Origin of the sequence: Solwaraspora sp. WMMD792 (genome assembly GCF_029626105.1) — a bacterium.
Classification (GTDB): domain Bacteria; phylum Actinomycetota; class Actinomycetes; order Mycobacteriales; family Micromonosporaceae; genus Micromonospora_E.
Genome location: NZ_JARUBH010000009.1, coordinates 5234571 through 5349913 on the forward strand (window position 1 = coordinate 5234571; position 115343 = coordinate 5349913).

Annotated in this window: 106 protein-coding genes, 3 tRNA genes, 1 other RNA gene and 3 pseudogenes (2 of these 113 cut by a window edge); 47 read left to right on the plus strand and 66 right to left on the minus strand. The window is 70.4% G+C overall.

Annotation, left to right across the window (positions count from 1 at the left end):
* From O7629_RS24400 to O7629_RS24425, 6 genes are all read right to left on the minus strand, one after another.
* Nucleotides 1–155 carry the 5' portion of a MarP family serine protease gene (locus O7629_RS24400; protein WP_278172063.1) on the minus strand. Its footprint begins 1024 nt before the window's first position, so 155 of the gene's 1179 nt are visible here — the first part of the coding sequence; it begins with the start codon at nt 153–155; its stop codon lies beyond the left edge, outside the window.
* Between the two features lie 62 nt (nt 156–217).
* On the minus strand, nt 218–961 hold the full coding sequence (locus O7629_RS24405; protein ID WP_278174668.1) for a CoA pyrophosphatase: 744 nt from the start codon (nt 959–961) through the stop codon (nt 218–220).
* 8 nt (nt 962–969) lie between these two features.
* A complete protein-coding gene (locus O7629_RS24410; RefSeq protein ID WP_278172065.1) occupies nt 970–1647 on the minus strand; it encodes a TlpA disulfide reductase family protein in 678 nt (225 codons plus the stop codon).
* Nucleotides 1644–2429 carry an endonuclease III gene (gene nth / locus O7629_RS24415; protein WP_278174669.1) on the minus strand — a complete coding sequence of 262 codons (786 nt, stop codon included), beginning with the start codon at nt 2427–2429 and terminating at the stop codon, nt 1644–1646. The genes O7629_RS24410 and nth overlap by 4 nt, the downstream gene beginning before the upstream one ends.
* A gap of 92 nt (nt 2430–2521) precedes the next feature.
* Complete coding sequence (locus O7629_RS24420; protein ID WP_278172066.1) at nt 2522–3712, minus strand: CapA family protein; 1191 nt, start codon at nt 3710–3712, stop codon at nt 2522–2524.
* A gap of 10 nt (nt 3713–3722) precedes the next feature.
* A complete protein-coding gene (locus tag O7629_RS24425) occupies nt 3723–4454 on the minus strand; it encodes an adenosylcobinamide amidohydrolase (RefSeq protein WP_278172068.1) in 732 nt (243 codons plus the stop codon).
* Nucleotides 4455–4672: 218 nt separating this feature from the next.
* Here O7629_RS24425 and O7629_RS24430 point away from each other — a divergent pair, with 218 nt between their 5' ends.
* A complete protein-coding gene (locus tag O7629_RS24430; protein WP_123603854.1) occupies nt 4673–5350 on the plus strand; it encodes a Crp/Fnr family transcriptional regulator in 678 nt (225 codons plus the stop codon).
* A 62-nt stretch (nt 5351–5412) separates the two neighbouring features.
* Here the strand turns inward: O7629_RS24430 and O7629_RS24435 are convergent, their stop codons facing one another.
* From O7629_RS24435 to O7629_RS24475, 9 genes and pseudogenes are all read right to left on the minus strand, one after another.
* Nucleotides 5413–6459 carry a hypothetical protein gene (locus tag O7629_RS24435; protein WP_278172070.1) on the minus strand — a complete coding sequence of 349 codons (1047 nt, stop codon included), beginning with the start codon at nt 6457–6459 and terminating at the stop codon, nt 5413–5415.
* Nucleotides 6456–7406: a transporter substrate-binding domain-containing protein gene (locus O7629_RS24440; RefSeq protein WP_278172072.1), complete on the minus strand. Its 951-nt coding sequence runs from the start codon at nt 7404–7406 to the stop codon at nt 6456–6458. The genes O7629_RS24435 and O7629_RS24440 overlap by 4 nt, the downstream gene beginning before the upstream one ends.
* Nucleotides 7407–7604: 198 nt before the next feature.
* Nucleotides 7605–8615, minus strand: coding sequence for a hypothetical protein (locus tag O7629_RS24445; RefSeq protein WP_278172073.1), 1011 nt, complete (start codon nt 8613–8615; stop codon nt 7605–7607).
* A gap of 91 nt (nt 8616–8706) precedes the next feature.
* Nucleotides 8707–10410, minus strand: coding sequence for a serine/threonine-protein kinase (locus tag O7629_RS24450; protein ID WP_278172074.1), 1704 nt, complete (start codon nt 10408–10410; stop codon nt 8707–8709).
* A 54-nt stretch (nt 10411–10464) separates the two neighbouring features.
* Nucleotides 10465–10917: a hypothetical protein gene (locus O7629_RS24455; protein ID WP_278172075.1), complete on the minus strand. Its 453-nt coding sequence runs from the start codon at nt 10915–10917 to the stop codon at nt 10465–10467.
* A gap of 137 nt (nt 10918–11054) precedes the next feature.
* Nucleotides 11055–14645 (minus strand): annotated as a pseudogene (locus tag O7629_RS24460) (adenylate/guanylate cyclase domain-containing protein); the annotation flags it as partial.
* On the minus strand, nt 14642–15538 hold the full coding sequence (locus O7629_RS24465; RefSeq protein WP_278172077.1) for an MBL fold metallo-hydrolase: 897 nt from the start codon (nt 15536–15538) through the stop codon (nt 14642–14644). The pseudogene O7629_RS24460 and the gene O7629_RS24465, both read right to left, overlap by 4 nt.
* Before the next feature lie 89 nt (nt 15539–15627).
* A complete protein-coding gene (locus O7629_RS24470) occupies nt 15628–16089 on the minus strand; it encodes a RidA family protein (protein WP_278172078.1) in 462 nt (153 codons plus the stop codon).
* Nucleotides 16086–16241, minus strand: a complete 156-nt coding sequence (locus O7629_RS24475; RefSeq protein WP_123603862.1) for a DUF4177 domain-containing protein — start codon at nt 16239–16241, stop codon at nt 16086–16088. Before O7629_RS24475 ends, O7629_RS24470 begins: the two co-directional genes overlap by 4 nt.
* 148 nt (nt 16242–16389) lie before the next feature.
* On the opposite strand from O7629_RS24475, the gene O7629_RS24480 reads away from it, so the two are divergent.
* From O7629_RS24480 to O7629_RS24490, 3 genes are read left to right on the plus strand one after another with little or no spacing between them, the layout of a single operon-like run.
* Nucleotides 16390–17253: a hypothetical protein gene (locus O7629_RS24480; RefSeq protein WP_278172080.1), complete on the plus strand. Its 864-nt coding sequence runs from the start codon at nt 16390–16392 to the stop codon at nt 17251–17253.
* A 28-nt stretch (nt 17254–17281) separates the two neighbouring features.
* Nucleotides 17282–18292 (plus strand): ArsA-related P-loop ATPase, encoded by a 1011-nt coding sequence (locus O7629_RS24485; protein ID WP_278172081.1) that lies wholly within the window; start codon nt 17282–17284, stop codon nt 18290–18292.
* A 37-nt stretch (nt 18293–18329) separates the two neighbouring features.
* Nucleotides 18330–19475, plus strand: coding sequence for an ArsA-related P-loop ATPase (locus O7629_RS24490; RefSeq protein WP_278172082.1), 1146 nt, complete (start codon nt 18330–18332; stop codon nt 19473–19475).
* A gap of 54 nt (nt 19476–19529) precedes the next feature.
* Here O7629_RS24490 and O7629_RS24495 read toward each other — a convergent pair whose 3' ends face one another.
* On the minus strand, nt 19530–19826 hold the full coding sequence (locus O7629_RS24495; protein WP_123603865.1) for a WhiB family transcriptional regulator: 297 nt from the start codon (nt 19824–19826) through the stop codon (nt 19530–19532).
* Nucleotides 19827–20220: 394 nt separating this feature from the next.
* Between O7629_RS24495 and O7629_RS24500 the strand changes: the two genes are divergently transcribed.
* Nucleotides 20221–22674 (plus strand): transglycosylase domain-containing protein, encoded by a 2454-nt coding sequence (locus O7629_RS24500; protein WP_278172083.1) that lies wholly within the window; start codon nt 20221–20223, stop codon nt 22672–22674.
* Nucleotides 22675–22827: 153 nt separating this feature from the next.
* Here O7629_RS24500 and O7629_RS24505 read toward each other — a convergent pair whose 3' ends face one another.
* Nucleotides 22828–23283: a GatB/YqeY domain-containing protein gene (locus O7629_RS24505; protein WP_278172085.1), complete on the minus strand. Its 456-nt coding sequence runs from the start codon at nt 23281–23283 to the stop codon at nt 22828–22830.
* A 25-nt stretch (nt 23284–23308) separates the two neighbouring features.
* Here O7629_RS24505 and O7629_RS24510 point away from each other — a divergent pair, with 25 nt between their 5' ends.
* Both O7629_RS24510 and O7629_RS24515 read left to right on the plus strand, forming a co-directional pair.
* Nucleotides 23309–24202 carry a metallophosphoesterase gene (locus tag O7629_RS24510; protein ID WP_278172087.1) on the plus strand — a complete coding sequence of 298 codons (894 nt, stop codon included), beginning with the start codon at nt 23309–23311 and terminating at the stop codon, nt 24200–24202.
* 143 nt (nt 24203–24345) lie between these two features.
* Nucleotides 24346–24422 (plus strand) — tRNA-Pro (locus O7629_RS24515).
* A 55-nt stretch (nt 24423–24477) separates the two neighbouring features.
* Here the strand turns inward: O7629_RS24515 and O7629_RS24520 are convergent.
* Nucleotides 24478–25386 (minus strand): tyrosine-type recombinase/integrase, encoded by a 909-nt coding sequence (locus O7629_RS24520; RefSeq protein ID WP_278172088.1) that lies wholly within the window; start codon nt 25384–25386, stop codon nt 24478–24480.
* Between the two features lie 461 nt (nt 25387–25847).
* Between O7629_RS24520 and fxsT the strand changes: the two genes are divergently transcribed.
* Entirely contained in the window at nt 25848–28181 is a 2334-nt protein-coding gene (gene fxsT, locus O7629_RS24525; RefSeq protein ID WP_278172089.1) for an FxSxx-COOH system tetratricopeptide repeat protein, read from the plus strand.
* 363 nt (nt 28182–28544) lie between these two features.
* On the opposite strand, the gene O7629_RS24530 is transcribed toward fxsT, so the two are convergent.
* A complete protein-coding gene (locus tag O7629_RS24530; RefSeq protein WP_278172090.1) occupies nt 28545–29624 on the minus strand; it encodes an aspartate-semialdehyde dehydrogenase in 1080 nt (359 codons plus the stop codon).
* A gap of 6 nt (nt 29625–29630) precedes the next feature.
* Nucleotides 29631–30896: an aspartate kinase gene (locus O7629_RS24535; protein ID WP_278172092.1), complete on the minus strand. Its 1266-nt coding sequence runs from the start codon at nt 30894–30896 to the stop codon at nt 29631–29633.
* A gap of 276 nt (nt 30897–31172) precedes the next feature.
* On the opposite strand from O7629_RS24535, the gene O7629_RS24540 reads away from it, so the two are divergent.
* From O7629_RS24540 to O7629_RS24555, 4 genes and pseudogenes are all read left to right on the plus strand, one after another.
* Nucleotides 31173–32006, plus strand: a complete 834-nt coding sequence (locus tag O7629_RS24540) for a hypothetical protein (RefSeq protein ID WP_278172093.1) — start codon at nt 31173–31175, stop codon at nt 32004–32006.
* Between the two features lie 493 nt (nt 32007–32499).
* Nucleotides 32500–34197 (plus strand): 2-isopropylmalate synthase, encoded by a 1698-nt coding sequence (gene leuA, locus O7629_RS24545; RefSeq protein ID WP_278174670.1) that lies wholly within the window; start codon nt 32500–32502, stop codon nt 34195–34197.
* Nucleotides 34198–34338: 141 nt separating this feature from the next.
* Complete coding sequence (locus tag O7629_RS24550) at nt 34339–35004, plus strand: HNH endonuclease family protein (RefSeq protein WP_278174671.1); 666 nt, start codon at nt 34339–34341, stop codon at nt 35002–35004.
* Nucleotides 35005–35135: 131 nt separating this feature from the next.
* Nucleotides 35136–35375, plus strand: a pseudogene (locus O7629_RS24555) (hypothetical protein); the annotation flags it as partial.
* Between the two features lie 48 nt (nt 35376–35423).
* Here the strand turns inward: O7629_RS24555 and O7629_RS24560 are convergent.
* The 9 genes from O7629_RS24560 to ffs form a co-directional block, all read right to left on the minus strand.
* Complete coding sequence (locus O7629_RS24560; protein WP_278172094.1) at nt 35424–36515, minus strand: ABC transporter ATP-binding protein; 1092 nt, start codon at nt 36513–36515, stop codon at nt 35424–35426.
* Entirely contained in the window at nt 36508–37509 is a 1002-nt protein-coding gene (locus O7629_RS24565) for an ABC transporter ATP-binding protein (protein WP_278172096.1), read from the minus strand. Before O7629_RS24565 ends, O7629_RS24560 begins: the two co-directional genes overlap by 8 nt.
* A 3-nt stretch (nt 37510–37512) precedes the next feature.
* Nucleotides 37513–38472, minus strand: coding sequence for an ABC transporter permease (locus O7629_RS24570; protein WP_278174672.1), 960 nt, complete (start codon nt 38470–38472; stop codon nt 37513–37515).
* Nucleotides 38473–38557: 85 nt separating this feature from the next.
* Nucleotides 38558–39562 (minus strand): ABC transporter permease, encoded by a 1005-nt coding sequence (locus O7629_RS24575; RefSeq protein ID WP_278172097.1) that lies wholly within the window; start codon nt 39560–39562, stop codon nt 38558–38560.
* A 116-nt stretch (nt 39563–39678) separates the two neighbouring features.
* The gene (locus O7629_RS24580) at nt 39679–41340 is read right to left on the minus strand and encodes an ABC transporter substrate-binding protein (protein WP_278172098.1); all 1662 of its coding nucleotides are present in this window, start codon (nt 41338–41340) and stop codon (nt 39679–39681) included.
* A 238-nt stretch (nt 41341–41578) separates the two neighbouring features.
* Nucleotides 41579–42172 (minus strand): recombination mediator RecR, encoded by a 594-nt coding sequence (gene recR, locus O7629_RS24585; protein ID WP_278172099.1) that lies wholly within the window; start codon nt 42170–42172, stop codon nt 41579–41581.
* 10 nt (nt 42173–42182) lie between these two features.
* Nucleotides 42183–42491: a YbaB/EbfC family nucleoid-associated protein gene (locus O7629_RS24590; protein ID WP_233606442.1), complete on the minus strand. Its 309-nt coding sequence runs from the start codon at nt 42489–42491 to the stop codon at nt 42183–42185.
* Nucleotides 42492–42628: 137 nt separating this feature from the next.
* Nucleotides 42629–44971, minus strand: a complete 2343-nt coding sequence (locus O7629_RS24595; protein WP_278172100.1) for a DNA polymerase III subunit gamma and tau — start codon at nt 44969–44971, stop codon at nt 42629–42631.
* A 110-nt stretch (nt 44972–45081) separates the two neighbouring features.
* An RNA gene (gene ffs, locus O7629_RS24600) (signal recognition particle sRNA small type) lies at nt 45082–45172 on the minus strand.
* A gap of 87 nt (nt 45173–45259) precedes the next feature.
* On the opposite strand from ffs, the gene O7629_RS24605 reads away from it, so the two are divergent.
* Both O7629_RS24605 and O7629_RS24610 read left to right on the plus strand, forming a co-directional pair.
* Nucleotides 45260–45344: transfer RNA gene (locus tag O7629_RS24605), tRNA-Ser, on the plus strand.
* Nucleotides 45345–45563: 219 nt separating this feature from the next.
* The gene (locus tag O7629_RS24610) at nt 45564–45749 is read left to right on the plus strand and encodes a hypothetical protein (protein WP_278172102.1); all 186 of its coding nucleotides are present in this window, start codon (nt 45564–45566) and stop codon (nt 45747–45749) included.
* A gap of 46 nt (nt 45750–45795) precedes the next feature.
* On the opposite strand, the gene O7629_RS24615 is transcribed toward O7629_RS24610, so the two are convergent.
* The 3 genes from O7629_RS24615 to O7629_RS24625 all read right to left on the minus strand — a co-directional run bounded on the left by O7629_RS24615 (nt 45796) and on the right by O7629_RS24625 (nt 46722).
* On the minus strand, nt 45796–46035 hold the full coding sequence (locus O7629_RS24615) for a hypothetical protein (RefSeq protein WP_278172103.1): 240 nt from the start codon (nt 46033–46035) through the stop codon (nt 45796–45798).
* A 13-nt stretch (nt 46036–46048) separates the two neighbouring features.
* Nucleotides 46049–46312 (minus strand): hypothetical protein, encoded by a 264-nt coding sequence (locus O7629_RS24620; RefSeq protein WP_278172104.1) that lies wholly within the window; start codon nt 46310–46312, stop codon nt 46049–46051.
* Between the two features lie 176 nt (nt 46313–46488).
* Entirely contained in the window at nt 46489–46722 is a 234-nt protein-coding gene (locus O7629_RS24625) for a hypothetical protein (RefSeq protein WP_278172105.1), read from the minus strand.
* A 95-nt stretch (nt 46723–46817) separates the two neighbouring features.
* Between O7629_RS24625 and O7629_RS24630 the strand changes: the two genes are divergently transcribed.
* Nucleotides 46818–47009, plus strand: a complete 192-nt coding sequence (locus O7629_RS24630) for a hypothetical protein (protein WP_278172106.1) — start codon at nt 46818–46820, stop codon at nt 47007–47009.
* Nucleotides 47010–47343: 334 nt separating this feature from the next.
* On the opposite strand, the gene O7629_RS24635 is transcribed toward O7629_RS24630, so the two are convergent.
* The 6 genes from O7629_RS24635 to O7629_RS24660 form a co-directional block, all read right to left on the minus strand.
* Nucleotides 47344–47826 (minus strand): hypothetical protein, encoded by a 483-nt coding sequence (locus tag O7629_RS24635; RefSeq protein ID WP_278172108.1) that lies wholly within the window; start codon nt 47824–47826, stop codon nt 47344–47346.
* Nucleotides 47827–48516: 690 nt separating this feature from the next.
* On the minus strand, nt 48517–48999 hold the full coding sequence (locus tag O7629_RS24640) for a hypothetical protein (protein ID WP_278172109.1): 483 nt from the start codon (nt 48997–48999) through the stop codon (nt 48517–48519).
* On the minus strand, nt 48996–49394 hold the full coding sequence (locus O7629_RS24645; protein WP_278172110.1) for a hypothetical protein: 399 nt from the start codon (nt 49392–49394) through the stop codon (nt 48996–48998). The genes O7629_RS24640 and O7629_RS24645 overlap by 4 nt, the downstream gene beginning before the upstream one ends.
* The gene (locus O7629_RS24650; protein WP_278172111.1) at nt 49394–49795 is read right to left on the minus strand and encodes a DUF6262 family protein; all 402 of its coding nucleotides are present in this window, start codon (nt 49793–49795) and stop codon (nt 49394–49396) included. The genes O7629_RS24645 and O7629_RS24650 overlap by 1 nt, the downstream gene beginning before the upstream one ends.
* Nucleotides 49782–52091, minus strand: coding sequence for a tyrosine-type recombinase/integrase (locus tag O7629_RS24655; RefSeq protein WP_278172112.1), 2310 nt, complete (start codon nt 52089–52091; stop codon nt 49782–49784). Before O7629_RS24655 ends, O7629_RS24650 begins: the two co-directional genes overlap by 14 nt.
* Nucleotides 52088–53149: a tyrosine-type recombinase/integrase gene (locus tag O7629_RS24660; protein WP_278172114.1), complete on the minus strand. Its 1062-nt coding sequence runs from the start codon at nt 53147–53149 to the stop codon at nt 52088–52090. Before O7629_RS24660 ends, O7629_RS24655 begins: the two co-directional genes overlap by 4 nt.
* 148 nt (nt 53150–53297) lie before the next feature.
* Between O7629_RS24660 and O7629_RS24665 the strand changes: the two genes are divergently transcribed.
* Nucleotides 53298–54023: a DUF2637 domain-containing protein gene (locus tag O7629_RS24665; protein ID WP_278172116.1), complete on the plus strand. Its 726-nt coding sequence runs from the start codon at nt 53298–53300 to the stop codon at nt 54021–54023.
* A gap of 229 nt (nt 54024–54252) precedes the next feature.
* Nucleotides 54253–54567, plus strand: coding sequence for an MTH1187 family thiamine-binding protein (locus tag O7629_RS24670; protein ID WP_278172118.1), 315 nt, complete (start codon nt 54253–54255; stop codon nt 54565–54567).
* Between the two features lie 43 nt (nt 54568–54610).
* Here O7629_RS24670 and O7629_RS24675 read toward each other — a convergent pair whose 3' ends face one another.
* The 3 genes from O7629_RS24675 to O7629_RS24685 form a co-directional block, all read right to left on the minus strand.
* The gene (locus O7629_RS24675) at nt 54611–55906 is read right to left on the minus strand and encodes a hypothetical protein (RefSeq protein WP_278172119.1); all 1296 of its coding nucleotides are present in this window, start codon (nt 55904–55906) and stop codon (nt 54611–54613) included.
* Nucleotides 55907–56241: 335 nt separating this feature from the next.
* The gene (locus O7629_RS24680) at nt 56242–56442 is read right to left on the minus strand and encodes a DUF397 domain-containing protein (protein ID WP_278172120.1); all 201 of its coding nucleotides are present in this window, start codon (nt 56440–56442) and stop codon (nt 56242–56244) included.
* Nucleotides 56442–57320: a helix-turn-helix transcriptional regulator gene (locus tag O7629_RS24685; RefSeq protein ID WP_278172121.1), complete on the minus strand. Its 879-nt coding sequence runs from the start codon at nt 57318–57320 to the stop codon at nt 56442–56444. The genes O7629_RS24680 and O7629_RS24685 overlap by 1 nt, the downstream gene beginning before the upstream one ends.
* Nucleotides 57321–58006: 686 nt before the next feature.
* Here O7629_RS24685 and O7629_RS24690 point away from each other — a divergent pair.
* The 10 genes from O7629_RS24690 (at nt 58007) to O7629_RS24735 (ending at nt 66739) form a co-directional block, all read left to right on the plus strand.
* On the plus strand, nt 58007–58180 hold the full coding sequence (locus O7629_RS24690; RefSeq protein WP_278172122.1) for a hypothetical protein: 174 nt from the start codon (nt 58007–58009) through the stop codon (nt 58178–58180).
* 669 nt (nt 58181–58849) lie between these two features.
* Entirely contained in the window at nt 58850–59029 is a 180-nt protein-coding gene (locus O7629_RS24695; protein WP_278172123.1) for a hypothetical protein, read from the plus strand.
* Complete coding sequence (locus tag O7629_RS24700) at nt 59026–59937, plus strand: glycosyltransferase family 8 protein (RefSeq protein WP_278172124.1); 912 nt, start codon at nt 59026–59028, stop codon at nt 59935–59937. The genes O7629_RS24695 and O7629_RS24700 overlap by 4 nt, the downstream gene beginning before the upstream one ends.
* Entirely contained in the window at nt 59934–61484 is a 1551-nt protein-coding gene (locus tag O7629_RS24705) for a glycosyltransferase family 2 protein (protein WP_278172126.1), read from the plus strand. The genes O7629_RS24700 and O7629_RS24705 overlap by 4 nt, the downstream gene beginning before the upstream one ends.
* Entirely contained in the window at nt 61468–62100 is a 633-nt protein-coding gene (locus O7629_RS24710; protein WP_278172127.1) for an AAA family ATPase, read from the plus strand. The genes O7629_RS24705 and O7629_RS24710 overlap by 17 nt, the downstream gene beginning before the upstream one ends.
* Nucleotides 62097–63080 (plus strand): Gfo/Idh/MocA family oxidoreductase, encoded by a 984-nt coding sequence (locus O7629_RS24715; RefSeq protein ID WP_278172129.1) that lies wholly within the window; start codon nt 62097–62099, stop codon nt 63078–63080. The genes O7629_RS24710 and O7629_RS24715 overlap by 4 nt, the downstream gene beginning before the upstream one ends.
* Nucleotides 63077–64009 carry an aminoglycoside phosphotransferase family protein gene (locus tag O7629_RS24720; RefSeq protein ID WP_278172130.1) on the plus strand — a complete coding sequence of 311 codons (933 nt, stop codon included), beginning with the start codon at nt 63077–63079 and terminating at the stop codon, nt 64007–64009. Before O7629_RS24715 ends, O7629_RS24720 begins: the two co-directional genes overlap by 4 nt.
* A 29-nt stretch (nt 64010–64038) precedes the next feature.
* Nucleotides 64039–64431 carry an AraC family ligand binding domain-containing protein gene (locus O7629_RS24725; protein ID WP_278172131.1) on the plus strand — a complete coding sequence of 131 codons (393 nt, stop codon included), beginning with the start codon at nt 64039–64041 and terminating at the stop codon, nt 64429–64431.
* A complete protein-coding gene (locus O7629_RS24730; protein ID WP_278172133.1) occupies nt 64428–65630 on the plus strand; it encodes a DegT/DnrJ/EryC1/StrS family aminotransferase in 1203 nt (400 codons plus the stop codon). The genes O7629_RS24725 and O7629_RS24730 overlap by 4 nt, the downstream gene beginning before the upstream one ends.
* Nucleotides 65631–65653: 23 nt before the next feature.
* Complete coding sequence (locus O7629_RS24735; RefSeq protein ID WP_278172135.1) at nt 65654–66739, plus strand: zinc-binding dehydrogenase; 1086 nt, start codon at nt 65654–65656, stop codon at nt 66737–66739.
* Nucleotides 66740–66818: 79 nt separating this feature from the next.
* On the opposite strand, the gene O7629_RS24740 is transcribed toward O7629_RS24735, so the two are convergent.
* The 6 genes from O7629_RS24740 to O7629_RS24765 form a co-directional block, all read right to left on the minus strand.
* Nucleotides 66819–67871: a phosphotransferase gene (locus O7629_RS24740; RefSeq protein ID WP_278172136.1), complete on the minus strand. Its 1053-nt coding sequence runs from the start codon at nt 67869–67871 to the stop codon at nt 66819–66821.
* Nucleotides 67872–67989: 118 nt separating this feature from the next.
* Nucleotides 67990–68478: a hypothetical protein gene (locus O7629_RS24745; RefSeq protein WP_278172137.1), complete on the minus strand. Its 489-nt coding sequence runs from the start codon at nt 68476–68478 to the stop codon at nt 67990–67992.
* On the minus strand, nt 68475–68996 hold the full coding sequence (locus tag O7629_RS24750) for a SigE family RNA polymerase sigma factor (protein WP_278172139.1): 522 nt from the start codon (nt 68994–68996) through the stop codon (nt 68475–68477). The genes O7629_RS24745 and O7629_RS24750 overlap by 4 nt, the downstream gene beginning before the upstream one ends.
* A 78-nt stretch (nt 68997–69074) precedes the next feature.
* On the minus strand, nt 69075–69440 hold the full coding sequence (locus O7629_RS24755; protein WP_278172141.1) for a hypothetical protein: 366 nt from the start codon (nt 69438–69440) through the stop codon (nt 69075–69077).
* 270 nt (nt 69441–69710) lie between these two features.
* Nucleotides 69711–70175 carry a GNAT family N-acetyltransferase gene (locus O7629_RS24760; RefSeq protein ID WP_278172142.1) on the minus strand — a complete coding sequence of 155 codons (465 nt, stop codon included), beginning with the start codon at nt 70173–70175 and terminating at the stop codon, nt 69711–69713.
* 28 nt (nt 70176–70203) lie between these two features.
* A complete protein-coding gene (locus tag O7629_RS24765; RefSeq protein ID WP_278172143.1) occupies nt 70204–71724 on the minus strand; it encodes an LLM class flavin-dependent oxidoreductase in 1521 nt (506 codons plus the stop codon).
* Between the two features lie 133 nt (nt 71725–71857).
* Here O7629_RS24765 and O7629_RS24770 point away from each other — a divergent pair, with 133 nt between their 5' ends.
* From O7629_RS24770 to O7629_RS24795, 6 genes are all read left to right on the plus strand, one after another.
* Nucleotides 71858–72409 carry a MarR family winged helix-turn-helix transcriptional regulator gene (locus O7629_RS24770; RefSeq protein ID WP_278172145.1) on the plus strand — a complete coding sequence of 184 codons (552 nt, stop codon included), beginning with the start codon at nt 71858–71860 and terminating at the stop codon, nt 72407–72409.
* 68 nt (nt 72410–72477) lie between these two features.
* Complete coding sequence (locus O7629_RS24775; RefSeq protein ID WP_278172146.1) at nt 72478–73188, plus strand: VWA domain-containing protein; 711 nt, start codon at nt 72478–72480, stop codon at nt 73186–73188.
* A 209-nt stretch (nt 73189–73397) separates the two neighbouring features.
* Complete coding sequence (locus O7629_RS24780; RefSeq protein WP_278172148.1) at nt 73398–73616, plus strand: hypothetical protein; 219 nt, start codon at nt 73398–73400, stop codon at nt 73614–73616.
* Between the two features lie 149 nt (nt 73617–73765).
* The gene (locus tag O7629_RS24785) at nt 73766–76867 is read left to right on the plus strand and encodes an AAA family ATPase (protein ID WP_278172150.1); all 3102 of its coding nucleotides are present in this window, start codon (nt 73766–73768) and stop codon (nt 76865–76867) included.
* 186 nt (nt 76868–77053) lie between these two features.
* Nucleotides 77054–79645, plus strand: coding sequence for a caspase family protein (locus tag O7629_RS24790; protein WP_278172152.1), 2592 nt, complete (start codon nt 77054–77056; stop codon nt 79643–79645).
* 104 nt (nt 79646–79749) lie between these two features.
* A complete protein-coding gene (locus O7629_RS24795) occupies nt 79750–79977 on the plus strand; it encodes a hypothetical protein (RefSeq protein ID WP_278172155.1) in 228 nt (75 codons plus the stop codon).
* A 1-nt stretch (nt 79978) separates the two neighbouring features.
* On the opposite strand, the gene O7629_RS24800 is transcribed toward O7629_RS24795, so the two are convergent.
* Entirely contained in the window at nt 79979–80608 is a 630-nt protein-coding gene (locus O7629_RS24800; protein ID WP_278172156.1) for a LuxR C-terminal-related transcriptional regulator, read from the minus strand.
* Nucleotides 80609–80928: 320 nt separating this feature from the next.
* On the opposite strand from O7629_RS24800, the gene O7629_RS24805 reads away from it, so the two are divergent.
* A complete protein-coding gene (locus O7629_RS24805) occupies nt 80929–81972 on the plus strand; it encodes a hypothetical protein (RefSeq protein WP_278172158.1) in 1044 nt (347 codons plus the stop codon).
* Nucleotides 81973–82045: 73 nt separating this feature from the next.
* Here the strand turns inward: O7629_RS24805 and O7629_RS24810 are convergent.
* Nucleotides 82046–82135: transfer RNA gene (locus tag O7629_RS24810), tRNA-Ser, on the minus strand.
* A 90-nt stretch (nt 82136–82225) separates the two neighbouring features.
* On the opposite strand from O7629_RS24810, the gene deoD reads away from it, so the two are divergent.
* Complete coding sequence (gene deoD / locus O7629_RS24815; RefSeq protein WP_278172160.1) at nt 82226–82933, plus strand: purine-nucleoside phosphorylase; 708 nt, start codon at nt 82226–82228, stop codon at nt 82931–82933.
* Nucleotides 82934–83027: 94 nt separating this feature from the next.
* Here deoD and O7629_RS24820 read toward each other — a convergent pair whose 3' ends face one another.
* The 4 genes from O7629_RS24820 to O7629_RS24835 all read right to left on the minus strand — a co-directional run bounded on the left by O7629_RS24820 (nt 83028) and on the right by O7629_RS24835 (nt 85125).
* Nucleotides 83028–83588: a nucleoside deaminase gene (locus O7629_RS24820; protein ID WP_278172162.1), complete on the minus strand. Its 561-nt coding sequence runs from the start codon at nt 83586–83588 to the stop codon at nt 83028–83030.
* Between the two features lie 19 nt (nt 83589–83607).
* Nucleotides 83608–84240 carry a tRNA adenosine deaminase-associated protein gene (locus O7629_RS24825; protein ID WP_278172163.1) on the minus strand — a complete coding sequence of 211 codons (633 nt, stop codon included), beginning with the start codon at nt 84238–84240 and terminating at the stop codon, nt 83608–83610.
* A gap of 193 nt (nt 84241–84433) precedes the next feature.
* Nucleotides 84434–84634: a hypothetical protein gene (locus O7629_RS24830; RefSeq protein ID WP_278172165.1), complete on the minus strand. Its 201-nt coding sequence runs from the start codon at nt 84632–84634 to the stop codon at nt 84434–84436.
* Nucleotides 84635–84657: 23 nt separating this feature from the next.
* On the minus strand, nt 84658–85125 hold the full coding sequence (locus tag O7629_RS24835) for a hypothetical protein (RefSeq protein WP_278172166.1): 468 nt from the start codon (nt 85123–85125) through the stop codon (nt 84658–84660).
* Between the two features lie 116 nt (nt 85126–85241).
* Here O7629_RS24835 and O7629_RS24840 point away from each other — a divergent pair, with 116 nt between their 5' ends.
* Nucleotides 85242–86240: a prephenate dehydrogenase/arogenate dehydrogenase family protein gene (locus O7629_RS24840; RefSeq protein ID WP_278172167.1), complete on the plus strand. Its 999-nt coding sequence runs from the start codon at nt 85242–85244 to the stop codon at nt 86238–86240.
* A 47-nt stretch (nt 86241–86287) separates the two neighbouring features.
* On the opposite strand, the gene mtnA is transcribed toward O7629_RS24840, so the two are convergent.
* Nucleotides 86288–87277 (minus strand): S-methyl-5-thioribose-1-phosphate isomerase, encoded by a 990-nt coding sequence (gene mtnA / locus O7629_RS24845; protein ID WP_278172169.1) that lies wholly within the window; start codon nt 87275–87277, stop codon nt 86288–86290.
* A gap of 51 nt (nt 87278–87328) precedes the next feature.
* Between mtnA and O7629_RS24850 the strand changes: the two genes are divergently transcribed.
* Nucleotides 87329–88414, plus strand: a complete 1086-nt coding sequence (locus O7629_RS24850) for a PHP domain-containing protein (protein WP_278172170.1) — start codon at nt 87329–87331, stop codon at nt 88412–88414.
* Between the two features lie 48 nt (nt 88415–88462).
* Here O7629_RS24850 and O7629_RS24855 read toward each other — a convergent pair.
* Nucleotides 88463–89371: pseudogene (locus tag O7629_RS24855) on the minus strand (DMT family transporter); the annotation flags it as partial.
* A gap of 58 nt (nt 89372–89429) precedes the next feature.
* On the opposite strand from O7629_RS24855, the gene O7629_RS24860 reads away from it, so the two are divergent.
* Nucleotides 89430–91097, plus strand: a complete 1668-nt coding sequence (locus tag O7629_RS24860) for a DUF885 domain-containing protein (protein ID WP_278172171.1) — start codon at nt 89430–89432, stop codon at nt 91095–91097.
* A 40-nt stretch (nt 91098–91137) separates the two neighbouring features.
* On the opposite strand, the gene O7629_RS24865 is transcribed toward O7629_RS24860, so the two are convergent.
* The 3 genes from O7629_RS24865 to O7629_RS24875 all read right to left on the minus strand — a co-directional run bounded on the left by O7629_RS24865 (nt 91138) and on the right by O7629_RS24875 (nt 92722).
* Nucleotides 91138–91545 (minus strand): four-helix bundle copper-binding protein, encoded by a 408-nt coding sequence (locus O7629_RS24865; protein WP_278172172.1) that lies wholly within the window; start codon nt 91543–91545, stop codon nt 91138–91140.
* A 68-nt stretch (nt 91546–91613) separates the two neighbouring features.
* Nucleotides 91614–92360, minus strand: coding sequence for an ATP-binding protein (locus O7629_RS24870; RefSeq protein WP_278172174.1), 747 nt, complete (start codon nt 92358–92360; stop codon nt 91614–91616).
* Nucleotides 92357–92722 (minus strand): STAS domain-containing protein, encoded by a 366-nt coding sequence (locus tag O7629_RS24875; protein ID WP_278172176.1) that lies wholly within the window; start codon nt 92720–92722, stop codon nt 92357–92359. The genes O7629_RS24870 and O7629_RS24875 overlap by 4 nt, the downstream gene beginning before the upstream one ends.
* A 260-nt stretch (nt 92723–92982) precedes the next feature.
* Here O7629_RS24875 and O7629_RS24880 point away from each other — a divergent pair, with 260 nt between their 5' ends.
* Nucleotides 92983–93423: a DoxX family protein gene (locus O7629_RS24880; RefSeq protein WP_278172177.1), complete on the plus strand. Its 441-nt coding sequence runs from the start codon at nt 92983–92985 to the stop codon at nt 93421–93423.
* Nucleotides 93424–93536: 113 nt separating this feature from the next.
* Here the strand turns inward: O7629_RS24880 and O7629_RS24885 are convergent, their stop codons facing one another.
* On the minus strand, nt 93537–97922 hold the full coding sequence (locus tag O7629_RS24885) for an ExeM/NucH family extracellular endonuclease (protein WP_278172178.1): 4386 nt from the start codon (nt 97920–97922) through the stop codon (nt 93537–93539).
* A gap of 337 nt (nt 97923–98259) precedes the next feature.
* Between O7629_RS24885 and O7629_RS24890 the strand changes: the two genes are divergently transcribed.
* Complete coding sequence (locus O7629_RS24890) at nt 98260–100221, plus strand: PhoX family phosphatase (RefSeq protein ID WP_278172179.1); 1962 nt, start codon at nt 98260–98262, stop codon at nt 100219–100221.
* 127 nt (nt 100222–100348) lie between these two features.
* Here the strand turns inward: O7629_RS24890 and O7629_RS24895 are convergent, their stop codons facing one another.
* Entirely contained in the window at nt 100349–101176 is an 828-nt protein-coding gene (locus O7629_RS24895; protein WP_278174673.1) for a helix-turn-helix transcriptional regulator, read from the minus strand.
* Between the two features lie 247 nt (nt 101177–101423).
* Entirely contained in the window at nt 101424–101663 is a 240-nt protein-coding gene (locus O7629_RS24900; protein WP_278172180.1) for a DUF397 domain-containing protein, read from the minus strand.
* 332 nt (nt 101664–101995) lie between these two features.
* Between O7629_RS24900 and O7629_RS24905 the strand changes: the two genes are divergently transcribed.
* The 3 genes from O7629_RS24905 (at nt 101996) to O7629_RS24915 (ending at nt 104819) form a co-directional block, all read left to right on the plus strand.
* On the plus strand, nt 101996–102256 hold the full coding sequence (locus O7629_RS24905) for a hypothetical protein (RefSeq protein WP_278172181.1): 261 nt from the start codon (nt 101996–101998) through the stop codon (nt 102254–102256).
* Between the two features lie 245 nt (nt 102257–102501).
* Complete coding sequence (locus tag O7629_RS24910) at nt 102502–103647, plus strand: hypothetical protein (protein ID WP_278172182.1); 1146 nt, start codon at nt 102502–102504, stop codon at nt 103645–103647.
* Complete coding sequence (locus tag O7629_RS24915) at nt 103647–104819, plus strand: 4-hydroxybenzoate 3-monooxygenase (RefSeq protein ID WP_278172183.1); 1173 nt, start codon at nt 103647–103649, stop codon at nt 104817–104819. The genes O7629_RS24910 and O7629_RS24915 overlap by 1 nt, the downstream gene beginning before the upstream one ends.
* On the opposite strand, the gene O7629_RS24920 is transcribed toward O7629_RS24915, so the two are convergent.
* The gene (locus tag O7629_RS24920; RefSeq protein ID WP_278172184.1) at nt 104801–105757 is read right to left on the minus strand and encodes a 50S ribosomal protein L11 methyltransferase; all 957 of its coding nucleotides are present in this window, start codon (nt 105755–105757) and stop codon (nt 104801–104803) included. The genes O7629_RS24915 and O7629_RS24920 overlap by 19 nt on opposite strands.
* A gap of 82 nt (nt 105758–105839) precedes the next feature.
* On the opposite strand from O7629_RS24920, the gene O7629_RS24925 reads away from it, so the two are divergent.
* Genes O7629_RS24925 through O7629_RS24935 form a run of 3 tightly spaced genes read left to right on the plus strand, consistent with a single transcriptional unit; the run spans nt 105840 to nt 108358 of the window.
* Nucleotides 105840–107069 carry a nucleotide disphospho-sugar-binding domain-containing protein gene (locus O7629_RS24925; RefSeq protein ID WP_278172185.1) on the plus strand — a complete coding sequence of 410 codons (1230 nt, stop codon included), beginning with the start codon at nt 105840–105842 and terminating at the stop codon, nt 107067–107069.
* A complete protein-coding gene (locus tag O7629_RS24930) occupies nt 107062–107538 on the plus strand; it encodes an NUDIX hydrolase (RefSeq protein ID WP_278172186.1) in 477 nt (158 codons plus the stop codon). The genes O7629_RS24925 and O7629_RS24930 overlap by 8 nt, the downstream gene beginning before the upstream one ends.
* On the plus strand, nt 107492–108358 hold the full coding sequence (locus O7629_RS24935; RefSeq protein ID WP_278172188.1) for a Dam family site-specific DNA-(adenine-N6)-methyltransferase: 867 nt from the start codon (nt 107492–107494) through the stop codon (nt 108356–108358). Before O7629_RS24930 ends, O7629_RS24935 begins: the two co-directional genes overlap by 47 nt.
* Here the strand turns inward: O7629_RS24935 and O7629_RS24940 are convergent.
* Nucleotides 108347–109261, minus strand: coding sequence for an SDR family oxidoreductase (locus O7629_RS24940; protein WP_278172189.1), 915 nt, complete (start codon nt 109259–109261; stop codon nt 108347–108349). The genes O7629_RS24935 and O7629_RS24940 overlap by 12 nt on opposite strands.
* A 135-nt stretch (nt 109262–109396) precedes the next feature.
* Between O7629_RS24940 and O7629_RS24945 the strand changes: the two genes are divergently transcribed.
* Nucleotides 109397–109822, plus strand: coding sequence for a helix-turn-helix domain-containing protein (locus tag O7629_RS24945; RefSeq protein ID WP_278172190.1), 426 nt, complete (start codon nt 109397–109399; stop codon nt 109820–109822).
* A gap of 63 nt (nt 109823–109885) precedes the next feature.
* On the opposite strand, the gene O7629_RS24950 is transcribed toward O7629_RS24945, so the two are convergent.
* The 3 genes from O7629_RS24950 to O7629_RS24960 all read right to left on the minus strand — a co-directional run.
* Nucleotides 109886–110650 carry a DUF5995 family protein gene (locus O7629_RS24950; protein ID WP_278172191.1) on the minus strand — a complete coding sequence of 255 codons (765 nt, stop codon included), beginning with the start codon at nt 110648–110650 and terminating at the stop codon, nt 109886–109888.
* 236 nt (nt 110651–110886) lie between these two features.
* A complete protein-coding gene (locus O7629_RS24955) occupies nt 110887–113988 on the minus strand; it encodes a LuxR family transcriptional regulator (RefSeq protein WP_278172192.1) in 3102 nt (1033 codons plus the stop codon).
* A gap of 988 nt (nt 113989–114976) precedes the next feature.
* Nucleotides 114977–115343: the 3' portion of a trypsin-like serine protease gene (locus O7629_RS24960; protein WP_278172193.1), read on the minus strand. Its footprint extends 305 nt past the window's final position; 367 of the gene's 672 nt are visible here — the last part of the coding sequence; its start codon lies beyond the right edge, outside the window; its stop codon occupies nt 114977–114979.

Here is a 115343-nt window from a genome sequence, read left to right on the forward strand (position 1 = left end):
AACTGTTCAGCCAGCAGCGGCCCGAGCTGCAGACCGACCAGTGCGCCGCCGATGAACCCGGCGAAGGACAGCACCCCGATCAGGAATCCCTGGCGGTAACCGCTGATCGCGAATACCAACATGAGCAGCAGCAGCACGACGTCGACGGCGGACACCCGTCAAGACTACGGGCACCGGGCGAGCGGCCCGGCCGGCAGACGGACGTGGCGGCCGGCGGTCAGCCCGGCAGGCCGGCGGAGCCGTCCACAGTTGCCGCATCGCCGCCGGACCGGTCACCGAGCGTGTCGGGCAGACCGGCGGCCGACGGATCGCCACCGGGCGACGGCTCGGGCGGCAGGTCGATGATCCGGCCGGTCGGCCAGGCGCCGGCCCAGCCGGCCATGTCCAGCAGGGCGGACAGCACCCCGGCGGTGAATCCCCAGACCAGCATGCCGCGCACCTGGAAGGCTGGTGACACCCAGCCGCTCGGGTGGCGTACCTGGAGTCGGTTGTCCGGGTCCACCAGCTCATCGACCGGCAATCGAGTGACATGTGCCACTTCTTCCGGTTGTCGGGGATGCACCGGATGTGGCCGATGCCACCAGCCGAGCACCGGGGTGACCACGAAGCCGCTCACCGGGATCCACAGCCGGGGCAGTTGGGCGAGCACGGTGACGCTGCCCGGGTCCAGCCCGACCTCTTCCTCGGCCTCCCGCAGCGCGGTCGCCCGCGCGTCCCGGTCGCCCGGGTCGGCCGCGCCACCCGGGAACGCGGGCTGCCCGGCGTGGTTGCGCATGGTCGCGGCCCGCTGCAGCAGCAGCACGTCGGGCTCACCTGGCCGATGCTCGCCGAGCAGGACCAGCACCGCGCTCGGCCGACCACCCCGGGCCGGGGTCGCCACCCGGGTGAAATCGGCGGTACGGGCGGAGCGTACCCGGGTGAGCAACGGCTGCCACCAGGCCGGCAACGGTTCGGAGGGCAGTGGGTCGGTCACCGGGCCACCGTCAGGCCCAACTCGCGCTCGACCAGGTCGGCGAGCGTGGCGTCGTCGACGGTGCCCTCGTAGGTCCGACGGATCTCCCCGTCTGCGTCGACGAACAGGGTCAGCGGCAGGCCGACCCGCTCGACCGCCAGTAGCAGCTTCCGGTCCCGGTCGACCAGGCTCGGGAACCGCAGCCCCAGATCCTCGGCGACGGCGACGGCGGGATTCCGGTCGTCGTAGGTGTTGACGCCGATCAGGTGCAGCTGCCCGGCGGTACGGTCGGCGAGGCGTTGCAGCGCCGGCAGCTCCTCCCGGCAGGGCTGGCACCAGGAGCCCCAGAAGTTGATCACGGCGGGTCCGCGTACCGCCGCGACGTCTATGACCGTCCCGTCGGCGAAGCAGGCCAGGCTGACAGCGGGCAGCGGGGTGCCGCCGCCCGGCGTACCGACGTCGGTCGACGGTTGCGGCGCGGCACCACCGGTCGACGGTTGCGGCGCGGCGACGGCCGACGCAGCGGGCGGCGCGGTCAGGCCGGCGCAGTCGGCGAACGGGACCGGTCCGGACGCTCCGGCAGCGTCGCCCGCCCCGGCACCCGGGTCGGTGGTGCAACCGGACGCCACCAGCAGCAACGGCACCAGGGCGGCGGCGAACGACGGACCCGCCCTGAGCCGACGGCCGGCGCTCATGGCACCTCGGCGGCGACGGCCGCCGCCGGCACCAGGTCGGCGGGGATTCCGGCCTGCTCGGCCAGCTCCCTCGCGCGGGGACCCTTGAGCAGCTTCACCGCCTCGGCCGAAGCGGTCGGACCGGTGCCGTACGCCGGGCAGAGCGGGGCGAGCGTACACGCGCCGCAGGCCGGTCTACGGGCGTGGCAGACCCGTCGGCCGTGGAAGATCACCCGGTGGGACAGCATCGTCCAGTCCCGGCGCTCGATCAACGCGCCGACCGCGTGTTCGATCTTCACCGGATCGGACTCATCAGTCCACGCCCAGCGGCGGACCAGCCGTTGAAAGTGCGTGTCGACGGTGATGCCAGGGACGTCGAACGCGTTACCGAGGATGACGTTCGCGGTCTTGCGGCCGATCCCGGGCAGCTCGACCAGCTGCGGCAGACGACGCGGTACCGCGCCCGCGTACCGCTCGGTCAAGGCCTGACCGAGCCGGATCAGCGAGCCGGCCTTGTTGCGGAAGAAACCGGTCGGCCGGACCAGCTCCTCCAGCTCGGCCCGGTCGGCGGCGGCGTAGTCGGCGGCCGTCGGGTAGCGGGCGAACAGCTTCGGGGTGACTTCGTTGACCCGCTTGTCGGTGCACTGCGCGGACAGAATGGTGGCGACCGCCAACTGCAGCGGACCGTCGTGGTCGAGCTCGCAGTGCGCGTCCGGATGGATCTGCGCCAGCAGTCGCGCCATCCGCCGGGCACGACGTTTGCGCCCCAGGTCGGTCTCGGTGCGCACGGCCCGGGCCGCCACGGGCCCGGTGGCTGCGGTTCCGGTGGCCGCAGCCGGGGCGGTCGCGGCTCGGGGGGCTGGCGGTGTCACACCGGCCAGCCTACGTCGGCGGGTCAGTCAGACGGTGGTGAGATGGTGCCGTCGTCGTCGAACTGGGCGCCGGTCTGCGGAAAGTCCGACCCGCTCAGCTCCCGGACCAGGTCGAGCCCGCGGCGTTGCTCGTCGACGACGGGCAGCCCGTTGCCGTTCATGTAGGTGGCGACGAACTCACCGTCGACCCAGTCGCCGTCCGGGTCGAGGGTCACCTTCAGCACCCCACCCCAACCCAGCCGGCCGTTGTTGTTCAACGTGCCGCCGCCACCGGCGAAGTTGCCGAGGCTGTACGCGATCAGCCGGCCCTGGTAGAACTCCATGCCGCGCAGCACGTGCGGGCCGTGGCCGACGATCAGGTCCGCCCCGGCGTCGATCATCGCCCGTCCGAAGGCCATCGGATCGCCACGGTTCTCTCCGGCGAACAGCTCCGTGCCCGGGGTGACCCGGGTCATCTCCGCTCCCTCGGCACCCATGTGGACCTGCACGACGACCAGGTCGGCCTGCTCGTCGGCGCGCCGGACCACCTCCGCCGCGGCGTCCAGGTTGATCAGACTGTTGTTCGGCGGGGAGTACGAGGAGAAGCCGGCCACCGCGACGCTGACCCCCTCGACGTCCAGCACGGTGATCTGGTCGAGCGCGCCGGTGTGCCGCATACCGTGCTCCTCCAGCGTCTGCTGGGTGTTGCGGTATCCGGCCTCGCCGTAGTCGTACCCGTGGTTGTTGGCCTGGTTGAGCAGCATGAACCCGGCGTCACGCAGGTGGGCCGCGTACTCGGGTGGGGCCCGGAACTGGTGGCACTGGGCGGCGCCCGGGGCGCACTTGCCGGTGCCGGTGTCGACCGTCAACGGCTCCTCCAGGTTGCCCATCACCAGGTCGGCGGCGAGGGCCTCGGTCACCGAGTCGAAGAAGCCGGCACCGTCGTCGGGCGGCAGCCGGTCGGGGGCGTTGCCGAGCACGATGTCGCCGGTGGCCGACATCGAGATCTCCTGCGGCTCCGGCGACGTAGCGGCGGTCGGCGACGCCACCGCCGGCGACGCGGCCGACTGCCACTGCGGTTCGGATCCGGACCGGTCGATCCCGCCGAGCGCGGCGATGCCGACCAGCACGGCACCGAGCAGAACGGCGGTCAGCACAACGATCGACAGGACGGGTCGGCCTGCGGCGGGCTCCTGCCGCCGGCGCCCCCGGGCGGCACGCTGGGCGTCACTCACTGGCGTGACCCTACCGGCCGGGGGTCCCCGGCGACGACAACCGTCCGGCTGGTTTGTCGCTGTGTCCGATCTGCCGTCTTTGCGAGTCCGCCGTGCCACCATGCCGGGAAGTGCCGCCGCGTACCGCCGCGTGCGCCACCCGGGCGAGCCGCGCGCCCCACGTCGACCGGGGACCGCCGTACCGCTGCTCCGGCCCGTCGGGCGGGCAGAGCACCACCACCGCGTCGGTCGCCGTGCCGGTGGCCCGCAATCCGAGCTCGACCAGCGCCTGGGTCTTCGCCTCGGTGATGGTGGCGACCGCGTTCACCAGGGCGGCCTCACCGAGCCGTACCGGAAGCGCCGCCACGATGTTGATCGTCCCGGCCGGCGGCGGTGCGGGGCCGGCGGCGCTCGGCGCGGCGGCCAGCACCGGGGTGCCGAGCCCCACGGTCGCCCACACCTGCACGCCGGCCTCGTCGCGGGTCACCATCCGACGCACGTCCACCCCGGTGAGCAGGCCGACGCCGGGTCCGCGCAGGTCCGCCTGCTCGGCCAGACCGACGAGGTGGGTGTCGGGGTCGTCGCGGTGGTACGACATCGGCACGGTCGCGTTGATCACCCACCAGCGCAGCCCGATCCCGCCGCCGAGCGGGGCGGAACTGATGGCCAGCAGCGGCTCGGTGAGCGCCCAGCAGGCGTACGGCAGGGTCCGACCGTCCTCGGTGCGGGTGGTGAACCATGGTCGGGCGACGTCGGGAGACACCGGTCGACGATACGGCGTCCGCCGGTCGCACGGCGGTGACCGGTCGGCGTGCGTGGTGCCGCATATTAACGACGGATCCACCCTGTTGGGTTACGCTCCTGGATCAAGATTCGGAGGGTGCGCATCCGGCCAGGGGCGGAGTGCACCTAGACTGACTGCGCGCGGCTGGTCACGGCTGGGGTGCCGGGGAACGGACGCCGCGCAGGCGGAGGTGCGCGATGGACGAGGTGCTGGCTCGTAGCGGGATCTTCCAGGGCGTGGACCCGGAGGCCGCTGAGGCACTCGCCAAGGAGATGGAGACGATCGAGGCCCGCAAGGGCGAGGTCGTCTTCAACGAGGGTGAGCCGGGTGACAGCCTGTACATCGTGCTCACCGGCAAGATCAAGGTCGGCCGACGGGCGGCCGACGGGCGGCAGAACCTGATCGCGGTGATGGGCCCGTCGGACATGGTCGGCGAGCTGTCACTGTTCGACCCCGGGCCGCGTACCGCCACCGCGACCGCCGTCACCGACACCCGCCTCGCCCGGCTGCGCAAGCAGGCGCTGCGGCCCTGGCTGAACAATCGGCCGGAGATCGCCGAGCAGCTGCTGCGGGTGCTTGCCCGACGGCTGCGCCGGACCAACGACGCCCTCGCCGACCTGATCTTCACCGACGTACCGGGACGGGTCGCCAAGAACCTGCTGCAGATGGCCGGCCGGTTCGGCACCCGCGACGGTGGGGTGCTGCGGGTGACCCACGATCTCACCCAGGAGGAGATCGCCCAGCTGGTCGGGGCCTCCCGGGAGACGGTCAACAAGGCGCTGGCCGACTTCGCCTCCCGGGGCTGGCTGCGGCTCGACGGCAAGAGCATCATCATCCTCGACCCCGAGCGGCTCGCCCGGCGCGCCCGGGTGTGACCCGGCGGCGGATCTGCCCGGAGACCGGCGGCAGATTCGCCCCGGACCGGGCAACGGTCGGCTCACCGCACCGAGGCGGTCGCCCGGCAGACCGCGTCCACCGGGGTGACCGGTCGGACCTCCCGTCCCAACGCCTGCAGCAGCGAGTCCTCGATGTGGAACCCGTGCACCCAGAGGCGGTAGCGCGCTAGATCCGCCTCGCTCGGGCAGAGCACCTGCGCCTCCACGTCGTCGGTCGGCACGTACCGGACACCGCCCTGTTCCTGCAGAATGGCCACGCTCGCGTCGTCGACCGCGATCACGCTGCCCCGGATGTGCTCGGTCTCCCCGCCCGGCACCTCGATGGTGGTCACTGTGCTGGGCAGCACCGGCGCGGTGGCCACCGAGTACGACGTCCAGGCCAGCGCGATCATGACGGTGAGCTGACCAGACGCGACCAGCAGGTGCACCGTGCCGGGCAACACCGGGCCGGTCACCACGAGGGCCAGCAGCGGCGGCACGGCCAGGATCAGCACCACGAACCACTCCCCGGTGGTCGCGGCCTCGACCAGGGTCGGCGCGAGCAAACCGTAGTAGCCGAGCAGCAGCAGGGCGAACAGGGTCAGCCGGGTCGTCCGGCGGTCGTCCGGCGGGTCCCCGGCCGTGCGGCGCTCGTCCACCGTACGGGTGAGCAGCTGGGCGGTGGCCGCGATCGCCGGCAGCAGCAGCGGCAGATAGAGGATTTTCCAGGTCACCACCGCGACCAGCAGGGTGACGATCAGGAACCAGACGGGCACCACCCGCATCCAGCGGACCAGCAACGGCGGTTTGGGGCGGGCCCACCGCCGCTGGTCGTTGTCGACGCTGACGGTCAGCACCGCGCTGATCGCGAAGAGGGCCACCATCGCACCCGAGACCACCCGGCTCGCGGTGCTGACAAAGGCGGCGACCAGGTTCACCGGGTTGACGTTGGCGGCCAGCAGCAGGGTGGTCTGCAGCTCGCCGCCGGCCTCGACGACCAGCCGGAGCACCGAGATGATCGCCGGGGCGCCGACCACCACGCTCCAGAACTGCTGCGCCGCCCGGTTCCGCCGGTCCGCCTCGTCGACCGGGCGTTCCGCGGTGGTCACCGCCGGTTCTTGTCGTCGTGGTCCACCAGGTCGGGCGCGCCGTCCGGCCGGGGCTGGCTCGCCTCGCCGAGCCACTGGCCCAGATGGTTGTTGTACGCCGTCTCCCAGGCGTTCGCCTCGTCCCGCTGGTCCCGCTGGTAGCTCTTGTCCAGGAAGTAGCTGACCAGGTCACGGAGATTCTCATCCTCGACCGGGACGCCGATGCCCAGCTCTTCCTCGACGCCGAACGGCATGTCGACGATGGCGAGTTCGTCGGGGTTCTCCGAGCGGAGTCCGGCGAGGATGGTCTCGTCGGAGACCATCGCCTGGAACTCGCCGGCCAGAATGCCGTCCCGACAGGCCGCCGGATTGTTTGCCTGCTGGTGCGGGATCCCGCGTTCCCTGAGCATCGCCTCGGTGGTGGAGCCGCCAGCGACGCAGACGGTGTACTCCTCGCTGTTCAAATCGGTGATCGTGGTGATCTCGTTGACGTACTCGGTGGCGACGAGCACCTCAGGTGTGGTGATCAGGTACGGGCCGGCGAACCCGACCCGCTTCTCCCGTTCCTCGGTGATGGAGAAGCTGGCCACCACGATGTCGACCTCGCCGCTGCGCAACTTCTCGATCCGGTCCTCGGTGTCCAGTGGCACCCACCTGATGCTCTGGTCGCCGAAGCCGAGGGAGTCGGCGATGTAGCGGGCTATCTCGATGTCGAAACCGTGGTACGCGTTGTTTCGCCGGTACGACATCAGCGGAATGTCGACATTGACGCCGATGCGCAACTCGGTCCGCTCGCTGATGGTCGAGGCCTCCCGGAGATCCCGCACGGTCGGCCGGTCCGGCGGCTGGTTGTCCTCACAGGCGACGAGAGCGACCAGGACCAGGGTCGAAGCAACGGCTATTGTGGTCATCGTCTGCCGGGTGCGGTGGTTGATGTATGTGCGGAACCTGGTGGATTTGTCAGTCATGGAAACCTCACGACTGCGACAGTCAGGATCGGTTACGTCTCGGACAGCCGTCCACATTGCCGGCTCTGCTCAGCGTAGTGGCTGCCGGCAAGATCTGACCCCGTCGAGTTGCGCCGCGCGAGATCAGGCCATCTCCGTGCCGGTCGGATCAGGCCATCTCCGTGCCGGTCGGATCAGGCCATCTTCGTGCCGGTCGGATCAGGCGATCTTCGTGCTCGGCGGGGTGGTCGACCGGGTCCGGGCCGACGGCCGGTTGCGGGTCAGCAGCGCCAGCAGGCAGCCGGCCAACGTCCAGCCGCAGAGCACGAACCACTGCGGCAGGGTCGGGGCGTCCGGGAAATACGAGATGCAGCGGATCAACGAGACGGACGCCCCGGGCGGGAAGAACTGGCCGATGGCGCCCCACGGCCGGGGCAGGAATTCGACCGGCAGCGTGGCGGCGGAGATCGGGCTGCCGACCAGCATGATCAGCACGGTGCCGACGCCGACGCCGTGCAACCCGAACAGGTTGCGCAGGCCGATCACCGTTGCCGCGATGGCCGCCACGGTCAACCCGCTCGCGGCCGCGTTGAGCGGAAAGGATCCGCTCAGGATCCGGAACGCGTACTGACCGACCACCGCGACCGCCGTACCGGCGATCACGGTGAAAACGGCCAGGGTGAGCAACCGTCGAGCGGTGCCCTGGATGCCGATCGCGATGAAGATGCCGCCCTTGAGACCACCGAGCAGCAGCGGAAAGAAGAAGGCGCTGAGTCCGGCACCCCGCTCGTCGTGCGGGGAGAGCGGAACGACATCGGTGACCGGTGGCCGGTCGGCCGTGGTCTGCCCGGCCGGGTTCAGCACGCCGGTAAGCGCGCCGATCAACTGACTGGCGATGGTGCTGGCGCCGGAGGCGACCAGCAGTTCCGGGCCGCCGTCGACCACCACGGCGCCGTACACCTCGCGGTGTCGGATGGCCTGCACCGCCGCGTCGCGGTCGGCGTACCGACGGACGGTGAACTCGTGCGGCCGAACCTGCTCCAGCGCCGCGACGATCGTCGTCGACTCCGGCTGCGCGGCCACCAGACCGACGGGTACGCCGCGCGGCTCGGCGTAGACCGCCGGCCAGGTGAAGGCGACCATGATCAGGGTGGCGACGGCGGCCAGGCTGGCACCGGTCACGAGACACCGGCTGAGCCGGGACGGCTGCCCCGGTTCCGGCTGCTCCATCGGTCACCTCGGCCGCTCGGCGGTTGCGCAACTGCCAGGTCAGGCTAACCACCCGGATGGTCGGGCAGCCGAGAATTGCACCAAATGTCGGTTACCGAGCGGCCAGGGTCGGGCCGAACAGTTGACCGGGCCCCTTGCCCGCCAGGCACCGGTACTGGTGGTCACCGGCGGCGAGGTCCGCCGGTTCCGGCAGCAGCACCGCGTACTGCCAGTCGTTGGCGTCCATCCGCAGGGTGAACAGCCGGAAGCTCTCCGCCCCGCAGGCCTCGACGACGGCCGGGTCGGACCGGATCGCGGCATGGTCCGCAGCCCGCAACCGGGTCGGCAGCTCACCGACCGCGAACGTCTCCCAGGTGTGCCGGCCGGTGCAGGCGGTCGCGGTCAGGGTACGCGGAGAGTTCGACACCCGGCCGTTGAAGCATTCGAGATCGTCCGGACAGCGCAGCTCCGGTCGCAGCGTCAGGTGGCAGTTCGGCAGCGCCGCGCCCGCCGGACCGCCGCCGGTGGGGTCGCTGGCAGGGCTCTCACTGGCCACCGCACCGGTCGTCCGCTGGTCGGCTCCGGTGATCGGGGGAAACGTGGTGGGACCGGAGCCCTTGGCCACGATCCAGGTGCCCAGGCTGGTCATCGCGAGCAGCACCAGCAGGCCGAGCCCGCCGGCAAGGGTCCGCAGCCAGGAACGGACGGCGTTGTCGGGCGAGGTGCCCGGTCGGCCGGCCGACGGGCCGGCAGCCGACGGCGGCGGGCCGGGCGGGTTGGCAGCCGACGGCAGCGGGCCGGGTCGTTGCCCGGGCACCTGGCTCGGCTCCGGCGGGGGCGGCACCGGGACGCTCCAGGACGCGTTGCGCTCCGGCCGGGACGGCACCGGGGTCGTCGGGTCGGCCCAGCTGTTCGACCCGGTCGGTGGCCCGCCGGAGACCGGGGCGATCGAGAACGGCGGCCGGTGCGGGGCGGCCGGGCTCCAGTGCTGACCGAGCGGCACCGCCGCCAGCATGTCCCGCAGCACGACCGCCGGAGGTCGGGCGGCGGGATCGTTCGCCATTCCCTGGCGCAGTACGTCGGTGAGCGCCGGGTTGACCCCGGGCAGGTCCGGCAGCGGCCGGTCGAACATCTCCAGGAGAGCCACCAGGCTCGGGTTGCGCTCGTCGTCCCAGCGGGGCGGCTTGCCGCGCATGATGGCGTACAGGGTGGCGCAGAGCGCGTAGACGTCGGCGGCGGCCGACGGCGGACGGTGCTGGAACGACTCGGGTGGCGCGTACGCCGGGGTCAGCACCTCCAGGGTGACCGAGGCATCGCGGTGCTCGACCAGCACGGCCAGACCGAAGTCGGCCAGGGCCGGCTCGTTGAACCGGGAGTAGAGGATGTTGGCCGGTTTGACGTCGCGGTGCAGGACGCCGAGATGGTGGGCGTCGGCGAGCGCGTCAGCGATCTTCACCCCGACGTCACGTGCCTCGAAGGCGTCCAGCGGGGAGGTGCGCATCCGGTCGGCGTACGAGCCGTCGCACATCTCCATGATCAGGTACGGATGGAGATCCCCGGTGACGCCGACGTCGAAGAGGTCCACCACGTGCGGATGGGACGACATCCGCCCGGCGGCACGCGCCTCCCGCATGAACCGGCGCTGGTCCCGCTCGTTGTCCAGAGCCCGGTTCTCCACCTTGACGGCGACCTCCCGGCCGACCGACTCCTGGACCGCGCGGTAGACGGTGGCGTAGCCGCCTCTGGCAAAGACCGACAAATCTGACAGTCCAGGCACTGTGGGGAACGGCAGCGCGCTCGGCAGTCTGTCGTTCACACGGTAAACGGTACCCAAGACCCCGGACAGCCGGGGCGACCCCGGGCCCCCGGGTCAGCCGTCGCCAGCCGACCGGCCGGTGCCGGGCGACGGTACGCCCACCCGGCGGCGACGTTCGGTCAGCAACGCCACCCCGGTCACCACCGCGCCCAGCCCTTCCCAGGCCGCCACCCCGACGAACCGCACCGGAGCCACCTCGGCTACCACGACCACGGTGAAGACCACCGTGGTGACCAGTCGAAAGATCACCGAGAACAGGAAGAACGGCCGCCAGTCGGTGACCGCCGCCAGCAGGTAGTAGACGCCCATGTTGAACGAGGCCATCGACGACGCCGCCATGAACGTACGGGTGTAGTCGCCGGCCGCCCGCTCCCCGGTGGGCAGCGTGTCGAAGCCGAGTAGTACCAGCAGGACATCGGGCTGAGCCAGGCCGACCGCGCCCAGCAGCAGGGCCATCGCCCCGAACACGGCGACGGTCCACCCGGATACCGAACGGGGCAGCTTCATCGGGTTTCCTCCGGCCACAGTGCGCCCACGGTGGAGCACAGTGGGGGTCAGGCTAGCGAGCGCGCCGCCCGGCCGGCATCCCCGGGTCCGCCATGATCCACCCCACCGACCAGGCCACTGTCATCCACAGCAGACCTGATCGCGTCGGCGGCGGCCCGCTCGCTGACCTGCTCGGTGCCGTACGCGAGACCGACCGCCCGGTCGGCTGCCTGCCGCGCCGCCACCCGCTCGCCGTTGGCGGCCAGCACGGTGGCCAGCACACCGAACCCGGCGACCTGGCTGCGGACGTCCTCCGCCGGCGCGTCCAGCGCCCGCCGGGCCCAGTGCAGCGCCGTTCCCGGCTGCCCGTCGGCGAGCAACGCCGCCGCGTACCGGGCCAACGTCTGACGTCGGGAGAACAACACCGCCGGGCTGTCCACCGCGGTCGCGACCGGTGCCAGCAGCCCGACCGCGGTCGGTGGGTCACCCGCCGCCAGCCGCGCCGAGGCGAGCAGCACCCGTGGCGCCACCTGGACGGCGGCCAACGGGTTGTGCGGCTCGACCGACGTCAGCACCGACTGCGCCAACCGCTCGGCACCGGCCACGTCACCGCACTCCAGGGCGACGAAGCCGCGCAGCGTCCCGGCCATCCCGATCAGCAACGGGTGATCGATCCGCTCCCCCTGGGCCAGCGCGTCGGAGAGCAGATCGGCGGCGTGTTCCCACTGGCCGAGCCCGCGCGCCACCACCCCCCGCGCCAGCAACGCGAAGCCCCGACCCCAGTCGTCGGCCGCGCTGTCGAAATCCCGGTACGCGCGCCGCGCCGACTGGTCCGCCTCAGCCAGCTCACCCAACTCGGCCGCGGCGAACGCCTCGACCGCCCGCAGCGTGCCGACCGCCCACGCCTCCCCCACCCGCTCGCCGAACGGCAGGAACACCCGGGCCAACCGGCGGGCGTCGGCCAACCGGCCGGAGAGCAGCCGGGCGAACGCGGTGGTGCCCCGCAGCCAGGCCCGCCCCACCGGATCGTCCAGCTCGACGAACAGCCGCGCCGCCCGGTTCAGCACCGCGTCGGCGCCGGCGAAGTCGCCGCGCATCGTGGTCACCCACGCCAGGCTCTGCAACGACCAGGCCTGCCCACGCCGGTCGCCAGCTGCCAGGTTCACCTGGTACGCCGCAGCGAACCGGCTGCTCGCCCGGCTGAGCCGGCCGGCCAGGAAGTCGGCCATCCCGAGTCGGCGCATCGCCTCCGCCCGCTCGGCGGGCAGCCCGACGTCGGTGGCCACCTGCAACGCCTCACGCCACACCGCCACCGCACGGGCGGCGTCGCCCACCGCCCGGTGGGCCCGACCGGACACCAGCAGGGCACCGGCCCGGGCTGCGGCGTCCTCACCGGCGTTGGCGAGCACCTTCTCGGCGGTGGCCAGCGCCTCGGCCGGCCGCCCGGTCTGCAGCAGCGCCCGGGCGTAGACCAGCCGGTCGGCCTTCGGCACCGCGTCCCCGCCGAGCGCGGACGCCCGTTCGGCGTACTCCACGGCCAGCTCCGGTTCACCGACCGCGATCGACCGACGGGCCGCCCGGCCCAGCGCCGCGACCCCCAACGGCCCGACGGCACGGGCCGCCGAGTCCGGGCGCAGCCCGACCGCCTCGGCCAGGCCGACGGCCCGTTCGACGTGGTCGGCGACGAACACGTCCCGCAGCGCCGGGCTCATCCCGCCCGGCCCACCGCTCGCCGGGCCGGTGCCGACCGCCGCCGGCGCGTCGGCCCCGGCCGCCCACCGGGCCAGGCACGCGTGCCGTTCCGCCAGGTCGGCCTTGCCGATCCCGGCATAGGCGGCCTCCCGCATCAGCGGGGTCGGGAAGGCGAAGCCGACCCGGGTACGGTGCAGCATGCGTCGTTGCAGCAACTCTTCGACGGCCCGGTCGAGCTCGACCGCCACCACCGCCGCCGGCCGGCCGTCCCGCCGGTCCCGCAACGACTCCAAGGTGCCGTCCGGCACCACGTCGCCGACCACCGCGGCGTCACGCAGCACCGACCGGGCGTCGGCCGGCAACGCGTCGATCCGGGCGGCCAGCACCGCGGCCAGGTCCCGGGAGAGCAGCCGGCTGCTCAGCGACCCGGGTGCCAGCCGCCAGTCCGCGCTGTCGCCGCCGGCGGCGTCGGCCGACGGACCGGTCCGGGTCAACGCGCCCCGCTCGATCAGCAGGGTGACCAGCTCGGCCAGGTAGAACGGGTTGCCCTGGGCGGTGGCCAGCAGCCGGTCCACGTCGGGTTGCGGCAGCCGCCCACCGCCGAGGTACGAGGTGAGCAGCCGGGCCGCGTCGGCCCCGCGCAGCGGCGGCAACGGGTGCACCTCGGCGTCGGCCACCCCGGTCAGCACCCCGGCGGTACGCACCAGCTCGGGTCGGCCGAGCAGCAGCACCAGCACCGGACCGGTGAGCCGGGACAACGTCTCGCCGAGCACCTCGACGGTGTCCGGCAGGGCGTCGTGCAGGTCGTCGACCACGATCAGCAGCGGCGCCTCCCGGGCCAGGGCGCTGAGCAGGTCGGCCACCGCGCTCGGGATCGCCTCGGCGTCGAGCACCGGAGCGTCCGTGGTCAGGTCCGCCGGGCCGGACGACGGGTGCGCGGCGGCCGGTGGATCCGCGTACCCGAGCAGGGTCAGCAGCAGGTCGACGGAGAGCGGCGGCGGCTCCGGACGGACCCGGGCCAGTCGTTGCCCGAGGCGGCGCAGCCGTTCCTCGACGACCGGGCGGGTGACCGCGGTGGAGCTGTCCCGGGGCAGCCCGGCCGCGATCCGCACCAGGTCGGCCAGCGGGGCCAGCCGACGCCGCTCGCCGAAGGCGGCACAGCGTACCGAGAGCACCCGTGCGCCGGTCGGCGCGGCGTACCGCCCGGTGCCGACGTCGTAGCCGGCGGCGTACCGCTCGACCTCGACGGCGAACCGGGTCTTGCCGATGCCGGCCTCCGCGGTGAGCACCAGCACCCGAGGGTCGCCGTGGTCGATCACCTCGGTGAGCCGGCCGGCCAGCCGGCCGATCTCGGCCTCCCGCCCGACGAACGGGGCCTGGTCGCCGATGCCCGACCGGGTGCCGGGCGCGTCGTGCAGACCGAGCAGCTCGTACGCCTCGACCGGGGCGCGTTTGCCCTTGAGCCGCAGCGGACGCAGCTGCCGCCAGGCGGCGACGTGCCGGGTGCCGGTGACGGTGCCGGCCCCGGCGTACACCGCGCCGACCGCCGCGGCGTCGGCGAGCCGCGCGGCGGTGTTGACCGTGTCACCGATCACCGTGTACTCGATGGCCGCCTGGATGCCGGCGACCACGTCACCGGTGTTCAGGCCGACCCGCAGGCCGAGCGGAGCGCCGCCGCCCCGCTCGTCGTCGAGCACCCGGCGCACCGCCCGCTGCATGCTGAGCGCGGCCCGTACCGCACGCTCGGCGTCGTCCTCGTGGGCGACCGGGGCGCCGAAGACCGCCATGATCCCGTCCCCGGTCAGCTTGTCGACGTGCCCGCCGAAGGTCTTGACCGCCCCGGCCAGGGCGGCGAGCACCCGGTCGGTGACGGCACCGACCCGTTCCGGGTCGAGATCCTCCGACCAGGAGGTGAAGTCGGACAAATCGCCGAAGAGCACGGTGACCACCCGGCGTTCGGCGGCCGGTAGGAAGGCGGCCGCCGGCAGCGCACCGCCACAGTTGTGGCAGAACCGCGCGCCGGGTACCGCGACGGTTCCGCACACCGGGCAGGTCACTGGCGGTCCAACCCGGTCCGCCCCGGTGTCGATTCCCGGTCACCGGCCACGCTGTCGGTCGAGGCGTCCAGGTAGGCGAGCTGTGCCCGGACCGACCACTCGGCGGCCGGCCACAGCGCCCGGTCGACGGTGGCGTACACCTCGGCGACGACGGCCGCCGGTTCGGTCACGCCCCGGGCCACCACCTGGCGGACCTGGTCCAGCCGGGCCTGCCGGTGGGCCAGGTAGAACCGGGCGGCGGCGGCGCAGTCGGTCAGCGCCGGGCCGTGCCCCGGCAGCGCCGTGACCTGGTCGTACGCCGCGAGTCGCCGCAGGCTGGCCAGGTAGTCGCCGAGGTCGCCGTCGGGCCAGGCGACCACGGTGGTGCCCCGGCCGAGGATGGTGTCACCGGTCAGCACGGCCTGCCGCCCGTCCGGCCCGGCGACCAGGAAGCAGGCCGAGTCGGCGGTGTGGCCGGGGGTGGCCAGCACGGTGATGGTCAGCCCGGCGACGTCCAGCACGGTCCCGTCGCCGAGCCGGTCCGGCTCCACCGCCCGCTGGTCGGGGGCTTCCCCGTCGCGGTCGGCGGCTCCGCCCCGCTCGTCGGCGGCCGGGCCCCGGACCGGTGCCTGGAACCGCTCAGCGGCCGCCGGCACCGCCTCGACGTGGTCCGGGTGCCCGTGGGTCACCAGGATCATCGAGTACGGGCCGTGCGCCGCCAGCCGGTCGAGGTGGCCGGCGTCGGCCGGACCCGGGTCGACGAGAACGCCGTACCGCTCGCCCGGCCGACGCAACACCCAGGTGTTGGTGCCGTCCAGCGTCATCGGCCCGGGATTGGGTGCCCGCACCAGGGTCGCCCAGCCCGGCAGATCACTGGCCAGGGCCGCGGCAGGGGTGGTGACGTGCGCGGTCATGGCTGCGATGGTACGGCCGCGCGGTGACTTCGCCGAGACTTCTTCAGCCCGCTCGGGTGCCGGCCGGCGCTCGGCCGGCGCGGACCGGGTCAGGAGACCTCGACGACGACCTCCACCTCGACCGGCGCGCCAAGCGGGAGCTCGGCCACCCCGACGGCGCTGCGGGCGTGCCGGCCGGCGTCGCCGAAGACCTCGCCGAACAGCTCGGAGGCACCGTTGATCACGGCGGGCTGGCCGGTGAACCCGGCGGCCGAGGCGACGAAGCCGGTGACCTTGACGATCCGGGTCACGGCGTCGAGACCGACCAGGGCGTCGATCGCGGCGAGCGCGTTCAGCGCACACCGGCCGGCAAGTTCCCTGCCCTGTTCGGGGGTCACCTCGGCACCCACCTTGCCGACGGCGAGCAACGCTCCGTCGGCCATCGGCAGTTGGCCGGAGACGTAGACGTGCTGACCGGAGCGGACCGCCGGAACGTAGGCGGCCACCGGCGGGACCACGGTCGGCAGGCTCAGCCCCAGTTCGGTGAGGCGGGCGTGCGGGCCAGCGGTCACGACTTCGGCCGCTTCAGGTACGCCACCAGCTGGTCCGGGTTGGGACCGGGAATCACGGTGACCAGTTCCCAGCCGTCCTCACCCCAGTTGTCGAGGATCTGCTTGGTGGCATGCACCAGCAGCGGCACGGTGACGTACTCCCACTTCTGCATCTCGTTACGGCTCCTAGCTCTGATTCGCCAACCGCCACAGCCTACGGCCACGGCCGGGACGGTGAGCCGGGTGCGTCGGCCAGATACCCTGACCGTCTGGCGGCGGCTACTGTCCGCCGACGACGAGACCTGAAACCTGAGGATGAGGATGACGCAACCGCCCAGTGGCGAGGCACAGCCACCGGACGCACAGCCACCGGCGCCGGACGCACAGCCGACCGAGGCGCAGCCGACAGGGGCGCAGCCGACAGGGGCGCAGCCGACAGGGCCGGGGCAGTCGATCCCGCCGCCGCCCTGGCAGCGTCCTCCCGCACCGCCGTTCGCGCCGCCGCCGGACCGGTCGCCGTACGCTCCGCCGCCGGCCGGCGCACCGTTCGCGGCGGCACCGGGTGGCCCGCCGTTCCCGCCGGCTCCGGGTCAGGCCGCACCGCCACCCGGGCAGCCCGTTCCACCGCCGCCCGGGCAGCCCGTACCGCCCGCTCCCGGCCAGCCGGTGTCACCGGGACAGCCGATACCCCCCGGCCAGCCCGTACCGCCGGCTCCCGGCTCACCGGCCGCGGCCGCCGCCGGCCGCCGACGCGGCCTGCTGATCACCTCGGTGGTGCTCGGTGTCGTACTGCTGCTCTGCGGTGGTGGCGGCATCGCGGCGTTCCTGGTGATCAACAACCTGGAGACGGGTAGCGGCGCGGCCGAACCGGTCGCCGCCGTGGACGATTTCCTGCACGCCGTGTACATCGACCGGGACGTCACGGCCGCGGCCGACCTGGTCTGCCGGGAGGCCCGGGACGAGTCCGCGCTGATCGAGAAGGTGGAGGAGATCGAGGGCTACTCGTCGACGTACCGCAACCCGCAGTTCGAGTGGAACGTGCCGACCGTCGACGAGCAGGACGAGGAGCGGGCCGTCGTCTCGGTCACCGTGCGCATGATCACCGAGGACGAGCGCAGCGCGGAGCAGGACCTCAGCTTCGTGGTGGTGCAGAAGTCCGGCTGGTTCGTCTGCGACGTCAACTGAGCCGCGCCGCGCACTAGTCTGGTTGGACGTGGGGGTCACCGAGCAGTCACCTGTCGCCGCCGTACCCGGCTGGCCGTCCCGGTTGCATGTGGTGACCGGCAAGGGCGGGACCGGCAAGACCAGTGTCGCCGCCGCGTTGGCGCTCGCCCTGGCCGGCTCGGGCAAGCGCACCCTGCTCGCCGAGGTGGAGGGCCGCCAGGGCATCGCACAGCTGTTCGACATCGCGCCGCTGCCGTACCAGGAGCGCCGGATCACCGCCTCGGCCGCCGGAGGCGAGGTCCGCGCCCTGGCGGTGGACCCGGAGGAGGCGCTGCTGGAGTACCTCGACATGTTCTACAAGCTGGGCGCGGCCGGGCGGGCGCTGCGGCGCCTGGGTGCCATCGACTTCGCCACCACCATCGCTCCCGGGCTGCGCGACGTCCTGCTCACCGGCAAGGTGAAGGAGGCCACCACCAGGATGGTGGACCGGCGGCGGGTCTACGACGCGGTGGTGCTCGACGCACCGCCCACCGGGCGGATCGGCCGGTTCCTGAACGTGACCGCCGAGGCTGCCCGGCTGGCCAAGGTCGGCCCGATCAAGACCCAGAGCGAGGGCGTCGCGGTACTGCTGCGCTCGCCGATCACGGCGGTGCACGTGGTGACCCTGTTGGAGGAGATGCCGGTGCAGGAGACCCTCGACGCGGTCGCCGACCTGACTGCGCTGGGCATCCCGGTGGGCAATGTGATCGTCAACTCGGCCCGGCCGCCGTTGCTCGCCGACGGGCCGGTCGCTCAGACGCAGCTGCGGCGCGGGCTGGCCGCAGCCGGGCTGCCGACCGACCGGGAGACGGTGACCGGCCTGCGGGCCGAGGCACAGGAGCACCTCACCCGCCGCGCGCTGGAGGACTCGCTGCTGACCGACCTGGTCGAGTTGGGCCGGCCGATCGTCCGGCTGCCGCTGCTGCCGGACGGGGTCACCCGCGAGGGCCTGGACACGCTGGCCGCAGCGTTGCTGACCGGCACCGGGCCAGCTGCTGGAAGCGACCTCACAGCGACTTGATCGGCGAATCCTGGGCCGACCCCGATACGCTCGACAGGTGCCTCCTGATCACGCAGCGCCACCGCTGGACGTCGACCGGATCCTGGCGGATCCGGGCGTACGGATCGTGGTCTGCTGCGGTGCCGGTGGGGTGGGCAAGACGACGACCGCGGCGGCCCTGGCGCTGCGCGCCGCCGAGCGGCACGGCCGGCGCACCGTGGTGCTCACCATCGACCCGGCCCGCCGGCTGGCGCAGTCGCTGGGCCTGACCGAGCTGGACAACACTCCCCGGCAGGTCAAGGGCATCGAGGTGGAGGCCAGCGGCGGCGAGTTGCACGCCATGATGCTGGACATGAAGCGCACCTTCGACGAGGTGGTGCTCGCGCACACCGACACGGACAAGGCCGCCGAGATCTTCGCGAACCCGTTCTACCAGGCCATGAGCTCGACCTTCGCCGGTACGCAGGAGTACATGGCGATGGAGAAGCTGGGCCAGCTGCACGCCGGTGGCGAGTGGGATCTGATCGTGGTCGACACGCCGCCGTCGCGGTCCGCGCTGGATTTCCTGGACGCACCGGCCCGGTTGGCCCGTTTCCTGGACGGCCGGATGCTCCGACTGCTGCTGGCACCGGCCCGGGCCGGCGGTCGAAGTATGTTCAGCCTGGTGACCGCGTCGTTCGGGGTGTTCTCCCGGGCGGTGCAGAAGATCCTCGGGGCCCAGTTGCTCAGTGACCTGTCCGGATTCGTGGCGGCACTGGACTCGATGTTCGGCGGTTTCCGGCAGCGGGCCGAGCAGACGTACCGGGTCCTGCAGGCCGACGAGACGGCGTTTCTGCTGGTCGCGGCGCCGGAGCCGGATGCGGTACGGGAGGCGGCGTACTTCGCCGGTCGGCTCGGCGCGGAGCGGATGCCGCTGGCCGGGCTGGTGCTCAACCGGGTGCACGAACCGGCCGTACCCGGGTTGTCCGCCGAGCGGAGCCTGACCGCCGCGCGGGAGCTGGACCGCGACGGCGGGCATCCGGCGACGGCCGAGGTGCTGCGGGTGCACGCCGCGGTGGCCCAGCAGTCGGCGCGGGAGCGCCGGGTGGCGGCGATGTTCACCGACGCGTTCCCGCAGGTGCCGGTGGCGACCGTCCGCGCGCAGCCCGCCGACGTGCACGACATCGACGGGCTACGGACGATCGGTCACGCGGTCGCCGGCTGAGCCTGACCCCCGCGCGGCTCCCTCTGGTCCCGCACAGCTTCCCGGTTCAGCGGATCACTTGGTGGCGACGAGCACCTTTTCGCGGTCCCGCATGGCTGCTTCGAACATTTTGCGCCAGCTCGCCACCTGCGGGTGCCGGCGCAGCAGAGCCCGCCGTTCCCGCTCGGTCATGCCGCCCCAGACCCCGAATTCGATCCGGTTGTCGAGTGCGTCGGCCAGGCACTCGTACCGGACCGGGCAACCCCGGCAGATGCGCTTGGCCACGTTCTGCTCAGCGCCCTGCACGAACAACGCGTCCGGGTCTCCGCTCTGGCACGCCGCCAGGCTGGGCCAATCAGCGATCATGCCCATCGTTCCACGTCCCCCCTAGCAATTTCCGCTTGCAACCGGTGGAGTCAGTCGGCAAGCCGGGCGGCTGACGCTGCTTTCCCCCGCAGCACGCCGCCGTGCGATCCTCGCCGGACCATCATGTTCTGTAGTTGGGTGATTACGCAACGTTATTGACGAAATCCACTTATCCGGACACAACACCCTTCCCGGGCGCTCTGCCGAGCAGGGGTACCCGAGGCGGAAACGGGGAAACCCCGCCACCCACACCTTCCCGGGGGAAAGTAGGCGGCGGAGACCACAACCGCCGGACAGGTCTCTGCGTTTAGCACAACGAGGCCGGAGCCGGCAGGAAATGCACAGGTGCGCCACACGGCGACCTCTTCAGTCCCTCACGTACCCTGACTGGGTGACCTGGATGCGGAAGCGAGACCACAACCCACTGACCAACGCCGCATCGCTGCTGATCTGCGGGCTGCTGGCCGGCGTGGTGGTCGCCGCTGCCGCGTTCCCCGCGGTGGCGATGTCGGGCCTGGCAGCCAAGGCAGGCGCGGAGACCTTCGACAAGCTGCCCAGCGAGCTGACCGTCAAACGGGCGCCGCAGATCAGCTACCTGTACGCCGCCGACGGCAAGACCACGCTCGCCGCGATGTACGACGAGAACCGCCGCGACGTCCCACTCAAGGACGTCGCGCCGATCATGCGGGCGGCGATCATCGCGGCCGAGGACCACAACTTCTACGAACACAACGGTGTCGACGTCAAGGGCGTCGCCCGCGCCTTCGTCGCCAACCAGGGTGCCGGCGAGACCACCCAGGGCGCCTCGACGCTGACCATGCAGTACGTCCGGCTGGCCATCGCCTACTCGGCGACCCACCCCGAAGACGTGATCGCCGCCACCGAGGACACCAACGCCCGGAAGCTGCGCGAGATGAAGTACGCGATGCAGCTCACCAAGGAGATGACCAAGGACGAGGTGCTGGAGCGCTACCTCAACATCGCCCCGTTCGGCAACGGAGCGTACGGCGTCTTCGCGGCCAGCCAGGTCTACTTCAGCAAGCAGCCGGCGGACCTCACCATCGACGAGGCCGCCATGCTCGCCGGCCTGGTCAAGGCCCCGACGGCGTTCGACCCGACCACGCCGGGCGGCTACCCGCAGGCCGTCGACCGACGCAACTACGTCATCGACAACATGGTGAAGACCGGGGCGATCACCCAGGAGGAAGCCGACGAGGCCAAGGCCGTCGAGCTGGTCGTCAACGGCAAGCGCGCGCCGAACGGCTGCGTCGCCGCCAACAAGAACCACTGGGGCTTCTTCTGCGACTTCTTCTACCGCTGGTGGATGGAGCAGGAGACGTTCGGCGCCACCAGCTACGACCGGGAGCGGCGACTCAAGAGCGGCGGCTACCACATCGTCACCAGCCTCGACCTGCAGACGCAGGACGCGGCGAAGAAGGCCGTCGAAAACGCGCTGAAGACCGGCAGCAAGCACGCGCTGATGGTGGCGGCGGTCGAGCCGGGCACCGGGTACGTGCGCGGCATGGCGGTCAACCGCAACTACAAGCTCGACGACCCGGACAACCCGAAGAACAAGCTCTCCAGCGACCCGAAGAAGGCCGACAAGGGCATCCGGGGCACCTACCCGAACACCACGAACCCGCTGCTGACCGGTGGCGGTGACATCACCGGTTACCAGTTCGGCTCGACGTTCAAGATCTTCCCGCTGGTGGCGGCCCTCGAGAAGGGCTACCCGCTGGAGTACCCGATCAACGCGAAGAGCCCGTACGAGTCGAAGTACATCGTCGAACGGGGCAGCCCGGCCGCCTGCGCGGGCACCAACAAGTACTGCCCGCGCAATGCCAGCCCCAGCATGAACGGCCTACACAACATGTGGAGCGCCTTTGGCGCCTCGGTCAACACCTACTTCGTACCGCTGCAGGAGCGGGTCGGCGCGGCCTCCGCCGTCGACGTGGCGCAGCGCCTCGGCATCACCTTCCGGGCCTCCAACGACGCCCGGTTCGCCGCCGACCCGGAGGGCGCCAACCAGTGGGGCGCCTTCACCCTCGGCGTGTCCAGCACCACGCCGCTGGAGATGGCGAACGCGTACGCCACCCTCGCCGCCGACGGCAAGTACTGCAAGCCGATCCCGGTGAAGGAGATCCGCGACCAGGACGGCAACAGCCTGGACATCGCCCAGCCGCAGTGCAAGCAGGTGGTCTCCACCGATGTGGCCCGCGCCGCGATCGACGCGGCGCGCTGCCCGGTCGGCGACAACTCGTCGACGTCGCGCTGCCGGGGCCGCACCGCCGGCGGCGTACGCAGCATCGTCGGGCACCCGGTGGCCGGCAAGACCGGCACCACCGACGCCGAGAAGACCGCCACCATGGTGGTGACCACCAAGCAGCTCGCCGTCGCCGGGGTACTGGCCGACCCGGACTGGGCCGACACCAACGCCACCATGTCGCACAACATCGTCAACCCGGCGGTCTACGAGACGCTGCGGGACGCGATGAAGGGCAAGGAGAAGCAGCAGTTCAAGGCACCGAGCGGCAAACTGGTCCGCGGCGAGCAGCGCTCCATCCCGGGCGTGCAGTGCCAGTCGATCGACAACGCCCGGTCCCGACTGTCCGGTGCCGGATTCGAGGTCGAGGTGGACCGTTCCGGTGCGGTCGACTCCACCTGCCCGGCCGGCACCGCCGCCGGCACCAGCCCGAGCGGCCGCACCATCAAGGGCGGCGTGGTGATCATCCGGGTCAGCAACGGCCAGGGTGCCCAGCCGAGCCCGGGCGACGGTGACGGTCCCGGTGGGCCGGGCAACGGTCCCGGCAACGGGCCGGGGCGTCCCGGCAACCCGGGCAACCCGGACGACTGACCGACGGTCACGAACGGCGGGGGCGGGCACCGATCACCGGTGCCCGCCCCCTTTCGTCAATTGATGATCAGATGCGTCCCATCGACGCGACACGCCGGGCGGGTATCAGATGAGGCGCATCGGATCATGCATGCGTACAGCGTCAGCCGACGCTCACAGTCCGAGCTGACGGCGTACCTCGGCTGCCACCCGGCCACCCTCGGCCTGGCCGGCCACCGCGGCCTGGGCCGCCTTCATCGCCGGGCCCATCTGCGCCTTGCCGGTGAACCCACCCTCGGCCAGCGCCCGGCTGACGATCTCGGTCAGCGCGGCGTCGTCCAGCTGACGCGGCAGGTAGCGGTCCAGCACCTCGCCCTCGGCCCGCTCCTTGGCGGCCTGGTCGACCCGGCCAGCATCGGCGAACGCCGCAGCCGCCTCCCGGCGCTTCTTCGCCTCCTTGGTCAACACGGCCAACGCCTCCTCGTCGGAGAGCTCCCGCTTGGCCTTGCCGGCGACCTCGGCGTTGCCGATCGCGGCCAGCGCCATCCGCAGGGTGGAGGTGGTCAGCTCGTCCCGGGCCTTCAACGCGGCCCGCATGTCAGCGGTCAGGCGGTCCTTCACGGTGCTCATGAGTGGCCAAACTACCCTGGTCGGCATGCGAAAGCGCACCGTATTCCGGCTCGCCGCCGGCACCGCAGCACTCGGCGCCGCCACCCTGGCGTACGCCTCGCTCATCGAGCGCAACATGTTCACCCTGCGCCGGTTCGACGTGCCGGTGCTCGCGCCGGACGCGGAACCGCTGCGCATCCTGCACCTGTCGGACATGCACATGATGCCCGACCAGCGACGCAAACAGGCCTGGGTGGCGGCGCTGGCCGGGTTGGACCCGGACCTGGTCGTGGTCACCGGCGACAACCTGGCCCACCCCGACGCCGTACCGGGCGCGCTGCGGGCCCTGCAGCCGTTGCTGGACCTGCCCGGCGCGTTCGTCTTCGGGTCCAACGACTACACCGGCCCGGTGTGGAAAAACCCGCTGGGCTACCTGCTGCCCGAGCGGGACTACCGGGCCGGCCCGGACCTGCCGTTCGAGGAGCTGCGCGAGGTGCTGGTCGGCGCTGGCTGGCACGACCTGAACAACCGCCGGGCGTCGTTCAAGGCCGGCGGCCGGCTGATCGACGCGGCCGGCGTCGATGACCCGCACATCGAACGCGACGACTACGCCGCCGTCGCCGGCCGGCCGTCGCCGGAGGCCGACCTGAGTCTCGGCCTGACCCACTCCCCCGAGCCCCGGGTGCTGGACGAGATGGCCGCCGACGGGCTCGACCTGTTGCTCGCCGGGCACACCCACGGCGGGCAGGTCTGCATGCCGTTCGTCGGCGCCCTGGTCACCAACTGCGACCTGCCCCGGTCGATGGCCAAGGGCCTGCACCGGTGGCCGGGCACCGACTCGTGGCTGCACGTCTCGGCCGGGCTGGGCACCCACCCGACCGCGCCGGTCCGGTTCGCCTGCCCACCAGAGGCCACCCTGCTGACGTTGATCGCCCGCTGATCGAACGCTGATCGAACGTCGACGCAGGTCAGCCTGCGTCAGCCGGCGGCCCAGTGACGCGCCGCCCGTGGACCGGCGGCGGCGCACCGGGGATACCGAATTTGCCCTGCCGGGCCGGTGGGCTAGTATTGCCCAGCGGACCTCGGGGTGTGGCGCAGTTTGGTAGCGCGCTTCGTTCGGGACGAAGAGGTCGTCGGTTCAAATCCGGCCACCCCGACCAGGTCAGAGGCCATGTCGACGACGTCGACATGGCCTCTGAGTGTCTAACTGAGTGTCTAAGCTTTTCCGGCTGGTTCGTCGTCGGGTCCGAAGATCTCATCCATGGCGCGCGCTCCGGTCAGCAGGACCGGCCGTAGCTGGTGCCGGTAGACCTTCTCCGTCACCGACGTGCCCGAGTGGCCGACCAGGTCGGCGATCTGCTCAAGGCTCATGCCGCTGTCCGACAGCAGCGACACGAAGCTGTGTCGCATTTCGCGGGGCGTCCACTCCTTGTCGTTCAGCCCGGCCAGCCGGGCGATCCGGCGGAAGGCTCGGCGGACGTTCGCGGCGTCCAGTTCCTGCCCGGTCGACGACGAGAACACCACGCCGGTGTCAGTCCATCGGCTCCCGGCACGCTGCCGCGCCCGTTCCTGGTCGGCCTGGTGCCGGTTGAGCGCCGCGACACACCGGGCGGGCAGGGCGAGGGTGCGACGTGACTTCCTGGTCTTGGTGTCGCCACCGGCCCGCACCGACCGCCACACGTTGATCGTCGGAGGAACCGGCGGATCGGCGTCCGGCCTGCCGACCAGGTCGACGCGATCCCACCGCAGCGCGCGCAGTTCCTCGGTACGGGCACCGGTGAGCAGTGACACCACGACGTACGCGTAGAGGCGGCTGTGCTCGGCGGCTTTCAGAATCGCCTTGGCCTGGTCGAGAGTCAGCGACTTCGACGGGCGACCGGTCTGCCCGGACGGGATACCGCAGGGCATCCTTGCGGTGAACCCGAGCCGGGCCCGCACCGGACGGGCCTGAAGGCGCACCCAGTCGCAGACTGCGGCGAACGTGTACGCCCCGGCCATCACCGCGCACACCGCCGCCGCCGGCACGCTGATCAGCGGGTACCGCCGGCCTAGTGGATCACGTGGGTTCGTTGATGACCTCCAAGGCCATGAACAAGCTGCGGCGGTCGCGACCAGTGACCGCAACTATCGACGGCAGTTTGGGGGGGTCGGTGCGGCAACCCGATCTCGGTCAGTGCTGATGACATCAGCGGGTGCAACCCACTTCTGGGTCATGGTCTTCGCAAGCTCATGATCACCAGCGAGCCGCACCCGTCCTACACAGAACCCGGAGCCAGCCGAATCCCATCCAATCCCAGCTCAACAGCACCTAAACCGACTACACAACAGCCCTGGGGGTAGGTAGGGTACGGGCCACACGGGGTACAGCCACCCAGAACCACCTACCGACGGACACGCCTATCGCAAACACTCAATCACCGACACGCCCTACCTGACCATAGCCCTAACAGCGGCTGCCGTACCAGGTGAGCCTTGAGTCCCTCGAACCAAGTGACGATAATAATGCGATGAATACAGATAGGCGGTGGATCTCGCGGGCGGGGCTAATCATTGCCGGCGTGACGGCGGGATCCATCGTTGGTGTCGTGGGCGCCCGCACAGGCTGGTGGACCTCGATCCTAGACACTCCTGTTGAAGGTTCGTGGGACTGGATCGAGCGGGCCGGCTGGATCACAGGGACCCTGGGCCTGCCGGCAACCGTTATCCTGGGAATACTCGCCTTGCGTCAAGGGCGGGCCCAGCAACCCAGCGATGGAACAGCAGACCTTAACACTCCTCGCCGCCAGCCGGCCGAAATAAGTAGAATATGGAACATCCCGGCTCCGGTCCGGACGTTTACCGGCCGCAGGACCGACCTAGCACAATTACGCGAAGGACTAGAAAAAGACGGCCGCACAGCCCTAGTCCCCGTTTCCACAACAGCAGTAGTGGGCACCGGTGGAATCGGGAAAACGCAACTCGCCAGAGCGTTCGCCTACAGTCACCGGCACGAGTACCAGCTTGGCTGGTGGATTCCCGCTGAAAGCACCCTGGAAGCGGTTAGCGCACTGCGAGAATTGGCCGTAGCCCTTGGTGCACCCGAAATGCTTCCGAATCAGTATATCATTTACATTCAACAAGAACTTGCCGAGCGCCGACGATGGATCTTGATCTTCGATAATGCGACTAATCCAGAGGACATTGAGCCACTCCTCCCCCCTGCCGGATCGGGTCATGTGTTGATAACATCCCGCAATCCCGGGTGGCATGGAGTAGCAGAAACCCATCCACTGGACGCCTTACCCGTACCGGATGCAGTTCGCCTCCTACTCCTACGCACGGGCGGTCGCACCCGATCCGATCAGGCCGCACAGAAAACTGTCGCTTCAGAAATCGCCCACGAGCTTGATTGCCTACCCCTCGCCCTAGAGCAGGCAGCATCGTATGCCGCAAGTCGACATCTGTCACTACAGGAATATCTCGATCTCCTCCGCAAACAACGGCACGATCTGATGCAAAAGGGATCGCCATTGGGATATCGATTAACGGTACATGTTGCGGTCACGTTGACGGTCGAGCAACTCTCAGCTCAAGAGCCTGCCGCAGCCTGGATTCTTGAGATTTGCGCGCTGCTAGCTCCAGACCAACTTCCCGTTCTGGAGCTACTGGAGGTGGCCGCTCGGCCTCACCTACTGAACGACGAGGCGGTAAGGAATCCTCTAGGACGCGCCGAGATTCTTGGACTACTTTATCGCAGCGGCATACTAGTAGACGATACCGATATTGATACCGACCGCAATTATAGGAGCGCACGCTTGCACCGCCTTATTCAAAACGTGGTACTCGATCGATTAGACACCAAAAGTCGCCAACAACGCGTAAGTGACGCCACCGCATTACTCGCCGCGCTCTTCCCTCACGACGCCTGGGACCGTCCAGATATCTGGCAAACCTGCACTCGATTGGTCCCTCACATCCGAGCACTGACTGACCGCGCAGCGGCAGGCTACGGTACAACAAAGGACCTTGCAGAACTTGTGACTGCAGCAGCGCACTTCGTGTTGCAGCGAGGTCTCGACCTACCTACGGCACAACATCTACACGAACGCGCCACAGAGATACTGGAGTGCATTCACGGTCGCAATACCGACCATCCCGATGTCGCTCGCAGCCTTTTCTTCCTCGCCGGCGACCTACGGGCGTCCGGCAAGATTCTGCAATCGCGCGACTTGAGTGAGCGAGCCCTTGAAATGTTTGAACGCCTGTACGGGCATGATGCCGACGAACCAGAACTAGCGCGAAGTCTACATTTCCTTGCCGTCGACTTACATGAACTCGGCGAAATTGAGCGCGCGTGCAGCTTAAACCAGCGCGCCTTAACGATACGCCAACGGATCTATGATTCAGATCCGGACAGTCATCGAGATCTAGCCTGGAGTCTTACCAACTTGGCAAATAACCTTCGAGACCTAGGCGCTGCCGAAAATGCGCGAGAGCTAGACGAACGGGCGTTGGCGATTCGCCGGCAACTCTACGGACAAGATACGGATCACCCCCATGTCGCCTGGAGCATCGCGAACCTTGCAGCCGACCTACGAGAGCTGGGAGATGCCAACCAGGCACGACATCTAGACGAACAAGCGCTAGCCATGCGTCGCCGACTCTTTGGGGAAGAGACCGACCATCCTCAAATTGCCTGGAGCCTTGCGGCGCTGGCCGCAGACCTAAGAGAACTCAGGTATCCAAAACGCGCACGGGAAATTGACGAGCAAGCACTGTCCATGAGGCAGCGACTATTTGGCTGCACAACGGACCATCTCCACATAGCCTCAAGTATGGCTAGCCTTGCAAAGGATCTCTACATCCTTGGCGAACTGGACTATGCACAGGAGTTGGATCGGAAGGCAAGCCAGATGCGGTCCCGACTCACTAGCACGTGACGGTAGCGGAGGCGGTGGCGGTGGCGGTCCGGCTCTGTTGGTGTTGGTGTTGATGTACCCGATCGTCCCAGGCTGTCTGGTCGTAGTCGGGGTCGGGTGGGATCCAGCGGTGGGAGCCGCGTCGCAGTGCATTGGTTCGTCGCCGGAGCGCAGGATCGATATCTATATACCCATTGGGGGCCTGACCAGATGCGCGATCTTCTGGATCAAGAAGCGCCGACCAGACCTCCACGACACCGAGGAGTGACCGCAGGAAGGTCCGAACATCGGCGCGGAGCCCCGTACTATACTTGAGGCAGACCGCCCGGCCCCTTCGTGGGCCGGGTTTAATCTTTCGACTGCCTCAGTGGCCGGCCCGATGCGTCAGCGCTGCTTGGTGAGGTCCCGGGCGATCAGTTCGGCGATCTGGATGGTGTTCAGCGCCGAACCCTTGCGCAGGTTGTCGCCGGTGACGAAGAAGTCGATGGCCCGGGGGTCGTCCATCGACCGACGGATCCGGCCGACCCAGGACGGCTCGGTGCCGACCGCGTCGATCGGCATGGGGAACTCGGCGTTCGCCGGGTCGTCGACCACGATCACCCCGGGCGCGTTGCGCAGTACCTCGCGGGCACCGTCGGCGGTGACCTCGCTGCCGAAGACCGCGTGTACGGCGACCGAGTGCCCGGTCACCACCGGCACACGCACACAGGTGGACGAGACCTTCAGATCCGGCAGGCCGAGGATCTTGCGGGACTCGTCGCGGAGCTTCAGCTCCTCGGTGGACCAGCCGGCGTCGGCCAGCTCACCGGTGAACGGCACCACGTTGAGCGCCAGCGGTGCCGGGAACGGGCCGAGGTCGTCGCCCACCGCCTGGCGTACGTCGCCGGGCCGGGAGCCGAGCGTACGGTCGCTGGCCGCCCTGGTCAGCTGGCTGTGCAGCAGGTCCACGCCGAACCGCCCGGCGCCGGAGACCGACTGGTAGCTGGCCAGCACCAGCTCGCGCAGGCCGTACTCGCGGTGCAGCGGGGCGATCGCGACGATCATGGCCAGGACGGTGCAGTTGGCGTTGGAGACGATCCGGCGCGGCCGGCGACGTACCTGCTCGGCGTTGATCTCCGGCACGACCAGCGGTACGCCGGGGTCCATCCGGAACGCACCCGAGTTGTCCACCACGGTCGCGCCGCGCTCGGTGGCGACCGGTGTCCACTGCCGGGACACGTCGTCCGGCACGTCCACCATGACGACATCGACCTCGTCGAAGGCTTCCGGGCTGACCTGGTGCACCGGCAGCTCCTCGCCCCGGCAGCGCACCAGCCGTCCTGCGGAGCGGGGTGAGGCCAGCAACCGGATCTCGCCCCAGACGTTGGCCCGTGAGGTGAGCAGTTCGCACATGACGGCACCGACGGCTCCGGTCGCACCGAGCACCGCGAGGGTGGGCAGCTGGCGTGCCCTGGTGTCAGGCACCGGGGCTCACCGGCCGGTGCCTGCGTAGACCACCGCCTCCTCCGTACCGCCGAGGTCGAAGGCGGCGTGCACCGCGCGTACCGCCGCGTCCAGGTCGGTGTCCCGGCAGACGACCGAGACCCGGATCTCCGAGGTGGAGATCATCTCGATGTTGACGCCGGCGTCGGCGAGGGCGGCGAAGAAGTTGGCGGCCACGCCCGGGTGCGAACGCATCCCGGCACCGATCAGCGACACCTTGCCGACGTGGTCGTCGTAGAGCAGGCCCTTGAAGGCGATCCGCTCCTGCTCCTTGCCCAGCGCCGCCATCGCGGTCGGGCCGTCCGCCTTCGGCAGGGTGAAGGAGACGTCGGTGCGGCCGGTGCCCTCGGTCGACACGTTCTGCACGATCATGTCGATGTTGGTCTCCGCGTTGGCCACCGTCTCGAAGATGCGGGCGGCGGCGCCCGGCTCGTCGGGAACGCCGACGATGGTGATCTTCGCCTCGCTCCGGTCGTGGGCGACTCCGGTGATGAGTGCTTGCTCCACGGAAAGATCCTCCATCGATCCGGTCACCATGGTGCCGGTGTTGGTCGAGTACGACGAGCGGACGTGGATCGGCAGGCCGGCCCGGCGGGCGTACTCGACGCTGCGCAGGTGCAGCACCTTCGCCCCGCAGGCGGCCAGCTCCAGCATCTCCTCGTAGGTGATCTGCTTGATGTGCCGGGCGTTCGGCACGATCCGGGGGTCGGCGGTGAAGACTCCGTCGACGTCGGTGTAGATCTCGCAGACGTCGGCCTGCAGCGCGGCGGCGAGCGCCACCGCCGTGGTGTCCGAACCACCGCGGCCCAGTGTGGTGATGTCCTTGGTGTCCTGGGACACGCCCTGGAAACCGGCCACGATCGCCACCGAGCCCTCGTCCAGGGCGCCCTGCAACCGGCCCGGGGTGACGTCGATGATCCGGGCCCGGCCGTGCACCGAGGTGGTCAGCACACCGGCCTGCGAGCCGGTGTAGGACCGGGCCTCGTAGCCCAGGTTGTGGATGGCCATGGCGAGCAGTGCCATCGAGATCCGCTCGCCGGAGGTGAGCAGCATGTCCAGCTCCCGGCCGGGCGGCAGCGGGCTGATCTGCCCGGCGAGGTCGAGCAGTTCGTCGGTGGTGTCGCCCATCGCGGAGACGACCACCACGACGTCGTCGCCGGATTTGCGGGCCGCGACGATCCGCTCGGCGACCCGCTTGATGCGTTCGGCGTCGGCGACCGAGGACCCGCCGTACTTCTGCACCACCAGTGCCACGGCGGTCCACTCCCCTCCAGCTGCTGCCAACCTGCCGGCATCAGGGTACCGGCGTCCGGAGCCCGCGCAGACAGCCGTTCCCACGATCCGGCCGGGTGCGGTCACCGCCCGTGTCCGTCGGGGGCGGTCGGTCGTTCGGCCCGGCCCGGTTCGCGACACGCCGACGGCCCGCCGTCGGACCGTAAGGCCGCAGGTCGTCGGCGGGCCGGCGACGGAAATCGGCGTGTCCGTGGGCCGCCCGGCCGCAAAACCCGACCGGGTACGCAGAATGGGCGGATGCGTTCCCGGGGTGCCGTAGCGTCGCGAAAGTCGCCTGCCGCGCTGGCTTGCGTGGCGTTCGTCACGTTGTCCCTGCTGGGCTGCGATTCGACCGATCCGGTGACGTCGCCGCAGGGCACACCGACCGGCGAGCAGTCTCCGTCGGCGCCGGGTAGCGCCCCGCCGGCCGAGCCACGGGCGCAGTTGGCGGCGGCGGCCGCCGCCGCCAGCGACCTGCGGATGACGGCGTTCTACACGTTGCAGACACCGGGTCGGCCGGACCGGACGGTGGCGGTGACCCTGGCCGAGGACGGCGGGTGGCGGGTGGACATTCCGGGCGGCGCCCCAGGTAGCGCGAGCGGTACGGGCGGTACGGGCGATGTCGCAATGGCGCAGAACGCCGACGGTCTGTTCCGGTGTGCGCTGCCGTCGGCCGCCAACCCGGTGACGCCGTACTGTGTCCGGCTGGGCGACCCGGACGCAGCGGTCGAGCCGGCGCTCGACCCTCGACTGCACCACCTGTTCGCCGACTGGCGGGCGGTGCTGGCCGACCGGCGTGCCCCGCTGGCGGTGTCGGTGACCGAGCCGCTCGACGGCGTCGACGGCACCTGCTTCTCCGTGGAGTCGACCACCACCTCGTTGCAGCCTCCGCTGGACGTGGGCATCTACTGCTACCGCCCGGACGGCACCCTCACCGGCGCACGGGTGGAGCTCGGGACGCTGCTGCTTGCGGGCCAGCCGGGCGCGGCCCCGCCGTCGATCACGCTGCCGGGCCCGGTGACCACCGGGGTGCCGCCGGGCTCGGCCGGAACCCCGGCGACGAGCAGCGGATCCACGACCGGCACCGGCTGAGATTTCCGGCCGGGCTTTGCCAACCCGCGATCACCACGTAGGGTGAGAGCCGTCATGTGGCAGGCGCTCCTCCTTCGCTGCCGCGACGAGGCCCCCGAGGCCGGCACCTCGTCGCGGAGTTGACCCGCGCCGCCTTGACCCCATCCGCGCCCACGCTGTCCAGCCGCTCCGGCACCGTTCGCCGCACCTGTGCGAGCGCGCCGCCCAGCTGACCGAACCGGGCCGCTGCCTTAGCCGTACCGACCCGGCCACCGCGACCGACGCAGCCACCGTCACCGGCTCGCCGCCGGGACCTGCCGGCCGCCCCGGGCCGAGGTGCCGGCGCCGGCCGACGGACGCGACAGCGCGGGACCTTCCCAGACCAGGAGATCGCACCATGGCACAGCCAACCGCCGGCCCAGCACGGCAGTCCGCCGACGTCCAGCCCACCACCGATCCGGTCGCCACCGACCAGCCCGCCACCGATCCGATCGCCCGGCAGCAGCCGAGCCGGATGGCGTACCAGCGTTATCTGCCCTACCACCAGCAGTTCGCCGTCGACGTACCCGACCGGCAGTGGCCAACCCGCCGCATCGAGCAGCCGCCCCGGTGGTGTGCCGTCGACCTGCGTGACGGCAACCAGGCGCTGATCGACCCGATGTCGCCGGACCGCAAACGCCGGATGTTCCAGCTGCTGGTGCAGATGGGCTACAAGGAGATCGAGGTCGGCTTCCCGGCGGCCAGCCAGACCGATTTCGAGTTCGTCCGGCAGCTGATCGAGCAGGACCTGATCCCCGACGACGTCACGATCCAGGTGCTGACCCAGTGCCGGGAGCATCTGATCGACCGGACCTTCGAATCGCTGCGCGGCGCGAAGCGGGCCATCGTGCACTTCTACAACTCGACGTCGGTGCTGCAGCGCCGGGTGGTCTTCGGCCTGGACAAGGCCGGGATCACCGACATCGCCACCACCGGGGCGCGGCTGTGCCAGAAGTACGCCGAGATCCACACCCCGGACACCGACATCTTCTACGAGTACTCCCCCGAGTCGTACACCGGCACCGAGCTGGACTACGCGCTGGAGGTGTGCAGCGCGGTCATCGACGTGATCGCGCCGACCCCGGACCGGCCGCTGATCATCAACCTGCCGGCGACCGTCGAGATGGCCACCCCAAACGTGTATGCCGACTCGATCGAGTGGATGCACCGGCGGCTGCCGCGGCGGGAGAGCGTCGTGCTGTCGCTGCATCCGCACAACGACCGGGGCACCGCCGTGGCCGCCGCCGAGCTGGGCCTGCTGGCCGGCGCGGACCGGATCGAGGGCTGCCTGTTCGGCAACGGTGAACGCACCGGCAACGTCGACCTGGTCACTCTGGGGCTGAACCTGTTCAGCCAGGGTGTCGACCCGCAGATCGACTTCTCGCAGATCGACGAGATCAAGCGGACCGTCGAGTACTGCAACCAGCTGCCGGTGCACGAGCGGCACCCGTACGCCGGGGACCTGGTCTACACCGCGTTCTCCGGCTCGCACCAGGATGCCATCAAGAAGGGCTTCGACGCGCTGACGGTCGACGCCGACGCAGCCGGGGTCCAGGTCGACGACCACTCCTGGGGGGTGCCGTACCTGCCGATCGACCCGCGTGACGTGGGGCGCACCTACGAGGCGGTGATCCGGGTCAACTCGCAGTCCGGCAAAGGCGGGGTGGCGTACGTGATGCGCCAGGAACACAACCTGGACCTGCCCCGGCGGCTGCAGATCGAGTTCTCCGGCGTGGTGCAGGCCGTCACCGACGACTCCGGCGGCGAGATCGAGCCGCAGCGGATGTGGGAGATCTTCGCCGACGAGTACCTCGGCGGTCAGCGGACCGAACCGGCGGTGACCCTGGAGTCGTACGCGACAAGCACGGTCGACGGCAAGGTGGAAGCGACCTCGGTGGTCGTGGTCGACGGAGTCCGGCACACCCTGGACTCGGCGGGCAACGGCCCGATCGACGCGTACGTCAACGCGCTGCAGGCGGTGAACGTCGGCGTGCGGGTGCTGGACTACCACGAGCACGCGCTCTCCGCCGGGGGCGACGCGCAGGCGGCCGCGTACGTGGAGTGCGAGGTCGGCGACCGTACGGTCTGGGGTGTCGGGCTGGACTCGAACATCGTGATCGCCTCGGTGCGGGCGGTGACCAGCGCGGTGAACCGCAGTCGGCGCGCCGGCTGAGCCGACGGCACCAAGTCAAGATCCACAATGGTTCCGGCGAAACGCCGGGACGGCGGGTGCCTGGCGCTGACCGCCGGGCACCCGCAAGCTAAGCAGGTGCGAACCCCTCTTCGACAGCGTCCCTGGACCATCCGATTCGACCTGCGCCGAGCGGCAGTCGCGGTAGCCGCCGCACTGGCGCTCGTCGCGACCGCCGGCTGCGAGTCCGTCGACATCACCGTCGGCTCCCCCACCGCCGCGCCGCCCGACGGGTCGGCGGACGGCTCCGGCGACGGCTCCGCTGGTCAGGCGTCCGCGCTGCTCGACCAGCTGACCGTGGCGTCCGCCGGCTCCATGCGGGGCTACAGCCGGGACCACTTCCCGCACTGGAGCTCCGCCGGCAGCAACTGCGACGTGCGGGACACCGTGCTTGAACGCGACGGTACGGCGATCGAGCTGGACGGCTGCAACGTGGTCGGCGGACAGTGGCTCAGCGCGTTCGACGGCGAGTCCTTCACCGACCCCGGCGACCTCGACATCGACCACATCGTCCCGCTTGCCAACGCCTGGCGCTCCGGTGCCGACGAGTGGGACGACGACCAGCGCCGCGAGTTCGCCAACGACCTGGACCGCCCGCAGTTGATCGCGGTTTCCGCGTCGACCAACCGGGCAAAGGGTGACCAGGACCCGTCGCAGTGGAAGCCGCCGAACCGGGACTACTGGTGCCAGTACGCCCAGGACTGGATCACGGTCAAGCACTACTGGGAGCTGTCGGTCACCGAGCCGGAGAAGGCGGCGCTGGCCGACATGCTGACCACCTGTCCGTGACCGCGACCGGTCGTTGACACCGGACCGGTCCCTGACACCGGCCGGTTGGTGACACCGGCCGGTCGGGACGGCGGTACGGGTGGCCGATGAGAGGACAGGAGCTGACCATGGGCGAGCCGGTGGAGTTGAGCCGCACCCGGGACATCGTCGCCGGGCCGGGCGGGGTGATGACCGAAGAGGTCGGTGTGATCACCGGCGAGTTGACGCTGCGCACCGAGTTCGCCGCCGGCCAGGTCACCCTCCGCGTGCAGTACAAGGACGCCGCGGAGTGGTACGTGGTGACCGGCGGCCGGGCCGACCTGGCCGACCCGGCCGGCCTGGACGCCGTACACGCCATCGCGGTCGGCCTGCTGCACCGCCCGGACGGCTGAAACTGCGGACAACCCGTACCGCAGCGGCTCGCGCGGGGGCGCGAACGGCTACGGCAGCGGTTCGTGCGGGGCGGAGACGGTGGCCGGCGCAGTGCCGGCACCGGCGGGGGCAACCGCTTCCGGGGTCGTCCGGTGTGGGCGCAGCGACCCGGCGGCGATCTGCTCGGCCCAGTGGCAGGCCACCCGGGACGGGCCGACCTCGCGCAGCACCGGTCGCTCGTCGGCGCAGCGGGTCGGCTGCGCCCACGGGCACCGGGTGTGGAACCGGCAGCCGGCTGGCGGGTTCGCCGGCGACGGCAGGTCCCCGGCCAGCAGGATCCGCTCCCGCCGGTCCTCCACTTCCGGGTCCGGCACCGGCACGGCCGACAGCAACGCCCGGGTGTACGGGTGCAGCGGCTCACGGTAGAGCTGGTCCCCGGGTGCCTCCTCGACCAGCGCGCCGAGGTACATCACCCCGATGGTGTCCGAGATGTGGCGGACCACCGCCAGGTCGTGGGCGATCACCAGGTAGGTGAGGCCGCGTTCGATCTGCAGCTCGTCCAGCAGGTTGATCACCTGGGCCTGGATCGACACGTCCAGTGCGGAGACCGGTTCGTCGGCGACGATCAGCTCGGGGCCGAGGACCAGCGCGCGGGCGATGCCGATCCGTTGCCGTTGGCCGCCGGAGAACTCGTGCGGGTAGCGGGACAGCGCCCAGCGGGGCAGGCCGACCGCGTCGAGCGCCTCGCCGACGATCCGTCGGCGCTCGGTGCGGTCGGCGCCGATGTCGTGCGCCTGCAGCCCTTCGACCAGGATCGACTCGACGTTCTGCCGTGGGTCCAGGCTGGACATCGGGTCCTGGAAGATCATCTGGAAGCGCCGGCGCATGGTGCGGAGTTTGGCCGCCGGCAGCCGGTTCAACGTCACTCCGTCGAAGACCACCTCGCCGCCGGTCGGCGGGGTCAACTGCAGGATGGCCCGGCCGAGCGTCGACTTGCCGCAGCCCGACTCGCCCACCAGGCCGTACGTCTCGCCCCGGGCGATCCGCAGGTCCACCCCGTCGACCGCCCGGACGTGCCCGACGACCCGGTCCAGCAGGACACCCCGGGTGATCGGAAAGTGCACCTTGAGGTCGCGGACCTCGACCAGTGGCTCATTCACCGGCGGCCTCCCCCGTGTCGTCGGTCTCGGGCGGGTTGACGCAGCGGAACGCGTGCCCGTCCGGCTCCCGGCGCAGCTGCGGCGGGGTGCCGAGGCAGGCGTCCACCTGGCGGGCGCAGCGCGGCGCGAAGGCGCAGCCGTCCGGCCAGGGCAGCAGGTCCCGGACCGAGCCGGGGATGGGTCGCAGTCGCCGACCGTGGCCCGCGTCGAGCCGGGGAATCGAGCCGAGCAGACCCACCGTGTACGGGTGGCGCGGTGCCGCGAACAGTGGACGTCGGCGGGCCGTCTCGACCACCCGACCGCCGTACAGCACGTTGATCGTGTCGCACATGCCGGCCACCACCCCCAGATCGTGGGTGATCATCACCAGTGCGGTACCGGACTCGCGCACCAGGTCCTTGAGCAGTTCCAGGATCTGCGCCTGGATCGTCACGTCCAGCGCGGTCGTCGGCTCGTCGGCGATCAGCAGCCGGGGCTGGCAGGCGACCGCCATCGCGATCAGCGCCCGCTGCCGCATCCCGCCGGAGAGCTGGTGCGGGTACTCCTTCAACCGGCGGGTGGGGTCCGGGATGCCGACCCGGTCCAGCAGGTGCTCGGCTTCGAGCCGGGCGGCCTCGCCGCGCATCCCCCGGTGCCGGACCAGCACCTCGGTGACCTGCACCCCGATCGGCACCACCGGGTTCAGTGAGGAGAGCGGATCCTGGAAGATCATCGCCACGTCGCGGCCCCGTACGTCCCGCATCGCCCGGGGATCGAGCTGCAGCAGGTCGGTGCCGTCGAACGCGGCCTTGCCCTGGACCCGTACGCCCTTGCCGGCCGGCAGCAACCCCATGATCGCCAACGAGGTGACGCTCTTGCCGCAGCCGGACTCGCCGACCAGCCCGGTCACCTCACCGGCGTCGACCGAGAAGGACACCCCGTCGACCGCGTGCACGGTCCGCTGCCCCCGCCGGGCGAAGGTGACCGCCAGTTCATCCACGTCGAGCAGCGCCATGGCTCACTTCCGCAGTTTCGGGTCGAGGGCTTCGCGCATCGCCTCGCCCAGCAGGGTGAAGCCCAACGCGGTGATGATGATGCCCAGCGCGGGCAGGATCGCCAGCCGGGGCGCGGCGTCCAGGTAGCGCTGCGCGTCGGCCAGCATCACCCCCCATTCCGGGATAGACGCGTCCGGGTTGCCCAGCCCCAGGAACGACAGCGCGGCCACCTCGATGATCGCGGTGGCCAGGGTGAGCGTGGACTGCACGATCACCGGTGCGAGCGAGTTCGGCAGGATGTGCGTCAGCGCCACCTTGCTTCGCCGTACCCCCAGGGAGGTGGCGGCGAGCACGTAGTCGCTGTTCGACTGGGCGAGCATCGAGCCGCGCAGCAGCCGGGCGAAGATCGGCACCGAGACCATCCCGACCGCGATCATGACGGTGGTCAGGCTGGCCCCGAGCAGCGCCGCGATGCTGATCGCCAGCAGCAGGCTGGGCAGCGCCAGCAGCATGTCGACGATCCGCATCAGTACGGTGTCCACCCAGCGGCCCCACCGTCCGCCGAGGCCGGCGGCGGCACCGGCCAGCCCACCGATCAGCGTGCCGACGGTCAGCCCGATCAGGGTGGCGACGACGCCGACCAGCAGGGTCTGCCGGGCACCGACGATCATCCGGCTGAACTCGTCGCGGCCGAGATGGTCCACGCCGAACCAGTTCTCCGCACGCGGCCCCGGGTAGAAGGCCTGCGCCTCGCGGATCTCGTCCTTCCACAGCTGCGCCGCCGGGTCGTACGGCACCAGGAACGGGCCTACCAGGGCGACCAGCAGGAAGACGCCGAGGATGACGGTGCCGACGATCGCCGCCGGGTTGCGGCGCAGCCGGCGGAACGCCTCCTGCCAGAGGCTGACACCGCGTTCGTCGTCGTGCGCGGCGGACAGCTCGGCGAGCCGGTCGAGCTTCGTCTTCTTCCGTCCCGGGCTCAGGATGTCACTCATCGGGCCGCCTCCGTCCGCAGCTGCGGGCCACGCTCGCCGCAGTCCTGTTCACCCGTACCGGCCAGCAGCCCGCTCACCGGACCCGCACCCTCGGGTCGATGAAGGTGTAGGAGATGTCCACCAACAGGTTCACCAGTACGTAGACCAACGCGATGATCAGGATGAAACCCTGCAGTACGGGGTAGTCCCGCTGACTGATGGCGTCGGCGACGAAGGCACCGATGCCGCCGAAGGCGAACACGGTCTCGGTGAGCACCGCACCGGAGAGCAGCCCGCCGGTGAGCAGGCCGATGCTGGTGGCCACCGGCAGCATCGCGTTGCGCAGCACGTGCCGGCGGCGGATCACCCGGCCGGTCAGGCCCTTGGCCTGGGCGGTACGGACGAAGTCCTCGCCGAGCACCTCCAGCACGCTGGCCCGGGTTATCCGGACGATGATCGCCAGCGGAATGCTGGCCAGCGCCAACCCTGGCAGCACCAGGTGCCACAGCGCGTTGAGCGAGGCGTCCCACTCCCGGGTCAGCAGTCCGTCCAGGACGAAGAAGTTTGTCACCCGGGTGGCGTCGATGCGGGGGTCCTGCCGGCCACTGGACGGGAACCAGCCGAGGTTCACCGCGAAGATCGCCTTCAGCACGTACGCGAGGAAGAAGACCGGGACGCAGATGCCGATCAGTGAGCCGACCACCGATCCGTGGTCGAGCAGGGTGCCGCGCCGGCGGGCGGCCAGGTAGCCGAGCGGAATGCCGACGCCGATCGCGATCAGCATGGCGGCGGCGGTCAGCTCCACGGTGCCCGGGAAGCGTTGCAGGAACTCGGTGGTGACCTCACGTTTGGTGGAGATCGAGGTGCCGAGGTCGAACTGCAGCAGCCGCTTCATGAACCGGCCGTACTGGATCAGGATCGGCTCGTCGAGCCCGAGGTTGCGGCGGATCGCCGCGCGCATCTCCGGGGTGCCGCGTTCGCCGAGGATCGCGGACTCCGGGCCGCCGGGCAGTCGGTGCAGCCAGATGAACAGCAGCAGGGAGAGACCGAACAGCGTGGGTACGAGTTGGAGCAGTCGTCGGACGATGAAGCGGAACACGGTGCCTCGGCAGGGGGTGTGGAGGGTCGCGTGGGCGGGCGCCGCCGCCATCCGGACTGGTGGCCCGGGTGGCGGCCGACGCCCGCCCTCGTTCCGTTCGCTAGATCACTCGTGGATCAGGACTTGAACTCGGCGGTGGCGAACCGCTCGTCGGTGAGCGGACTGGCCTGCACCCCGATCACGTCCTCGGCGAAGACGATCGCCGGCGGGGAGTGCGAAATCGGCACACCCGGCAGGAACTCCATGATGTCGGCGTTGATGCCCTTGTACAGCTCGTAGCGGGCCTCGATGTCCGCAGTACCGTCGGCCTCGGCGAACTTGGCGAACAGCTCCGGGTTGTCGTAACCCCATTCGTCCTTGGGCCGGTCGAAGAACGTACCGATGAAGTTGTAGGCGTCGCCGTAGTCACCGGTCCAGCCGAGCAGGTGCAGGTCGTGCGCGTTGCCGGAGGTGGTGGCGTTGAGGTAGTCCGGCGACCACTTCAGCGGGATCGGTTCGACGGTGATCCCGGCCTCCCGCAGGTCTGCGGCGAGCAGCTCGAAGATGTCCTTCGGGTTCGGCATGTACGGCCGGGTGACCTCGGTCGGGTAGTGGAACCGCAGCGTCAGGTCCGAGTGGCCGGCCTCGGCCAGCAGCTCCTTGGCCTTCGCCACGTCGTAGTCGTAGGTGGTGACGTCGGAGTTCCAGCCCTCGATGGTCGGCGGAACGAACTGGGTGGCGACCTCGGCGCCCGGCGGCATCTTCGAGTCGACCAGCGCCTGACGGTTCAGCGCGTGGGCGATCGCCTGCCGGACCCGGATGTCGGCCAGTGCCGGGTTGCCCTGCTGGTTCATCGCCAGGTAGAGAACGTTGAACGCCGGGCGGGTGAGCACGTTGAAGCCGTCGTCCTTGAGCGGCTGCACGTCGGCCGGACCGACCAGGTCGTAGCCCTGGATGCCGCCGTTGCGCAGCTCCTGCTTGCGGGCGTTCTCGTCGGAGATGGTCCGGAAGATCAGCGTCTTGACCTTCGCCTTCTCACCGGCGTAGTCGTCGTTGCGGACCAGGGTGAGGGTCTTGTTGGCGATGTCCCAGCTGTCGAACTTGAACGGCCCGGTGCCGGTGGGGTGCTCCAACGCGTACGCCGGGTAGGAGATGTCGTCTGCGCTGCCGGTCACGTCGCTGGCGTTGTGCTCCTCCAGCGCGGCCGGCGAGTGGATGGAGAACGACGGCAGCATCAGGGCCGCCGGGATCTTGCTGGAGACCCGGGTGAAGGCCAGGTCGACGGTGGTGTCGTCGACCACGGTGCACGACTCGAACAGGCTCTCCGGCAGGTCTTCGCTCTCGTTGTTGGCGAAGCCGCCCATCACGTCCTGCCAGTAGGCGGTGACGTCGGGGCTCTGCATCAGGCCGGTCGCGTTGTACCAGCGGTCGAAGTTGACACAGACCGCCTCGGCGTTGAAGTCGGTGCCGTCGTGGAACTTGACGCCGGACTTCAGCTTGAACGTCCACACCGTACCGGACTCGTCCGGGGTCCAGCTCTCGGCCAGACCGGGTGTGATCGCCGTACCGCCCTCCTCGGGACGGACCAGGGTCTCGAACATCTGCCGGGCCACCCGCAGCGACTCGCCGTCGCTGGCGAAGCTGGGGTCGAGGACCTTCGGGTCACCGGCTACGCCGAAGACCAGGGTGGCATCGCTGGAGTCGCCGGAGTCGTCACGCTCGCTCTCGGCGCAGCCGGCTAGGGCCAGCGCCGCGACCGCGACGGCCGCGATGGCGGCCTTCGGCCTGGGTGCACGCATGGGTGCTTCACCTCGTCCTTTGGGTACGGACAACGTAGTGACGGGGGTCACCGATGGCGAGACCTTAGCCGGCGTTCGGCGCGACCGGAAACCGGCCGGAACGCGGTTGGTACCGGATCGTGTCTTAACTGTCCCGTCAACGGCGATCGAACCCTACAGCGTCGATGATAGGCCAGATATGTCCAGAATTGGGCTATACCAAGTTGTTACATGTTTCGTGTGTTTCGCCGGCCCGGTGTCAGACCGAACGCCGGCCTTCGAACGCCCGGCCCAGGGTGATCTCGTCGGCGTACTCGAGGTCGCCGCCGACCGGCAGGCCACTGGCCAACCGGGACACCGCGATCCCCATCGGCTTCACCATCAGCGCCAGATAGGTCGCGGTCGCCTCGCCCTCGGTGTTCGGGTCGGTGGCCAGAATCAGCTCCTTGACCGTCCCCGAGCCCAACCGCAGCATCAGCTCACGGATCCGCAGGTTGTCCGGGCCGACCCCCTCCAACGGATTGATCGCCCCACCGAGCACGTGGTAGCGCCCCCGGAACTCACCGGTGCGCTCGATCGCCACGACGTCCTTCGGCTCCTCGACCACACACAGCACGTCGTCGTTGCGCCGCTGGTCGCGGCAGATCCGGCAGTGCTCGGTCTCGGCCACGTTGAAACACACCGTGCAGAACTTGACCAGGTCCTTGACCCGGCGTAGCGCGGTGGCCAGCCGGGTGACGTCCGCCGGGTCGGCGGAGAGAATGTGGAACGCGATCCGCTGGGCGCTCTTCGGCCCCACGCCGGGCAACCGGCCCAGCTCGTCGATCAGGTCCTGGATGGCGCCTTCGTACATCTGTGCCGGCTCAGAACCCGGGTAGCCCGAGACCGCCGAGGCCGCCCGTGACCGGGCCCATCTTCTCCTCGGTCAGCTTGCGGACCTCGTCGTTGCCGTTGCGGACCGCAGCCAGCACCAGATCCTCCAGCGTCTCCACGTCCGCCGGGTCCACCGCACTGGGGTCGATCTTGATCGACCGGATCTCGCCGACGCCGGAAAGGGTCACCGTGACCAGCCCTCCGCCGGCCACACCGGTGACCTCCGCCTCGGCCAGCTCGGCCTGGGCGGTCGCCATCTGCTGCTGCATCTTCTGCGCCTGCTTCAGCATCTGCTGCATGTTGGGCTGTCCACCGGGGCGCACGGCACCGCTCCTTCGATCAGTGTGGCCGGACCGTGGCCAGCCTAGTCCGTCCCGCCGGATCCGCAGCGCCCGGCACGGAAGCCGCACACCTGGTCACCGCGGATCGGTTCCGGTCACCGCGAATCGATCTCGCCGATCTTCTCCGCGCCGAGCGCCTGGCGCAGCAACTGCATCGCCTGCTCCTCGCTGCTCTGCCGGGCGGTCTGCTCGTCCACCACCTCGTCCAGCGGCTCGTCACCCGGGTCGAAGCCCTCATAGACGGGGCCGCGCGGCGGACCGGACGCGGCGCCGGACCGCACCGGCCCGTCATAGTCCGGGTCGTACGGCGGCTCCTCGGCGGACGACCCGTCGGCCCAGACACCGCCCCCCGCCGACGGTGCCGGTCGGCCAGCCGTCGCGGTCGCCGGCCGACCGACCGACCGCGACGCCGGGCCGTTCTGCTGCCCCGGGCCGCTCTGCTGCGTCGGTGCCGACCGTTGTCCCGGCCCAGGGCCGGTGGACGGGCCCCCACCACCCGGCCGGGCACCGTCAGCTGCCTGCCGGGTGCCGCCCGGCGGTGGGCCACTACCGGACGGGCCGTCGTTCACCGGCGGGGCGTTGCCGCCGCCCGGTCGGGCCGGTTCGGGCCAGTCGGAGTCGTCACCGCCACCGGCCGGCTGGCGACCACCGGGGCGACTCGCACCCGGCCGGCCGGCAGCCCCGCCACCCGAAGCCGCCGCGCGGGCGGCGCTGGCCGCAGCCGACCGGGTGGCGGCCGGCGGGCCGGCGGTGGCCGGACCGTTGGCAGGTGGACCGGCAGCCGGCGACACCGGGCCCGACCGGGCGGCGCTGGCCCGGGCCGGACCGGACGCCGCACCGGCGGTCTCGCAGCGGATCTGCCACCGGACCCCGAGCGTCTCGTAGATGGCCTCGAGCAGCAGGTCCGGCGAGGCGGACAGCATGGTGGCGTGCACGCTGTGCCGGAAGGTGAGCACAAGCACGTCGCCGTCGACCTCGCGTACCGTCGCCTCGCGGACCACCGCAGCGGCCCGCTTGCTCCGGTTGCCGACCATGGCGAGGATCTGGTCCCAGGACCGCCGGACGGTTGCCGCGTCGAGCGCGCCCGGCGCGGCCGGGGCCGGCTGCGGCTCGGCGACGGCCGGGTCGGGCATCACCGCTTCCGGCGGTACGGCCGGCGCGGCGGCCGGTGGTCGCTCAACCGCCGGCGGTGCGGCCGGCACCTCAGCAGCGGGCGGCGGTGCAGCGGGAGCGGCGGCCACCGACGCCGGCGCGGCGGCGGCCGCCATCGGTACGCCGGCTGCCAGCCGACGCTCCATCCGCTCCATCCGCTGCAGCAGCGCCCCGGTCGACTCCTCGGCCCCGGGCAGCAGCATCCGAGCGCAGACCAGCTCCAGCAGCAGCCGGGGCGCGGTGGTGCCGCGCATCTCCACCAGGCCGTTGTGCACCGTGTCGGCACACCGCGACAGCGTCGCCGGGCCGAGCCGCTCGGCCTGGGCGGTCATCCGGTCGATCTGGTCGGGCGGCCCGTCGATCAGCCCCTTGCTGACCGCGTCCGGCACCTGCTGCAGCACGATCAGGTCCCGCAGCCGCTCCAACAGGTCGGAAGCGAACCGGCGGGGATCGTGCCCGGCCTCGGCGACCCGGTCGACGGTCGCGTAGGCGGCGGCACCGTCGCCGGCGGCGAGGGCGTCGCACATCTCGTCCAGCAGGGCGCTGTCGGTGACGCCGAGCAGGGCCACCGCCCGTGGGTAGCTGACCCCCTCCGGGCCGGCACCGGCGATCAACTGGTCGAGCACCGAGAGGCTGTCCCGGGCGCTGCCGCCGCCGGCCCGCACCACCAGCGGAAAGACCGCCGGGTCGACCTTGACGCCCTCGGCGGAGCAGAGCTGCTCCAGGTACGGCCGCAGCACCCCCGGCGGGATCAGCCGGAACGGGTAGTGGTGGGTCCGCGACTTGATCGTGCCGAGGACCTTCTCCGGCTCGGTGGTGGCGAAGATGAACTTGACGTAGTCCGGCGGCTCCTCGACCAGCTTGAGCAGCGCGTTGAAGCCAGCCGACGAGACCATGTGCGCCTCGTCGATGACGTAGATCTTGAACCGGCTGCTGGCCGGCGCGAAGAAGGCGCGTTCGCGCAGCTCACGGGCGTCGTCGACGCCGCCGTGGCTGGCCGCGTCGATCTCGATGACGTCGATCGAGCCGCTGCCGTCGGCGGCCAGGGCGCGGCACGAGTCGCACTTGCCGCACGGCTCCGGCGTCGGTCCCTGCTCGCAGTTGAGCGAGCGGGCCAGGATTCGGGCGCTGGAGGTCTTGCCGCAACCGCGCGGCCCGGAGAAGAGGTACGCGTGGTTGAGTCGCCCGGTCCGCAACGCCTGCGACAACGGCTCGGTGACGTGCTCCTGGCCGATGACCTCGGCGAACGTCCTCGGCCGGTACTTGCGGTAGAGCGCCAGTGCCACCCTCACCGCCTCCTTCCGACCAGGCAGGGTTCCACGCCGGGAGCCATTCTGCGCGGGCGGGCCGGCGACCGCCACCCCGGGGCAGGTCCCCCGGCCGGCCCCGGAGACGAAAGGGCCCCCCGTGCACCCGCCAGAGCTCGCTTATCCTTGCTGCCTTCCGGCCCTGGGGAGGTTCACGAGATGCACGCCGCACGAGGGGTTGGCCCCACTGTACCCCGGGCGGTGGGCGGCCGTCGGCGACCCCGGCCCGTGCTGACCGCCACGTCCGCAGCCTGTATCGTGTCGTGCGGAGGATTCGCCTAGAGGCCTAGGGCGCACGCTTGGAAAGCGTGTTGGGTTCACACCCTCACGAGTTCGAATCTCGTATCCTCCGCTCACTGAGCAGCCACAACGCCGTTGGCCGGTCCCTGAGGGGACCGGCCAACGGCGTTCGTACACCTCTTCGTCTGGGCGCTGCCTGCTGCTGCACGACGAGGTCAGCCACCGACGTTCAAGATCATTCCGTGAATGGTCCCTGTCGCGGGTGACCCTGCCTTCGGGTCTGTGTGGGACTATGGGAGATGGTCAAAGAGCCGCGAGGAGGTGAGCCGTGATGTCGAGCAACGCCGAACAGATGCCCGAGTGGCCGACCGCTGAGCACGTGCCGGCTGAGGAGCTGGCGCGCCGTCAGGGCGTGCGCCCGGTCGCCTCGGTTGACGGCCTCGCCCGGCCGGACCTGTTCGAGTCGGATGACTTCCTCGCCGACCTGTACGCCTCCCGTCGGGCTGGGGCCGCGTGAGTCTGGTTGTCCTGGATACCGCATCCGACTCGGCTGCCGGGTCAGGTCACGACCCCGCCGGTACGCGGTAGCCGAGCAGCTGACCGTAGGTCATCAGCGGACGCAGCGTCGGCGTGAGCATCGTCGGCTCGGACGACCACCGATGCCCACGGTTGCCGTCCAACCGCTGCTCCCGGGCCGCCGCACGCTCCCGGGCCAGCCTGGCCAGCCGCTTCGACGCCGCCGACCGCCCGTCCCGCCGCTCCCGCCACCGCACCACCAGCTCACGAAACATCTCGACAATCACTGCTCTCTCCACTTCAAGATTGTTCTCCGCGCCGGGGCAGTCGAAAAAGTCCCTGGCGTTGCACGAATATCTCCCGCCGCTCGGCGGCATCGCCGGATTTGTCGATCACGTAACCCGTGACCCAGAGCCAGCCCTCGTACGTCGGCTTGGGGTCGACGGAGATGACCCGGAACCGCAGCCGGCGCTCACCAGCGAACTGCACACTGGCCTCACCACCGACCACCAGCACGTCACCCGGCCTCGGCTCGGGCGCACGGAGCAGCCGACTACCCGCCACGCCGATCCGCCAACGGATACGTCGTACGCCCGCAGTCCGGACACCACCGCGACTTCACCCTGAACGACCACAGCCCGGCGCAGAAGCCCAGCAACGCCGCACTGAACAGCGCCCCGACATCCCACATCGATGGATTCCTCTCACAAGGGAAGACGTTTCCGATCGGTCACGCGTCGTCAGTCGTCGAACGCCACCGGCTCGCCGCCGTTGGCCTGCCACCGGGCAAGGACCTCGGCGAGGATCCGTCGGGCACCGGCCTCACCGCGCTCGGCCTTCAAGTCCTCGAAACTCCACCGCAGCGTGAGAGCCACCTCGGCCGCTTCATCGGTCCCGCACTCATGGGTGACGTCAGCGTCGTCGGCGGCGCTTGGACCGGGCCCGGTCCAGCGATCCTCATCCATCGGCGTCATGCTTCAAGAGTGGGCCACGACCATCAAACATGTCAACGGTAGCAACGGGTACAAGTTGCTGCCATTGCTAAGCTTGACAGCGTAGCGTTCGCGGCATGAGACTGGTGGCTTTGGGCGAGATCCAGGCGCTCATGGGTGGCATCAGCCGTCAGCGCACCCAGACCATCGTCAACCGGCCAGACTTCCCGAAGCCACTCGATACGCTCACCGTCGGCCGGATCTGGGCACGCGAAGAGGTCGTCGCCTGGATCAAACAGAACCGGCCGTTTCAAGAAGAAGCGCTTTGACGATTCCCGACGTGCGTGGTCGGCCATGTGCTGACATCGGCCAGCTATAGCCGCCGAGTTGGACCAGCGCCATGCGGGTCAACCACGAGCACGCCCGCAGCGGCGCCTTCGCCCACTTAGCCCGCCTACGACTCCGACAGCCACGGGGCACCATGATCCACAGCACTCCAGCTGGTCAGGCCGCGGCGTGTCGAGTCGAAGAGACGCTGTGGATCACGGCTGCTCGCTGAGCAGCCACAACGCCGCTGGCCGATACCCACGGGACCGGCCAGCGGCGTCGTACAGCTCTTCGTCTCGGTTATTGGTCTCAGCGTCGGCGGAGTTGTCCGCAGGGTCAGCGAGGCGACGCGCTCGGCGGGTCGGCCAGTGGCTCCTCCGCCGTTGACGAGACACCCGGCTCCACTTCCACCGGCAGCGCCGGGTCGGCCGACGAAGAGGCGTCGATTGCCGGGCCAGGAGGGGCCGAGGCCGGCGAGCGAGGCGGGGTGGACGGGGTCGACGTCGGCGGGCGGTCCGGTGCCGGGGTGGAGGGCGGGACCGGCGGGGCGGTCGCCGGCTGCTCCGGTACGGCGGTCGGCGACGAGTAGCCCGGTTCGATCGGAGCCTCGTGCCGACCGGATGACAACGCGTTCACCGTGCCGATGCCGAGCGTCACGACCACGAGCACGGCCAGTCCGCTGCCGGCCGTCGCGGCGATCCGACGGCGGCGGCGTGCCCGCTGCCCGGCGGCGATCAGGGCTTGTGGGGTCAGCCGGTGCGGCGGCGCGGCGGCCGCTCGGACCTCGATGAACGCTGAGGTCAGGTCAGATTCGTTCACTGGCTTCGCCCCCCTATGGCCACGTCGTCGGGCAGAAGTTCGCGCATTCGCTGCAAGCCGCGAGCGCATTGACTCTTTACGGTAGTCAGTGAGCGTAAGAAGCCAGAAGAATCTTGGATCTACCGAAACCAGTCCTGACCAGCGGCATCCTGCCTGGTGTGACCGCGCCCGATGCACAGCTGACGCGGCTGCGCTGTCCGGCAAGGGCTACCGCCCCGGTGCCGCAGGGCGGCACCGGTCGGCACCGGTCCGTCTCGATCTGACCACGGCGATAGCCCTCGCGCCGCAGGCCGGGAAGGCGTATCTGACGCAGGCTGTCGCCCCGTGGCCGTGCGAGACCTATCTCCACATCCAGCACGGTGACAGCGACATCGCGATGACGGTGCGGAACGCGTCGCCGTTGTTGTCCGCGCTGCGGCTGCTCACGACCGAGGCCGAGGCCGAAAGTGGGTGGTCGTGGTGAGGAGCCGTACGGATCGGATCCTGACGGCCGTGACCGTGGTGTGCGTCGCGGGGCTGGCCGTCGTCGCGGGAACGATCTCGTTCGCGCACATGCACGAGCTCGTCGTTATCTGGAGCTTGTGACCTGGTGCGCGGGTTTACCAGGGCTTTCGCGTCGTGGACATGTCCATGACGGGCCAGGTGGGCGTCGGCGGGTTGGCTCGCGGCGGTGGGGTTTGATCGCTGGGTTCAGGACGGTGGGTGAGGAGTTCGAGCGGCCCGTGCCGTCTGGAGCCAGTCTTCCCGCCAGGGGAAGTGGTCGGCGTTGATGGGGTGTGCGACCACGGTCTTGATCAGGAAGTCGTACCAGCCGTTGCCGAGTAGCAGCTTGTAATCGGGTGGGCCGCCGGCACGGATCATCGGCATGGGGCCGTCGCCGTCGTCGGTGAACTCCACGTCAACGGGGAGGCCGCCTTCGTGAACCAGTTCGCAGCGCAGCCATTTGTAGAGGATCGTCTCCACGGGCCAGGGCTTGCCGCGGAACGCAATCTCAAGGTGGACGGTCATGCTGTCCTGATACAGCTTCTCGAACGCGGCCCGGTCGGATGCTGGCTTCGGGTGTAGCCGTCGGGCCGTCGCGGCGAACGCGATGAGAGCGATCGTCAGCGCGCCCTCGCGCCGGCCTGCTGCCCACAGGTGTTCGGCGTCTTCGACTCGACTGGCGATGCTCATAGGTCCTGCCTCGTCTGCGGGGTGTTCGGGATGTTGATGTCGTCGAAGGCCGGGTGGGTCCAGGTGCCGATGGCGCGGGGGTCGACGTGCGCGGATGCGGCGGCGTGGCTGTCCAGCCATGTGGTGTCGCTGGCGGTGACGATGAAGGTGGTGCCGTTGTCGTCCTGTTGACGACCAGGTAGGCGGTGACGGCGGGCGGGTCCGGGATGACGCCGACGGAGGGCAGGTGGCGCATGTCGCCCGTGCCAGCCGATGTCGGGTGCGGCGTCGGCGAGGGCGAGGACGGCTTGCAGCGCCCACTGGGTTGCGTGTGGGGAGGCGCCGTTGAGCCAGTCCGGCAGTGGAGTGAGCCCATCGAAGACGTCGATGGGCTCGGTCAGTCGGTAGATGAACATCACGGCTCCCTCGCCGGCGCGGGTGTGTGGCGCAGACGCCGGATCTCGCCGTGCGCGGTCTCCAGTTGTCGGGTCAGGTCGGCGTTGTCGGCGCGGAGTTGCTTGATGCGTGCCAGCGCGGTGTCGAGCCGGTGCCGCAGCGACGTGGTGCTGGCCGGTTGCGGGCCGGTGCGCTCGGGGGCGGGATGGCGTTGCTGGAGTTGCCGGATGGCGTCGATGAGATCGGGTTGGGTGTAGAGCCAGGACCGGGACACTCCTGCGGCGTGGGCAAGGCCGGCGACGGTGGCGGGGCGGCCGGTGCGACCGGCGGCGGCCAGAGCCTTCTCGGCGCGGGCACGGGCCTGTTCGGCCCGCAGGCGCGCGGCCCGGGTGAGGGCGGTGGCGTGGTCAGCCGGCGGCATCCAGGCTCTCCCCGAGGTCTTCCACGACGCCGCCGGCCACGATCTGCCCCGGCTGCGAGGTTTCCAGCGCGTCGATGATGGCGTCGAGCTTGCCCAGGGTGCGCCGGTTTCGTTCAGCGATGCGGGCCAGGCCGGAGCGCTGCGCGTCGTTGATGAGTTTGGTGGTTTCGTCGCGTTGGCGGCGGTGCTGGTCGAGGAAGTCGGTGGTGGTGATGAAGAACCGGCAGTCCAGGCACGGGTTGGCGTACTCGCAGTCGGTCTGCACCGGGGCGCCGCAGTAGCCGTTGGGCAGGGTCACCTTCGCGCGGACCATGGACAGTCGCATCCACGCGGCGTCGGCGAGGGGATGGTCGGCGGGGATCGCGGTGGTCTGCCCGTCGGCGTTGACCTTGACCGCGTTTTCCCAGTGCCGGCGCAGGGTCTTGTTATGCAGCCGGGCGTAGACAGCGGTCATCTCCCGGGACATGTGGTCGAGTAGTTGCTGCACGATGTGCAGCGGCACGTCGGCGTTGATGAGCCTGGTGGCGACGGTGTGTCGGAACTGGTGCGGAGTCACCGAGGTGGGCCGGTCGTGCTCGTCGACGAGCCGGATGCGCCGTAGCCAGGTGTTGAGGTAGTCGCGGTAGGAGATGTCCGGCATCGGTCGGCTGCCGTTGAGGTTGACCTTACGGGCCGGGAACAGCCACCGGCAGCCGGCCGGATAGCGGTCCAACACCCGCCGCTGCTGGTCGGCGATCTGCCCGGCGAGGGTGTCACTGATCGGGAAGAACGCGACCCTCTCGCGGATCTTGTGGTTGACCCATGCCAGGTAGCCGGCTCCGGTGTTGTCCCGCACCACGCAGTCGAACGGCAGCCGGCGGGCGTCTTTGAGCCGCAGCCCGCAGTTGATGAGGATGCGGGTGACCAGGCGGGCGTCGTCGCCGTCGAACAGCGCGAGGTTGGACTCAGCTTCCAACTGCCGCATCAGGTGCTCGCTGATGAAGCGGGGCTTGGCCGGTCTGGGAGGCGGGGCGTCATCGGTGAACACGAACGCGCCCGCCGGAAGGTCGGGCAGCCAGTCGTGGCGGTGCACGTCGCGCAGGAACACCGACAGCGCCCCGACGTGGTCTCGCACCGCCACGGTGGGCAGCCACGACTCGATACGTTCCCGGGTCAGGTCGGCCGGCCGCGTCTCCGAGCCGGCATGGGCGGCGAGGTGCCGGCCGAAACACGCCACGCCGATCGCGTTGCGGGCGACCGTGGACGCCTTGACGCCACGGGCGAGCCGCCACCGACACCACCGTTTGGCCACGTCCCGTAGCCACGGCTGCGGGATCCCTCCGAAGTGCATGAGACGCGGTTGGCCCGCTGGGATACCCAACAGCCGAAGGTCCCACGTGTCGCGGGGGTACTGGTCGGCCCACGGGTCGTCGGCGATGAGCAATTGGATCAGCCGCATCCGGGTGTCCAGCACGAACCGTAGCGACACTGACGCGTAGTCGCGCTGCCCACATGGGATGCGGCGGCCCGCGCCGAAGATTTTCCGCCAACCCGGCTCGTCCAGATCCAGCAGGCTGGTCACGCTGGCGTCGACGATGTGCTTGACCGCAGTGGTCACCTGCAACATCGGGGTACGCTTGACGGCCTCGTCGTGACGGCACTGCAGCCCGTACTGCACCTCCAGACGCGCATGTCGGCCCAGCCGACCCAGCTTCACGTGCGGGACCTGCCGCTCGACAGCCTCGCGGGCTACCTCCGCGTACCAGCCGGCCATATCCGGCCGCCCCGCCACCTTCCACCGCGCGTAGTGGTGATGGCAGTACGGCATCGCCGCGCTCTCCGCCCACCGAGGACAGCCGGGGAACTGGCAGTCGGCCTCCCCGAACTCGGTCGGCGTGTAGTCAACCTGAGCGAGCCACGCCGTCTGCTCGGGGCGACCCCGCCTCGCCCACTGGCGGTGGTGCCGCTGACACAGACCATTCTGCGTCGTCGACCGGTTGCAGCCCGACACCCCGCAGACCGGCGCGACACTGCGACGCAGCAGCCGTTCGTCCTCGGCTGCCAGCCAGTCCTCCCACCCGCCCCGGTGCGGATCGTGCAGCCACCTCTGGTAGTGACTGTCGCACAGCCCTCGCACCGGATGTCCCACCATGTTGAGGCAGTTGACCAGCCGGCACTCCCCACGCACGAACACCGCGTCGTCGCGGCCTGGGCGGAACACATCAGCGCGGAACTCCGGCCGCACTGCCCGCATCAGCCGCTCCAGCAGCCCAACCCGCTCCAACGCACCAGCGCCGGCCGGCTCGCGGCCCGTCACACCAGCACCCCGGCGGCGATCAAGGCCCGACGATGATCCTCTACCGTCAGGTGGCTGTAGGTCTGCGACGTGGTGGTAGCGCTGGCATGGCCGAGCAACCCGGCGACCACCTCGACCGGCACCCCGGCCCGCAGCAGCCTCGTCGCGTACCCATGCCGCAGGACATGCGGCGAGAACCCGGCGATCCCGGTCCGCGCCCGCAGCCGGGCCACCAGCTTGGCCACGCTGTCAGCGGTCATCGGCACACCCAACGGCGGGCGGAACAGATTCACGAACACGAAGTCGCAGTCCAACGTCCCGTACTCCGCCTCCATATAGTCGGCGTACGCGTCGAACACCACCAGCGGCGCGGGCACCACCCGCGCCTTCAACCCCTTCACCCGTGCCCCATTGACGTTGTCCTCGCGCGGCACCACCGCGACCTCCCCGGCGCGCAGCCGCAGATCCGCGTGCCGCAGCCCCAGCGCCTCACCCAGCCGCAACCCGGTCTGATCCAACAAGACCAGCAGGAACCGATCGCGGCGACGTGGACAGGCAGCAACCAGCCGCGCTACCTGACCCTCCGGCAACTCCACCGGCGGCTTGCGGGCAAACGGAATCCGCACCGGGCTGTACGCCTGCGCACCCAGCCGACCCCGGCGGGTATGCGCCAGCATCGGCACGAACGGACCGGTCGCCCGTGGCCCCACCAACTCGCCGAGCAACGCCGGCACCGAGCCATCCCGCCGGGCGTGGAACCGGTAAAAACTGGCCAGCGCCGCCCGCTTACGCAGCAGCGTCGCCGGCTCCACCGCCGACGGCGTGCCCGGCAACATGAACACCCCCGGCGTCCGCGCCGGCACCGGCCGCGCCAGCCAGCCGAAGAACCCGGTCAACTCCTCCAAGCTCAGCCTCCGGAAGTCCAGCCCGGCCTGGCCCAGCCACTCCACGAAGTCCCGCAAATCGTGCGCGTACGCCGCGACCGTGTTCGGCGAACGACCCACCACGCTCAGATGCGCCAGGAACGCCTCCACGGCCTCGACCGGCAACCCGTCCGCCCCGACCACCGTGTACGACACGGCACCTGTCTCCGACGCACGCAGCCGCTGCACCCGCACCCAAAACCCCCGTCATGGACACACCACCACCAAGCGTCCATCACGGGCTCCTGGCACTGCCCAACCAACGACGAAGACATCAAAGACGGCACGGGCCAAGCTCCGGATAATGGCGACCGAGCACGACCAGCACGGATGGAAGGCGTTCGCGTTCCCGATCAGCGTCGACGGGCTGGAGATCGTCGCCGCCCTGTACATGGTGGTGCAGCGCCGCGCGGGACGGCGGACGGGATGGTTGCCGTGGATCGCCTTGGTGGTCGGCACCGCCGCGAGCCTGGCCGCGAACATCGCGGTCGGCGGCGAGAGCGTGATCGGCAAGATCCTGGCCGGCTGGCCCGCGCTGTCGATGCTCATCGCAGTGAAGCTGCTGTTCAGCATGATCGACCACGGCGAGGACGGTCAGCGGACCGTCCCGGACGATCAGCGGACGTCCGCCGATCGTCCCACTGTTCTGGGGACGGTTCCACCGGCCTCCTCTGCCGGCGACCAGCCGTCCGGGACAACGAAAGGCGAACAGGCCGGCCGCGCAGGGCCGGCCGGAGTCGGTCCGGCTGACCGGCCGGGCGGTGAGCAGCCGTCCGGGACAGCAGCGACGACGGCCTCGGCCGATGCGCGGGCCGTGGCGCATTTGCTTCCAGCCGCCAGGGCCGCTGGCGCGGCTCTGGCGAGTGCGGGACGTCCGCTGTCGCGGGAGAGGCTGGCAGACGCGCTCCGCAAGGACGGTCATGGTGTGTCCAATGAACGTGCGTCACTGCTGATGAAGGTGCTCAGGTCAGAGCAGGAGACGGCAGGACCCGGCCCTGATGCTGTGGGCGGTACGGCGACGGTGTCCTGAACTGCGACCGAGCGGTCGAAGCACTTCACTCGTGGTGGTGCGGGTTTAGCTTCCGGACGGTCGCCAACTCTGGTCCACGCTGGTCTGGTGCCCCGGGGCTGGCGAAACACGAAGGGAACGGTGTCGTGCGCTCGGGTTACAGGGGGAAGCTTGTTCGTGATCTATGGGGTTCAGGGACCCGCTGCTCTACGCTGGGCGGGCAGTCGGAGGCACAGCGGAGGGAGTGGCTATGTCCGTGCTGGTGGCGTTCTCGGTGACACCGTTGGGCGTAGGCGAGGACGTGGGTCGGATCGTCGCTGAGGGCATCCGTGTGGTCCGGGCCTCGGGCTTGCCGAACCAGACCGATGCGATGTTCACGTTGGTCGAGGGGGATACGTGGGATGAGGTCATGGGAGTGGTCAAGCAGGCGGTGGAGGCTGTGGCCGCGTTGGCGCCACGGGTGAGTACGGTAGTGAAGGTCGATTACCGACCGGGTGTTTCTGGGGCGCTTACCGGAAAGGTCGAGGCGGTGGAACAGTACCTCAGCGAAGGCGTCGGCGAGTGAGAAGACCGTAGTGTCGGCGCGCCGGCGCAGCGCAGCCTACCCGCTAAGAATTTGACATTCCATCTAGGAGTTCTGCGCATTCTCGTGGCCCTGGTAGGTTACGCACTGCAGTTGGGGTTGCAGCAAAGACGCGATTGGCGAGGGAAAGGAAGATTCCTTGCCGATGATTGACGGGCAGGCTCGATAACGTCTCGACAATTAGTTGCGAACCGGCTTCGGGCTCATTGGTCTCAATCAGCGCCATAGCCCGGTCGAGGCTCATAATCGCGGGATCGCCAACCACTTGTGGAGAGTAGAGCTGCCGGGCTTGTCGATGGGTTTCTTGTGCCGCATCATACTCACCGACCATCGTGCGCACTCGCCCTTCGTAGAACAGGCGTCGGCGCAGGGAAAATCCGAAGAACGATTCGGCACGGTCTGTCTCGTTCAGTACGTCGTGTGAATCTTGGGCTCGGCGAAGCGCGACGCGCGCCTCGCCGTGGTCGCCAAGCCGGGCACGTGCGAGCGCTTCCAACATCGATGCCAGCGCCACAGGGAAGCACGGCTTCATGTTCGCGATCTGTTGTGCCTGCTGGGCGAGGCGCACAGCATCTGCCTGCCGTCCGTTGTAGAGCGGCACCATCGCGCTGAGTGCCCGAACTGCAGCCTGCAGCTGCGTTGCGCCGGACTGATCGGCGGCGGCCATCGCCGTGGCGTACCAGGAGTAGGCTTGCTTGGTGTCTCCCAGCACGCTGAATTCGTCGGCGACTACGGCAGAGAAGCGGGCGATTACGCCGTTCAGCACTTGAACGTCATCCACGTTCCGGGCATATCGAAGCATCATATTTGCGTCGATCAGATCCGGCGTGATGTGGCGGATCATGTCCGCAGGCGCCATTGTGGCAACATTGACTGCATGTTCGCGAACCTTCTCCTGCAATCGAGATAGGCGATCCGCATACAGCAGCCCTTCGCCATTTGCCGCCTCAATCGCTTGAAGCATCTTGTCTGGCTCAGGCAGCAAGTAGGGCGCAGTGCCACCTGAAGAGACACGGTTTTCCTGGTCGCGCCTTGCGCTCAGTTCTGACGAAACCAAACTCAGTGCCAGACCCGCAGACGAACCATTTCCGGGTGTCCGGTTCGGGAGTGGAGACGAGGAGGCGCGAACGATGTAGAAGCCAAGCTCTTTATCGCTTGCCACCCCGAGGACGGCACGAAATGCTTCGCGGTAAAGAGCTTGTGGCCATCGGTGCCGGCCGCGTTCAAGTTTGCCGACGTAGGTGTCGTCCAAGGCGACGCGGCGCCGGTGCTTGTCCCAGAGGTAGTTGTTGACGGCCTCAGCCAACTCCTGGCGAGACATCGGGCGGGAAGATCCGGACGGCGACTGACATCCCAGACGGGCGTCACGTAGGAGGTCGTTCGGTTGCTGGGCGTCACGGTCAAGGCCTGAAGCGGAGTGCTTCCGCCGTGGTGGTTGAGGCGGCATGGCGCCCTCCCCCGGTTCGATGCTCTCGGTGCCGCCACGTCACGGCCACCTCGGCCGGCACGGCGCTGTCGTCAGCATATTGCGTGGCTCAGCACGGCTCCAGACTTACGGGGTCGAGGGAGGCCGAGGGAGGCCGGGAGCCACGCGCCCCCTGCGGATTCCCTTGGGGACGCGTGGTGCAGCCTCGTCGTGCTTGATCAGCCCACCTCCTACCTGTCGAACTCGCCCAGGCGAACGCCATGAGTGAACGCGCGCCACTCGGCTGCGGTGAACGCCAAGATCGGACCGGTGAGGTTCTTTGAGTCGCGAACGCCGACGACGCTGGTCGCGGCGAACGCGACTTCGACGCAGTTGTCTCCGCCTCCGCTTCGACTTGACTTACGCCAGTTGGTGAAAATGGTGAAGTTCATCATCTGCTCCCTGCCATATGAACCAAGCCCTCTGCCACCTCGGCGAGGAAGTCTCTGCTGTCTGCGGATGTCATCGCCGCTTCCTGTAACCGCCGGTAGAGATCTAGATATTTGTTGACCTCAGTGGGATCCGTGAGGACGAGATCCGAGGTGACGGTGTCGACGGCGACAACGACTGGATCGTCATGGTCGGGATAGCGATAGGTGAAGAACGGCGAACGGGGCACCGCATATCCTTCGATCGAGGCCGACAGCGGGAGAATCCGGATGGTGACCTGCTTGCGGTGGTGTCCGACGTCAACGAGGTGGTCAAGTTGGGCGCGGACCACATCGGGTGGTGCGGCGAACCGACGGATTGCTAGCTCATCTACGATCACCTCGTAGATCGGTCCCCCCGGTCGCTCCAGAACCCTTTGCCGGGCGGCGCGGGCTTCCAGTGCGCGGGCTGGGTCGAAGTCGGCGGAATAGGTGGCGCGGTCGGCTCGTGCCCGGACCTCGGTGAAGGCCGGGATCTGAAGTAGGCCAGGCAGCAGCGTCATCTGATACTCGTTGATGCGGCGGGCTCCGGCTTCGAGATTGGCGTATAGCGCCTGGCGCGGTCCCATCTCTTTAGCGAACTTCTCCCACCATCCTTTTTCTTGAGCCTCGCGCGCGATGGTCATGATCTGCGTCCAGCGCTTTTCTCCGACATCGAGAGCTGCCAGGATGCGCATGATCTCGTCGAGATCAGGTGCGACATGTCCATTTTCCAGGCGGCTAATCCGCTGACGCGCGACCCCGATAGTTTTTGCCAGCTTGTCAGAGGAGTATGCATGCTCCTCGCGCAGCCGCGTCAACTCGGCCGCAAGTCTCCGGCGGCGGACGTACGGACTGATCACGGGATACCTCCGTACGACAGGAAGGCAGCAGGTTACGTGGTGCTGGTGCACATCGTGTGCGGCAAGAGCGTAGCCCGGCTCCGACGCATGTTTCCGGACTGACGGAGCGGATTTCAAGCAAACCGGCAGGTCAGCGGCTTGTCTCCTGGTAAGTCTCCTGCCAAGCCTCCTGTCAAGTCAGCGTTGCTCAGTCTAGGACTGTCCGTGATCGTGGACATACGGCACGCGATGGTTGATGGCGATCACTCTGAAGTGCGTCAATCGGCTGCGTGCCGAGCACATATCCGGTCGAGTTCGGTGGAGGCAACATGCATGCGGAAGCAGCTCGCCATCTTCACGCTGTCCCCGTTGCTTCCTGGGTACCCGACCGCGCGGAACGCCGTGGGTTGAGGCTGGCTGTACCAGCGACCGCCAGTCACGTCGAAGCCGCAGCCGTGGTCTCCCCGCTGCAGCTATCGACGCCACCGGGGCTCGGCCGCCGCCCCCTGGCCACGAAGTCGAAGCCAGGTCAGGGATCACCGGCTGGAGATCCTCCTGCGCGGGTGGGCGACCCGGCTCGCGTAGACCGGTCCTACCCACTCAACGGACTTTTGGTCTGCGATTCCTGTGACCTCTCTTTGCGACCCCTGGAATCGATCGGTGGCAGGCGGTGCTATCGCTCTCCCTGCGGCTGTCGGCTGAGTTCCGTGGACGCGGAGGCGGTGGAACGGCAGACATACAACGCGCTGGACGACAGCGGACTGCTCCCGATCGAGAGTGTGTTTGATCCAACGGAGGCTGCCGGGCTGTTCATGCTGGCCTTGGTAGCCGTGCGGGTCGGGGCGGTACCGGAGGAACTGGCTTTCATCTGGCGGATCTGACTCCTGCCCGCCGTCGCTGCCGGGGAGGGCGTGGCGGCGGGCAGGCCACGGGCGGTGTCCGCCGAACTTCCCCTTGATCGACCAATAGCACAGCGGCTGAGGAGCGATGATGTCGTCCCCTTTCCCCGATATTGACCCGAATCAGCGCCGGCCCGATCAAATCGCGGACGCTGGAACCTACCGCAAGAACGATCCGGTTTGGGTATGGGCACCCCGCACTGGCCAGTGGCGGCCGGGCGTCGTCGACACAAGTTCAGGACTCGCAGTTCTGGTGACCTTCGTTCTTGGTCCTGGCGGCGGGACTGCGGTTGATTCACTTCTCCCGCGACATGTCATGCCGCGCGACGTGGGGATCGACGGTGGCGTTACTGATCCGTCGCTACCGCGTCGTCCACACACCATCCGCCCCACATCTACCGGTACTCCAATCGTGGTGTGACCTACTGCCTCCAGCACCACTTCAGCATTAGAAAGGGTCACATCTTGGACAGACTCGCCCCAGCGGCTTCAGACGGCCTGGGCCACCCGGTGTGGTGTGATCCAGACCAGTGCACCGTCGCCGGTCCAGCCGAGTTTCACCCCACGTCGGCGCCACCGGCCCACTGGAGCCGCCAGTACATATGCAACCCGCCACCGAAGAAGCCCGGCACGGAGGTGACAGTCCAACTGGTGCGCTATCCGGAGGACCCGCAGCCGACCGACTTCATCAGGCTGGAGTTGGGTGATTTCGAAGGTCGACAGTCGTTCTATTTGCGAATCGACCAGAGTGAGGCGATCGTCGAATCACTGTCGAAAATTCTCGTACAGGCGCAGCGGGGCACCAGCTCTGCGACGAAAGGCGCACTATGACCACTGTCTTTTCCCCACCCCCTCCTGCGGCATCGAACGGCCATGCGCCCCTGCCGCCCATCGTCTGCGCGATCGATGACGGCTACGCCACGCCATTGCAGGCGTTGATGCGCTCGCTGGCCGCCGCACACCCCGACGGCGTCGGCGAGCTGCACCTGTTGGTCGTGCATCACCGGCTGAGCCAGGGCAGCCGAACGGCGTTGACCCGCGTCGCCGACGAGCTTGGCCTAACGATCCGGCTCGTCGCCGCCGATGGCATCACTGCGCGCGGACCTGTGTCCGGCTGGGTCAGCCCGGCGGTCTATCTCCGCCTGCAGCTCGCCGAGCTTCTCGATCTCGATGGTGTGATCCTCTACCTTGACGCCGACGTGCTCGCAGTCGCCGATCTGCGGCCGCTACTGCGCCGGCCACTACACGGAGCGGCGCTGGCGGCGGTGCGTGACCCGCGAAATCCGCTGGTTGGCGGCGGGATCGCCCTGCCCGGATGGAGGCGCCTGGGCGTACCCGCTGGGCGGGACTACTTCAACTCCGGCGTCATGCTGATGGACCTCGGGCAGTGCCGCAGGACGGGGCTGTTCGAGCGGGCGGCCCAGTTCCTGGCCGACTTCCCGGACGAGGTACGACTCTGGGATCAGGACGCACTCAACGTGGCGGCTGACGATCAGTGGCTGCGGCTGGACCGCCGGTGGAACACCTTCGTGCTTTCCCCCTTGGTCGACCAGCCCGGCTTCGTCCACACCGACACCGAGCCGGTGATGCCGCTTGCGCAACTGCTCGACGACGAGCACACCGCGGCCGTGCTCCACTTCGCGGGCAGCGACAAGCCGTGGCTTCCCGGCTACCCGGCCGGCCCGGCGCTGCAGCGCTACCGGTCTTTCCTGCTCGCCACTTCAGAAGCAAGCCGATGAGCGGCCGGAGTCTGTGGCGACGGCCGGAATTCTGGCTGGCGACCGCAGTGTTGACTCGGCACACCATCGGTGCCCTCAACCTACGGAGCACCCTCAAGTTCGCCACCGTAGCCAGGCCAGCTGACGGCGACGGCGTGCCCACGATTCCGATCCACGTCGTCATCCCAGTGTTGCGCGAGCAGCCCCACATCCGCCCGGCGCTGGAGTGGTTCGTTCCGCTGTTGGACCAGTTCTCCGGCTCGACGCTCACCATTGTCAGCACCGGCCGGGAGCAGCGCGAGCGAGAACACATGATCCGGTTGTTGACGGGCTGCCATGCGCAGTCGATCACCCCGGTCCGGTTTCCCCAGTTGTGTGACGCGGAGCTGCACGATCTGGTGGATGCCGCAGCCAAGGCCCAAAGCGGGGTGCTGACCGAGGCTGCGGCTAGGGAGGTCCTTCAGCGTTTTCCGTTGACCGCGCACGTCGTTGAGGAGGAACTCGACCGGCTGCTGCGGCCAGCGCACGTGCGTCATGTCCAGTTCGACGGGGACGGCCGCAAGGCAGCCCAGGTCAACCACGCCGCAGCCAGCCTAGGGAACGATGCGGTCGGCTACATCGCTGTCTACGATGTCGACTCCCGCCCTCGTGAAAGCCTGATGCGGCGCACTCTGGCGTTCATCGCCGAACGGGCCAGCGCCGATGGGCAACTTCCGGCCGTAGTACAGCAGTCTGCCCGGTTCACGACCGCTGGCACCGGTCCGAGCTGGGCCGACCGGGCCATCTGTCGCGGCGCGGCCCGGGTGCAGACGCTGTGGACGCTGCGCCGCGAGGTCCCCAGTTTCCGCCGGTTCGCGTGGGCGACCCGGCGTGTCACAGGCGTGCCGCTGCTGGATGCGGCGATGCGGGGCCTTGCCCAGACAGTCGGCCACGGGCTGCTGGTGCGTTGTGATGTCTTTGCCCGGCTTGGTGGCCTGCCGACTTACACAGTCCTGGACGATCTGCCGTTCGGATACCGCCTGACAGTCGAAGGCATCCCAGTGGACTGCGTGCCAGGACTGGCGGTCGCCGACGCACCGGAGGACGTGCGCGACCTTATCGCCCAGGGACGACGCTGGTTCCAGAACTACCTGGATTACCCCCGGTGCGCAGCGCGGGCGCGCGCCGATGCCGTCGGGACCACCGCCGAACACGCGGCCGTACTAACCGTGGCGGCCTACCGGGGGCTGGCGTGGCTCGCCGCCGGTCCCGCTACCGCGGCGTGCCTCGTGCTGGCCGCCGGCCGGTTCCGCCCACCGGTGCGAGTCCTGGCCGCTGCGGCGTTGTGGCTGGGCACAGTCACCCCCGTGCGGATGCTCGCCGGTGCCGAGGGCCGGCACCTGACCGTGCGGCAGCAGGCCAGCGAGTCCATCGAGGTTCTCGCCGCCTACCTGCTGCGCTCCACCGGCCCGATCGCTGCGGTGGCGGACCGGATTACCCGAGGCGACGGCGCGCTGTCGCCGAAAACAAACCGGCGCAACACAACGGTCCCACCGTCCGAGGAGGATAGCCGTGATCATCGGGATTGAGGGGGTGAGCTGTACTGGCAAGACCACGCTGTCGGCCCAACTCGCCCAGCGGCTGCACAACCCGCTGGTGATTCCCTGCTACTACCACTGTGCCGCCGACCCCAGCCAGCTTCCCGCCCCATCGGCGACGACCGCAGACGAACAGATGGCCGCGCTGGCAGCCTTTCTCGACATCGAGGCGCAGCGGCGACGACTGGCGATCCAGGCTCACGATCAGGGCCGGGACGTCATCCTCGACCGGACAGTTGACACGCTGCTCGCTCACTCCCACGCCGTGGGCCGCCTTCGCGGTTTCGACACCGACGCCGCCGGTCGCGCCTTGGTGCTGGCCAGCTCGATCGTGGTGCCGGACATGACGGTGCTGCTGCACGCCCCGGCCAAGGTCATCGAACAGCGGGCAGCCCGGCGGACTGCGATGCCTCGCATCTTCTACGCGCCGCCTTTCGCAGCGGGGTTCAACGCCTATTTTTCCGGTCCGATCTCCCCGACGGTGATCCGCTTCGACAGCGCCGGTGGACTCGATGACCTCACCTCGGCCGTCGCCGAGCAGGCCGAGCGGTTGCGTGCTCGCGTCGCGCGAGGGCAAGCCCCAGCGGCGGTCGAGGCGACGACGTGAACACGGTCATCATCGGCTGCGGCGCGATCGCCTCGCGGTGGCTTCGGACGCTCAGCGCCGATCCCCGCGTCCGCGTCACCGCGTTCGTGGATCCCGACGCCACGGCCGCACAACGGCTGGATCTTCGGCATCCCGGCGTGGCAACGCGGTGGTTCCCCGACCTGGCGGCCGCCCTCGCCGCCGTTGACGCCGAGGTGGCGGTCAATCTCACGCCACCGGCGTTGCACGCCGCCGTGTCGCGCAGCGCTCTGGCGGCAGGACTGCATGTGCTGTCCGAAAAGCCGCTGGCCACCAGCCTCGCCGATGCCAGCATGCTGGCCGGGATGGCCGCCGAGCGCGGCCTGCTGCTCGCAGTGATGCGCAACCGTGCCCGCGACGGCCAGTTCCTGCAGTTCCGGGACCTGCTGCGCCAGGCTACGGAGGGACCGCTCATGGTTACCGGAGACGTCCTGGTCAGCCTGCCCGACCCCGGGTTTCGCAGCAAGACAAGTTTGCCGGTGACCACCGACCTAGCCGTGCACGCGTTCGACCAGCTGAGCGAGCTGGTGCCGGCACCTGCGGTGCAGGTCTGCTGTACCGAGACGCCGATCGGGTTCGTCGGCCCTCACGGCGGCCTCGCCACCATGATCGTCACATTCGCGGACGGTTCTCTCGCCAGCTACCGCGTCGGGTACACCGGGCCGCAGCTGCGCACCCCGGCGAATGGAATCTGGCGGGTCGAAGCACACGAATTCGCAGCCCGTTGGGACGGCGCGGGCACCGTCACCGCCTGCGCCGGCCGTCAGGACAGCGATCGCCCGATCCACCTGCCGGACACACCACCGGGATACCGGCTGTGCATCGACGCGATGGTCGACGCGCTGCACGCCGGAACCGCCGCACCGCCACCGCTGGCCCCGATCGCTTTACTCGACGCTGCGCTGACCTCGGCGCGCACCGGCCGCCCGGCCCCGGTCGCCCCGGCCTGGGAACGGTCATGATCGGCAGCGACTCCTACACCGCAGCTCGTGCCGCGCTGGCCAGGGCAGAGCCGGCAGCCGACCGGGTCGGGCTGACCCTGTTGTGCGGCGGCGCGGACAACCGGCTCTACTCGGCAACCACCGCCCACGGCCCGGTGATGATCAAACTAAGCCGGCACCAGGCCGCACGGTACGACGTCGCGGCCTGGGCGAGCGCCACCCTCGCGGCGGCAGGCGTCCCCGTGCCCCGCATTCTCTGGTTCGACCAGCACAGCTGCGTCGAGACCCGGTGCCCTGGGTTGCCGCTCGCCGATCCGGCGGGCGACGTAAACCTGGCCGCCGCAGATACTGCCGTCGCCCGGCAGGTCGGCCGGCTGCTACGCCGCGTCCACGCAACCGCGGTCGACGGGTTCGGGAAGCTCGACGCCGACGGACACGGCCGACATCCGTCGATGCGCAGCTGGCTACTCGGCGGCCGCACCTGCGCGATTCCTTCGCGGATCGCCGGCGTCAGCTTGCCGGCGCTGGAGGTCCGGACGCGCCGCGCCCTGATACAGCACGCCAGGAACTGCGACGGTGTTGCCGCGCGACTGGTCCACGGCGACTGGGCCGCACGGCACGTCATCGCCGACGCCGGCCGGGTCACCGGACTTGTCGACCTGGAGAGCGTGCGCGGAGCCGACCCGCTGACCGACCTGGCGGGCTGGTCGCTGCAGGAGCCGCCCGAGTTGACCACCGCGCTGTTCGACGGCTACTTCGACCAACCGCCGAGCCTGCAGATCCGCTACCGCCTCACCGTATACCGCCTGCGTATCGCCACTTCCTTGCTGCATTGGCACGCCAGCCAGGGCAACCCACAAACGGTACGCCTGCGCGCCGCGCAGTTGGCCGCCGACCTCGACGACCTCGACCACGAAGCTCCGCGCGCGATCCCGCGCGTGGCCATCTGACCCGCACCACCGAAGTGAAAGGGAACCGCATGACCGTCATCCACACCGCTGCCCGCCAGCGGATCACCCCGGACAGCAGACCGCCGGGCTGCCCGGTCCAATCAGCTGGGATGTTCGTCATCCGCTCCGACGGCACCGCCACCTTCGACCGCCACTACCACGATTTCGACGAGTTCTGGCTCGTCGCCGCAGGAACCGGCACGGTCCAGGTCGGCGACGAGCAGCATCACATCACGGCCGGAGACATCATCTTCACCGCCGCCGGACTGGACCACGATGTGATCGCCGTCGCCGAAGAGCTGCGCGTGTTCTGGCTGTCCCTGCCACCGGCCCCAGGCGGCAGCGGCGCACACCTGCACCGCACCGAACACGACGCGATCAAACACGCCGTACGGGTCGTCGCCGCAGGCGGGCGGCGATGACCGCCGTCGCTCCGCTAGTCAAACTTCCGTTCCCGAAGCAGCCGAAGTACGGACCAGCCGAGCGTGCAGCCGTCTTGCAACTGCTCGACACCGGACACCTGTCGGAGACCACCCGAGGCCCGGCGACCGCCTCAATCGAGGACGCCTTCGCCGCCCTAGCCGGCACCGCCTTCGCGTTGTCGTTCAACTCCGGCACCGCCTCACTCAAGGCCGCCCTACACGCGGTCGGTGCCCGTCCCGACGCCGGCGTGCTCATGTCACCGATGACGTGGATCTCGCCGATCACCGCCGCGTTCCAGGCCGGGAGCTTCCCGGTATTTGCCGACGTCGCGGCCGAGTCGGCCAACCTCGACACATGCGCGCTCACGGAATCGGGCGACGTCAGCGCGGTGCTCGTCACGCACGCCTGGGGCCTGCCCGCCGCCGTGGACACACTGACCGCAGTCGCCGCAGTCCCCGTGGTCGAGGACTGCTCCCACGCCCACGGGGCACGCCACGCCGGCCGGCCGGTCGGCTCCTGGGGCACCGCCGGATGCTTCAGCTTGCAGGAGGCCAAGTCGGTCTCCGGCGGCGAGGGCGGCATCCTGACCACCAACGACCAGGCCGTCTACGAACGGGCGATGAGCCTCGGGCATCATCCTCACCGCCTGCAGGCCGAGCTGACCCTGCCCGAACTGGTGGCGACCGCCGACACCGGCGCAGCACACAAATACCGGATGCCGGCTCTGTCGGCGGTCATCGCCCGGCAGCAGCTGGCGAGCCTGCCACAACGCATGGCGGCCTCCGAGGCAAACCTCGCGATCCTGCGTGACGTACTGCACGACCGCGCCGCCCCGATCGCCGTGCCCGACCCTGGCCCGGGCGGCGTCCGAGGCTGGTACGGCACCCCACTACGGCTTCTTCAGCCCGGCGCCGACGCTGAAGCGCTGCATGAAGCCTTCGCCGCGCAAGGCATCCCCGTGCGGCGCATCTACCCGGACTGGCTGGCCAGCCCGCTGCTGAACACCCCGGCGCTGCTCCACCGCTACTGGCCACACCTACAACACAGCCCATGGCGGCCCCCAGACCCCGGCGCGTTCCCCCACTACCGGCAAGCACGCCGCAGCACCCTCATCCTCAAAATCCCCACCGTGGCCGCCGATGAATACATGGCCCAGGTCGGCCAGGCCCTGGCTCACGTGCTGACTCACCATCCCTGACTCATCGCTCCAGGAGGTCCCCGATGACGTATTTCTGCCGCGCCGCAGTGATGCACAAGCCCGGCGAGCCGTTCCAGCTACAAGACATCCAACTCAGCGAGCCCGCGTACGGCGAAGTCCTGGTGCGTACCGTGTCGGCCGGGATCTGCGGCACCGACCTGCACTTCGCGCGCGGCACCGTGCCTTTCCCCGTACCCACTGTGCTCGGGCACGAGGCTGCCGGTGTTGTAGAGGCCATCGGTGCCGGAGTCAGCGGCTTCAAAGACGGCGACCGGGTGATCGTGTGTGATCAGACATTCTGCGGACGGTGCGCGGCCTGCCTGACCGGACGCATGGTCTACTGCACCGACCCAGGCACCAAGCAGCGCCAGAAAACACGGATGACCATCGACGGGCGGCTCGTACGCCAGTACCTGGGTGTCTCCGCGTTCGCCGAGCTGATGCTCGTCGACGAGGCCGCACTCGTGGCGATGCCCGCCGGGCTGTCCTTCGACGCCGCAGCGCTGTTGGGTTGCTGTCTGACCACCGGTCTCGCGGCGGTGTTCAACGTCGCCCGCCCGGCACCGGGGTCGACAGTGGCCGTGTTCGGCTGCGGCGGGGTCGGCCTGGCAGCCGTCCAGGCCGCACGGATCAGCGGCGCTGCCGAGACGATCGCCGTAGATCTGGAGCCGCACCGCAGGGAGATCGCCGCCAAGCTCGGTGCCACCGTCACCATCGATCCAGCCGACGGCGACGTCACCAAGCAAGTTCTCGCGATCGCGCCCGGCGGCGTCGATGCCGCGATCGAGGCGGTCGGCCTGGCCGAGACGACCGGGCAGGCGTTCGCCGTACTGCGCCCCGGTGGGCAGGCCACCGTTCTGGGAATGATGCCGCCCGGTACCGAAATTCGCCTGCCAGCAGCCCTGTTGCGGCACGGCCGCGGGATCACCGGCACCGTGATGGGATCGGTTCGCACCCGCTTCGACATCCCGCGCTACGCCGCTCTGGCGATGCGGGGCACCCTGCGCAGCGAGGAGATCATCACCAGCAGCAGGCCACTGCACAACGTGAACGAGGCGATGGCCGACGCCGAAGCACGCCAAGGCATCCGATCCATGATCCATTTCTAGCCTCGTCCAGCGCGGACCCGGTAGCGCCCTCCAGTCCCGCTCCGGAGGATCGAGCACATCGCCCTGCGAGTAGGGAGGGTCAGGGTCGCGCCACGAAGGCGTCGCGAACCTGACCCCGGTTTGCCGTCCACCAGTGCAGGAACGCCTCACCGGAGAAGAACAGGTGGTCACAGGAGTGGTCGCCTCGGTCGTAGTGGAAGACCAGCTGCCAGAAGTCCGAGGCCCGCTTCCACCATAGGCGGTCCACCGCGTCGGCCAGTTCGGCGTCGCTGATCGCGACCACGGCACGGTACCCGGCGACGAACGCGGCCACCAGCTCCAGGTCCAGCTCGCCCGCCTCACCACCGAACTGCAGCGTGGCGGTCCGGGCGATCTCCTCGCCGAACGGGCGAGCCCTGATCCGATCCCAGTCGATCACTCCGGCGACCACCCCGTCACGCCAGATGATGTTGCGATGCTGAAAATCACCATGGGTGTATCCGGCAGGGCCGGCCGGTTGATCGGTGGCCGGGCACAGATGCCCATACTCGGCGATGAGCGCCTTGCGCCGCCGCAGCAGCTCGACCGTCTGGACGTCGAACGGTGTAGCCGAAGCGAAGGCATCGATGGCGCGCAGATACCGGTCAGCCTCGGCTACCGCCTCGCCGGGCGTTGTCACCGTGGCAGTGACGGCACCGGAAGCCGGCAGCCACCTCCGCAGGCCCGGATCGTTGAGCTCACGGTGCAGCCTGCCCAGCACGCCGCCAAGGTGATGTGCTTGGCCGGCCGACAATCCGGTACCCGCAACGTGGTCGCCGTCTAGCCAGCCGAACAGACTGTAGGCGCGGTCATCCACCTCGGCGACGACATCACCGCCGATGGTCGGCACCGGCGGACACGCCGGTACACCGGCCGCAGCGAGCGCCGCAGCGACGCTCAGATTGCGTCGCACGGTCGACACCGGCGCGTCCAACAGCAGCTTCAGCGCAAACGCGCCACCGGCGGTCCGCAGCTGCCAATTGCGGTTCATCAACCCGTTGGGCAGAAATCGAACCCCCTCGACCACCCCGAGCCGGTACGCATCGACCAGGAACGGCAGGTCCTGGGCAGCCAGGTCGAGAACGGCGACCTCGGCAAGCACGGAAGCTGTCACAGGGACGTACGCTACCGAATCCGCCGGACAGCCCAGCGCAGCGCGGCCGCCGCGCGGCCTGGTCAACGGCGACCTCGACAAGGCGGGACTCCGCTCAGTCTCGGTCTCGGTCTCAAGATCAACCCGCCGACGCGCTGGGCGGCTCGGGCAAGGGCTCCTGCGCCGTCGCCGAGACACCGGGCGAGGGATCCGCCGGTGCCGACGGGTCCGCCGACGGAGGCGCATCGATCGCCGGTCGCGGGGGTGCCGAGGCCTCCGCGCCGGTCGGCGCCGACTCGGTCGGGGCCGCGGGCGGAGCGGTGGCCGGTGCCTGGGTGGTGGTCGGAGACGGCATGGGAGTCTTCGGACCTTCCGGCACCGGGGCGGGTGACGAGTGGCCTGGCTCGATCGGAGCCGGGTACCAACCGGGCGACGATGCGCTCACCACACCGATGCCGAGCGTCGCGACCACGAGTACGGCGAGCCCGCTGCCGGCCGTCGCGGCGATCCGACGGCGGCGGCGAGCCCGCCGGCCGGCAGCGATCAGCGACTGTGGTGTCAGCCGGTGCGGCGGCGCGCCGGTCGCCCGGATCTGGGCAAACGCCGAAGTCAAGTCGGATTCGTTCACCGGTCTCGCCCCCCTATCGCCACGTCGTCGGGCAGAAGTTCGCGCATCCGTTGCAGGCCACGGGCGCATTGACTCTTCACGGTGCCGACCGAGCAGCCCAACGCTTCTGCGGCTTCGGTCAGGCTCAGGTCCTCCCAGTACCGCAGCACCAGCGCGGCCCGTTGCCGCCGTGGCACCCGGGCGAGCGCCGACATGACCAGCATCCGTTGCTCCGGGGGCGGCATCGAGTCGTCCGGTGTCTCCGGCGGCGCGCTGGTCAGCCGTTCCAACTTCCGCCACAGCCTGCGCCGCTCGTTCAAATACGTACGCGTGACGATCTTCCGTACGTAGGCGTTGATGGGTTCCGTCCGGTCGACACGCTCCCATGCCAGGTACAGGCGAACGAACGCCGCCTGCGCCAGGTCTTCCGCCTCGTGCCAGTCGCCGCAGAGCAGGTACGCGGTGAAGCGCACCTGCTCTGCGTGGGTCGCGACGTACTCGCTGAACCCGGCGTCCTTCTCATGCGAACCGTTCGTCAACGGCAGCACATCTCCTCAGGAAACAGGGGGACCTGCGCCGGATCCTGCGCTCGGGCCCCTGACACGGACCTGACCGGGCTACTTGGCGGGAACTGTGGTCGGCGCCGCTGGGACCGGCTCGGCCACCGGAGGAGGCGACGCCTCCACCGGTGGGGCCGATACATCCACCGGTGGGACCGGGGCGGCCGTCGGCGCGGCCTCCGCTGGCGGTGGCGTGGCCGGAATCGCCACCGGCGGGGCCGACACGTCCACCGGCGGAGCCGTCACCGCCGTGGCCGGATCCTCAGCCGGCGGAGCCGACACTGCGGGAGCCGGCGCGGCGGTGACAGTCGGCCGTGGCTGCGGCGCGGACGGCTCGGAGGACAAAGCGGCGATCGCCGGCACCGCGTAGGCCAGCGCGGCAGCTACCCCTAGCAGCGCGAACACGACGGGCTTCTTCGACAAAGTGGCCTCCTTGACGGTCGGACCGACGATTGCCGGTCCCTTTCCACCCTTCTCCCACACGGTTGCGGGCTGGGAGGTTGCACGTCGTGCCGCAATCGTCGTCGACGCACGAAAACCGCAGCATCGAAGGGGCCGACGGCGGCGACCCGGGCATAGCGTGATGGCGTGCGGGCGTACGAGATGGCGGCGTACCGGTCCTGCGCGCCCCCGTACGGCCAGCGCGGGTTGAGAGCGGTTGGATGCCCCGCGCGAGGTGGAACGCGCCTCAGGTCACGTCAGCTCGCGGGTCATGAAGGCGCTGTTGGGATCGTCGACATAGGCGCCGAAGGGCGGGCAGGGGACGAAGCCCGCCTTCGCGTACAACGTCCTCGCCGGGACGAAGAAGTCCATGCTTCCGGTCTCCAGCGAGATGCGGCGGACGCCGCGTCCGCGTGCGTCCTCGATGAGGTGGTCGAGGACGCACGCGGCGATGCCCTGGCCGCGTCGTCGCGGATCCGTCCGCATGCTCTTGATCTCCTCGTGCGCCGGCTCCACCTCGGCCAGGGCACCCGTGCCCACCAGCTCGCCACTCATCCGGGCGACCCACAGACGGACGCCCGGTGCCCGCAGCCCGGAAAGATCCAGCGCGTGTCGGCTCTCGGCAGGCGCCGTTGGCGCGAGTTCGTCGAGATGTGCCTGCAGGAAGACGCCGAGCTCCGGGTCAGCGAAGTCGGCGCGCTCGATACTCAACCGCATGACGGAGATCCTGCCGTGCCGGTGCTGGTCACCCCACACCGAGCCGGGCGAGCGGCTCGACCAGCTCGCGTTCCTCGTAGGACAGGTGGGACAGCAGGGTGTCGGTGAGCAGGTCGACGGCGGCCTTGACGTCGCCGATCCGGTCCGGCTCGCTGACCAGGGCGACCAGCGCCCGGTCGACCCGTTCCAGCACGTCGTGGATGACGTGGTGTTCCTCCGACAGCCGGTCGACCACCGGGGCGAGTCCCGGGTCGGCGCGGCGCAGCTGCGGCAGCATGCCGATGTCCTCGATGGTGTGGTGGGTGGTCACCACCCGGCAGTACGACTCGCAGTAGGCGCCGAGGGTCCAGTTGTTCTGCCGCATGGTCATCGTGTTGATGTGCGCCCGGGCACCGCCGGCGGTCATGGTGCCGGCCGCGACCTGGTCGATCAGGTCACGCACGGTCCGCAGCTCCTCGCGCAGATGATCGTGTACGTCGATCAGGTGCTGCCCGGCGGCCCGCTGGGCGGGACTGTAGGTCAGCGTCGGGTCGGGTGGCGGGGCGGTCGGCCGGGTCGACTCGTCCCAGACGCGTTCAGCGCTGAGCCGTACCCCGTCGTCGGGGGTGGGGGTGATGCCGGCGGCCGCAGCGGCCGACGCGGCGGGAACCGAACCCGCTGCTGCGGCGCTCCGGCCGGCGGCGACCAGGTCGCGGACCGCCGGCACCACCTCGGCGGCGAACCGGCGGATCATGTCCGGGTCGTCGCTGGCCAGTAGGTAGCCGCTGAAGCCCTGCTCCAGGGTCAGTCCGGCGAGCTGCTCGGCCCAGTCGGCCGGTGTACCGGTGAGGAATCCGTCGCCGCTGCCGAACGTACCGCTGATGTTGTAGAGCCGGCGGACCGCACCCGGGTCCCGCCCCGCCTGCCGGGCCGCCGCGTCGATGGCCGCGTTCATCGCCGGTAGCTGCTCCGGCGACGCGTACGGGCTGCTGGGCAGCCAACCGTCGGCGAGCCGACCGGTGACCCCGAGCATCCGCTTCTTGTACGCACCCAGCCAGATGCCGATGGGGTGGGCGGGCGCCGGACCCGGATGCACGCCCCATACCCGGTGATGCCGGCCGTCGACCTTGACGGTGCCGCCGTCGGCGTCCCAGACCGAGCGGATGATCTCGATGCCCTCCTCCAGCGCTTCGACGCTCTCGGCCGGGGTGAGCCGGCCGCCGCCCATCGCCGCGATCGCGTCCCAGAAGGCACCGGCCCCGAGGCCCAGCTCGACCCGGCCGCCGCTGAGCAGGTCGAGGCTGGCCGCGCTGCGGGCCAGCATCGCTGGCTGCCGCAGCGGCAGGTTGGCGACGTTCGGCGCGACCCGGACCCGGGTGGTGCGGGCGGCGATCACCGACAGCAGCGTCCAGGTGTCCAGGAACCGGGCCTGGTACGGGTGGTCCTGCACGGTCACCAGGTCGAGCCCGGCCTCCTCGGTCAGCTGGGCCAGCGCCAGGGCCCGGTCGGCCTGCTCGGCGACCGGCGTGATGAAGGTGCCGAACAGCAGGTCGTGTCCGTAGTCAGCCATGTCGTTCGCTCCCCGCGACAGCAGTCATGCGTTCGGCTCACAAGATAGTCTGCTGAGCAGACGATCGGCACTGTGACTCTTCTGACGTGAGGATGGTCAGTCGGTGCAGACGAGCCGGCGATAAGCTCGGCGTATGCCTCGTCCCGGTCAACGCACGGATCCGGGTCCGGCCCGCGCCGCTGGCGGCGGCGACCTCGGCTGGGCGCTGGGCGTGGTCTTCCGGGCGTACGTCAAGAGCAGCAGCGCCGTGCTGCACGACCTGCCCGGCGGGCCGCGCGGCCATCAGGTGCTGGCGGCGGCGGTCGAGGCCACGCCGCAGAGTCAGATCTCGCTGGCCCGTCGGCTGGGCATCGACAAGACGGTGATGACCTACCTGATCGACGATCTGGAGCGCGCCGGGCTGGTCGAGCGGCGGGCCAACCCGGACGACCGCCGGCACAAGACCATCGTCGCGACCGACCGCGGGCACCAGGTCTGGTCGGCGACCCGGGACCGGCTGGAGCAGGCGGAGGAGCATCTGCTCGGGTCGCTGCGGCCGACCGACCGCGAGGCACTGCGGTCGCTGCTGTTCCAGCTGGCCGACCAGGCACAGGCCGTCGATCCGGTTGTCGACACCTGCCAGATCGTGTCCGACATCGCCGCCGACAGCCAGCCGCACGAGCCAGCCGACAGCCAGCCGCACTGAGGTACAGCTCCAGCTCGGCCCACACCCGTCCGTCAGACCTGCAGCATGGCGGACGGAGGAGCCCATCGATGCGCCGGTCAGACAACAGCCTGCTGCCGTTCTATCTGGTCGTCGACGTCTCGGTGTCGATGGCGGCGGACGGCAAGTTGGAGGCGGTGAACGAGATCGTGCCGGCGCTCGTCGACGCATTGGCGCTGCACCCGGTCGTCGCGGCCCGGGTACGGTTCGGGCTGATCGACTTCTCCGACCACGCGGAGGTCCGGCTCCCGCTCGGTGACCTGCTAGCTCCCGGGCTGGTTGCGCCGGCCCTCGCCGTACGCGGCGGCACCTGCTACGAGTCGGCGTTCACGACCACGCGGGACGAGATCGAGTCGGACATGGCACGGTTCGCGGCCAGCGGAGAGAGCACGCACCGGCCGACCGTCTGGTTCATCAGCGATGGCCGGCCCACCGACTTGCGGTCCGCCTGGCGGGCGGCGTTCGCCGAGCTGACCTCGTCCGGCGCCCGCCCGAGCGTCGTCGCCTGCGGCGTGGACGAGGCGGATCCCCGGATCATCAGGTCGCTGGCCCATCCGGCGACCGGATCGGGACGGATGGCGTCGTACCTGATGGTGCCCGGCTCCGATCCGGCCCGGACGATCACCGGGATCGCACAGGTGCTCGTCGCCAGTGTCGTCCGGTCCGGCTACCGCCCGGCCAGCGACGCCGGACCGGTCCTGCCCGACGGGCCGGATCTGCCGCCCGGGGTGCAGCGGTTCGACCCGACCGGCGCCGGGTGATGGTGGCCTCGACTTCGGGCGACGGCGGCCCGGCCCGGCTCGGACCAGCTACGGTGATCTTGTACGGTGATCTTGATTGTCGTCGGGCCGTCCACTGAACGGCCAAGGTCGGCTGTCCGTCAGGTTCGGATATGATCCGAACTATTGACATTGTCCGAGGGGCACACCAATTCCGGAGTACGGGGCCAACGATCGCAACGGAGGTCTCGATGATCGACGATCGATCCGGCGGACCGGTGCCCGATGACGGGCTACCAGCCGAAACCCGACAACGGATGATCGAACTACTCGCCGCCGAGTTCGGCGCGGCGTGGCAGGCCGCTGTGGCCGGCGGTGCGGACCCTGACGAGTTGGCCGAGTACGTCGACGACCGCCGTCGTACCGTGGAATCGATTCCGGAGCCGGACGACCGCGACGATTGTCGTTAGCCCAGACAACACAGCGCAACGGCACACCATCGCCTCCGGCCGACCGGACCGGCATTTTCCGGTGACCACTGAGTCAGCATCGGCCACCGAATACGATGTGACACGCGGCGGCTGCTGACAGTCCCCATTACTCGCGCCACCATGGACACATGGCGACGGCGTACGCATCTGCGCAGTTTCCGGCAGCGGGTGGATCTTTCATCGGCCGCGCCGCGGAGCGCGCCCGGCTGACCGGGCTGCTGACCGAGGCGGCGGGCGGTGCCGCCGCGACGGTCTTCGTCGGCGGTGAGGCGGGCGTCGGAAAGAGCCGGCTGCTCGAGGAGTTCGCCGCCGAGGCCCGCTCGGCGGGCCGCACCGTACTGCGCGGTGCCTGCATCAACCTGGGCACCGGCGCGGTGCCGTACGCCCCGTTGATCGACGCCCTGCGCCGAATCGTCCGGGAACTCGGTGAGCAGCGGGTACGCGAGCTGGGCGGCCCGTCCTACGCCGAACTCAGCCGACTGGTGTCGGACTTCACCGGAGTCGCGCCCCTCGGCGAGTCGACCGCACAGCTGCGGGTGTTCGGCGCGGTACTGCGGATGCTCGACCACTTCGGCGCGCACGCGCCGACCGTACTGATCTTCGAGGACCTGCACTGGGCCGACCCATCCACCTTGGACCTGGTCTCCTATCTGGCCCGGGCGCAGACCGACGAGCGGATCCTGCTGGTGCACAGCTACCGGTCCAACGATCTGGACCGGCGGCATCCGCTGCGGACGCTGCTCGCCGAACCGGACTTCATCCGCCGGATTCACCGGCTGGAGCTGGCCCGGTTCACCCGCGCCGAGCTGGAACGGTTCCTGACCGCGTCGACCGGCGACCCGGTGGACCGGTCGCTGCTGGACCGGTACTACGAACTGTCCGACGGAAACGCGTTCTTCGCCGAGGAACTGGTGGTCTCCGGGGTGTTGACCGATCCCGCGTCCACCCGACTGCCCAACTCACTGAGCGAGATCATGCTGTCCCGGGTCGAACTGCTCGACGACGCCGCAGCCGACGTGCTGCGAGCCGCAGCGGTTGCCGGGCGGCGAGTGAGCCACCGGCTGCTGGCAGCCGTCTGCGACCTGCCCGACCAGCAACTGATCAAAGCGCTGCGGCAGTGCGTCGCCCAGCACGTTCTCACCATCGACGCCGCCGACGACACGTACGTCTTCCGCCATGCCCTGCTGCGCGAGGCGGTCTACCAGGAACTGCTGCCGGGTGAGCGGGTCGGGCTGCACCGCGCGCTCGCCACCGCCCTCACCGCGGACCCGGGGTTCAGCCTCGCCGAGGATCTCACCGCAGCGGCCGAACTGGCCTACCACTGGTACGAGGCCAGAGCACTACCGGAGGCGCTGACCGCCGCCGTGCGTGCCGGCGAGATGGCGGTACGGGTCCACGCGTTCCGCGAAGCCGAACAGCACTACCAGCGGGTGCTCAGCCTGTGGTCGCGGGTCGACGATCCGCAGCAACGCACCGGCCAGCCGCGCTGGCGGGTGCTGGCCGCCGCCGCCGACGCCGCCCGGTGGGGCGGTCGGGTCGAGCAGGCACTGGAACTGATCCGCGCCGCGATCGCCGAGGCGGACCGGGCCGCCGCCGCCCGCGACGCGGGTGAACTGCTCGAACGCCTCGGCAACTACCTCTGGGAAGCCGGTGAGTACGGCGATTCGCAACAAACCTACCGGGCGGCGGCGCGGGCGCTGGCCGAGCAGCCACCGGGCGCGGTCAGCGCTCGGGTACTGGCCGCTGTCGCGATGGCCGAGGTACGCGAAGGCCGGTACGCCGAAGGTGCGCGGGAAGGTGCCCACGCCGTCGAGCTGGCCCGGGCGGTGCCGGCCCGGGCCGAGGAGGGCCGCGCGCTCAACACCCTGGGCATGGCGTTGACCATGCTCGACCAGCCCGCCGACGGCATGGCCAAGGTACGCGAGGCACTGCGGATCGCCGAGGAGGTCGACCACCTCGAGGACCTGTTCCGGGCGTACGGCAATCTCGCGGTCGCGCTGGAGCACGTGGGGCGGCTGACCGACTCGGTCCAGGTCGCCCTCGACGGGCTGAAGGTGGCCCGCGCACGCGGTCTGGAGCAGGCCCGCGGCGCCGGCGTGCTGGCCAACAACGCCGCCGCGACACTGGTACTGCTCGGCCGATGGGACGAGGCGGCCGCGGTGCTGGACGACGTGCTGCGGGCCAGGCCACTGCGGGGCACCCTCTACCCCCGGCTGACCCTGGCCGAGATCCGGCTCGCTCAGGGGTCCTTCGACGCGGCCGCCGATCTGCTGGCCGGCGTACAACTCGTGGACCGGCCGACCACCGACCCCCGGTTCGTCGGACCGCTGTACGCCTGTCTGGCGGAGCTCGCCCTGTGGCGCGACGACCTGGCCGGGGCGGATGAGGCGGTGCGAGCCGGCCTGGCCGTGCTGGAGGGCCAGGCCAACGTCCTGGAGCTGACCCGGATGTACGCCGTCGGGCTACGGGCCGCCGCCGACGAGTGCGAGCTGCTGCGCACGCAACCCGAGCGCGACCCGGTCCGGTTGTCGGCGGTTGTCGCGTACGCCGAACGGTTGGCCGACCAGGCGGCGGTGCCGGCCGAGGGCCCGGACCTCCCAAAGGCTGACCAGCCGGACCCGCCGCCAGCCGACCAGCCGGACCCGCCGCCAGCCGACCAGGCTGGGGTTTCGCAGGTACGGGTGTGGCGTGACCTCTGCCTGGCCGAGCTCGCCCGGGCCCGAGGCACCGCCGACCCCGACGCCTGGGCGGCGGTGGCCCGTGGCTGGTCGATGCTCGGTCGGTCCTACCCGGCCGGCTACGCCTACTGGCGGGAAGCCGAGACCGCGCTCGCCGCCGCCGACCTGACCCGCGCCGGAACGGCCGCCCGGTCGGCCTGGCAGACGACCGAGCCGCTGCCAGCCGGGCCACTGCGTACCGAGATCGAGGCGATGGCCCGTCGTGCCCGGATCACCCTCGACCCGGAGTTGCCCGAGCCAGCCGCCGACACCGCCGACACCGCCGGGCCGGCGGCCCGGCCGTTCGGTCTCACCGCCCGCGAGTTGGAGGTGCTGTGTCTGCTCTGCCTGGGCAGGACCAACCGGGAGATCGCCACCGAACTGTTCATCACCGAACGCACGGCGGGTGTCCATGTGTCCAACCTGCTCAGGAAGATGGCGGCCAACAACCGTAATGCCGCCGCCTCGATGGCTCATCGGCTCCGGCTCTGCTCCGATCGGGAATCCGGATAGACCTCCGTACGGAGCCGTCGCACCGAACGTACCGGTGGATCGTCCTGTCAGGTCGGAGCCGATCGCCGGCGGGCGGGCCGAAAGTGACCGTACGCAAAAGATCGTAGGCACTGAGTGATGACGTCACCGGCGCCCGACCCGTAAAGTCCACACCGGATCTGCTGAGCGACCTTTTAGGGGGTAGCGGTGACGCGGAGAGCATTGCTGGTCGGTTCTCAGACCGACGGCCTCACCGGGGTGCACAACGATGTCGAAACGATCGCGGCGGCGCTCGATGGGCGTGGGTTCACCATTTCCTGTCTTACCGGCGACGATGCCACCCGTGCCGGCATCCTCGCCGGCTACGAGAAACTGATCGGACAGAGCACGGCGGACGATACCGTCCTGTTCTACTACAGCGGTCACGGCGGATACGCGTCCGCACCGGATCCGGCCAGCGACGACCCGGCTGCCGACGATCCGGCCAGCCAGCCGACGCCCGGCCGGCGGCCGGGCGACCTGCAGTTCATCGTGCCCACCGACTACTCTCCATCCACTGAGGATGAGTTTCGGGGCATCGCCTCGGTCGAGCTGTCAGTGCTGCAGGCCCGGCTGACCGAGGTGACGCAGAACGTGGTGGTGGCCTTGGACTGCTGCCACGCCGCCCACCAGTCCCGCGACCCCGACCTGCGGGTCAAAGGCCTGGACCGGCAGTCGACCACCCGGTACGAGCAGATCAGCCGGCACCTGGCGGCGCTGCGCCGGGACGGGCTCGCGGTCGACCGGCGGGTAGTGACCGGCGACCCGTACTCGGTGCGGCTGGTGGCCTGCGCCCCCGAGCAGTCCGCCTACGAGTACCGCAACGGTGCCGGGCTGCGCACCGGGATGTTCACCGAGGCGCTGATCCAGGCACTGGCCGCCGCCGAGGACCTTCCGGTGACCTGGTTCACGCTGATGGAGACGGTACGTCGCCAGGTGCTGCGCCGGGCGTCGAACCAGCGGCCCGAGGTGGAAGGGCCGTCCCGCCGACTGCTGTTCTCACTCCAGGAGACGGACCCGATCGCCGGCCTGCCGGTGGCCCCCACTCCCGACGGCCGGGTGGTCCTGCCCGGCGCCCCGCTGCTCGGCGTCGAGCTCCACGACGAGTTCACCGTGATGCCGGCCGAGCTGCCGGTCGACGAGGAGACCAGCGTCGGCACCGCCGTCGTCGACCGGCTCGGGGCGCTGGCGGCACAGGCCGAGCTCACCCTGCGTACCGGCTGGTCCGAGGTGCCGACGACGGCCCGCGCGTACCGGACCCGCAGCGCCGCGCCCGCGCTGCCGGTCCGGGTGACCGACCCGGACGCCGCCGACCTGGTCGCCGCGATCCGGACCAGCACCCTGGTCCGGCTGGCCGATGCTGACGAGCCGTGCACCGTGGAGGTCCGGCCCGATCGGGCCGGCAACTACCAGATCCACGACCGGACCGGTCCGCTGCACAGCCCCCGACCGGCCGGGCCGGGCACCGCCGCCCGGCTGCTCACCGACCTGGAACGGGTCGCCCGCGCCACCGGACTGCGGGCCCTCGGTGAAGACCCCCGGTGCGCCCTCGACACCCCGTTGACCTTCGAGTGGGGCCGGGTCGTCGACGGCGTCGAGGTGCCCATGCGGTCCGCCGGCGAGGTCGTGCACGACGGCGACCAGGTGTACGTGCGGGTGCGCAACGACGGCACCGAGGCGGTCTACGTGTCGCTGCTCGACATCGGCGTCTCCGCCCGGATCGAGAACCTCACCAACTTCGCGCCGTCCGGGTTCCAGCTCAAGCCCGACAAGGAGTACCTGGTGGGGTACGACGCCCTGAGCGGGGTGCTGCGCGGTGTGCGACTGAACTGGCCGGCCGGCATCGTGCCGGCGGCCGGGCGGCCGGAGACGGTCCTGCTGATCGCCACCTCGCAGCCGCAGGACGTCGGGCTGCTCCAACAGGACGGCATCCGCACCGCCGACCGCGCCGAGCTCGGCCGCCGCGTCCCACGCCGCGACCAGTCGCCGCTGGAGCGGGCCCTCGACCAGCTGGGCAGCGGCGGTATGCGGGATATGTCCAACGGTTTCGCCCCGGAGGTGCGCTACGCGCTGCGTACCATCGAATTCAGCCTGAGCCCGACGGCGCGGCCGCCGGCCGAGTCGGTGCGGTTCCTGATCGACGAACGCCCGGACCGGTCGCGGCTGCTGTTCCGGGCCCGTGGCGGCGCGGCGCGCACCGTCGCGGTCCGGCTGGACGAGGTGCTGGTGCACCGCAACCGGGCGCTGCGCAGCGCCGACATACGGGTCGACGCGGTGGTGCTCACCGGCACCGCCGACGACGACGGGGCGGTGCCGTACCGGGCGGAGACGGCGCGGTTCCGCAACGTCCGCGACGGAGACCGGCTGCCGTTGGACCGGATGCTCGTCTACCACGGTCGGGCGGTGGACTACCTGGACCTGGCGGTCTGGGTGTCCCGGGACACCGGGGACAGCCGGGCACTGAGCGACCTGCTGCGCGACGAACTCAACGGCCCGGCCTTCCAGGCCGCCGGGGCAAACCTACTCGGGCTGGCCGTGGCCGCCCCGCAGGCCGCCGCCGCAGCCGCCGCGATCGGGGCGGGTGCCGTGGTCGTCAATCTGGCGTACCGACTGCTGCTGGACGCGGTCGGCGACAGCATCGGCCTGTACCGCACCTCCCTGCTGGCGACCGAGGAATTCGGCGTCGGCCGGCACCCGGCCGTGGGGAATCTGCGGGCGCAGGATTTCTCGTTCTCGTACACGATCGAAACGGTCGACTGACCAACGCCTCCGCCGGGCCACCGGTACGCAATTCATCTAATTACGCCCGGTGCCCCGGCGGTGCTGAAATATCCGTACGGACAACAGACTGAAAGGTGGAAATCATGGCTCGCAAGCGCGTGATCGTCGACGGGTCCGAGTGGGAGATCCCCGAGTCGAACCTCGACCCGGTCCTCGCCAGCATCCAGACCGCCATGGAAACCGGTTCGGTGGTCAAGCTGGAGCTGCTGGACGGGGCCAGCCGGCCGGTGACGGTCTACCTCAACGGTCGGACCGCGGTGACCGTTGTCGTGGACCTCGGTCTCGACCCCCGCCCGAGCGAGATGTCCTGATTCACCCGTCGCCACGGCCGGTGACGGCCAGCGCGTCCGGCGGCGGGAGCAGGCCCAGCCGCTGCGCCCGCAGCACGGTGGTCAGCCGGTCGGAGGTGCCGAACTTGCGGTACATCCGTTCCTGGTGCTTGGCCACCGTACGCGGCGACAGCAGCAGCCGGTGACCGATCGCCTGGGCGGTGAGACCGTCCGCGAGCAGCCGCAGGATCTCCTGCTCGCGGACGGTCAGCCGGGGCAACCGCACGGGCGGCACGGCCGCCCCCGGCCGGTCGGTCACGGTGCAGCCGGCGGCCGGCTGCGGCCGGCTCCACGACTCGGCCAGGGTCCGGATCGCGGCGAGCTGGCCGGCGGTACGCCGAACCGGCCGCGTACCGGACGACCCGGTCAGCGGGGCGGTACGCGGTCCGGTGGTGCTCCACCGCCAGTGTCCGTCCCGGCGGACCAGGTCGCCGAGGGCCAGCCCCAGCTGGACCAGGGCGCGCAGCAGTACCGGGTCGCCGGCGGCGGCCGCCGTCAGCAGGGTCCGGGTGGTCGGCTCGACCGGCCCGGGAAGCACCAGGTCGAGCAGCCGGTCGGCGGGCTCGGCCCGGTGGGTGGGGTGGTCCGGCAGAGGAGGAAGTGTGGTGGTCATCGCAGCGACTCCTGATGGGATCGGTCGACGTGCGGGTCGGGCACCGGCACATCGCCAGCTTCGCCGCGCCCGGCGGCCGTTCCATCGGGGGAACTACGTAGTCGTACCAGTACGCCATCCATAGATCCGGCCGGGCACCCCTCAGATCTGCACCGGTCGACAATTCGACCCGCTACTACGCACTACTACGGCAACGGGTTCCGACCGCTTCTTGAATCGGCGGCACAGCGGATAGTTTTCGACCCGTACGCATGTCGCCGATCACCTCCCACACACACCTTTCTGATGATTTGGTAGCTTACCGGAAAGGACAGATACCGATGGCCAGTGCGAGCGTGGCTGTCCGGGCCGCCGGCGCGTCGTCCGGGCGTAGCGCCGCAGAAGATCACGTCCGGGACCTCGCCCGACGGGGCATACTGGCGGACCGCGCGAGGGCGGCGTCCGACGCGGAACGCGGGCTGCTCCGCACGGGTGGGTACGCGCTGGTCTGGCCGGTGGTGTTCCAGCGGCTGACCCGTCGGATCGAACTCACCCGGGGACACCACACCTGCGCGTCGTCGGTCCACCGGCTGGAAGCCGACTGCCTGGACAAGTTCCACGACGACGTCGAGGCGGTCCTCGACGACCTGCTGGCCAACGCCAAGGTTCCAGTGGTCAACCTGGAGGGGTGGATCGCCCGGCGGATCGGCCCGGCCACCGTCGACGCGCATCGCCGCCGACGCGGCGACCGTGGCGCGTTGCAGCGGCCCCGGCTGCCCGGATGGCTCAAGCACGACCTCGGCCAGGACCCGTGGCTGCAGACCCTCGCCGTCGAGGTGCTGGTCTGGGTGGGGATCCCGGCCACGGCCGGAGTACGGGTGTGGCCGCTGTCCGCGTGGGCCGACCGCCGGGCCGCCGTCACCGGGCACTGCGGTGGCGGGGAGCGGGAGGTGACAGCCGACCTCGACCGGGTACTCGCCGCGATGCGCAGACGTCCGAAGTGGTACGCGGACTTCGTCGAACGGCCACTCGGCCGCAAGCACGCCCCGGTGCTGCCGGCCGCCCGGACCGGGACCGGTCCGGCTCGCGAGACCGACCACCTGCAGCCGAGGACGCCGGACGAGGCGGACGAGGCCCGGTTGACCGAGCTGGCGTCGGTCGCGGTGACGGCGATCGAGGCACAGCTGCGCCGAGGTGCCGACCCCCGGTGCGTGGTGGTCGCCGTACTCCGCTCGGTGTTCGACACCGGCACGGGTGCCGAGGAGATGGACCGGCCGCCCGGTGGTGGACCGGCCGCTGAAGAGCGGGTCGCCGCCCTGCTGGCCGACTCTGCGGCGATCGACCGGATCGCCAGCGCCGTCGTCGAGCTGATCGCCGACCGGTGAAGGCCGGTGAGGACCGGTGCGCCGAAACGCCCGGTCGGTCCTCGCGGACCGACCGGGCGTTTCGCCTGCTCAGTGGCGGTGGCGGCGGGATTTGAACCCGCGGAGGGCGTGAACCCTCACACGCTTTCGAGGCGTGCTCCTTAGGCCACTCGGACACACCACCGCCGAGTAGGCTACCTGAAGCGCCGCCCGACCGTCACGGCGGTACCGCCCGAGCGTGGGCAGCACCGACCGCACTGGCAGGATCATGGCCATGAGCACGCACATCGGAGCCAAGCCCGGCGACATCGCCGAGCGGGTCCTCATGCCCGGAGACCCGCTGCGCGCCAAGTGGATCGCCGAGAACTTCCTCGAGGACGCCACCTGCTACTCGAACGTGCGCGGCATGTTCGGCTTCACCGGCCAGTACGCCGGGACGCGGGTGTCGGTGCAGGGGTCGGGAATGGGCATGCCGTCGGCGTCGATCTACGCCCACGAGCTGATCAACGAGTACGGGGTGCGGACGCTGATCCGGGTCGGCTCCTGCGGCGCGTTGGCCGAGGATCTGCAACTGCGGGACGTGATCGCGGCCAACGGTTCGTCGACCGACTCGAACATGAACCGGGTGCGCTTCGCCGGGCTGGTCGACTACGCCCCGGTGGCGGACTTCGGCCTGCTGCGTACGGCGGTCGACGCGGCCCACCGGCACGGTGTCGACCTGCGGGTCGGCCCGGTCCTGGCCGCCGACGCGTTCTACACCGACCGGCCGGACCTGTACGACACGCTGGCCGACTACGGGGTGCTGGCGGTCGAGATGGAGTCGGCGGCGCTGTACACCATCGCCGCCCGGTTCCGGGCCCGCGCGTTGACCATCCTCACCGTGAGCGACCACATCCGTACCGGCGAGAAGATGAGTGCGGACGACCGGGAGCAGACCTTCAGCGAGATGGTACGCATCGCGCTGGACACCGCGACCGCCTGACGCCGCCAGGATCGGCCGACGACACCGGCGGACCGCCCGGCTCAACGGAAGAATGCCCGCGACGCGGCTCAGCGAAGAGGGCCCGTAGCGCGGCTCAGCGGAAGAAGGCCCGCAGCGCGGCGGCGCACTCGTCGGCCAGCACCCCGGCGTACACAGTCGGCCGGTGGTTGAGGCGGCGGTCACGCACGACGTCCCACAGCGATCCGACGGCACCGGTCTTCGGCTCCCACGCGCCGAAGACCACGGTCGAGATCCGGGCCAGCACCAACGCGCCGGCGCACATGGTGCACGGTTCCAGGGTGACCACCAGGGTGCACCCGTCGAGCCGCCACCGGCCGAGCCGGGCGGCGGCCCGGCGCAGCGCGAGGATCTCGGCGTGCGCCGTCGGGTCGCCGGTCAGTTCACGTTCGTTGCGTGCGACCGCGAGTTCGCGGCCGGCCGCGTCGTAGACGACGGCACCGACCGGCACGTCAGCCATACCGACCGGCACGTCAGCCGCACCGACGGGTACCCCTGCCGTGCCGGGCGGCACATCGACCGGGCCGGCACCGGCGGTCGGCCCGCCGGCCACCGACAACGCCCGCCGCATCCAGCTCTCGTGCAGCGGGTCGCGGTGCCGCCGGGCCGTCGGCACGCCGTCGCCCCGTCCGGTCACGCCGTCGCCCCGCCCGGTCTCATGCCTCGCGCAACTCCTCGATCTCGTCGCCGCAGCCGACCGTCTGGCAGATCTCGGCGGTCACGTCGGCCGGCAGCATGCCGTCACGCGCGCACAGTGCCAGCAGCCGTCGGGCCGACAGGCCGAGATCGGCGAGCAGGTCGGCGTCCCCGACCGGCTCCGCGTCCGGGTCGGCGGCCGGCTCATCGTCGTCGTCCTCCTCGTCGGCCAACGCGTCGACGTCGTCGGAGTCGTCCAACGGGTCGCCGACCAGGTACCCGCCGGCGCGGGAACCGGCCGGCGCGGCAGCGGCGGCGGACATCGAGCCGCCGCCGGCACCGACCACGACCGGTTCGAGGTCCACCTCGACGGCCGGGGTACGGATGTCGCCGATCAGCAGCGCGCCCAGCCGCGACTCCTCGGCGAACGCGGCGTCCGAACTGAAGATTCGCAGATCCTCGCCCTCGTCGAGGCGCAGGATCACCAGGTAACTGTCGTCCGATTCGACGAACAGCAGTGACACCTCGGCGTCGGGGTCGACCTCACGGAGCCGGTCGACCACTTCGTCGATGTCGGCGACCCCACCGAGGTCGAGCTCGGCGCCGGACCAACCGGCCGGGCCGCGTACGGCAGCGGCAGCAAAATAGGGCACGGTCCCCCCAATGGTCCCTGCGGTCGCCGGGCGGCGCGGCATCCCCGCCGCCGTCGGTGACCGCCGATTCTGTCGTCAGAATGACGGTATCGGCTCAGGTCGGTCGTTGACCCCACAACGCCCCGAACAGTCACTGACCGGCAGGGACGGGTGCGCGACAGCGCGTCGGCGTTCGGTCAGATCAGGCGTTCGGTCAGTTGACCAGTCGGCGGGCCGCGATCAGCTCGCGCAACTGCTGCCCTCGGACCTTACGGGGCCGGACCCGTTCGCGGCCGAGCTTGGCGCCGGCAAGCTCGGCGAGGATCTGCAGTCGGCGCCGATTCCGCTCGGGATCGAGCCGGTGCCCGGTGTTGGCCATGCCGCCGAGCGTGCCGACCGCCGTCGCGTTCGTCAAGCCCGGAATTCGCCCATCGCCGGTCACCACAGTGGCCAGTCGCCGGTCGCCGCCCAGTGTGTGGCGAGCGCCACAGTCGTGATGCTCCAGCCGGCCGACATGGTGAGCGCGATGCCGGTCGCCACGCCTCGGTCGCCGACCCGGGCGAGCAGGATCGCGACGGCCCAGGCGAGTGCGCCGCAGAGCAGCGTCGACAGGGCGTACCCGCGCAGGTCCTGGCCGATCAGGCCGGTCAGCAGCAGCCACAGCGCGGTGGCCAGCGCTCCGAGCGCGACTGCTCCGGGGCGTACCGGGTGCGGCTCCCGGTAGGTCGGCCGGGACGGGGCCGGTGGCCGTGCGGGCACGGCCGGGAACATCCCCGGCGGGTACGGATGCTGGCCGTGCTGTGGACCCCAGCCGGCAACCGGCGGGTGCCAGCCGGCCGGCGCACCGGGCCAACCGGGCGGGCTGGTCGGTGCGGGTGACGGCCAGTCGATCGGGCGGTCCGGCATCTCGTCCCTCCCTCCTGCGGCCGGGGCAGCGGCCGTGACGGTCCACCGCCGTGCCAGTCAGCGTACCGACGACGGCTGCCCGATCGTGCCCTGGCTCGATGTGGCAGAGTCACCGCGTGCGAGTGGCGGTGATCGGGCTGGGGCTTATCGGCGGTTCGGCGCTGCGCGCGTTCGCCGCCGCCGGACACCGGGTTTTCGGGTACGACGCCGATCCCGCGACCCGGGCCACCGCGCGTACCGCCGCCGCGCGGGCGGCACTCGGCGCGCGCTGGCAGGTCGCCCCGACGGTACGGGACGCGGTGGCCGACGCCGATCTGGTGCTGCTGGCGGTGCCGCTGCCGGCGGTGGGTCCGGTGCTCGACGAGATCGCTGCGGTCGGCTACTCCGGGCTGGTCACCGACGTCACCTCGGTCAAGGAGCCGGTGCGGCGGCTGGTCGACCGGCGGCTGCACCGCCAGCACGACCGGACCGCCGGGTTCGTCGGCGGCCATCCGATGGCCGGTCGGGAGACCTCCGGGTTCACCTCCGCCGATCCGGAGCTGTTCACCGGCTGCGCCTGGGTGCTCTGCCTGGAGCCGCCGGTGACCTCGGTCGACGACTGGCTGACGGTGGCGACAGCGGTGACCGGGCTGGGCGCCCGGGTGGTACCGGCCACCGCCGAGGAGCACGACCGTGCCGTCGCGGCGATCAGTCACGTACCACATCTGCTCGCGACCGCGCTGGCCGCCACCGCGGTGACGGACCCGCTCGCCTGGTCGTTGGCCGCCGGGTCCTTTCGGGACGGCACCCGGGTCGCGGCCAGCCGGCCGGAGCTGGTGGCGGCGATGTGCGGTGGCAACGCCGGGGCGGTCCGGTCCGCCCTGGACGAGGTGCTCGCCACCCTGGCTGCGGCCCGGGCGGCGCTGGACGCGGAAGACCCGGTGCAGGCTCTGGTGCCGTGGCTGACCCCGGGCAGTTCGGCCCGGGGCGGCTGGCCACCACAGCCGGGCCGGCCGCTGGAGCTGCCGGCCCGGCCGGACGCGCTGCTGCGGCTGGGGCGGGCCGGCGGTTGGGTCACCGCCGTGGCCGACGACCGACGTACCGTGACGGCGGTCCGGCCGGCACCGGTCGACTGACCCGGCCCGGCTGGCCGACGGTGGGCCTGCTGTCTACCGGCGGCGGCTCAGATCTGTTCGCCCCGGTCCAGCCGGATCACCCGGCGGTCGGTGACAACGGCGGTCACCAGGTCGGCGGGCGTCACGTCGAAGGCGGGGTTGACCGCGCCGGCCCCGGCCGGCGTGGTCCGGGCAGCGGCGAAGCTGACCACCTCGGCGGATCCCCGGTCCTCGATCTCGACCTGTGCGCCGGTCGCGGTCGCCGGATCCACCGTCGTCTCGGGAGCGACCACCACGAATGGCAGTCCGGCCCGGCGGGCGCCGAGCGCATGGGCGTACGTGCCGATCTTGTTGATCGTGTCGCCGTTCGCGCAGATCCGGTCGGCACCCACGACGACCGCGTCGACCAGGCCACGGGCCATCAGGAACGGCCCGGCCCCGTCGACGGCGACCCGGAAGTCGACCCCCGCCCGGTCGAGTTCCCAGGCGGTCAGCCGGGCACCCTGCAGCAGCGGCCGGGTCTCACTGGCGATCACCGATTCCAGCCCGCCGCGCCGGTGCAGTTCGACGACGACCCCGAGCGCGGTTCCTCCGGTGACCGTGGCCAGCGCACCGGTGTTGCAGTGGGTCAGCAGCCGGCACCGGGGCGGGCAGAGCTGCCCGAGCAGGTCGGCCCCGAGCCGGGCCATCGCCACCGACGCCGCCTCCTCCTCGTCGCGCAGGGCCACCGCTTCGGCGAGTACGGCAGCCGGGCTCTCCGCGAGCCGGGCCGCCGCCCGGTCGACGCCCCGGGCGAGGTTGACCGCGGTCGGCCGGGCGGTGCGCAGCCGGTCGACGGCGTCGGCCAGCCGGTCCGGCTCGTCGTGGTGCAGCCGCGCGGCCAGCGCCACTCCGAGGGCGCCGGCAACGCCGAGCGCCGGCGCGCCGCGTACCGCCAGGGACCGGATCGCGTCGACCACCGCCTCGACGGTGGACAGCCGCAGTACGGTGGTCCGGTCCGGCAGAGCGGTCTGGTCGATGATCTCGATGGCGTCGTCGACCCAGTCGATGGTCCGCATGCGACGACCTTAGTCGGCTCCGGCCGGGCGACAGTACCGCCGAAGGGGCCTATGGTGACCGGTGTGAGCAATGCCCGGGACCCGATCGCCGACCTTCGTCGGATCGCTTTCCTGCTGGAGCGGGCCAACGAGGCGACCTACCGGGTACGCGCGTTCCGGTCCGCCGCCACGGCACTGGCCGGACTGCCCGCTGCCGAGTTGTCGCAGCGGGCTGACGCCGGCACGTTGACCGAGCTCGCCGGGGTAGGCGAGGTGACCGCCCGGTGTGTGGCCGAGTCGCTGGCCGGCGAGGAGCCGGTCTATCTGCGCCGGCTGCTCGCTACCGAGGGCACCGACCTGGACGAGGCGGCGGCGGCACTGCGCGCCGCGCTGCGCGGCGACTGCCACACCCACTCGGACTGGTCCGACGGCGGTTCGCCGATCGAGGAGATGGCGTTGGCCGCGGTCGAGCTGGGCCACGAGTACCTGGTGCTGACCGATCATTCGCCCCGGCTCACGGTCGCCCGCGGGTTGACTGCCTCCCGTCTGCGCCGCCAACTCGACCACGTCGCGGCGCTCAACGCCGCCCTGCCGGAGGGGTTCCGGATCCTCACCGGCATCGAGGTGGACATCCTGCCGGACGGCTCCCTCGACCAGTCCGACGAACTGCTCGACCGGCTCGACGTGGTGGTCGGCTCGGTGCACGCCAATCTGCGTGACGACCGGGCACGAATGACCCGGCGGATGCTGACCGCGGTCGCCAACCCCCGGCTGGACATCCTCGGTCACTGCACCGGTCGGATGGTCACGTCCCGGCCGCCGGGGGTGACCGGCCCCGGCGACCGCGGCCACCGACGGCGGTCCCGGCCGCCAAGCGACTTCGACGCCGAAGCGGTCTTTGCCGCCTGCGCCGAACACGGCAAGGCCGTCGAGATCAACTCCCGGCCGGAGCGGCAGGACCCGCCGAAGCGGCTGATCCGGCTAGCGGTCGAGACCGGCTGCCTGTTCGCCATCGACACCGACGCCCACGCGCCGGGTCAGCTCGACTGGCAGCGGTTCGGGTGCGCCCGGGCCGCGCTCTGCGGTGTCGACGCCGACCGGGTGGTCAACACCTGGTCGGCCGGGGAGCTGGTCGACTGGGCCGCCGCCCATCACTGAACCACTGTCCGGCAGCGGGCCGGAGCGGGCCGGTCGGGGCAGCCCGGTGCCCTGTGCGATGGCCACCCCGGCCAGCACGATCAGCGCCCCGACCGGCTGGTGCCAGACCAGCCGCTCGCCGAGGACCGACACCCCTGCGGCGACCGCGACGACCGGCACGACATAGGTGACGGTGGCCGCCGTACTGGCCCCGACCAGCCGGATGTTGCGCATGTGGATCACGAAGGCCAGACCGGTGCCGACCGCGCCAAGAATCAGCACGCTCACGATCACCGCCGGGGAGAGCCGGGTCGGCGTCGGCGGGGCCCCGGCGACGATCGGTGCGACGACGGCCAACTGGCCGGTGGCCAGGATCAGCTGGGTCGCGGCGAGCGCGACGCCACTGTCGGACCGGCCGGCGACAAACCGCTTCTGGTACGGGATCGTCGCGCCATAGCAGGCGGCCGCGCCGAGACACATCAACTGCCCGGCGAACTGTCCCCCGCCGACGCCCTGCCAGACCCCGAGCACCACCAGCACTCCGACGAAGCCCAACCCGGTGCCGGCCAGCCGGCGGGCCGTCATCGCCTCGGTACGGAACACCAGCGCCGCCAGCGGCAGGGCGATCAGTGGGGTGGTGGCGTTCCAGATGCCGGCGAGCAGCGACGGGATCCGCTGCTCCCCGTACCCGATGAGGGTGAACGGCAGGGCGACCCCGACCGCCGCGACGACGCACTGGTGCAGCCACAGCCACGGATCCCGGGGCAGCCGGTCGCCGACCAGTGGCAACACGATCAGCAGGGTGAGCGCGCCGGCGGCGACCCGGGCCAGGGTCACGTGGATCGGATGCAGCTCGGCGACCCCGATCTTGATCAGCAGGAAACTGGTGCCCCAGATGCCGGCGAGCAGCAGGAAGCCGGGCAGCCAGCTGGCGAGCCGCGGACCGATTGGTGGGCCGGCCGGGCCGGGTTCCTGCATGCCCGTTCCACCTTTCGGATGCGCCGGCCCCACCGACCTGCCGCGTAGGGTCATCAGCATGGGACGTGTGGATGACATCAGCAACAGCTTTGTCGAGCGGTGGGCGCGGCTGAATCCGATCGGAGCCACCTACGCCGGCATCACCGGGCACGACGACCAGCTCGACGACCTGTCACCGGACGGATACGCCGAACGCGCCGCCCTGACCCGCGAGACGTTGCGGCAGCTCGATGTCGCCGACCCGGAGTCGGAGGCCGAACGGGTGGCCCGGGACGCGATGGCGGAGCGGCTCGGCCTGGAGCTGGCCCGCTACGAGGCGGGCGAGGAGACCAGCGAGCTGAGCGTCATCACCAGCGGTCTGCACCATCTGCGCCAGGTCTTCGACCTGATGCCGACCGAGGGCACCGAGGCAGTGGCCAACATCGCCGCCCGGCTGGACAACTATCCACAGTCTCTTGACCAGGTACGGGTCACCCTGCTGGACGCGGCCCGGGCCGGGCACGCGGCCCCCCGGGCGCAGATGCTCAAGGTCGCCGACCAGTGCGACGTCTGGACCGATCCGGAAGCGGACGACTTCTTCCATGCCCTGGTCGGCCGGCTGGCCGCTCCGGCCACGCTCACCGCGGACCTGCGCCGCGCGGCCTCGGCGGCCACTGCGGCGACCATCGCGTTCGGCCAGTTCCTGCGTACCGAGCTGGCCCCGTTGGGGCGGGACACCGAGGCCGCCGGGCGGGACCGCTACGAGCTCGCCTCCCAGTACTTCCTCGGCGCGCGGATCGACCTGGACGAGACGTACGCCTGGGGCTTCTTCGAGTTGGATCGCATCGAGCAGGAGATGCGCCGGGTCGCCGCCGAGATCGCCGGGCACGGCGCCAGCATCGACGACGCGGTACGCGCCCTGGACGCCGACCCGGCGCGGACCATCGCCGGTGGTGAGGCGTTCCGCGACTGGATGCAGGCGTTGGCCGACAAGGCCGTTGAGGACCTGCACGGCTCCCATTTCGACATACCACAGCAGATCCGGCGGATCGAGTGCTGCCTCGCACCGACCAGCGACGGCGGCATCTACTACACCGGGCCGAGTGAGGACTTCTCGCGACCGGGCCGGATGTGGTGGGCGGTGCCGCACGGGCTGACCGAGTTCTCGACCTGGCGGGAGGTGACCACGGTCTACCACGAAGGGGTGCCCGGACATCATCTGCAGATCGGTCAGACGCAGGTCCGTGCCGATCTGCTCAACCGCTGGCAGCGGCTACTCTGCTGGTGTTCCGGGCACAGCGAGGGCTGGGCGCTGTACGCGGAACGGCTGATGGACGAGTTGGGCTACCTGGCCGACCCCGGTGACCGGCTCGGCATGCTGGACGGGCAGGCGCTGCGGGCGGCCCGGGTGATCGTGGACATCGGCCTGCACCTGCAGTTGACCATCCCGCCGAACTCGTTCAACTTCCATCCCGGCGAGCGGTGGACTCCGGAGCTGGCGTGGCAGTTCCTGCGGGCGCACTGCCAACTCCCGGACGAGATCCTGCGGTTCGAGCTGGACCGGTATCTCGGCTGGCCGGGGCAGGCGGCGGCGTACAAGGTCGGGGAGCGGATCTGGCTGCAGGCCCGAGCCGACGCCCAGGCCCGCAAGGGTGCCGCCTTCGACCTCAAGGAGTTCCATCAGGCAGCGCTGAACCTGGGCGTACTCGGTCTCGACCCGCTGCGGACCGCGCTGGCCCGGATCTGACCACCCGCCCGGCGGGCCACGCCGGGGGCTGGGGGCCGGCTCAGCCGAGCGCGGCCATCAGGTCCCGGCAGGCCTGCTCGCACCGACGGCAGGCCTCGGCGCAGACCTGGCAGTGCTCGTGCTCGCTGGCGTGTGCCTGGCACTCCTCGCCGCACGAACGGCATGCCTGGATGCATGCCTGCAGCATCACCCTGGTGGTGTTCGCGTCGTAGCCGGTGTGCCGGGAGAGCACCCGGCCGGTGGTGGCACAGATGTCGGCGCAGTCGAGATTGGTGCGGATGCACTTGACCAGTTCGGCGACCGTGTCCTCGCTCAGGCACGCATCAGCGCAGGCGGTGCAGGCCTGAGCGCAGTCGAAGCAGGCGTCGATGCAGTCGGCGAGTGCCTGCTGGTCGACGTGTCCCAGATCGAGCGGATAGGTTTCCAGCATCTCGGTTGCTTGCGTCATGGTGACCTCCACAGGTGTGACCGTTGAGGTCGGGTACCCGCTGCCCGGCCCGACTAACACCGCCCCGGTCAGTCGGGCAGCCGCAGTGCCGCCCAGACCGTCTTGCCGTCGGCGAATCCGGCGTACCCCCAGTCGCTGGCGAGCGCCTCGATGATGGCCAGCCCTCGACCACGGCCGGGTGCCGGCCCGGGCCGGGGCCCGGTGGCCGGTCGGGGCAGCTCGGCAGCGCGGTCGCGGACGCTGATCCGGATCGCTCCGGCCTGCCGGGTGGTGGTGACGTCCAGCTCGGTGCCGGCATGTTCGACCGCGTTACTGACCAGCTCGGAACCGATCACCATCGCCTCGTCGACCAGAGCGGTCAGGTGCCACGAGCGGCAGGCACCGCCGATCAGCCGGCGGGCCTGTCCCGGCGAGTGCGGGTGCGGGGGCAGGTACTCGTGCCACCGGTACGGGGACCTTGGTGCTGATTCGACCAGTTTGGTGGCGTCGATCACGCTGTCCTGCACACTCACCAGACCGCTGATGCTGTGCCGGGCGAGCCGGCCGGTGGGTGAGTCCGGCCGGGCACACAGGTGCACCACCGGACGGTGGCTGGCGTCGCCGCCCTGCACGATGGCGAAGACCCGCAGCCCGATCGGGCTGGCCACGGTCACCTCGTCCAGCTCGACGAGCAGCGCCAACGGCTCCTCCAGCAGGCAGCGGCGCAGCACCGGGGCGAGCCGGACCAGTTCGGTGTCGGTCAACGCGCCGGTCAGCCGGATCCGGGTGACACCGCTGGCGAAGTCACGCGCCACCAGCCAGGTGAGGGTGTTCACCCGTGGGCCCCGTTGTCCGGTCTACCACCGTAGACGGTTCCGGTGTGCTCCTGCGGCGCGATGCCCAGCAGTGGCGCGACTCCGGTTACCCGCAGCACCCGGGCGACGATCGGCTGCGGGTTGCGGACTATCAGGATCTGACCCTGACCGGCGGCCGCGTGATGCGCGTCGACCAGTTCCTTGACCGCACTCGAATCGATCAGTGTGACGGCGTCCAGGTCGACGATAATCCAGGTCGCCTGCCTCCGGTCGACCACTTGCACGGCAGCACTGAGCTCTCCGGTCGCGGTCATGTCCAGCTCGCCGGAGGCTTCGATGACGCAGTGCCCGGCTTCGGGTGACGACACCCGGATCTCGTGCATGCTGGTCTCCGTCTGGCGGGTCGCGACTCCGACCTGCGGTGGCGCCCGTAGGCCCGCGCGGCGGAGTTGGGCTGCTCGAAGCGCCCAGCCTACGCGACGCCACCCGCCTGCTGGGGACAGACCGGGAGACCGCCGATCCGGGTTAGCGGATCACCTAGTCGATCATCACACTGAGTGAGAAATCGTTGACTGAGTTTCATCTCGGTCGATACGATCCGGGCGCCGTGGGACCAGTGTTCCCAAGTTCACGAGGAGTCCCCATGCCCGTATTCACCCGCCTGCCGGAGATCGTCCCCACGCTGTTCCGCGTGGTGGTCGGTCTGCTGTTCACCCTACGCGGTGCCGCCTCGATCTTCGGGATCTTCGGCGGCTTCCGGGGCACCGGCGAGGCACTGGAGATCGGCGTCTGGCCCGGCTGGTGGGCCGCGCTGATCCAGCTCGTCGGCGGTCTGTTGGTCCTCACCGGACTCGGCACCCGGGTGGCCGCCGTCATCTGTTCCGGATCGATGGCGTACGCCTACTTCGTGGTCCATCAGCCGGACGCACTTCTCCCGCAGAACAACGGCGGCGAGCTCGCCGCGCTGTTCTGCTGGGCGTTCCTGCTGGTGGCCGCGCTGGGGCCAGGCCGGTACTCGCTCGACGCCATGTTGAGTCGACGCCGGACGGCTGCCGTTCCCGCCCCGGAGCCGGCGACCGTCTGACCACCCGGCGGTAGCCGGACCCCCGGAAAGACCGGTACGGCCCGGCGGACCTTGACTGGTCCGCCGGGCCGTACCGTTTCTCGGTGCTGCTTCTCAGGGTCGAACCGGGCGGCTCACAGCCGGGCGCACTGCCCGGACACCGGGCCCTGCACCGTGTTCACCCGGTCCTCGTCGACCGGCATCGGGCTGTTGCCCTGGCAGTGCAGCGGGCCGCGGATCGTGTTCCCCGCGACCACCACCGGCAACTCGTCGTGCTTGTTGTTGACCAGCCGGACCGGACCGGAGATGTCAGCGCCATCCAGCCGCAGACCGCCGTCACCGCCGGTCACCTCCAGCGGGCCCCGGATGGTCACCCCGGTCAGCGTCACCGCCCCGGTCGCGCGCAACAGGGCCAGCGGCCCGGAGACGCTCGTGCCGGTGAAGCTGACCGCCGCCGGACGGTTCGCGGTGAGCGGACCGTTGATCGCACCGTCGGTGGCGATCAGCGTCGCACCCGGGCGGACCGTGACCGGGCCGTTGACCGTCGCCGACTCCAGGCAGTAGGTCATCTCCGCCTTGACGATCAGCCCGCCGTCGTGCGTGCCGGTGACCGTCACGTCGCAGGTCGGTTCGGGCTGGCCGATCGCCGACCGCGACTCGGTGTCCGCGGTGATTGGCGAGTTCTCGGCGAAGTACGCGACCAGCATGGTCAGGTCGTTGTCACCGGTGGTCGAGCTGTCCGTGCCGTCGGCCAGGGTGGTGAAGTTGTCGCCACCCGCCGCCAGGAACGAGTTGACCGTGACCCGGTAGGTCCCGGTCGGCGACACCGGCTGACCGTTGAGGGTCATCGAGGTGATCCGCTCGCCCTGCGGCAACGTCGGGTCGTACGTGTAGAAGAAGCCCTCCGACACGCCGAGCCACAGCAGCGGACGCGACGCCCCGGCCGGCTGCCACTGCTCCTCCAGCACCTGCTTGACCTGGGCACCGGTGTAGGTCCGGGTGACCATGTCGTTGGCGAACGGCTGGGTCGAGAACGCCTCCGCGAAGGTGATCACCCCGTCCTCGCCGTACAACAGGTCGGCCCGCAGCCCGCCCGGGTTCATGAAGGCGATCTGCGCACCACCCCGACCCGGCTCCCGGGTTCCGGCGAGCTGAACGTCGGCGATGAAGTTGCCGAGCACCGACTCCTTGCCCCGGTCCTCGTTGCCGTTGGTGTACGCCCGGGTGATGTCGGCGGTGATCGAGCCCAGCGGCTGCTGGCCGAGCACCTCGGCGTTGGCCTTCGCCGCCGCCACGATGTCGGCGACCTCCTGGTTGACCGGCGCACCGACCACGTCGACGATCTCGACGGTGTCCGTCTCGACCGTTCCCGCCTCGACGTCCACCTGCAGCACGACCCGGCCGAGCTTCTTGCCGTAGTCCTCGGCCTGCAGCACCGGCCGGGTCTCGTCGGTGCCGGGCACCGGCACCTCGAAGGCGTACGGCTGGTGGGTGTGCCCGCTGAAGATGACGTCGATCTCCGGAACCGTCCGGGTGAACGGACCGAACACCGGGTCGCTCATCAGCGCCTCGGGCGAGTCGATGTTCTCCGTGGCCGCGCCCTCGTGGGTGAGCAGCACCACCACGTCCGCCTCGCCGTTGCTCTCGTCGCCGTCCTTGAGCGCGGTGGCGACCAGGTCGGCCTCGGCCGCCGCCGGGCGGAAGGTGATCCCGGCGATGCCGTCCGGGCTGACCATCACGGCGGTCTGCTCGGTGACCACGCCGATGTAGCCGACCCGGATCCCACCGATCTCCTGCACGTGGTACGCCGGCAGCGCCCGCTCGTCGTCGCGGTACACGTTGGCGCCCAGTTGCGGGAAGTCCGAACGGGGGATGACCCGGTCGGTCAGATCCGCCATGCCCTTGTCGAACTCGTGGTTGCCGACCGCCGTCACGTCGAGGTCGGCGGCGTTGAGCACGTCGAGGGTGGGGTTGTCGTCGTCGATCGCCGAGACGAACGTCGACGCGCCGATGTTGTCGCCGGCCGAGACGAACACCGTGTTCGGGTTGGTCGCCCGGTACTGGTCGACCAGCCCGGCCACCTGGGCCGCACCGCCGACCGGCTGCCCGTCGAGGGTACCGACGGATTCGAGCCGGCCGTGGAAGTCGTTGATCCCCAGCAGCTGCAGCTCGGTCGGACCGTCGGCGCCGGTGTCCAGCCCGATGATCATCGGGTTGTGGTCGCTGGCCCGGAACGGACCCGGGTCGAAGAAGGTCGGGAAGCCGTTGTACTGGAAGGCGTACGACTCGACCGCGTTGATCTGCCAGACGTCGGCCCCGGTGACCCGGTCGGCCAGCGACGGCGAGGCCAGCGCGTGGTCCAGCGAACCCGACTCACCGGCGAACACGTAGGTGCTGCGTCCGGTGTCGTTCAGGTTGACGTAGTCGGCGTCGTAGAGGGCCCGCATCGGGTCCTCCTGGGTGTACGAGTTGAAGTCGCCCAGCAGCAGCACCTCGTCGCTGCCGCTGTCGGCCACCAGATCGTCGACGAAGTCGGCCAGCGCGGCGGCCTGCCGGGTCCGGTCACCGTTGTACGCGCCCTGCCCGTCGCCGGCGTCGACGTTGTCGCCGGTCGGCGGCGTCGAGGTGCTCTTCGACTTGAAGTGGTTGGCCACCACGGTGAAGGTCAGCTCGTCGGCGGTGAACGTCTGCGCGATCGGCTCCCGCGCGTTGAACCAGACGCTCTCGTCGTCGACCGACCGGGACGGCCCGACCGGGGTCACCGCAGCCGGCTTGAAGATGATCGCGTTGCTGATGAAGTCCTGCTGGGCGGCGCCCGGCAGGTCCGCCGGGGAGCGGACGTAGTCCCAGGTCCCGGCCCCGTCGGCAGCGTTCAGCGCGCCGACCAGCCGGATCAGTGCCTTCTCCGGCTCGCCCGGCGCGAACCGCACCGAGTTCTCGATCTCCTGCAGTCCGACCACGTGCGCGTCCAGCGCGGTGATCGCCGAGACGATCTTCGCCTCCTGCTTGGCCAGCGCGGCCTCGTCCGCCGCGCCGCGCGCGTCGCCACCGAAGTGGACGAAGTAGTTGAGCACGTTGAAGCTGGCCACCCGGATGTCGCCACCGACCGGAGCCGGGGCGGCGGTACGCGGATTGGTCACCTTGAACGTGGTCCGCTCGGCGGCCGGGGTGTCCGCGTCGACCGGCAGGGTCGGCTGCAGCCGCCACTCGTCGAAGCCGTACGACAGCACGCTCGGCCCGAACGCCTCGACCGAGTCGCCGACCCGTAGCGGCTGGTCCGGCGAGACGTACGGCGGGGCGATGCCGGCGCTGGCCAGGTTGGTGGTCCGGGCGTCGTCGACCAGGATCCGGTTGAGCCGGTTGTCGGTGGCGAGCTGCTCGGCCTGAGCGCTGCCCGGCTGCGCCACGTCGGTCGGGATGACCGCCGGGGCGTCACCGGCGGTGAGCACGACCTCGCCGTACCGGTTGGTGTTGTAGACCTCGGCGACGGCGTAGTCGCCGACCGGGGCCACCAGCATCGACTCGACGGACTCCCGGTCGGCGGCGGCCAGCGGCAGGGTCAGCGCGACCGGGGTGGGCAGCGGGTTGTCCCGGTCACAGATCTGCACGTCGGTCCGCGCGCCGATGCTCACCTGGGTCAGTCCGAAGTACTCACCGGCGTCGCCGGTGACCCGCACCCGGTCACCGATGGCGACCCCCGGGTGGTTGGCCGGGTCGTTGGTCAGGTAGACGAAGATGCCGTCGCTGGCGGTGCCGGCGGCAGCCGTACGGGACCCGCCGGTGCCGGCGGTCTGCAGGTAGACGCCGTTGTAGCCGCCCACGCGGTGGTCGGCGACGACGATGCCCTCGACGGTGACCTCGGTGCCGGCCAGCGGCGTGCTGTCACCGGTGCCCTGCACCTCCGCGATGCTGTTCGTCACCGCGACGTCGCAGCCCAGCTCGGGGTCGGGGTCAGGGTCGGGGTCGCCGGTCCCGTTGCGGACGCCGAAGGTGTCGGCGGCGGGCTGCTGCCAGTCGCCGTCGACCTTCTGCAGCGAGTGCCCGACCGGGGTGTCGGAGGTCTCGGCGACGCCGATGTCGACACTGGTCGCACCGTCGGCCGGGCCGCCGGCCGCGGTCAGGGTGCCCTCGTAGCTGAGGAACTCGACGACGGCTCCGGCCGGGTCGACCAGGGCGACCGCGTCCGGCGACCCGTTCTGGATCCCGTTGGCGGGGTATTCGGCGACGGCGACACCGGCCGCGGCGACGGTACCGGCCAACGTACGGGTGTCGTAGACGGTGCCGTTGGATCCGTTGTAGAGAACGATCTGCCAACCGGTCAGGTCGAAGTCGACCGGGGCCTCGATCTCGATCGCCTCGCCGGTGTCGGTGCCGGCGTTGTCGTAGTGGATCTCGCTGATGAACGGGTCACCGGCGGCCGGGGCGGCCATGGCGGCGGCGCTGCCGGGCACGCTGAGCGCGCCGGCCCCCACGACCGCGGTGATGAATTTCCAGGTGGCTATGCGTCTGTGCTGGCGCATGTAGGCGTTCCTCCGGTCAGAGGGTGAGTCAAGTAAATCTAGGAGACGCGGGTTTCGAAGCACAGACGGGTCGGTGGTGACCCGCTAAACATTCGGGTCCCGTTACCCCTTCGTGACAAGGGACGGTTCGGCGACATCCCAGGTCAGGACATCGATCGTTCATCTCGACGTCGCCGGCAGGTCGCACCCGCGTTCGCGGACGGTCCCGGTCCGCTGCATACCGTCCCGGTGCCAGCGACGCCGTCCAGCCCGGACCGCCCTGGCAGATCCGGTCCGCGCGCCGCGCACGACACGGCACCGGACCGGGCGGCCCGCTTCCGACCGAGCGAGGATCGACATGTCAATCGACCATGACAGCCACGTCCATACCGATCCGGACGACATCAGTTCGAACCCTTCCGGCAACCGTCCGTTCCGGGAGGTGCTCGCCGCCCGCGCCGGCCGCCGCGACATCGTCCGCAGCGGTACGGTGATCGCCGCCGCGGCCTTCCTCGGTGCGGCCGGCGGCGCCCTCGGCACCGACGCGCCGGCCAGCGCCGGCGGGGACCGCCACGGGCACGGGCACGGCAGGCCCGGCCGGCGCGGTCTGCTCGGTTTCGACCCGGTGCTGCCGAACACCGACGACGCCATCACCGTCCCGCCGGGCTACACCGCCGACGTGCTCATCCCGTGGGGCACCCCGCTGCACAGCCGGGGACCGGCCTGGCGCAAAGACGCCACGAACACCGCCGCCGAACAGGCCGAGCAGGTGGGCAGCCACCACGACGGCATGCACTTCTTCCCGCTCGGTCGCGGCCCGCTGGGCAGCCGCCGAGGCCTGCTGGTGCTCAACCACGAGTACATCGACCGGACCCTGCTCTACCCCGACGGCGACGCGGAGATGACCCGGGAGAAGGTCGACAAGGCACTCGCCGGTCACGGGGTCAGCGTCGTGGAGGTGGAGCTGTCGCGGGGCAGGTGGCGCAACGTCGACTCGCGGTTCAACCGTCGGGTCACCGGCACCACCCCGGTCGCCTTCTCCGGACCGGTGTCCGGCCGGCACCCGGCGCTGCGCTCGAACAACCCCCCGATGGGTACGTTGAACAACTGCTCGCACGGGGCCACCCCGTGGGGCACCTACGTGGCCTGCGAGGAGAACTGGAACGGGTACTTCGGCACCGAGGACCCGCAGTGGTCGCCGACGCCGGAGCAGGCCCGGTACGGGGTCAACGCCGCCGGGTTCGGCTACCGCTGGCATCTGGCCGACCCGCGCTTCGACGTGGCCCGCAATCCCAACGAGCTGAACCGCTTCGGGTGGCTGGTCGAGATCGATCCGATGAACCCCCGCTCCACCCCGGTGAAGCGGACCGCCCTCGGTCGGTTCAAGCACGAAGGTGCCACCTTCTGGGAGTCGCGCGGTCGGGTCGTCGTCTACAGCGGCGACGACCAGGACGGTGACTATCTCTACAAGTTCGTCGGTGACGGTCCGTGGCGGATGCAGCGGGCGCTGGGCCGCAGCCCGCTGGACCACGGCACGCTCTACGTCGCCCGGTTCGACGACGACGGCACGGGCGTCTGGCTGCCGCTGAAGTACGGCAAGGGGCCGCTGACCAGGGCGAACGGCTGGCAGGACCAGGCCGACGTGCTGCTGCGTACCCGGGAGGCGGCCGACGCGGTCGGCGCCACCCCGCTGGACCGTCCGGAGTGGGTGGCGGTCAATCCGAAGAACAACGACGTCTACCTGACCCTGACCAACGGCACCGGCTGGCCCGGTGCGGTCAACCCGCGTACCCCGAACCCGTACGGGCACATCGTCCGCTGGCGCGAGCGCGGCCGCGACAACACCGCGACCAGCTTCGAGTGGGACGTGTTCATGCTGGCCGGTGACCCGGCGTACGACCCGCAGGTGCAGCTCGACGAGACGAATATCTTCGGCTCGCCGGACGGGATCTGGTTCGACGGCGACGGGCGGCTGTGGATTCAGACCGACGTGTCGAACTCGACGCAGAACCGGGCGGACCGGGGCCACGACAACATCGGCAACAACGCGATGCTGGCCGCCGACCCGCGTACCGGGGAGGTCCGGCGGTTTCTGGTCGGCCCGCGCGGCGCGGAGATCACCGGGGTGGTCACCACCCCGGACCAGCGGACCATGTTCATCAACGTGCAGCATCCGGGCGAGTCCACGACGTACTGGGGCAGCCCGACGCCGGAGGACCCGCGGGCGGTGAGCAACTGGCCCGACTTCGACCCGGCCGGCCGGCCCCGGTCGGCGACCGTGGTCATCCGCAAGGCCGACGGCGGCGTCATCGGCAGCTGACCGCTCCGGTCCACCCCTGCTCATCATCCGAGCCCGACGTACGGGCTCCGGGAGCCGCGGCCGATCTCGCCGACCGGTCGCGGCTCCCGTCGTCGTGCCAGGATCTCCCTCGACCGGGTCGGCCGGCTCAGTCCAGGTCGCGCAGGATCTGGTGGAGCAGGTCCTGGGTACGGGCGGGTGGGTCGGCCTCGACGCAGAGCCGCTCCATCGCGGCGGCGTAGTGGTCGACGTCCTCCCGCTTGTCCAGGTAGATCGCGCTGGTCAGCTGCTCGATGTAGATGATGTCGGGCAGGTCCTGGTCGGCGAAGCGCAGGATGGTGAAGGCTCCGCCGGCGGCGGCGTGCCCGCCGGCATCGAACGGCACGACCTGCAGCCGTACGTTCGGTAGCTTGGTCGCCTCGATCAGAGCGTTGATCTGGTCGCGCATCACGGCGGGGCCGCCGATCGGCCGACGCAGCACCGCCTCGTCGATCACCGCCCACAGGTTCGGTGGCTGCGGCCGATGGAGCAGTTCCTGGCGCTCCATCCGCAGCTCGACCCGGCGTTCCACTTCGTCGGCCGGGGCCCGACCGTGTCCGAGTAGGACCACCGCTCGGGCGTAGTCGCGGGTCTGCAGCAGGCCGGGTACGAACTGGACCTCGTAGCTGCGGATCATCTTCGCGGCCGCCTCCAGCCCCAGGTAGGACTGGAACCAACTGGGCAGGATGTCGCCGTACCGGTGCCACCAGCCGGGCGTGTTCGCCTGCCGGGCGAGCCCGAGCAGCGCTGTGCGTTCCCGGGAGTCGGTCACCCCGTAGAGGGTGAGCAGGTCGGTGACGTCGCGTTCCTTGAAGCCGACCCGGCCGAGCTCCATCCGGCTGATCTTCGATTCGGAGGCGCGGATGTGCCAGCCGGCCGCCTCCCGGCTCACTCCCTGGCTCTCCCGGAGCCGCCGCAGCTGCGCGCCGAGCAGCATCCGCAGCACGGTCGGCCCGGTCGCCGATCCGCCATCTGGCTGGGCCGTCATCGTCACCCACCGACCTCCGGACACCGTCACGTCGTATGGCAGCTACTCTTGGCGAGTAAGCATGCCATGACCTGAGGGTGATCCCTAAGGCCCCGTCGATACCGGTCCGACCAGTGGACACCGCCGTGCGGTGCGGACGGTCGTCACCAGCAGAGTCCGGACGGGCCCACGGTGCAGGCCCCCGGCCGGATCGATGCTATCGAATCAGGTCGTCGAAGTCACCGTCCCGGGCGCCGAGGATGAACGCCTCGATCTCCGCACGGGTGTAGATCAGCGCCGGACCGTCCGGGTAGCGGGAGTTACGCAGAGCGATCCCGCTGCCACCGGGCAGCCGGGCAAGCTCGACGCAGTTCCCGCTGGGGTTGCTGCGGCCACTCTTGCGCCAGGCGAGGGTCGGCAGGTCGGTACTTGGAACGTCACTATCCGGCTTATGCATACATACAATCCAAATCGGACATTGTCGCAACAGACGTAGGACTCCGGGGTCGGCCGCGCCTCGTCGCGGAAGGGTCAAATGCACGTGCATCTGCTCTTGCGCCTGCAAGGTATTGCGAGCATGATAGCGCACGTGAACTTGTATCCGGCGGTTTACCCATCGTGATGAATAATCGGACATTCGACGACATCACCCCCGATAAGGCCAGGGGCGGCGTAGACAACGATGCACGCAGAGTCACCACTTTGCGGGCCGGTCAGCTGCCTCCGGCGTCATCCGACGGCAGCAGCCACGAGACACACCGCGCGCAGCGAGACAGGAGGGCGATGAGCATGCCGGCTCCCATCCTCAACCCCAACCAACGCGATCCCCGGGACGTCTACCCGACCGACCGGTACCAGCCGTCCGACCCGGTCTGGGTCTACCGCGGCGGCACCTGGTGCGCCGGGATCATCGAGACCGCCTCAGCCGGCGCGGCGACCGTCACCTACCGCCCCACCGGCTCGCGTGGTACCGGGGTGGACACCATCACCGCGCCGTACGTGCTGCCACGGGCCGAGACCGACCCGATGCTGGACCGGGTACCCCGTTGACGGTCGCCCTCCAACCGGAGGGCACCGAACGCCTCCGCCGGTCGCCCAACTCAATATCGCGCCGCTGACGTGCACAAAGTCACCACTCAGTAGGCGAAAAACTACACAGGGATTGACAGCCATCACAGCAGCCGCGAGAATTTGCGAGCATTGTGGATCACCGGCGGCGCGGTGAATAGGCCACTCCGCCGGCACGGTATTGCGACACCGTACCCATGCCCGGAAGCCACCAGAAGGGCTGCCCTGTGTCTGATGGTGCACTGTGCCTACCCTATCCGGAGCTGCTGCCGGCCAACCGGCACCGACTCCGTGCTGCGATCGCCGACGGCCCCCACACCTCGGCCCCGGAGCCGCTCGACAGCGCGATGTCGGGCGTCCGGGCCGACCCGGCCACCGTCGACTACCAGGAAGTCGACTATCAGGAACATGACCGCTACTTCCAGATCCGCCGTACGCGTCAAGCACCGGAATCAGCGTTTCTCCACGCCTTGGCAATAGCGCATCTGGCAGTTCGGGAGAACGTCGACGAAAATGGGCTTTCGCAGCTCAGCGACGGCTATGTCGCCCAGCTGTGGCTCGGGCTGGAAAGCCTGTACCGGTACGCGGGCCACGACGTCGACAACCAGCCGATCGGCGTTCTCGACCAGCCCGTCCAACGCCCGCCGCACCCACAGTCGAACGGGACGGATCCGGGTGACTCCGACGCCGCCGCCGACCGGTGGCTGATCGGTCACCAGTTCTTCTTCACCCTGATGCAGGGGGCGATCACCGGGCTGAACTGCTTCCTCGGTGCCAGCGCCGACGGCGACGAGGCCGAGGCGCGAGCCGGGCTGCGGGTCGCCACGGCGTTCATGCGCAGCTCGGCGGCCGCCTTCCGGTTCACCTCGGACTTCTCGCCGGTCGACTACGAGCGACTGATCCGTCCGGCGATGGCACCACCTGCGGTGCGGGCCGGCTTCAGTGGCCTGCAGACCCGCGACCACGCCCACCTCATGGCGCTGTTCACCGAGGTCCGCGCGATGCGATCCAAGATCGGCCCGGCCCGGTTGGGTAGCGCCTTCGACGAGTTCGTCGAAGCGACCGTCGAGGCGTACGAGGCGCACCAACTGATCTGCGCCCGGTTCGGCGGCGACGTGCTGCCCAGCCTCCGGATGGCCGCCCGGTCGGCGGGACGCAGTACGTCTCCGGGGGTGCAGGTGGTACGGCAGATGATGCGGGCCCGGCTGTTCGCGCTCCACGGCAGCCACCGGGACCGAACCGACAGGGGCGGGACACCCGGTGGGCCCGAAGGCGGCGGGACACCGGACACCGGCCCGGGTGGCCACGGAGACGAAACGCCGGGCGCGGACGCCGGTGGGCAGGTCGACCAGCCGGCCGGCGGTGACCGGTGATGAACGAGCGTACCCAGGTCGGCGTCATCGGCGCCGGGCCGGCCGGGATGCTGCTGGCGGTACTGCTACGCCGGGCCGGGGTGGACTGTGTGGTGCTGGAGCGTCGGGACCGCGAGTACGTCGCCAACCGCGCCCGGGGCGCCACCGTGGAGCACCGGGTGGTCGACCTGCTCCGCCGGCACGGCCTGGCCGGCAACCTGTTGCGGACCGGCGCGGTCGAGGACGCGGTGGAGTTCCGGCTCGGCGGGCGGCGCTACCCGGTCCGCTATGAGCCGCTGGCGGGCGGCCGCAGCCACTACATCTACCCGCAGCAGTTCCTGGTCCGCGATCTGGTCGACGCCTACCTCGCCGACGGCGGTGACCTGCGGTTCGAGACCGCGGCGGAGGCGATCGACGACCTGACCGGGCAGCCCCGCATCCGGCTCGCCGACGGCCGTGAGCTGCGCTGCGACGTGGTGGCCGGCTGCGACGGCGAGTACGGCGTCGCCCGGCGGGCCGTCCCCGCCGGGGCGTTGCGCTGCGCCGACTACCAGTACGACTACGCCTGGTTGTCGGTGCTCGCCGAAGCCCCACCGTCCAGCGACTGCGTGATCAACGCCCTGCATGAGTCGGGGGCCTGCGTACACGTCCGCCGGACGCCGACGGTGAGCCGGTTCTACCTGCAGTGCGGGCGGGACGAGACCCGGGCGGACTGGCCGGACGAGCGGATCTGGAAGGAGGTCCGGATCCGGCTGGCGCTGGACGAGCCGTGGACGCTGCACACCGGGCCGGTCACCGACACCGGCACCGTCCGGATGCGCAGCCTGGTCTGTGACCCGATGCGGTACGGGTCGCTGTTCCTCGCCGGGGACGCCGCACACATCGTGCCGCCGGTCGGCGGCAAGGGCTTCAACCTGGCCCTGGCCGACGCGGAAGAGCTGGCGCTGGGGCTGATCGAGCGGTTCACCGCCGGCGACCACCGCCGGTCGGACGCCTACTCGCAGCACCGGCTGGCCCGCATCTGGCGGGCCCAGGAGTTCGTGCACTGGATGATGGACCTGGTGAACACCCCCGGATACGGCACGGCCGACGCGGCCTTCCTGCACCGGGTGCAGGCGGCGCGGCTGACCCGGCTGGTCGACTCACCGGCCTACCTGGCCGCGTTCCTGGAGGACTACGTCGGGTGGTGGTGACTGAGGACGTTTGTCGCCCGCCACGTCGCACCGGTGCCGAAGACCAGTTCCTGCCCGGGGCCGACGTGGCGCGGGCCGGCCAGCGGGCTGTACGACTCGCTGGTCCACAGCGGCACCCCGGCGTACCGCAGCTGCTGGGTCCAGATCACCCCGGTCAGCCGCCCGGCGGCGGTCGTGTTGAGCCGCACCTGGTCGGGGAACCCGTCGAACGACGACGCCTGGTAGTCCACCGTCACCCAGTCCTCGGCGGCGGTGAGCAGCCGCACGTCGTTTCGCGGGAAGCGCAGCGCGCCGGACCGGGTCGGCGACCGCCAGGCCGGGGCGACCCCTTTGGCCGGCCGGGCGGCACGCATCGCGACCCCGTCGCGGACCGCGTCCACCAGCGGTTGGAAGTCCCAGCCGTACGCCCCCTGCAGCGTCTCGGTGGCCTGGGCCAGGTCGGCCAGCTCGGTCGGCAGGTCCCAGTCCAGCCGGTCGCAGCCGGTGGCCAGGTAGCGCACCTCGCCCGGCAGCACCCGGCAGTCGGCCGTGCCGAACCGGCGACGCAGCTCGACGACCAGCCGGGAGCGCTCCTCGTCCAGCAACGGGTTGTTGGTGTGGATCATGCCGAGCAGTACGTCGAACCGACCGCCGAGATCCTCCGGGTCGAGATCGGCGAGGTCGGACTCGACGAAGGTGATCCGGTCGGCCACCCCGTTGTGCCGAGCGATCCGCTCGGCCATGCCGACATGGTGCCGATCCACCGCGACCACCTCGGCGGCGCCCGCGTCGGCGGCGACCAGCGCCAGCAGCCCGCTGCCGGTGCCCGCGTCGAGCACCCGGTCACCGGGCCGGACCGCGCTGCGGACCGCGCGCTGCACGTTGTGCCCGCGGTCGATGCTCAGTAGCAGTCGCAGGTGCAGCTCCGGCGTGAACGGGATGTCCGTCGGCCCAGCCATCGATGAACTCCCTCTCGCGAAACCGGATCAATCACGATAAATTATCCATTGTCGACTCAAGTGTCAACCGGAAGGTTCCTCGGTGCGCGTCCTGTTCACCAGCCCGCCCGGAGTCGGGCATCTCTTCCCTACCGTGCCGCTGGCCTGGGCGTTACGGGCGGCCGGCCACGACGTCCTGGTCGGCACCGCAGCAGAAGGACTGGCCGGCGCGGCCCGGGCCGGCCTGCCGGCGGTGGACGTCGCCCCCGGCGCCCCGATCGCCGCCGTGTTCGGCACCGGCACCGGCACGACGGCCGAACTGGCCGCCCGGATGCGCGAGCGGGGCCGGCGGATCGCCGCCGCCGGCAGCCGTACCGACCCGTTGCTGCTGGAGACCTTCGGGCGGGTCTCCGACCTGATGGCGGACGGCACGCTGACGCTGGCCCGCTGGTGGCGGCCGGACCTGGTGGTGCACTCCCGGCTGCATCCGGCCGGACTGATGGCCGCCCGCGCGCTGCGGGTGCCCGCCGTCGAGCACGGATTCAACCTGTTCCGCGAAGAGGCGCTGGCCGCCCGGTTCCTGCCGTACCTGGCAACGGCGTACGAGCGCAACGGCGTACCGCTGGAACTGCCCGACCGGGTGGTCCTGCACCTGGCACCGCCCGAGCTGATGATCGGCGACGGCGACGGATGGTCGATGCGGTACGTGCCGTACAACGCCGGCGGTGCGCTGCCGGACTGGCTGCGCCTGCCCACCGCGCGACCCCGGGTGCTGATCACCCTCGGCACCGTGGTGCCGGCGCTGGCCGGGTTGACCGGTCTGCGCCACACCATCGACGCCGCCGGGCAGACCGACGCGGACTTCGTGCTGGCCCTCGGCACAGACGCCGACGTGACCGCGCTCGGGCCGCTGCCCGGCAACGTCCGGCCCGCCGGCTGGCTGCCGCTGCACCAGGTGCTCGCCGGCTGCTCCGCCGTGGTGCACCACGGCGGCTCCGGGACGATGATGGGCGCGATCTGTTCCGGGGTACGGCAACTGGTCCTGCCGCACGGCGCCGACCAGTTCAGCAACGCCGACCTGGTCCGACGGCACCGGCTCGGCCTGGGCTGCGCACCCGAGGAGGTGACCCCGCAGTTGCTCGCCGAACTGCTGGCCGAGGACGGTCCGGCCAGCGGGGTGGCGGACGCGGCCGAGCTGATGTCGAGACTGCCGGCACCGGCCGAGATCGCCACCCGACTCGCACATCCGGGTGGAATCGACCGCCACGCCGACCAGCTTTCGGCGCTCGCCCCCGTTACCGGCGGCTCCGCCGCACACTGGACCGATGGGTGACGTCGCCGCGGTGCTACTGGTCGATCCGGCGGGTTCCGTCCTGCTGCAGCTACGGGACGGCAACGCGCCGAGCCATCCGCACGCCTGGTGCGTGCCGGGCGGGCACTGCGAGCCGGGGGAGACACCGGAGCAGGCGGCGCTGCGCGAACTCGCCGAGGAGACCGGGTTACGGCCCGAGCACGGGTTGCGGTTGTTCTGCCGCCGGCAGCTGAACCCACAGCGTACGGCGCACTACTACTTCGGCTCCACCCGTGCCCGGCAGTGCGACGTCCGGCTCGGCGAGGGTGCCGCGATGGAGTTCCTGCGGCCGGACCAGATCAGCGACGGCCGGCCGTTCGCTCCCGGCTCGGCGAGCCTGCTCGCCGAGTTCCTCGCCTCGCCGCACTACGCCTGGCGGGTCACCGCCCCGTATGATCCGCTCCATGATCCGGGCCGGCGCCAGGTCCGCGCGCTCCACCACCAGGGCTGACGGTAGGTCGTTCCTCAAGTGGGCGGGCGGGAAGACCCGGTACGCCGCCGCCCTCGTCGCCGCCGCGCCACCGTTCACCGGCAGCTACCGGGAGCCGTTCCTCGGCAGCGGAGCGGTCTTCTTCGAGCTGGCGCCGCAGCGGGCGGTGCTCAGTGACGCCAACCCGGAGCTGATCGTCTGTTTCCGGGAGGTCGCCCGCGACCCCGAAGCGGTGATGCGGCTACTGGACGAACAACCGAACACGCCGGAGCACTTCGCGGCGGTCCGCCGCCGCTCGCCGACGGACTGTTCCGATCTGGAACGCGCGGTCCGGGTGATCTACCTGAACAAGACAGCGTTCCGTGGGCTGTGGCGGGTCAACCGACGGGGCGAGTTCAACGCACCGTACGGCGCCTACGACCGGCCGTACTACAACCGGCGGGTGCTGCTGGAGGCCGCACACGCGCTGGCCGGCGCGGAGCTGCGGGTGGCCGACTTCGCCGAGCAACTCGACGAGGCCACCGCCGGCGACTGGGTCTACCTGGACCCGCCGTACGTACCGCTCGGCGGGTGGGCGGACTTCCGGCGGTACACCTCGACACAGTTCGGGCCGGCCGATCACGTGCGGCTGCGGGACGCGATGGTACGGGCCAGCCGGCGCGGCGTCCGACTGACCCTGACCAACAGCGACACGCCGTTCGTACGGGAGCTGTTCGGCGCGGATTTCCTGATCGCCCGGATGGCGACCCGCCGGGACATCAACCTGCAGTCGGCGAAGCGGGGCAGCTGGGATCTGCTGGTCACCAACTACCAACTGCCGAACGGCGAATCAGCCCGGTAGGCCGACCAGGGCGGCCCGGACAGCGTCGCCGAGCGACGTGGTGGGCCGGCCGATCAGTCGGGCGAGGTCGCCGCTGTCGGTGGTCAGATCGCCCCGGGAGATGCCGACGTCGGAGGCGGCCAGCATGCTGGCGAACGCCTCCGGCACCCCGGCGTCGGTCAGCGCCTTGGCGTACACGTCGGCCGGAAGATCCTGGTAGCCGATCTCCCGCCCGCTGTGCCGGCTGATCTCGGCGGCCAGCTCGGCCAGGGTGAAGGGTTCATCACCACCAAGCTCGTAGACGGTGCCGGCTGTTCCGGCGGTGTCAGCTGTTCCGGCGGTGTCGGCGCTGCCGGCGGGTGCTGGCGCGGTCAACACCGCGACGGCGGCGGCGGCGAAGTCGGCCCGGGTCGCGGCGGCGACCCGACCCGAGCCGGCAGCGCCCAGCACGCTGCCGGTGGCGAGCGCCTGCGGCAGCACCGAACCGGTGTAGTTCTCCAGGTACCAACCGTTGCGCAGCAGCACGAACGGCAGGCCGCTGTCCCGGATCATCTGTTCGGTGGCGAGGTGTTCGGCGGCCAACGGGACGCTGCTGGTGTCCGCGTTGAGGATGCTGGTGTATGCGATCAGGTCGACTCCGGCCGCCTTCGCCGCCGCCACAGCGTTGCGGTGCTGGTCGATCCGCCGGCCGACCTCGCTGCCGCTGATCAGCAGCAGCTTGCGGGTACCGGCCAGGGCCGGCCCGAGGGTCTGCGGCTGGTCGTAGTCACCGTGCCGGACCTGTACGCCGCGCGCGGCGAGGTCGCCGGCCTTTTGCGGGTTCCGTACGACGGCGACGATCTGCGCCGGCGGCAGTCCGCTGTCCAGCAACTCGTCGACGACCAACCGGCCCAGCTGGCCGGCGGCACCGGTGACAGTGATCATGTCAGCTCCTACGTCCCTGCGGGGCGGCCCCACGATCGCCCTCACCCACCAGCCTGCACTAACTTTTCGAAAGCGCAAGCGGATCAGTAAGTGCTGTGGCCCATTCGACACATCACTGGGAGATACCCTGGAAACATGGCCAGCCGGTCCGCGCCCGCGCCGCACAGCGAATCCTGCCCGCCGACCGACGACCCGACGGCCGCCCTGGTGACCGACGTCTTCGCCCGCGACTGCCCGTCACGAGCCACCCTAGACCACATAACCGGCAAATGGGGCACACTAGCGTTGGCTGCTCTGTTCGCCGGCAACTACCGGTTCAACGCGCTGCGCCGCCGGGTCGACGGCATCAGCGAGAAGATGCTGGCTCAGACCCTGCAAGCGCTGGAACGCGACGGGATGGTCGTCCGGGACGTCCAGGCCACCATCCCGCCCCGCGTCGAGTACAGCCTCACCCCGCTCGGCCGCGCCGTCGCCGGCAAGCTGGTCGACCTGATCGAGCTGGTCGAACGCGAGATGCCGACGGTGCTCGCGGCCCGGGACAGCTTCGACCGGACCGCCTGACCACGGGTGCCCCACCCACAGCGGATACCACCGGCAGCCGAACGGCAGGCACCCGGCCGGGCGTCACTGCAGCAGGCTGCCCACCGGCGAGAGCAACGCCCAGCCCAGGAAGGCGGTGTGCCGGTCCATCCGCAGCCGCTCACTCTCCAGCATGGTCGGGTTGTCCCGCATCGGCCACATCCGGGCCGCGTCCCGCCAGGCGATGTCCCGGGTGAACTCCACCAACCGGTTCTGGTACCAGTCGTCGACCTGCCCGTTGAGCCGATCGAGGCAGATCTGCCAGCTACTCAGGTAGCTGCGCCGCAGCTGCGGGATCCGGTCGAAGAAAATCTCATTGATGTAGAGGTAGTCGCGGTGCTGCTCGTCGTTGTCCGGGCCCGACCCGAGCTTGGCCCAGGTGCTCAGCAGGGCGAACGGTAGGTCGTAGTTGATGTGCGCGTTCACCCCGGCGGCGGCCGACGGCAACGACCGTACGCTCTCGTCGCGCAGCCGGCTGAACAGCACCTCCCAGGCCGCCGGGGTGTCGCCCCGGTTGCCCCAGCAGCGCAGCGCCGCGAAGTACCGCTCCGCGAACTCGATGTCCAGCAGGGTGAGGAAGGCAGGGTCGGCGAACTCACCGGCCTGCAGCCGCTCGTCGATGGTGCTGGTGATCACCCAGTAGAGATGGTTGAAGTCGGCCACCGGATTGTCGCTGTCACTCGGCGTGGCTGCCTCGAGCAGCTTCTGCAGCGCCGCCAAATCCTCGACCACGCCGGCGACGTCGGTCGGCCGGTGATCGAGGACCTCCATGATCTGGTCGTGCACGTGACCCCAGCGGAGTTCTGGCATCGGACACCTCCAGTCTGCAGTGCTCCCTCGCCCCGGGCGGGCGGTCGTCACCGAAACGGTCGGTCCCTACAGTGGCAGCCGCTGCCAACCCGCAGGTATCGGCGCAACGACGGGTGTCTCACTGGCCGATCCCGCCGCCCCGGTGTGCGGTTTTCCGGCCGAGACGTCAACCGGCCGGGGTGGACCGGCCGGTCGGCGGCCGCTACGCACCGGACTGGCAGGTTCACAGTCGGGTATCAGGCACGCGGCTGGTTACGCATGAACACCCGAGTCGCCTCCACTCGCGTCCTGACCTGCAGCTTGTTGAGAATGTTCGACACGTGCACACCGACCGTACGTTCGCTGATGAACAGCGCCTCGGCCGTCGCCCGGTTGGTCCGTCCTTCCGCGACCAACTCCAGCACCTGACGCTCCCGGTCGGTGAGCACCGCGAGCTCGTCCGGACCGCCCGGGGCGAGCACCTGGCCGGCCCGCTCGACCATCGAGGTCCGCTTCGCGCGGTCGTTGACCAACGCCCGGGCCACCCGTTCGCCGACGGTGGGCGGGCTGGTCAGACCGGCCCGCAGGGTGACCCGCTCCTGGCTGTCCACCTCGGGCATCGGTTCCGACTCACCCGCGCCCAACGCCACCCGGGCGCGGGAGGCCAGGGCCTTGATCTCCTGGGTGAACGGGCGGGCGCCGAGCCGCCGGGCGGTCCGGTACGCCGCCTGCAGCGCCCGGGTCGCGTCCGCGTTACGGGTACGGATCGCGTACAGCGCCTCGGCCTGGCGCAACCGGGCGTACGCCGCCGGATACGGATGGCACCGCCGCTCCCAGACCTCGGCGGCCCGCGACCAGAGCACCGGGTCCGACCGGCCGTCGATCCGGCTGATCTCCGCGGCGCAGAGCTCCCGGTAACCGATCACCGCGTCGCGTACCGGTGCCGCAGTCTCCGTGTTGCTGCTGCGTTCCATCCGGCCGACCACCTTGACCAGGCGCTGCACCGCCTGCGGGTCGGTCGGTGTCCCGCTGGACCTGGCCTCCGCCTCGGCCCGCAGCCCGTGCCAGACCAGCGGCGCCTGCAACCAGACGTCACCCGAGTGCCGCTCGGCCAGGTCGATGCCCTGCTGTACCGCCTCCCGCGCCTCGGCATGCCGGCCACGCCACATGGCCAGCCCGGCGCGCAACGTCAGCAACGGCAGCATGTGCCGCATCCCACCGCCAGCGGCCAGCAGGGTCTCGATCGCCTCCAGGTCGGACTCCGCACCATCGAGGTGGCCGAAACCCACATGAATCCGGCAGCGGGCCAGCAGCAGCTCGACCGCGTCCGCCCCGGACGGCCGGTGCCGCAGCGCGGCCGTGATCACCTCCTCGGCCTCGCTCCACCGGCCGAGCCGGAACAGCCCGTTGGCGGCGGCGGAGAGCAGCCGGGTGCCGTAGGTGCGGGCCAGCCCGACCCGCTCGGCCCGTTCCGCGCCGTGGCGGGCGACCGCGACCCCCTCCTCCAACTCGTTGAGGTGTCCACTGAGCAGCTCGGCGAGCTGCAGGTCGGCGACGGCGACGTCCGCCGGGCCGCCGGTCAGTTCGGCGGTACGCCGCGCCTGCCGGACCGCTTCCTTGCCCGCCGCCGGGTCGTTGAGGTACGCCTGGCTGTAGCCGAGGGTCACCCCGGCCAGCACCATCGCCGAGGCACAGTCGGGCACCCCGGCAGCCAGGTCCAGTGCCTCCTGGGCCCGCCGGCCGGCGTCGGCGTACCGGCAGAGTTGCAGCAGCAGATCGGCGGAGTGCGCGGCGGCGGCGACCCGCTCGCCGGCGGCGGCGTCGGCCGCAGCCAGCGTCCGGTCGTACTCGCGCTCCGCCTCGGCCAGCTGACCGACCGCCGTCAGGTACCGCGCCCGCAGGGTGTACAGCCAGGACGGCGGCGGACCGAACAGGTTGGTGGCCAACTGCTCCAGCAGGGCCAGCGCGCGCTCGTGCTCGCCGCTGCGGTGCGCCGCCTCCGCCGCGCGTCGGCCCAGCATGGTCGCGTCGAATTCGACCAGCCAGGCCGGCGGGACCTGGTTGGCCAGGTCGACCGCGCTGGCCCAGTGCTCGAACGCCTCGGCGAAGCCGTACAGTCGCTCCGCCTCCTCGGCGGCGGCGACCACGGCCGGCAACGCCCGGGTGGTCTCGCCCGCCTCCCGCCAGTGGTACGCCAACCGGGCGTGCTGCAGGTCACCGGTGGGGCCGGCGACGAGTGCCTCGGCGTACCGCCGGTGCCACCGGACCCGCTCCCCCGGCAGCAGCCGCGGCTCCAGGACCTCGCGGATCAGCGGATAACGGAACCGGTACCCGTCCGGCTCGGACAGCAGCACCCGTTGGCCGACCGCCTCGCGTACCGCCTGCAGCAGCCGGTCCTCGCCGAGCTCGGCGACCCGGGCCAACAGGTCGTGGGCTACCGGCTCCACGCCGGCGGCGACCGCGTGTGACACGAGCTGGGCATCGGCCGGCAAGGCGTCGACGTGGGCCAGGGTGATCTCGCGCAGGGTCTCCGACAGGCCGTCCCGGCCGTCCCTGGCGTCCCGGGCCAGCTCCTCGGCGAGGAACGGCACCCCACCGCTGCGCCGCCACACCGACTCGGCCAGGTCGGGCTCCGGGTCGCCGCCGAGCAGCTCCGCGACGAGTTGGGCGGTTTCCGTCCGGTCCAGCGGCTCCAGCTCCAACACGTGGACCGCGCCGGAACGCGACCGGGACCGGCGCAACTCCAGCAGCATGCGGCGGATCGGATCGTCGCCCCGCAGCGTCTCGGTCCGTGCCGCGCCGAGCAGCAGCAGCCGGACGTCACCCAGCCCGGCGAGGAGGTACAGCAGCAGATGCCGGGTGGTCAGGTCGGCCCACTGCAGATCGTCCATGACCAGCACCAGAGTCCGTCCGGCGGCAACCGCGCCGAGTCCACGGGTGAGCCGTTCCAGCAGGTCACCGGCTCCGTCGGGATGCCGGGCCTCGCCGTCCAGCACCGAGATCAACTCGTTGGCCGCAGCGCCGGACAGGATGCCGGCCCGGCCGGCCGCCGGCTGATAGCGCCGCAGAGCCTGCCGAAGTGGGTGCAGCGGTGATGAGTCCCCAATGTCCAGACATGCCCCGGACAGCACCAGGGCACCGGCAGTACGTAGCCGGTCGCTGGCCGCGCTCAGCAGCCGCGACTTACCGATGCCGCTCTCGCCCATGACGAAGACCGCGGCCGTGTTCCCCCGCTCGACCCTACGTAGCGACTCGTGCAACACCTGCAGCTGAGCCTGCCGCCCGACGAAGGGAACCTCGTCGGAGCTGGGGGCCAGCGACCTGCCATCGCGTGACTGTGTCAATCCGATCACCGACATAAAGGGTGGGAGTATCTGACATACGTCGTTCTACAGATCCTAGGGCTGCGCTGGGCTGCAAACGTTTCAGCCATCCGTCCCGTAGGTCGGTCCACACGGACCGGATCAGGTCCACCCGGGAGCGGACTGGAGCACCACCACCACCGCGCAGGAGGCGATCATGAGGACGCTCCGCCGCAACTACCGCCGCCCCACCGGCCCGACCCACGCAGCCGGCCCGATCTGCCGTACATCCGTAAGGTCGACCCACCGTTACTGTGCCAACTGCGGAGCGCGACGGAAACCGCCGTCTGGCTGGTCCGTTCCAGCCGCCCGGACCCGCCGCCGCACGGTCAGCGTGCTCTTCGTCGACATGGTCGGCTTCACCGCCCTGTCCAGTCGGCTTACTCCGGAGGAGGTCCGCGACGTGCAGCTGCGCTACTTCCACGCGGTGCGGACGGTGATTCGACGGTGGGACGGAGTGGTGGAGAAGTACATCGGAGACGCGGTGATGGCGGTCTTCGGCATCGCCGGCAACGACGATGATCATGGCGATGGCGGCGCGTACCCGGCGGTGCGGGCCGCCCTCGAACTCGCCGACGCGGTCCGCCGTACCGACTTTCCCGACAGCGCGCGGGTACGGATCCGGGTCGGAGTGGCCACCGGAGCGGCGGCCATCGACACCGCCGGTGCAGTCGACGGCGGCGTCGGATTCCTCACCGGCGACTTGATCAACATAGCCGCTCGGCTGCAGGCACATGCCGCCCCAGGCGATGTCGCCGTGACCGCGGAAACCTACCGCGCCGCCGGCACGAGGCTCAGATTCCACCAGCAACCACCAATGTCGATCACCGGCCGGAGCGAGCCGGTACAGGTATGGCGGCCGGTGCCGGTTCGGCGGCCGCTGCGGGCAGCGGCCGCCGAACCGGCGGATCAGGTGGTACGCGGGACGCCCACCGACCCCCCGCGTACCGAACGGCCGATGTCGGCCGCTCCGGTCGTCACAGACTCAGACCCCGGTCACCGAGCGGATCCAGCTCCGGCTGGACGCCACCGAGGCGTAGTTCTGGTACGTCGACCCGTTGCCGGTCGAGCAGACACCCACCTGCTGCCCGTTGTAGAACTGCGGACCGCCGGAGTCGCCCCGCCAGGCCACGCCGTTCACCCCGGTGCTGCGGATCGCCGGGCCGCCGTACGCGTCGGACGCGCCGTTCGTTGTGGTACGCACCGAGGCGACCTTCAGCTGCGCCGAGGCGTCACAGTTGCTGCAGGTCCGGCCCCAGCCGTAGATAGTGTTCGTCGAGCCGACCGGTGGGTTGCTGGACGCCAACGTGACGTAGCTGGTGGAGACCGCCGAGCTCAGGTAGAGCAGGCCG

Excerpts from the sequence above, each read along its gene's own strand:
- O7629_RS24935 (WP_278172188.1), top strand. The coding sequence starts at position 107,492 with ATGATCCGGGCCGGCGCCAGGTCCGCGCGCTCCACCACCAGGGCTGAC.
- O7629_RS24495 (WP_123603865.1), bottom strand. The coding sequence starts at position 19,826 with ATGGGCATGATCGCTGATTGGCCCAGCCTGGCGGCGTGCCAGAGCGGA.
- O7629_RS24440 (WP_278172072.1), bottom strand. The coding sequence starts at position 7,406 with ATGACTGACAAATCCACCAGGTTCCGCACATACATCAACCACCGCACC.
- O7629_RS24510 (WP_278172087.1), top strand. The coding sequence starts at position 23,309 with ATGCGAAAGCGCACCGTATTCCGGCTCGCCGCCGGCACCGCAGCACTC.
- O7629_RS24650 (WP_278172111.1), bottom strand. The coding sequence starts at position 49,795 with ATGCCGCCGGCTGACCACGCCACCGCCCTCACCCGGGCCGCGCGCCTG.
- O7629_RS24645 (WP_278172110.1), bottom strand. The coding sequence starts at position 49,394 with ATGTTCATCTACCGACTGACCGAGCCCATCGACGTCTTCGATGGGCTC.
- O7629_RS24885 (WP_278172178.1), bottom strand. The coding sequence starts at position 97,922 with ATGCGCCAGCACAGACGCATAGCCACCTGGAAATTCATCACCGCGGTC.
- O7629_RS24500 (WP_278172083.1), top strand. The coding sequence starts at position 20,221 with ATGCGGAAGCGAGACCACAACCCACTGACCAACGCCGCATCGCTGCTG.
- O7629_RS24950 (WP_278172191.1), bottom strand. The coding sequence starts at position 110,650 with ATGCCAGAACTCCGCTGGGGTCACGTGCACGACCAGATCATGGAGGTC.
- O7629_RS24900 (WP_278172180.1), bottom strand. The coding sequence starts at position 101,663 with ATGCATAAGCCGGATAGTGACGTTCCAAGTACCGACCTGCCGACCCTC.
- recR (WP_278172099.1), bottom strand. The coding sequence starts at position 42,172 with ATGTACGAAGGCGCCATCCAGGACCTGATCGACGAGCTGGGCCGGTTG.
- O7629_RS24590 (WP_233606442.1), bottom strand. The coding sequence starts at position 42,491 with ATGCAGCAGATGCTGAAGCAGGCGCAGAAGATGCAGCAGCAGATGGCG.
- O7629_RS24795 (WP_278172155.1), top strand. The coding sequence starts at position 79,750 with ATGGCTCGCAAGCGCGTGATCGTCGACGGGTCCGAGTGGGAGATCCCC.
- O7629_RS24860 (WP_278172171.1), top strand. The coding sequence starts at position 89,430 with ATGGGACGTGTGGATGACATCAGCAACAGCTTTGTCGAGCGGTGGGCG.
- O7629_RS24640 (WP_278172109.1), bottom strand. The coding sequence starts at position 48,999 with ATGAGCATCGCCAGTCGAGTCGAAGACGCCGAACACCTGTGGGCAGCA.
- O7629_RS24760 (WP_278172142.1), bottom strand. The coding sequence starts at position 70,175 with ATGCGGTTGAGTATCGAGCGCGCCGACTTCGCTGACCCGGAGCTCGGC.
- O7629_RS24410 (WP_278172065.1), bottom strand. The coding sequence starts at position 1,647 with ATGAGCGCCGGCCGTCGGCTCAGGGCGGGTCCGTCGTTCGCCGCCGCC.
- O7629_RS24765 (WP_278172143.1), bottom strand. The coding sequence starts at position 71,724 with ATGGCTGACTACGGACACGACCTGCTGTTCGGCACCTTCATCACGCCG.
- O7629_RS24725 (WP_278172131.1), top strand. The coding sequence starts at position 64,039 with ATGACCGTCATCCACACCGCTGCCCGCCAGCGGATCACCCCGGACAGC.
- O7629_RS24580 (WP_278172098.1), bottom strand. The coding sequence starts at position 41,340 with ATGCGTGCACCCAGGCCGAAGGCCGCCATCGCGGCCGTCGCGGTCGCG.
- O7629_RS24705 (WP_278172126.1), top strand. The coding sequence starts at position 59,934 with ATGAGCGGCCGGAGTCTGTGGCGACGGCCGGAATTCTGGCTGGCGACC.
- O7629_RS24475 (WP_123603862.1), bottom strand. The coding sequence starts at position 16,241 with ATGCAGAAGTGGGAGTACGTCACCGTGCCGCTGCTGGTGCATGCCACC.
- O7629_RS24665 (WP_278172116.1), top strand. The coding sequence starts at position 53,298 with ATGGCGACCGAGCACGACCAGCACGGATGGAAGGCGTTCGCGTTCCCG.
- O7629_RS24835 (WP_278172166.1), bottom strand. The coding sequence starts at position 85,125 with ATGCCGGACCGCCCGATCGACTGGCCGTCACCCGCACCGACCAGCCCG.
- O7629_RS24540 (WP_278172093.1), top strand. The coding sequence starts at position 31,173 with ATGCGTTCCCGGGGTGCCGTAGCGTCGCGAAAGTCGCCTGCCGCGCTG.
- O7629_RS24610 (WP_278172102.1), top strand. The coding sequence starts at position 45,564 with ATGTCGAGCAACGCCGAACAGATGCCCGAGTGGCCGACCGCTGAGCAC.
- O7629_RS24865 (WP_278172172.1), bottom strand. The coding sequence starts at position 91,545 with ATGACGCAAGCAACCGAGATGCTGGAAACCTATCCGCTCGATCTGGGA.
- O7629_RS24940 (WP_278172189.1), bottom strand. The coding sequence starts at position 109,261 with ATGATCACTGTCACCGGTGCCGCCGGCCAGCTGGGCCGGTTGGTCGTC.
- O7629_RS24800 (WP_278172156.1), bottom strand. The coding sequence starts at position 80,608 with ATGACCACCACACTTCCTCCTCTGCCGGACCACCCCACCCACCGGGCC.
- O7629_RS24445 (WP_278172073.1), bottom strand. The coding sequence starts at position 8,615 with ATGGAGCAGCCGGAACCGGGGCAGCCGTCCCGGCTCAGCCGGTGTCTC.
- O7629_RS24670 (WP_278172118.1), top strand. The coding sequence starts at position 54,253 with ATGTCCGTGCTGGTGGCGTTCTCGGTGACACCGTTGGGCGTAGGCGAG.
- O7629_RS24895 (WP_278174673.1), bottom strand. The coding sequence starts at position 101,176 with ATGCTGCTCGGCGCGCAGCTGCGGCGGCTCCGGGAGAGCCAGGGAGTG.
- O7629_RS24775 (WP_278172146.1), top strand. The coding sequence starts at position 72,478 with ATGCGCCGGTCAGACAACAGCCTGCTGCCGTTCTATCTGGTCGTCGAC.
- O7629_RS24920 (WP_278172184.1), bottom strand. The coding sequence starts at position 105,757 with ATGGCTGGGCCGACGGACATCCCGTTCACGCCGGAGCTGCACCTGCGA.
- O7629_RS24850 (WP_278172170.1), top strand. The coding sequence starts at position 87,329 with ATGGTGACCGGTGTGAGCAATGCCCGGGACCCGATCGCCGACCTTCGT.
- O7629_RS24735 (WP_278172135.1), top strand. The coding sequence starts at position 65,654 with ATGACGTATTTCTGCCGCGCCGCAGTGATGCACAAGCCCGGCGAGCCG.
- deoD (WP_278172160.1), top strand. The coding sequence starts at position 82,226 with ATGAGCACGCACATCGGAGCCAAGCCCGGCGACATCGCCGAGCGGGTC.
- O7629_RS24465 (WP_278172077.1), bottom strand. The coding sequence starts at position 15,538 with ATGACCGCGCACGTCACCACCCCTGCCGCGGCCCTGGCCAGTGATCTG.
- O7629_RS24700 (WP_278172124.1), top strand. The coding sequence starts at position 59,026 with ATGACCACTGTCTTTTCCCCACCCCCTCCTGCGGCATCGAACGGCCAT.
- O7629_RS24955 (WP_278172192.1), bottom strand. The coding sequence starts at position 113,988 with ATGTCGGTGATCGGATTGACACAGTCACGCGATGGCAGGTCGCTGGCC.
- O7629_RS24680 (WP_278172120.1), bottom strand. The coding sequence starts at position 56,442 with ATGAACTTCACCATTTTCACCAACTGGCGTAAGTCAAGTCGAAGCGGA.
- O7629_RS24675 (WP_278172119.1), bottom strand. The coding sequence starts at position 55,906 with ATGTCTCGCCAGGAGTTGGCTGAGGCCGTCAACAACTACCTCTGGGAC.
- O7629_RS24785 (WP_278172150.1), top strand. The coding sequence starts at position 73,766 with ATGGCGACGGCGTACGCATCTGCGCAGTTTCCGGCAGCGGGTGGATCT.
- O7629_RS24875 (WP_278172176.1), bottom strand. The coding sequence starts at position 92,722 with ATGCACGAGATCCGGGTGTCGTCACCCGAAGCCGGGCACTGCGTCATC.
- O7629_RS24890 (WP_278172179.1), top strand. The coding sequence starts at position 98,260 with ATGTCAATCGACCATGACAGCCACGTCCATACCGATCCGGACGACATC.
- O7629_RS24880 (WP_278172177.1), top strand. The coding sequence starts at position 92,983 with ATGCCCGTATTCACCCGCCTGCCGGAGATCGTCCCCACGCTGTTCCGC.
- O7629_RS24630 (WP_278172106.1), top strand. The coding sequence starts at position 46,818 with ATGAGACTGGTGGCTTTGGGCGAGATCCAGGCGCTCATGGGTGGCATC.
- O7629_RS24565 (WP_278172096.1), bottom strand. The coding sequence starts at position 37,509 with ATGGCGCTGCTCGACGTGGATGAACTGGCGGTCACCTTCGCCCGGCGG.
- O7629_RS24625 (WP_278172105.1), bottom strand. The coding sequence starts at position 46,722 with ATGACGCCGATGGATGAGGATCGCTGGACCGGGCCCGGTCCAAGCGCC.
- O7629_RS24480 (WP_278172080.1), top strand. The coding sequence starts at position 16,390 with ATGACGCAACCGCCCAGTGGCGAGGCACAGCCACCGGACGCACAGCCA.
- O7629_RS24770 (WP_278172145.1), top strand. The coding sequence starts at position 71,858 with ATGCCTCGTCCCGGTCAACGCACGGATCCGGGTCCGGCCCGCGCCGCT.
- O7629_RS24945 (WP_278172190.1), top strand. The coding sequence starts at position 109,397 with ATGGCCAGCCGGTCCGCGCCCGCGCCGCACAGCGAATCCTGCCCGCCG.
- O7629_RS24730 (WP_278172133.1), top strand. The coding sequence starts at position 64,428 with ATGACCGCCGTCGCTCCGCTAGTCAAACTTCCGTTCCCGAAGCAGCCG.
- O7629_RS24720 (WP_278172130.1), top strand. The coding sequence starts at position 63,077 with ATGATCGGCAGCGACTCCTACACCGCAGCTCGTGCCGCGCTGGCCAGG.
- O7629_RS24905 (WP_278172181.1), top strand. The coding sequence starts at position 101,996 with ATGCCGGCTCCCATCCTCAACCCCAACCAACGCGATCCCCGGGACGTC.
- O7629_RS24805 (WP_278172158.1), top strand. The coding sequence starts at position 80,929 with ATGGCCAGTGCGAGCGTGGCTGTCCGGGCCGCCGGCGCGTCGTCCGGG.
- O7629_RS24430 (WP_123603854.1), top strand. The coding sequence starts at position 4,673 with ATGGACGAGGTGCTGGCTCGTAGCGGGATCTTCCAGGGCGTGGACCCG.
- O7629_RS24455 (WP_278172075.1), bottom strand. The coding sequence starts at position 10,917 with ATGAAGCTGCCCCGTTCGGTATCCGGGTGGACCGTCGCCGTGTTCGGG.
- O7629_RS24930 (WP_278172186.1), top strand. The coding sequence starts at position 107,062 with ATGGGTGACGTCGCCGCGGTGCTACTGGTCGATCCGGCGGGTTCCGTC.
- O7629_RS24915 (WP_278172183.1), top strand. The coding sequence starts at position 103,647 with ATGAACGAGCGTACCCAGGTCGGCGTCATCGGCGCCGGGCCGGCCGGG.
- O7629_RS24780 (WP_278172148.1), top strand. The coding sequence starts at position 73,398 with ATGATCGACGATCGATCCGGCGGACCGGTGCCCGATGACGGGCTACCA.
- leuA (WP_278174670.1), top strand. The coding sequence starts at position 32,500 with ATGGCGTACCAGCGTTATCTGCCCTACCACCAGCAGTTCGCCGTCGAC.
- mtnA (WP_278172169.1), bottom strand. The coding sequence starts at position 87,277 with ATGCGGACCATCGACTGGGTCGACGACGCCATCGAGATCATCGACCAG.
- O7629_RS24505 (WP_278172085.1), bottom strand. The coding sequence starts at position 23,283 with ATGAGCACCGTGAAGGACCGCCTGACCGCTGACATGCGGGCCGCGTTG.